Raw genomic sequence first — 82,427 nt, forward strand, 5'->3', positions numbered from 1 at the left:
CGCTATCTATTGCATGTTCAGCTAGTTTTTCTGATTCATAACATTGCATATTTATTTTAGTTTTGCAACACCCTCAATATTGAAAAGGATCTTAAAAAATATGATTCTTTATTAAAAGAATATGATGATGGTTTTAATTTAAGTAAGCAAGAGGATGAACTGTTTCAGAAGATGAAGAAATCTTTACCAAGTTATAAAGATACATATAAGAAATTATTTGAAAAGGCGAAGGCAACAAACGAGCCGCAAATGGTAAATGAATTTCAGAAGGAATTAAAACCGAAGGGAATAGAGTTAGCTGGTTATGCAGTGGATCTAGAATCGTATGTTTCAAATTTAGCTGACCAAGTATTTAAAGATTCGCAAAAAATGATTGATCGTTCCGTTATTACCTTTATCATTCTTGTAGTAGTTACTACAATCGTTATATGTATAGTAAGTTATATTATTAGCAAGCTTATAGTTGCTCCTTTACAAACGGTTAGTCGTATGATGGAAAGAGCGAAAGAAGGAGATTTAACTGTACATGGTGATTATACTGCTAAGGATGAATTAGGTGTATTAGTAAGTAATTTTAATGAGATGATTGCAGGGCTAAGAACAAATATGCAAGAAGTAGAGAATAATATTCAGCTTCTATTCCAATATGCAGACGGAGTAGCATCTGCGTCAGAAGTATCTAGTAGTGCAGCAAAAAAAATCACTATGGATATTGAAGAAGTCGCAAATGGTGCAGAGAGTCAAATGCAAGCAATGGAACAAACTGCGGGTGCGATGGAAGAGTTGACACAAGGAATGCAGAGTATAGTCAATACATCATCCTCTGTAAATGAATTATCTGCTCAATCAGCATTAGATGCAGAGAGTGGTAACAAATTAATGAAACAAATGATTCAACAGATGGATACAATCCAAAATTCGGTGCATAGCGGTGTGAAACAAGTAGAGACTATGAAAGAACAATCAGAAGAAATTGTTAAAATCATTGATGTAATGCAAGGTATTACCTCTCAGATTAACTTATTAGCATTAAACGCCGCAATTGAGGCTGCACGTGCTGGTGAAAGTGGTAGAGGATTTGCAATTGTGGCAGATGAAGTGCGGAAATTAGCAGAACAATCTAGTGATTCTGCAAAACAAATTGAGAATCTTATTACTCAAGTTATGGGAACAACGAACCATACGGTACATATGATGGGGAAAGTAGATAATGAGGTACAGGCAGGTACACAAGTAGTAATGCACACAGAAAAAGTATTTGGAACAATTACAGAAAAAGTACAACAAGTATCTGAGCAAATTCAAACGGTATCTATGTCTACAGATGAAATTGCAGCGAGTAGTGAGGAAATCTCGGCTTCTGCAGAAGACATGGCTCAAATTTCCCAAAGATCATCTGACCGAACTGATAGGGTAAAAGAGTCTATTCAACAGCAAGAAAAATCTGTTCAAGAGATTTCGGTTTCAATTGAACATATGCATAACGCAGCAGGAAAATTAAAACAAATAGTTGCCCAATTTACTCTTCAAAAGTAGTAGCATATTTGAGTGTTAATAAATATAAAAAAAGCATCCTCTTTTAATAAAAAAGGATGCTTTTTTTATTGCTACTATTCATAGACTTCGGGCATTTTCAAGGCGATGATTTATACATACTAGATTTGTATATTACTTGTTTTTTGACAGTTTAAGAGGTTTATCGACGAGAATTATTTCTGTATTAGTGTTTTTAGATTCTGCTGTTGCCAAACTATTAGACCGGATTTAGATGCAAGTAATAAGGATTATCCTTATATTTGTAGGGATGGCACTAACTTTTCGCGAGGGAAGAGAAGGCGAGTTATCAGTGAAGGGGAATGCTAACTCTGAAATATAAATCATGAATATAGTAACCTCCATTAGGTATTTCCTTTACGCGCCAATAAAGGGAAGTTGTAAAGTGAAAAGGAGTTTATAAAGAGATTGTAGAATGTTTTAGTACATAACACCTTAGAGGTGACAACTTCCTTTTTGAAAAAGAAAGAAGGAGGCATAAAGCAGAAAGGTAGTGGAAATATTTCTTCTAGAAGATTTGCATTTTATCTTACATTCACCAAAAAAGAGTACTCCTGAAACAACGAAATTCATTTTATTTGAATGAAATAGGGAGAGAGGATAATGAAGAAAAAAATATTGGGTGTAATGATGATTGCGACAATGGCAGGAGGTATATTTGCAGGGACGAATGTGACGCCTGTAAAAGCGGAAGAGTATCCACAAATGATTGTGTTTGAAGATGTTCCATACGGATTTTGGGCATATGATGCTATTATGGATTTAGCATATCATAAAATTATATTAGGGTATGGAAACGGGAAGTATGGTGTTGGTGATCTTATAACACGTGAACAAGTAGCTGGGACTATTTACAGAACACTTGAGATAAAAGAAGAAGGATCAGTAGCGAATCCATATAAAGATGTTTCTGATAGTACAACAACTTTTAAAAAGGAAATTTTGGCGTTAACAAAACGTGGTGTTTTTACAGGGGATGGCCAAGGGAATTTTAGGCCGAAAGCACCAATCTCTAGAGCGGAAATGGCTGTCATTTTAAAACGAGCATTTAATTTTGAAACGAAACAAAAACATACATTTAAAGATATTCCAAAAGGCCACTGGGCAGAAGATGCAATTAGTGCGCTACAATCTAATAATGTTGTAAGAGGAACTGGGAATGGCATGTATGAATTAAATCGCCCTGTACCTAGAGAACAATATGCTCAGTTTATTAATAATGCGATTATTAATTATCATTTGAAAGAGGATTGGAAATAGAGTGAAATATGAAAGCACAAATAGAAATATTTGTGCTTTTTTGTTTGTTTAAAAAAGAATTATTATTCGTTTATTTGTATTTTTAATGTTATACATAAGCTTTATAATCAACCCCATAAAAAAGACATGATGTGTAATATGATTCACAAAACCGTCACGAAATGTGTCGAAAAATATATTGTCACTATACCATTTATTCTGTATATTTTTAAAAAAACATATACATATTGGGGAGATAATTTGATGAGCAAAAAATTATTAAAAACAGCTACAGCATTAACAATTATGGGTGGGGTGTTATTCTCAGCAGAGAGTAACAGTGTAAAAGCGGAAAGTGCACCGTTGCAAAAAACAAATACAATTGTATTTAAAGATGTACCAAAAGGACATTGGGCATATGAGGCAATTCATGAATTAGCGGAACAAGAAATTATTTTGGGATATGGCGATGGAATATTCGGTTTTGGGGATAATGTAACACGTGAGCAAGTTGCAGCTTTAATTTACCGTGTGTTTGATATGGAAGAACAAGATGAATATGAAAACCCATATGGAGATATTGATGAAAATTCAACAAGCTTTATCGAGGAGATATTGGCTTTAACGGAAATGGGAATTTTCCAGGGAGACGAGAATGGAAACTTTAGACCGAAGGCGACGTTAACGCGTGCGGAAATGGCACAAGTTCTTACGAATGCTTTTGACTTACAGGCCAAGGGATCTCATAACTTTAATGATGTTTCAGCAAATTCATGGGCAACGAATGCAATTAGTGCAGTACAAACAAATGGTATTACAATGGGAATCGGAGAAGGTAAATTCGGTCCGTCTATGAAGGTAACGAGAGAACAATACGCACAGTTTTTACATAGAGCTATATTGCATGATATGGAACAAGGGCAGTAATAAAGTTTAACTAGTCAAAGTGAAATTTAAAAATAATACAAAAAGGTCGTTGTTGTATAACAGCGGCCTTTTTTGTATGAAATAAAGCACGAAAGAATGGCGTTTTGAAAAAAAATGAAATGAATTTTCGAAAAAAACTTCCTTTTCTGAAGATTTGTTATATAATATAAAACATGAAATCAAATCTGTTATAAAACAGTTTAAGAAGGGGATGCTAATATGTCGACGCAAACTTCACGGGTTACACTCGTTGGAGAAATGTTACCAGCGTACAACGAAATATTGACACCTGAGGTGCTTAGTTTTTTGAAGGAACTACATGAGAATTTCAATGAGCGCCGCATAGAACTTTTACAAAAACGTGTAGAAAAACAAAAGAGAATTGATGCAGGGGAGTTTCCGAAGTTTCTAGAAGAAACAAAACACATACGTGAAGCGGATTGGACAATTGCCAAGCTGCCAAAAGACTTAGAGGATCGCCGCGTAGAGATTACTGGACCGGTAGATAGAAAGATGGTCATTAACGCTTTAAATTCAGGAGCGCATCTTTTTATGGCGGATTTTGAAGATTCGAATGCACCAACTTGGGAAAACGCAGTTGAAGGTCAAATCAATTTACGAGATGCAGTAAAGGGAACGATTTCACATAAAAATGATAAAGGGAAAGAATATAGATTAAATGAGAAAACAGCTGTACTCATTGTACGTCCAAGAGGATGGCATTTAGAGGAAAAGCATATGCAAGTTGATGGGAAGAATATGTCGGGTAGCTTAGTAGATTTCGGCTTGTACTTTTTCCATAATGCGAAAGCTCTTTTAGCAAAAGGAAGCGGCCCATACTTTTACTTACCAAAAATGGAAAGTTATTTAGAAGCGAGATTATGGAATGATGTATTCGTATTTGCTCAAAAATATATCGGCATTCCAAATGGAACGATTAAAGCAACTGTGTTACTGGAAACGATTCACGCTTCGTTTGAAATGGATGAAATTTTATATGAGCTAAAAGATCATTCTGCTGGCTTAAACTGCGGAAGATGGGATTATATTTTTAGCTTTTTAAAGAGTTTCCGTAATCATAATAAATTCTTACTACCAGATAGAGCACAAGTCACGATGACGGCGCCATTTATGCGTTCGTATTCTTTGAAAGTAATTCAAACATGTCACCGCCGTAATGCACCAGCAATTGGAGGAATGGCGGCACAAATTCCGATTAAAAATAATCCAGAAGCAAATGAAGCAGCTTTTGAAAAAGTGCGTGCTGATAAGGAGCGCGAAGCTTTAGACGGTCATGACGGGACTTGGGTTGCCCACCCTGGACTTGTACCGGTTGCAATGGAAGTATTTAATCACATTATGAAAACACCGAATCAAATTTTTAGAAAACGTGAAGAAATATGTGTAACAGAAAACGATTTACTAGAGGTACCGGTGGGAACGATTACAGAAGAGGGCCTTCGCATGAATATTAGTGTAGGTATTCAATATATTGCATCTTGGTTAAGCGGACGGGGAGCAGCACCCATTTATAACTTAATGGAAGATGCGGCAACTGCTGAAATTTCAAGAGCACAAGTATGGCAATGGATTCGTCATGAAGGTGGAAAACTAAATGATGGTCGTAATATTACGCTTGAATTAATGGAAGAGCTAAAAGAAGAAGAATTAGCAAAAATAGAAAGAGAGATTGGTAAGGAAGCCTTTAAGAAAGGGAGATTCCAAGAGGCGACAACGTTGTTTACAAATCTCGTTCGAAATGATGAATTCGTACCATTTTTAACATTACCGGGTTATGAAATTTTATAAAAAATGAAAAGGGGATGGAACAAATGAAAAACGAAAGAATCGAGAAGTTACAAGAAAGCTGGGAATTAGATGAGCGTTGGAAAGGGATCACACGTCCATATTCGGCAGAAGATGTAATTCGCCTGCGCGGGTCAATTGATATTGAACATACGTTAGCGAGTCGTGGTGCTGAGAAGCTTTGGACATCGCTTCATACAGAAGACTATATTAACGCACTTGGCGCATTAACAGGAAACCAAGCGATGCAACAAGTAAAAGCTGGGTTAAAAGCGATTTACTTAAGTGGTTGGCAAGTAGCAGCTGATGCAAACCTTTCTGGACATATGTATCCAGACCAAAGTTTATATCCAGCGAACAGCGTACCTGCTGTAGTAAAACGAATTAATCAAACGCTTCAACGTGCGGATCAAATTCAGCATATGGAAGGAAGCGATGATACAGACTATTTCGTACCGATTGTAGCAGATGCAGAAGCTGGATTTGGTGGGCAATTAAATGTATTCGAACTGATGAAAGGTATGATTGAAGCAGGTGCATCAGGTGTGCATTTTGAAGATCAATTATCTTCAGAAAAAAAATGTGGCCATTTAGGCGGAAAAGTACTACTACCAACGCAAACAGCAGTACGCAATTTAATTTCTGCACGTCTTGCAGCAGATGTAATGGGAGTGCCGACAATTATCGTTGCAAGAACAGATGCGGATGCAGCTGATTTAATTACGAGCGATATCGATCCTGTTGATAAAGCATTTATTACAGGAGAAAGAACACCAGAAGGATTTTACCGTACGAATGCAGGTCTTGATCAAGCAATTGCGCGTGGTTTAGCGTATGCACCGTATGCAGACCTCGTTTGGTGTGAAACGTCGGAACCAAATTTAGAAGATGCAAAACGATTTGCGGAGGCAATTCATAAGGAGCATCCAGGAAAGCTACTTGCATATAACTGTTCACCTTCATTCAACTGGAAACAAAAACTAGATGAAAAAACAATTGCGAGCTTCCAAAAGGAAATCGCATCTTACGGTTATAAGTTCCAATTCGTAACGCTTGCTGGATTCCATTCATTAAATTACGGTATGTTTGAACTAGCACGTGGCTATAAAGAGCGCGGCATGGCAGCATACTCTGAACTACAACAAGCAGAATTCGCAGCTGAAAAACACGGCTACTCTGCAACACGTCACCAACGCGAAGTAGGAACAGGTTACTTTGATGAAGTGGCACAAGTGATTACAGGCGGAACTTCATCAACGACAGCGTTAAAAGGGTCTACGGAAGAAGCACAGTTTACGAAATAAAAGGAAGGGGCACCTTTTTGAAAGGTGCCCCTTGTTATTTCCTAAACGATTCGAAAAGAGAGATTGAGTTGTCGGCAAAAAACGATACTAACTTTCCTTTATTACTAAATCAACTCCACTCAGCCCTATGATCACGAATAAACTTCATATCTTTCTCATAATGCTCTAGATGTCCTTCATCGATCATTCTTTGGAAATTCAAGTCGCCTTCTTGCGCTTTTCGTTTCATATATGTACATAACCCTTCTAATCGAAGCAACACCATTCCTAAGTAATCTTCATCCATATTTTTATCATAGGACTGAACGAACAAATTCATTCTCTCTTTAATACAATCTGCATGTTGCGATGAGTCATAATGAACGGCTTCACCGGATTCTATATAATACACTCTACTTAAAGGCACACAAGTATAGAGTGTATAAGCGATATCCCATAGTCTTGGACCAGGAGCAGCAACATCGAAATCAATAATCCCTACTGGCTTCTCATTATTAAAAATAATGTTATATATGGCAAAATCATTGTGACATAAAACCTCAATGTTATTTGGGGTATGATCCATCGGTTTCCAATCATCTAATAACGGAAAATCACTTACAGCATCATGGTAAAGGCGAAGCATCTTTGCGATTTCTTTTAATACATCATTAGATCGCATATATTCTTTTAAAGGATAATTGCCAGCTTCTCCTTCAATAAAGGATAAAATCTCTCTATCCTTTTCATCTACACCTAAAAACTTTGGAGCATAATGAAATCCTTTGTTTTCTAAATGTTGCAATAGCTTATGAATCTTTTCACCGCCCGGCTTTAACTCTCGCCGAACAGTATTTTCAGAACGATATACGTTTGAGACGTTTCCCCCTGTTAGCCTTTCTTCTTTAGCGTAGTTTGACATGTGAAAATTCCCCCTGTGATTAAAAAATCCAATTCCAAATAGTAAATAGACCAATAATGGCAGAAAAGAGAAGGCAAGCAAGCGATGCTAGACAGCCAAAAGGAACTAGCTTATCTTGCCATGTTTCTTTATACTCATAAATTAACTCCTCTGCTACTTTCTTCTGCACTGAAGATAAAGATTGATCTTTATACAAACCTTTTATATGGTTAGAATCGCCTTTAAACTTTAAAGCACGTGCAATATGATGAGGATTATTTCCCATTGATTTTTCAAATAATAAACATGATTCATGCATAATATCTGTTTTATGCTCCTCTAGATACCAGTAACGTCCAGCCATTTCTGGATATTGTAATGTATAATAAATATCTCCGAGTTGTTTTCGAAGATGTAATTCATTTGGGTATGTAAAGATGAGGCCGTGCAATCTGTCTCTTGCTTTTCCAAGATTATTATTTTCAATATCCTCTTCGATTCTTTTTAATGTTTTTCTAGGAATTTTGTTGTTCATAAATTCCTCCTTATTTGGAATAGAGATAATTATATTTTATAAGAAATACTAAAAATTAGAAATTCCATTTTAGAAAAAGATTGTACATTTTATTTTAATGTGCTATGATGATGTCAGTTGAATAGTTAAATTAAGCAATCCATATGTTATCAAGTGCTGAAAACGAACGAGAAAAAGTATGTGAGAACTAGTTTATGTTTCGTATTTGATAATGTGTGGATTCTTTTTTTAGACAGGAAGACTAAAAAATTTAAAATTTGTATTTTCTTAGGAGGAAATAATTATGGCAGTAACAGGACAAGTAAAATGGTTTAACAACGAAAAAGGCTTCGGTTTCATCGAAGTTCCAGGTGGAAACGACGTATTCGTACATTTCTCTGCAATCGAAACTGACGGTTTCAAATCTCTAGAAGAAGGTCAAAAAGTTAGCTTCGAAATCGAAGATGGTAACCGTGGACCTCAAGCTAAAAACGTAATCAAACTATAATTTTATAGTTGATGATAAAAAAAAGGATGGCTAATGCCATCCTTTTTTTAGGTTGTGGAGAAAATTTTTCCAGAGCCTGTTTTTATATGTAAATCTCTTTTTTTATGTTAAAACTGGTAAAAAATTATCGGAAATGCGTATTAGTTTCTGTAGAAGAGTTAGTTCAGCAAGAGTATTTGCTGCGTATGATAGTAAATAACTATAAATTTGTTTTCTCTGTTGAAATGGGGAAATCTTTTCTAGATAGACCTTGAGTAACATCTTTTTTGTTAGCATTGTTGTTGGAATTTTGTACGTTTTGAGATGATGTTTCTAACAGTTGTTCTTGTTCCTTACTAGGGGTATTCAGAGCATCTGAGGGAATGCTATTAACCTGCTGACTTAATAGATTTTCTTTATCCATAGTATACAGCTCCTTTTTGGAATTCGATAAAAAGCAATATAATTATAAATAGCCACTTATATATATTGTGTTTTTGAATGAAATTATATACAAAACTTATATTACAAAGTTAACTAATTAACGAATTGTTAGTGATGGATAAAGATGTACAAATTTGAAGTGTTTAATAAAAATTAAAAGCGGGTAACAAGTACAAATACTCTTTCTCATGTTTTATATAAGGATCATATTACAAATCAAAAAAGATGTAGAGAACCTTGAAAGAAAATATAGTTTTTTTAGGGTGAAGAAGAATAAATAAAATGATACTACAAATGTAAAAAGGCATTCCATAAAGGAAGGCCTTTTATTGTTCTTGCCCTGATTTTTTCTTCTCACGTTTTTTACATTCTGGACATTTTGATTTACGAAACGGTTTAGCAAAGAATAGCAGAATGAAAAATAAACCGAATATAATACTAGCTGAGTTTTTCACGATAATGACGCTGCTATTTTTCATTTGAATCGATGGTTGGATCTCTTTTTCCTTCATAGTGGCCCTCCATATATTGGATTTACATTTTAATTATAGCAAAGTTAATTGTTTTCATGATGTGAAAATAGGAAGGGATAATAAATATTTATAGGTAGTATAAATGCTGTTTTTATAACTTTAAAATTAAATCATTACTATATCGTGATTTTTTTATTTAACAAATGTTTGATAAATGATAAAAAATTGTAAAAAAACGGAACTTGTAAGCTATTTCCTTTTCATAGATGCTAAAATTATATATACAGCTGCTAATATAAATGGAAAAAAGGAGATAATGGAGTATGGAAAGTAAAGTGGAACGCTATGTCGAAAATTATGTTGTAACGAAAAATACGATGGCCTTACTTCCTGTTATTCTAAGTGAAAAGAAAATTGTTACGCGAGTCGTTGAAATGAATGATTCTTTTTTCGTATTTCAAAAACCTCTAGATATTATAGAAAGAAGTTGCCGCAAGCATGGCTCTAGTTTCTTAGGCAGAAAAGAAGGAACGAAAGAGTTAACTCATATTACACATAAAGCACCGATTGCGATTAGTCCAGCAGATCAACTTTATTTTTTCCCTACCTATTCTTACTCTAGAAAAGAGTGTGCTTGGTTGTCTCATTTTTATATTGAAAGTAATAAAGAATTAAAAGATGGAAATCTTATTATTAGATTTATAAATGGCTTTGCTGTGAAATTAGAGATATCAAAAACTAGTTTTGAAAATCAACAAAATCGTACAGCGAAATTACGTACTGAATATGAAGATCGTAGGAAAAAACAAGGGAATCCTTGTTTTAAAGAGGTTGATAAAAAAGAGGAATCAACATTAAGACCCGCTTATGAGAGTGTGTATTTTGTAAAGGAAGGCGAAGTGTGAAAGAATGGGGGAATCCCCATTCTTTTTTTGTTTGTCAGTCAGTCTTTGTAGGTAAGGCGATATATTAGAAAATCACCAGTGTAATTTCATTTACCGAAAAAATCAAAAAACAATCTAAATAACAAAACGAACGACATGTCCTGTCGAATATTGATAGATTATCATAGCTAAATAATGAAGGAATTCTTATGAAAGATATGGAAACTTTAATAAATACATCTCCATATGTCGTATCTACCATTTCCTCTTTCATATAAGCGATGATACAGTAGGGATAGTATTTAGAGTAAAGGGGTAAAGTGTAGAATGGATTTTCAGACAATCAAAGAGTATTTTTCACCAGAAAATATGGATCATATTGTTGAGAGTTATAAAGCGTTCGGACCACTTCTTGGTATTGGTTTACCGATGATAGAGGCGTTGATTCCAGCATTACCGCTTATTGTATTTGTACTGGCGAATGCTGTTGCATTTGGCTTTTGGCTCGGTTTTCTTTATTCATGGCTTGGATCAGTAATGGGTGCATTACTTGTCTTTTTCATCATCCGTCATTTTGGCCGCAGTCGTTTCTTTTCATTTGTAAATAAGCATGAGAGAGTACGAAAAGCAATGGGGTGGATTGAAAGGAAAGGATTCGCACCGATTTTTGTTATATTTTGTTTTCCGTTTACACCGTCAGCGCTCATAAATGTTGTCGCTGGTTTATCCCGAATTAGTGTAAAACAGTTTGGGCTAGCGTTAGCATTCGGAAAGCTTGTGATGATTTTTATTTTAACGTATATCGGTCATGATTTAATGTCATTTATTCATAATCCGGTGAAATCAGTCGTTGTAGCGATTGGTATTTTTATTTTATGGTATGTCGGTAAGAAAATTGAAGTAAAGTTAGAACTACATTAAGAATAGTCTTCTTTGTAAAGGAAAGCTTCAGTATTAAAGGATAAGGGGAGAAGTAGATGAAGAAAACTTTGAAAAAAGAAGGCATAGAGTGGATACGAACAATTTTAATTGGTGTATTATTAGCTGTATTTTTTCGAACGTTTTTCTTTTCAACGTATGTTGTAGAGGGGAAGTCAATGATGCCGACATTGCAAGATGGCAATATGCTCGTTGTAAATAAGGTGAGTTATCAAGTTGGGGACTTGAACAGATTTGACGTTGTGGTGTTTCATGCGAATAAAAAAGAGGACTATGTAAAGCGAATTATCGGTTTACCTGGAGATCATATTGAATATAAGCATGATAAGTTATATATAAATGGACAATTTATTGATGAGCCGTATCTAGAGAAGTATAAGAAAGAGATAAATGGAAGGCAACTAACAGGCGACTTTAAATTAGAAGAGTTAACGAAAGAAAAGCTGGTGCCACCCGGGTTTATTTTTGTAGTAGGTGATAACCGGCTCGGGAGCTGGGATAGTAGACACTTTGGTTTTGTAAAAGCTGATACAGTTGTCGGTAAAGTTGATTTACGATATTGGCCAATTAAAGAGGTACAAACGAATTTTTCAAAAGGTTGATATAATGAAGTAGAAGTATAGAAAAGACAAACAACTCAGTTTGTCTTTTTTCGTGTACTATAATACAATTACAGTAGCAAACTAACGTTCGTTATGTAAGTGAAAGGTGGGGTTACATGTCACTTCGATTTGTGATTGGTAGAGCGGGAAGTGGAAAAAGTACACTTTGTTTACGCGAAGTGCAAGAAGAGTTAAAACAACGCCCGAGAGGGAAAACAATATTATATCTTGTGCCAGAACAGATGACATTCCAGACGCAGCAGGCGTTAATTGGAAGTGAGGATGTAAGAGGTTCTATTCGGGCACAAGTTTTTAGTTTTTCACGATTAGCGTGGAAGGTACTACAAGAAGTTGGCGGAGCGAGTCGTCTTCATATTGATGAAGCTGGTGTACATATGTTACTCCGTAAAATTGTAGAGTCTCGTAAAGATGGATTATCGGTGTTCCAAAAAGCAGCGGAGCAAAACGGTTTCTTTGAACATCTTGGCAGTATGATTGCAGAGTTTAAACGTTACAATGTAACGCCATCTAACGTATATGAAATGTGGCAACAATTAGATGCGCATAGTAGCAGTGCCGAACAAAAGTTACTAGCGAATAAAGTGTATGATTTACAGTTACTATACGATGATTTTGAACGTGCTTTAATTGGAAAATACTTAGATTCAGAAGACTACCTGCAATTGCTAGTGGAAAAGCTTCCGCAGTCTGAATATGTAAATGGTGCGGAAATTTATATAGACGGGTTTCATTCATTTTCCCCGCAAGAGTTAGAGATTGTAAGACAGCTTATGATTTGCGGAGCGAAAGTTACGATCACGTTAACGATAGATGAAAAAACGTTAGCACAGCCAGTAAATGAACTCGATTTATTTTATGAAACGACGTTAACGTATGAAAAAATAAAACAAGTAGCGCGTGAAGAGAAAATAGAAATTGAAAAAACAATTCCACTTATGGAACAGCCGCGTTTTCATTCTCCAGCATTAGCGCATTTAGAAGCTCATTATGAAACGCGTCCGAATGAAAAATTTAACGGTGAAGCGAGTGTAACGATTAGTACAGCTGCGAATTTACGAGCGGAGGTAGAAGGTGTTGCTCGTGAAATTCGTAAACTTGTTGCGGATGAAAAATATCGTTACCGAGATATTGCAGTGCTTCTTCGTAATGGGGAAAGTTATTACGATGTGATGCGAACGTTATTTACAGATTACAATATCCCGCACTTCATCGATGAAAAGCGCCCGATGTCACACCACCCATTGGTAGAATGTATTCGTTCTGCACTCGAGATTATTAGTGGGAATTGGCGTTATGATGCGGTGTTCCGTTGCGTGAAAACAGAGCTTTTATATCCATTAGACGTAAGAAAAGAAGTGATGCGTGAAGAAATGGATGAATTTGAAAATTACTGTTTAGCGTACGGTGTACAAGGAAAGAGATGGACTGCTGAAGATCCATGGATGTATCGCCGTTATCGTTCTCTTGATGATACGAACGGGATGATTACAGACAGTGAACGTGAAATGGAAGAGAAAATAAATAGGCTACGTGACGTTGTAAGAACACCTGTTATTCGCATGCAAAAAAGGTTAAAGCGTGCAGGAACAGTTATGCAAATGTGTGAAGCAGTTTACTTGTTTTTAGAAGAACTGGATGTTCCGAAGAAACTAGAAGAATTACGTATACGTGCAGAAGAAAGTGGAGATTTCTTATTTGCGACAGATCATGAACAAGTATGGGAAGAAGTAATGGGCCTTCTTGATACATTTGTAGAGATGCTTGGGGAAGAGAAAATGTCTCTTTCTATGTTTACTGACGTTATGTCGACAGGTCTTGAGGCACTTCAATTTGCTAACATTCCGCCGTCATTAGACCAAGTGTTAATTGCTAATATTGATCACTCCAGGTTATCTGACGTGAAAGCAACGTTTATTATAGGTGTAAATGAGGGTGTCATTCCAGCAGCACCTATGGATGAAGGTATGCTTTCTGATGAGGAAAGAGAAGTTCTTGGTGCGGCAGGGATTGAATTAGCGCCAACGACGAGACAAACTTTGTTAGAAGAACAGTTCGTTATGTATCAAATGGTAACGAGAGCATCTGAGAAGTTATACATTTCATGCCCGCTTGCAGATGAAGAAGGAAAGACGTTACTTGCGTCTAGCTTTATTAAGAAAATAAAAAGAATGTTCCCTAATGTGAAAGATTCATTTATTACGAATGATGTAAATGATTTATCACGTTCAGAACAAATTTCATATGTAGCAACGCCAGAAGTAACGTTATCTTACGTTATGCAGCAACTACAAACGTGGAAGCGATACGGATTTGAAGGAAATTTAGACTTTTGGTGGGACGTATATAATTTCTACGTAACTTCAGATGAATGGAAACAAAAAAGTAGCCGCGTCTTATCAAGTTTATTCTATCGAAATCGTGCGAAGAAACTAAGTACAGCAGTAAGTAGAGATTTATACGGAGATATAATTAAAGGAAGCGTCTCTCGTATGGAACTATTTAATCGTTGTGCATACGCTCATTTTGCGCAGCACGGTTTATCGCTTAGAGAGCGTGATATTTTCAAGCTTGATGCGCCAGACATCGGCGAATTATTCCATGCGGCATTAAAGAAAATTGCGGACAAGTTATTGCGTGAAAACCGTACTTGGGCGGATTTATCCATAAAAGAGTGTGAGCATCTTTCTGTTTTAGTAATAGAAGAAATCGCACCGTTATTACAACGACAAATTTTATTAAGTTCAAACCGTCATTTCTATTTAAAACAAAAACTACAACAAATCATTTTCCGTACTTCAATCATTCTTCGTGAACATGCGAAGTCAAGCGGATTCGTACCAGTTGATTTAGAAGTGCCGTTCGGTATGGGTGGTACAGGATCACTTCCGCCGATGGAATTCTCATTACCAAATGGTGTGAAGATGGAAGTGGTCGGCCGTATTGACCGTGTTGATAAGGCAGAAGATGAAAACGGGACGTTCTTACGTATTATTGATTATAAATCAAGTTCAAAAGCGTTAGATTTAACGGAAGTGTATTACGGATTAGCACTTCAAATGTTAACGTATTTAGATGTCGTTACTTCGAATGCACAGACGTGGATGAAAAAAGGCCACGCAGCATCACCAGCTGGTGTATTGTATTTCCATATTCATAACCCAATCGTTGAGATGAAAGGTGACGCATCTGAAGCTGAAATTGAAAAAGAAATTTTAAAGAAATTTAAAATGAAAGGACTCGTATTAGGAGATGCTGACGTTGTTCGTTTAATGGATAACAAACTTTCAACAGGGAGCTCAGATATTATTTCTGCTGGCCTGAAAAAAGACGGTAGCTTTAGTGCGCGTTCAAGTATTGCAAGTGAGCAAGAGTTTAACGTACTGCAAAAATATGTACACCATACGTTTGAAAATATCGGAAAAGATATTACAGAAGGTGTTATCGATATTGCTCCTTATAAAATGGGAAATAAAGCAGCATGTACGTTCTGTAACTTCAAGTCTGTTTGTCAATTTGATGAGTCACTTGAAGATAATCAGTTCCGATCGTTAAAAGATATGAAAGATAGCGAAGCGATGGAGAAAATAAGAGAGGAGGTTGGCGGAGAATGATAGAAAATTGGCCTAAAAAACCAGAAGGTAGTCAATGGACAGATGACCAGTGGAAAGCTGTTGTAGCGAACGGGCGTGATATTTTAGTTGCGGCTGCAGCTGGATCAGGTAAAACAGCAGTATTAGTTGAACGTATTATTAAAAAGATTATTAATGAAGAGAATCCAGTCGATGTCGACCGCCTGCTCGTTGTAACATTTACGAATGCAGCAGCGCAAGAGATGAAAAACCGAATCGGGGAAGCGTTAGAAAAAGTATTAATTGATGAACCAGGCTCTCAACACGTAAGAAAGCAGCTGAGCCTATTAAATAAAGCTTCCATTTCAACAATTCACTCATTCTGTTTACAAGTTATTAGAGGATATTACTACATGCTTGATGTTGATCCTCGTTTCCGTATTGCGAATCAAACAGAAAATGAATTGTTAAAAGAAGAAGTGTTAGATGACATATTAGAAGAAGAGTATGGCATCGAAGATAATACGATATTCTTTGAACTCGTTGATCGTTATACGAGTGACCGTAGTGATGATGACTTACAACGTATGATTTTAGCGCTTCATACAGAATCAAGAGCGCATCCAAATCCGGAAAAATGGCTTGATAAATTAGTAGAAGCATATGACGTAGAAGGAAAGACAATTGAAGATTTAGTATATGCTTCTTATTTATTAGAAGATGTGAAATTCCAGCTTGAAACAGCGGAACAGCATATTCGTAAGGCAACTGAACTCGCGATGCTTCCTGACGGTCCAGCGCCTCGCATTGAAACTCTGCAAGCAGATGTAGTTTTACTTGGAACGCTATCATCAGCTGCTCGTGAGTCGTGGACAAGTTTGTATGAAGCGATGCAAAACGTATCGTGGCAAACGTTAAAGCGTATTAAGAAAAGTGATTACAATGAAGATGTTGTAAAACAAGTAGACTCTCTTCGTAATAAAGCGAAAGATGAAGTGAAGAAATTACAAGAAGAGTTATTTAGCCGCAAACCTGAAAGTTTCTTACGAGATTTTCAAGATATGCACCCAGTATTAGAAAAGCTTGTTCAACTTGTAAAAGTATTTACAGAGCGTTTCCAAGCGATGAAGCGAGACAAAGGAATGGTCGACTTCACAGATTTAGAGCATTTCTGTTTACAAATTTTAAGTGAACAAAGTGAAAATGGTGAAATGAATCCTTCAGCAGTAGCGCTTCAATATCGTAATAAATTTGCTGAAGTGTTAGTCGATGAATATCAAGATACGAACTTTGTACAGGAATCCATTATTAAATTCGTAACGAAAGATTCTGAGAGTGAAGGAAACTTGTTCATGGTTGGCGACGTAAAGCAGTCAATTTATCGTTTCCGACTAGCCGAACCAGGCTTATTCCTAGGAAAGTATAAACGCTTTACGCAAGAAGGATCGGGCGGCGGAATGAAGATTGACTTAGCGAAAAATTTCCGTAGTCGTCATGAAGTGCTAGCAGGAACGAACTTCATCTTCAAACAAATTATGGGCGAAGAAGTTGGGGAAATCGATTACGATGCTGACGCTGAATTAAAGCTAGGTGCTAGCTATCCAGAAGGTGAAGATGTAGCGGCAGAGCTATTATGTATTCAGCAAACGGAAGAAGAAGTAATAGACGGTGAAGAAGGTGCAGAAGTCGAAAAAGCACAGCTAGAAGCTCGTCTTATGGCGCAGCGTATTAAAGCTATGGTTGATTCCGGTTATGAAGTGTATGATCGTAAAACGGATAGTATGCGCCCTGTACAATACCGTGATTTCGTTATTTTACTCCGCTCGATGCCGTGGGCGCCGCAAATTATGGAAGAGTTAAAATTGCAAGGAATTCCAGTATATGCTGACCTTGCGACTGGTTATTTTGAAGCGACAGAAGTAAATATTATGATGAACGTATTCCGCGTTATTGATAATCCGATGCAAGATATTCCGCTTGCAGCTGTACTTCGTTCACCGATTGTGGGACTAAATGATGAAGACCTTGCGACGCTTCGTGCTCATGGGAAGAAAGGGTCATTTTATGAAGTAATGAGCTCGTTCTTAAAAGGAGCACCGCTTGAAGAAGAGCAAGAACTTCATGATAAATTAGAGTGGTTTTATAATTTACTGCAAGGATGGCGTGAATTTGCCCGTCAACAATCCCTTTCTGATTTAATTTGGAAAGTGTACGGTGAGACAGGTTATTACGACTTCGTTGGCGGTTTACCAGCAGGAAAGCAAAGACAAGCAAACTTACGCGTACTATATGACCGTGCAAGACAATATGAAGCAACATCATTTAGAGGGTTATTCCGCTTCTTACGTTTTATTGAACGTATTTTAGAACGCGGTGATGATATGGGTACGGCGAGAGCCCTAGGTGAACAAGAAGACGTTGTTCGCATTATGACGATTCATAAAAGTAAAGGGCTAGAGTTCCCGGTCGTATTTGTAGCTGGACTCGGTCGTCGTTTTAATACACAAGACTTAATGAAACGCTTCTTACTGCATAAAGATTTCGGTTTCGGTTCACAATTTATCGATCCGCGTAAACGAATTAAATATACGACATTATCGCAACTTGCAATTAAACGCAAAATGAAAATGGAATTAATCGCGGAAGAAATGCGTGTATTATATGTAGCGTTAACGCGTGCGAAAGAGAAGTTAATTTTAATCGGAACAGTTAAGGATGCAAATAAGGAAATGGAAAAATGGCTTGATGCGAGGGAACATAATGAATGGTTATTACCAGATCACATACGTGCCGGAGCGTCTTGTTATTTAGACTGGATTGCACCTTCATTATATAGACATCGTGATAGTGAAATGCTTCTTGAATTAGGACAAGGAAGCATTCCGGATGAAATTTATGGGTATGACACTAGCTGGAAAGTAGAAGTTGTGGGCGGTAACACGCTACTTGCACCAGAGCCAGTTCAAGAAGAGAAACAAGAATTGTTAGAAGCGCTTCGTGAGAAAAAGGCTGTTCCCCTGCAAAGTGAACGGAAAGAAGAAGTGTACGACAGATTAATGTGGAAGTACGGATATGAGGATGCGACATCTCATCGTGCGAAGCAATCTGTTACAGAAATAAAGAGAAATTATCAATCGGAAGAAGGTAGCGATAACGCCTTTATTAAAAAACTACGTGCACCAATTAAAACACGTCCGCGCTTTATGGAGAAAAAAGGGTTAACGTACGCAGAGCGTGGAACAGCAGTCCATGCCGTTATGCAGCATGTAGATTTGAAGAAACCGATTACGGCCGAAACGCTACAAGAACAAATCGCAGGAATGGTAAATAAGGAATTATTAACATTCGAGCAGGCGGAAGAAATAGCAATTGAAAAAGTAATTTCATTCTTTGACAGTGACTTAGGTAAAAGGGTATTAGCGGCGAAAAGTGTTGAGCGTGAAGTACCATTTACGATGATGCTTGCAGCAGAAGAAGCATATCAAGATTGGCAAGGGAAAAGTGAAGAAACGATTCTTGTCCAAGGGGTTATCGACTGCATGATTGAAGAGGAAGATGGCATTACGTTAATCGACTTCAAAACAGATACGATTGAAGGGAAATTCCCAGGCGGATTCGAACAAGCGAAACCAATTTTAGAAGATCGATATAAAGTGCAGCTTTCGTTATATGCAAAAGCGCTTGAGAAAAGCTTACAACATCCTGTGAAAGAGAAATGTTTATACTTCTTTGATGGTAATCACGTTGTAAATATTGAAGAATAGAGGGGCTTGAAAATGGTAACGGAAAAAACGTTAAGAACTTGTGAACAGGGACACGAGTACTATAAAAGTAGCGATTGTCCAACTTGCCCAACCTGTGAGAAAGAGAGAAAGCCAAAAGAGGGCTTTCTCTCTCTTCTTTCAGCGCCAGCAAGAAGGGCATTAGAACACCATGGAATTCAAACTGTAGAAGAACTCTCAAAATATAGTGAAAAAGAAATTTTAAAATTGCATGGTATGGGACCTGCGTCTTTGCCGAAGCTTAGAAAGGCTTTGGAGGAGAGCGGGTTATCATTTAAATAAAACGAAATAGTGTCTCTTCACTACTTACTTGTTTATACTACTATTTGTGGACAGTAAAGCTCTTAATTATTAAAATTTCATTTTAATAATTTTGAATTAGATAAAAGAAAAAAGTAGGAGAATATCTCCTACTTTTTTTAAGCTGTTCCAATCTGATCTTGATCTGCCACATCAGAATCAAACGTATTTGTTGCACTAACACCGCTAAAAGTATTCACAACAAACCCAACATTGGAAGCTCCAGATCCATTATAGGCTTTCGTGTTTTCTTTCGGAGACACGTTATAAAAATCTCCTAAGTTGAAAGAGCCGTTACTGTTTTGAACGACGAGATTTCCTACAACCGAAGGCATACCATCCACCTACTTTACTAAGCTTTTTAATTACTATATGAATTATTGTGCGGAAGGTTCATCTGTAATATATTGGCGGATTTGCATAATACGAGAGTTATTAAAAACATAATCAACATTTCCAATTTGAAAGCAACCAGAATTTAAAAGTGTCCGTAATTCAACGTTATTAACTTCAATAAAAGGGCATTCATTTACAATATTTAATTTTACATCTGTCGTTCGTTTTGGAATTGTAATGTGTTCATCTGTAAAGATTTCAAAAGCATCAAAACGACCTTCTCCCCTTATATAACAAGGAATTTCACGGTGGACGGCAAGAGCTCTACTTTTTAATTCCATTTGGTTTGCATCTCCAACTTGCAATACGGCAGTAATCCCTAAAGAAATAATAGAAACATTTTGGACAATGGACACATGATGCAACATAATTTCTCAGTCTCCTTAACCTGGAGTAGGAGGGACATCTGTTACTAATGGTACAAATGGACCCTCTGTAACTGTTTCAAATGGTGTATCGAGAATAGAAGATAGAATGAGGAGATTTGCATCTCCAATTAAAAAGAGTGCGGACGATGATACACCGTTCATTTTAATCTGTCCGACTTTTAACTCACGGTTTACAACGTTAAGGTTCATACATACTTACTCCTTTCGGAAATTTCCCGGTATGTGCTGAATAAAGGAGAGAAAGGCTTTGTCAATATCTTGTTTCATTGCCTGAATAATGATATCTCGTAAATAATCTGGATCTGTTGAAATACCTTCATATGATTGAACTTGTGATAAATAATAAGGGAGTCGATGCTCCATCTGTTTTTTTATGTCATCCACCATCATTTGTCGATACATTTCATCAAGCGGTGTTCTCTCTTCTTGTTCAAAATGTAGAATACGATTATATGCTTCTTCATCTAAGTATCGATGCATTTCTTGAAGGATACCTTGATAAAAGTCTGGGTTTGTTTCGGTTTCAGGATTTACCTTCAATGTTTCTGTATCAACTTGAAAATCTTCAATTTGTTGTCCTTTTGCTGAAAATGGATTTAAACCAATATTTAAAGTACCATTTAAGTTTTCGACTTTTAATTGATCGAATTTGTATTCCACTTTTCCTACAGAAGAGGAGGGGCGATTTTTTAATTCGTTAAGCTCTTCTTGGAGTTGTCGCACTTGATCTTCTAAATTCAGGATGGCTGCTTGTTGTGTTTGAAGAGCTTGTTGGAGTTGGTGTAAGTAAGTATATATATCTTGATTCATTTGTGAAACCTCCTTTTCAATAGGGAGGGTAAAAATATTCCTGCTATATATTTATGACAAGGATGTCTTAAGAAGAACTAGTTGATGGTTTGATAGAAATAATTTGTCCTTTTGCCTGTAATGGGCGAAGTGGCTCCGTAAATCCGCCTGTATTTGAAAATTTAGATAGGGCTTTAATACTTCCGGCAGTACCAATTTGGAATACAGAAGAGGTTGTGATGCTATCAATTTTAATACTGTTGATGATGATACTTTGGTTTACATAAAAATTCAATTCAATTGCCTCCTTTAAGTTGAGCCAATTATCGCTTGATCGATTACATCTGAATCGTTGACAGTCGTTGCACTTTGATAATTGTAGACAGAAACATTATCTCCAACGTTGAAAGAACCGGCCCCGGCGAAAGCACGTGAGTAACTAATAGGCCTAATCGCAAATACATCTCCAATATGAAAAATACCACTTGATCCAATATTGACGATACGAATATGTCCGACCATAGCTGGCATACAAAACACCCTTCGTTTTTAAAATTTTCTTTTCTACTATTGTATGGGCGTTTCCAATAAAATGTGTGTTTTTTTGAAATAAAAGAAACACACGCGTTATTGCGTGTGTGTGTTGAACGTTTGAGTAGGGTGTAAATCCGTATGTACATGACAAATTACATTTAAGAGCCTGTCCAGTTCTTGGCTACAATCCACTGTTCTTTGAGAAGTCATTCCATAGCGTTCAGCAAAATAGATCATTTTTTCACGTTTTTTTTCAATAGCTTGCTCAAACATTGAAATCGGCTCCATCTCTAAATGAAATTTTTAGTATATATGTAGTACATATTATACAAAAAAATCATAAAAAAGAAATGCCTTCGCTAAAAAAAGTAAAATTTCTACATTTTATGCTAAATAATGAATAAGTAACGAATAAGATGCGAGAAGAATATTGTAAAAATTAGCGTGCATGAGAAGGTTTTTTTCTTGCGGATGCGAATACAATTAAAGGGCATGAGTTTTAGGATGGAGAGTGGAAATATTGCGTTTTGTAACGGCGAAGAAAGAAGAAAAGGTATTTGTAGGTATTGTGGATGAAGAAGAAGAAAAGGTATTACACTTAAGAGAAGCGCAAAGACAAAAAGGGGAAAAGGTTACAATCCCTATTACAATGTTAGAGTGTATTGAAAGAGGGACTGAATGTTTTGAGAAAGTATGTGAAATTGTAAATTGGGCAAAAGAGAACGGAGAAGCGGCGTATTATCCGTTAACAGAGGTGAGAATATTAGCGCCGATTCCAAGGCCAAGAAAGAATATTTTGTGCGTTGGAAAAAACTATCGTGAGCATGCGGTAGAAATGGGCGGAGTAGAGTCTATTCCAGAAAATATAATGATCTTTACGAAAGCACCAACAACAGTTATTGGCATAAATGAGCAAATTAATGGTCACCCTCACGCAACGGACGAACTAGATTACGAAGGAGAACTAGCTATCATTATTGGTAAGCGAGGGAAGCAAATTAAAAAAGAAAAAGCGCTTGAGCATGTTTTTGGTTATACGATTATAAATGATGTAACAGCTCGAGACATTCAAAGAAAACATAAACAGTTTTTCCTTGGGAAAAGCTTCGATACATTTTGTCCGATGGGACCGTATTTAATTCATAAATCGGTGGTTGAAACGCCGAATGCATTACACATTGAAACGGTAGTAAATGGAGAAGTAAGGCAAACTTCCAACACAAATAAAATGATTTTTTCAATAGAAGAAATTATTTCAACGATAAGCAAAGGAATGACTTTAGAACCAGGCGATATTATCGCAACAGGAACGCCGGCTGGTGTCGGAAAAGGTTTTACACCACCGAGGTTTTTACATGCTGGTGATGAAGTGGTCATTACAGTGGAAAGAATTGGTACTTTGCGAAATGTAGTGAAATGAGAAAAGAGCTATCTTGTATAAAGATAGCTCTTTTCTATGGTCTCGGATTATAGAGATAATCGATAACGGCAAAAGTGTAAAGACCAATTAATGCAAGTGTACAAATGCCAAATAATATAACCGCAAGTGCGCTTTTTTCTCGTCCAAATCCAATAATAGTAAGAATAACAGCAGTCCAAAATGATGCTTTCAGTAGTGTGAGTGTAGTAGGAGTTGAGTAATGAAGCCATGTTGTGGAAAGTAGGAAACTAAAGAATGTAACTAAAATAAACGCTGTAGCTAAATAGTTAATATGTTTACCATATCTTAGTAGCATATCGCACCTCCTTTATGAATTTAAAATACAGAAAATTACAATTTTACCTTAATATAATTGAATATAAAAAGAAAGAGGTTGTCCCAACATGTTGGACAACCTCTCTATTATTACGATAATACAGCTTTAATTTTTTGGAATGCCCACTCTAAATCTTCTTCAGAGATTACTAGAGGTGGTGCGATACGAATTACGTTTTCGTGTGTTTCTTTACATAGTAGACCAGCTGCTTTTAGTTGTTCACAGTAAGGACGAGCTGGCTCGTTTAATTCGATACCGATGAATAAACCTTTACCGCGAACTTCAGTGATCATTGGGTTATCAATTTCTTTTAATTGCCCAACTAATTTTTCTCCTAATTGAAGAGAACGCTCTGTTAATTTTTCTTCTTCTAAAACTTCAAGAGCTGCGATAGAAACAGCACATGCAAGTGGGTTACCGCCGAATGTAGAACCATGAGAACCTGGCTCAAATACACCTAAAATGTCGCGGTTTGCTGCAACACAAGAGATCGGGAATACACCGCCACCAAGGGCTTTACCAAGTATGTACATGTCAGGAGTTACATCGTCCCAGTCACAAGCGAATACTTTACCAGTACGGCCTAAGCCTGTTTGGATTTCATCTGCTACGAATAAAACGTTTTCTTTTTTACATACTTCAAGAGCTTCTTTTAAGTAACCAGCTGGTGGGATGTTAATTCCTGCTTCACCTTGAATTGGCTCTAAAATGAATGCTGCTGTGTTTGGTGTAATTGCGGCTTTTAATGCTTCTAAATCACCGTAAGGAATTACAACGATGCCAGGAAGCATTGGACCAAATCCACGCTTGTACTCTTCATTTGAAGACATAGAAACAGAACCCATTGTACGTCCGTGGAAGTTATCTTCACAAACGATGATTTCAGCACGGTTTGCTTCTACTTTCTTCACATCATAAGCCCAGCGACGAACTGTTTTAATTGCAGTTTCAACAGCTTCAGCACCTGTATTCATTGGAAGTACCATTTCTTTATTAGTTAGTTTCGCAACTTTTTCGTACCAAGGACCTAATTGATCGCTATGGAAAGCACGAGAAGTTAACGTAACACGATTAGCTTGGTCAATTAAAGCGTTAATAATTTTCGGGTGACGATGACCTTGGTTTACTGCAGAATATGCACTTAATAAGTCCATATAGCGGTTTCCTTCAGGATCTTCTACCCAAACACCTTCTGCTTTAGAAATAACGATTGGAAGTGGGTGATAGTTATTTGCTCCATATGTGTCTGTAAGTTCGATAATATCCTTAGTTTGAATCATGATTGTTCCCCCTTTTGTTATTACAAGAAGTTTGTAAATACTCTAAATATTATAGCATTTAAATGTAAAAAAGCGAAACATTTCCTGAAAATAAATGAACATGTTATCATATAGAGTGAAAAAGTGTGAAAAGAGGAGGTAAGGGATACGATGGTACATATGCATATTACAGCATGGGCGTTAGGTTTAATTTTATTCTTCGTTGCGTATTCACTTTATTCAGCAGGAAGAAAAGGTAAAGGTGTACATATGGGGCTTCGTCTTATGTACATTATCATTATTGTGACAGGTTTCATGTTGTACATGGGGATTATGAAGACTGCAACAAGTAACATGCACATGTGGTATGGTTTAAAAATGATAGCTGGTATTTTAGTTATCGGTGGAATGGAAATGGTTCTTGTGAAAATGAGCAAGAACAAAGCAACAGGGGCAGTTTGGGGGCTATTTATTGTTGCATTAGTAGCAGTATTTTACCTTGGACTGAAATTACCGATTGGTTGGCAAGTATTCTAATAAAGAAAATAAAACCACCTTATAATCTCAAAGACTTGGGAGCTAAGGTGGTTTTTACTTTTTATGTCGCATCGATATGTAACTCTTCTCCATTTACTTTCGTAAAACGGAACATGTTTTTATTGGATGTAGTGTGACGGACGAAATGATGCTGTAGTGTACAGATCATCTCTTCGTTATCAAACAAAAGAATATTTACTCCTTCGCGTGACTCCTCTTTCGGTAAGAAAGATAAATAATTATGACAATACATGCAATCATATAAAGAGTAGTGAAGTGATTGCAATGATTCGGTTAATAATGTGAACGCAGAGTCAGGTAATTCCTCGAGCCATTCATTATAGCTAAGAAGTAATTTTTTTCGAATACGTATCATTTCCCCGTTTTGCAGGTGGTGCTGTTCGTTGGCGATTTGTAATATATCTTGTTCATAGAAACGAGCTGGTAGCCAGTTGTTGTTATATAAAATCTCAAAACCATCTTCGGCAATATCTTCTAATAAAAATGCTTCATCATTTTCATCATCAAAGAATACCCATTCATTGTTTATATATTCTACATTACCGACTGTATGAGCGCGGGGCTGGTTATATAAAATATGGTTACGTTGTATCATACATGATTTCTCCTTTATAAAAAGTAGTTATTCCTGTTATAGACAGTTCGTGCATTCTTTATAACTAGACACATCTAGACATAGGTGGGCATACAATAAAACACGTTTTACTGAGTGAGAATGCTATTCCATATGTGGATAGTAGGTTATCGTCAAGTTTTCCATTTTTTGATCCGCACTCTTAGGGTGGGGATTACTGCACGTTCAAGAAAAGAAATAAGATGGAAGGATGATTTATATGTGCGGGATTACAGGATGGGTGGATTATAAACGCTCATTAGAAGGAGAAAGAGATGTCGTTACGAAGATGGCTGAGACGTTAGCCAAACGTGGGCCGGATGATAATAAAGTTTGGATTAAAGGCAATGTCGCATTTGGGCATAAACGTTTAATCGTTGTGGACCCTGAGGGCGGGAAACAACCGATGACTTGTTTAAAAGATGAAACGAATTACGCCATTTGCTATAACGGTGAACTTTATAACACAGAAGACATTCGAAAGGAATTATTAAGAAGAGGATATACGTTCAAAGGTCATTCTGATACAGAAGTATTATTAGCTTCTTATATTGAATGGAAAGAAGAATGTGTCGATCATTTAAACGGTATATATGCGTTTGCTGTATGGGATGAACAGAAAGAACAAGTATTTATTGCGCGAGATCGACTAGGTGTAAAACCGCTATTTTATAAATATGATAGTGGGCGATTACTATTTGGTTCAGAGTTAAAAGCGATACTGGCTCATCCAGATGTGAAGGCGGAAGTAACGTTAGAAGGGTTATCCGAAATATTCGGCCTCGGACCGTCAAGAACGCCTGGCCATGGTATTTATGCTGGTATAAAAGAATTACGTCCAGGTCATGCGATGACATTTTCAAAGAACGGTTTATGTATATGGAGATATTGGAATGTAGAAAGTAAAAAACATGAAGACTCTTTTGAAGAAACAGTAGAGAAAACGCGCTTTTTATTACAAGATGCCATTACAAGACAGCTTGTTTCTGATGTACCACTATGTACTTTTTTATCAGGTGGTGTAGATTCGAGCGCTATTACAGCTATCGCAGCGAAAGAATACGAGAGATCAGGAAAAGGGCAATTACACACGTATTCTATTGATTACGAAGATAATGACAAATACTTTAAAGCGAATGCGTTCCAGCCAAATTCAGATGCTCCGTTTATTAATTTAATGACTGAGACATTTCAAACAACCCATCATCGCTGCGTCATTTCGAATGAAAAATTAGCAGAGTATTTAACTGAAGCAGTACTCGTTCGTGATTTGCCTGGTATGGCAGATATCGATTCGTCATTATTATGGTTTTGTCGTGAAATTAAACAAGATTTTGTCGTCGGTTTATCTGGGGAATGTGCAGATGAAATATTTGGTGGATATCCGTGGTTTTATAGAGAAGATGATTTACAATCGAGTGCCTTTCCGTGGATGCGCTCTACAGAAGCACGTGAACAACTGCTAAAGAAAGAATGGAGAAATAAATTAAATTTACAACAATATGTACAAAGGCGCTATGAAGAGTCGATTCAAGAAGTTCCTATTTTAGAGGGAGAAAGTCCGCTAGAAGCAAAAAGACGCCAATTATTTTATTTAAATATGGTATGGTTTATGACAACATTATTAGACAGAAAAGACCGCATGAGTATGGGGGCAAGTTTAGAAGTACGTGTTCCATTTGCAGATCATCGCCTTGTCGAATATGCGTGGAATATTCCTTGGGAAATGAAAATGTATAAAAACCGCGAAAAAGGTCTATTACGTAAAGTGTTAGAAGATGTACTTCCACATGACATCTTATATAGAAAGAAGAGTCCTTATCCGAAAACGCACAATCCACACTATACAAAAGCAGTAACAGTATGGCTTCAAAATCTATTAACGGATAAAGGTTCAATTTTACACGAATTGTTTGATAAAGAGCAGTTGAACGGATTAATTCAGTCTGGTGGCAGTGCATTTCAAACACCATGGTTTGGTCAATTGATGACTGGGCCACAGCTTTTAGCTCATTTAGCACAAATTCACGTTTGGTTTAAAGAATATGGGGTAAATATTAAGGAATAAGGGAAAAGCGGCTTACAATTATGTAAGTCGCTTTTTATTAAAGAAATTGTCATATAAAATTCAAAATCACCTTATAAATAATACTTAATTAGAATTATTATTTTGACGTACTTATTATTGCTTGTTATAATTGGAAACAAACGTTCTGAAAAGGATTCTCATTTATAAAATTGAGGTGTTATATAGATGACAAAGAAAAAAATAGGTTTACTCGTAATGGCGTATGGAACACCAGAATCATTAGACGATGTAGAGGCATATTATACACATATCCGTCACGGGCGTAAGCCGTCAGAAGAAGCGCTTGAAGATTTAATTGAGCGCTATAAAGCGATTGGTGGAATTTCGCCGCTTGCAAAAATTACGAAAGAGCAGGCGCATAAATTAACAGATTCAATGAATAACATATTTACAGAGTATGAATTTACTTGTTACTTAGGTTTAAAACATACTGCGCCATTTATAGAAGATGCTGTAGAGGAAATGAAGCGAGATGGAATTGAGCAGGCGATTAGTATCGTATTAGCACCGCACTATTCTACATTTAGCATTAAAGCGTATAATGATCGTGCTATTCGTCTTTCAAAAGAAATCGGTGGTCCTGTTATTGAACCAATTGAACAATGGTATGATGAACCGAAATTTATTTCGTATTGGGCAGACCAAATAAAAGAAACGTTTACAGAAATTGATGATAAAGAGAAAGCAGTCGTAATTTTCTCAGCGCATAGTTTGCCAGAAAAGATTATTGCAGCAGGAGACCCATATGTAGAACAACTAAAGCATACGGCAGATTTAATTGCAGAAGCTGCAAATATTCAAAACTATACAATCGGTTGGCAAAGTGCTGGGAATACTCCTGATCCATGGATTGGTCCAGATGTGCAAGATTTAACGAAAGATTTATATGCAGAGCATGGGTACGAATCTTTCATATATTGCCCAGTTGGTTTTGTAGCGGAGCATTTAGAAGTTTTATATGACAACGATTATGAATGTAAAGTTGTAACTGATGAATTAAATGCCAAATATTTTAGACCAAGTATGCCGAATGCACAATCTGCATTTATCGACTGTTTGGCTGAAATTGTTTCAAAAAAAGTGAAGGAAATAGTTGACAAAGGTTTAGTTTTGAATAATAATTAGTTTATAATGATTTTAAATAAATAATAATTACTATGAAAGAAAGAGGAGGATCCCCCTAGATGAATCCAAATAATCGCTTAACAACAAACCAAGGTGCTCCAGTTGGAGATAACCAAAATTCTCGTACAGCTGGTCGTCGTGGACCAGTATTATTAGAAGACTATCATTTAGTAGAAAAACTTGCGCACTTTGATCGTGAACGTATTCCGGAGCGTGTTGTGCATGCACGTGGTGCAGGTGCTCACGGTGTATTCGTAACGAAAAATAGTATGAAGCAATATACGAAAGCGGCATTTTTACAAAATGAAGGAACTGAAACGCCTGTATTTGTTCGTTTTTCAACGGTTATTCATGGTCAAGGTTCTCCTGAAACAGCACGTGACCCACGTGGGTTCGCTGTTAAATTTTATACAGAAGAAGGAAACTACGATATCGTAGGTAATCATTTACCGGTTTTCTTCATTCGTGATGCAATTAAATTCCCTGATATGGTACATTCTTTAAAACCAGCACCTGATACGAATATTCAAACGCCAGATCGTTACTGGGATTTCATGACGTTAACTCCAGAATCTACACACATGATGACATGGGTATTTTCTGATTACGGTACACCAGCAAGTTATCGTGAAATGGAAGGTTTCGGCGTCCATTCATTTAAATGGATTAATGAAGAAGGTAAAATTGTTTATATTAAATACCACTGGAAACCACAGCAAGGTGTACGTAACTTAAATGCGAAAGAAGTGCAAGAAGTACAAGGGAAAGACTTCAATCATGCAACTCGTGACTTGTTCGACGCAATCGAAAAAGGAAATCACCCGAAATGGGATTTACACGTACAAGTTATGCAATTAGATGAAATGGACTCTTTAGACTTTGATCCATTAGATCCAACGAAAGTATGGCCAGAAGATCGCTTCCCATTAATGGAAGTAGGGACGATGACGTTAAATCGTAATCCGGAAAATTTCTTTGCAGAAGTAGAACAAGTAGCGTTCTCTCCAAGTGCAACTGTAAATGGTATTGAGCCATCGGAAGATAAATTATTACAAGGTCGTTTATTCTCTTACCCAGATACACAGCGTTATCGTCTTGGTGCAAATTACTTACAAATTCCTGTAAACTGCCCATACGCAGCTGTTCATAATCAACAACGTGATGGTGCGATGCAAGTAAATCAAAACCCATCTACAATCAACTACGAACCGAGCCGTCATGCAGAGAATCCGGTTGAAGACAAAGCTTACCGCGATTCAACTATGAAAGTAGAAGGCTATGTATCTCGTGAAAAAATCGAGAAACCAAATGACTTCAAACAAGCAGGCGAGCGTTACCGTTCATTCTCTAAAGAAGAGCAAGATAACTTAATTGCAAACTTAACAAATGATCTAAAAGACGTAAATGAACGCACAAAATTATTAGCTGTTTGTAACTTCTTCCGTGCAGATCAAGAATACGGTATGCGTTTAGCGCAGGCATTAAATGTTGATATTACGCAATATGTAGGAAATGCTCCGAAATAAATAGGAAAAGACGACTGTTATGAAACGGTCGTCTTTTTTATGTGTAAAGTTACACGCGGGTATTCTTCAGTTTCGTTATGTCGGAATTTGTTGGTAAATCGATATCTTGTGTCGAAACGTTGATATATTGAAAGAAACAATCGATATATTTGAAAAATCATTGATATATCCAAAAAACCGTTAATATATTTCCAGTCATACTAGGTGGGGTATGTTGCCCGGTGCGCAAAAAAGAGATGCAATCTATTACTAATAGATTGCATCTCTTTTTTAGTTTGCTCGCTCTGCATGTTCATAAGCTTTCTCACCATGCATCGAAATATCAAGTCCCATATGTTCCTCGTGCTCATCTACCCGAACAGGGAGGAAGAAGTTAATAACTTTAATAATGGCATAAGTCATTATTATTGTGAATGCATATGTTGCTCCAATTGCTACCAGTTGTTTAAACAGTAAAGCGGCATTTCCGTAAAATAATCCGTTTGCACCATCTCCGTTTATGGTAGTGGTTGCAAATAGTCCTGTTGCAATACCGCCCCAAGTTCCTCCGATGCCGTGGCATCCAAAGGCATCAAGTGTATCGTCATACCCGAATTTTGTTTTTAAGAAGAAAACGGCGCCAAAGCATAATATACCACCAATTGCCCCGATAAGAAGGGCGGAGAAAGGTGTAACGAACCCGCAAGCTGGTGTAATAGCGACTAGACCAGAAACAACTCCGCAAGCAGCTCCCATCGCGGTCGGTTTTGATTGGAAGAACCATTCAGAAAGCATCCAAGTTAGAGCGGAGGCAGCAGCGGCTATATTTGTATTAATAAATGCAGTTAAAGCTACGTCGTTTAAGGATAATGCGCTGCCGACGTTAAAACCGAACCAGCCAAACCATAATAAGCCTGCGCCTAACATTGTAAATGGCAAATGGTGAGGAGAAGAACCATTTATGTTTTTTCGTTTTCCAAGGAAAATAGCTAATACAAGACCAGCAACTCCGGAAGTGATGTGAACGACGTTTCCGCCAGCGAAGTCTAGTGCCCCAAGTTCCCTTAGCCACCCGCCGACGCCCCATACCCAATGAGCGACAGGATTGTAAACGATCGTTGTCCATAGAAGGATAAAAATAAGAAAGGCAGAAAATCGCATTCTTTCAGCGAATGCACCTGAAATTAAAGCTGGAGTTAAAATGGCGAACATGAGTTGAAACATCATGAATAAATTGTGAGGAATAGTAGATGAGTAGTCTGGATTTGGTGCGTAGGTAACTCCGTTTAGACCGAACCAATCAAGTGTACCGATAATCCCGTGCCAATCTGGTCCGAATGATAAAGAATAGCCGATAACAATCCATTGAATCGAAACGATAGCCATTGCGCTATAACTATGCATCGTTGTACTGAGTACATTTTTGCTGCGAACCATACCTCCATAAAAAAGTGCCAATCCTGGTGTCATCAACATGACCATTACTGTCGTCACAAACATAAAAACCGTATCTCCCATATTCATGATTTTCCCTCCTATAATGTTAGAAAAAATAACATCATTTTGTTATGTTTCATATCATATTCGAAATTGAACTAAAAATCAACTAAAAATTCAGAAAAATATATACGTGATGTTAGAAAACCAAACATGTATTATTTTGTGAGGGTTGAAATCGACATATGCGTTTCATTCGGAAAATTGGTATAATATTCTTACAATTAAAAAACTTGGGGGATGCGTGTGGGAAAAATACGGACTAGGAAACTATTAATTTGTTTTTGCTTAGCTGTTGTTTTGTTTGTACCAATACATACTTTTGCAGACGAAAAAAGAGAGTGGCGAGACGAAGTTATCTATTCCATTATGATTGATCGCTTCAATAATGGAGAACCGAAAAATGACAAACAGTTAGAAGTTGGTAATTTAGAAGGGTATCAAGGTGGGGATATAAGAGGAATTATAAAAAGGTTGGATTACATAAAAGAAATGGGTTTTACTACCGTTATGCTTTCGCCGCTTTTTGAAAGTGGAAAGTACGATGGAGTAGACGTGCGAAATTTTAAAAAGGTAAATGAACATTTCGGGGCAGACAATGATGTGAAAGAACTTGTAAGAGAAGCTCATGCAAAAGGAATGAAAGTTGTATTTCAATTTCCGCTTGGAGAAAACGAACAACAGGTAATTGATGCAATGAAATGGTGGATAAAAGAAGTTGATTTAGATGGAAGTTATGTTATACATAGTGAAAAAAAGCCGCGTTCCTTTTGGGATAACGCGCAAAAAGATATGCAAGTGATAAAGAAAGATTTTCGTATTATGACGAAGGAGGATAGTGAATACAACGAAAAAATAGTAGAATCGTTTTCCAAAGCGGATGTATCGGTGAAATCGTTATACGATGTGAGTAAAAAAGAAGGGGAATTTGTTACGTTTTTAGATGATCAAGAAACAAAAAGATATGCGCGTATTGCAAAAGAAAATATGTATTATCCGCCATCACGTTTAAAACTGGCGCTTACATATTTGTTAACATCACCTGGAATTCCGAATTTTTATTACGGAACTGAAATTGCATTAGATGGAGGAAGTGTACCTGATAATAGACGATTAATGGATTTTAAGTCAGACGAAAAATTTATGCAGCACATAACAAAACTAGGTGAACTTAGACAGGCTAGACCGTCTTTACGACGCGGTACGTTTGAGCTACTGTATGATAAGAGCGGGATGAGCATACTAAAACGAAAATATAAAAATGAAGTAACTTTAGTAGCAATTAATAATACGAAAGAAACACAAAAAGTCTCCTTACCTGCAAGTACGATTGGTGAAAAACAAGAGTTAAGAGGATTGTTAGAGGATGAAATTATAAGAGAGGAAAATGGGGAATTTTATCTCGTTTTAAAGCGTGAAGAATCAAACGTGTATAAAGTTAACGGAGAAACAGGTGTGAATTGGTTATTTATCTCCTTAATCGTTGGTGTGAATGTATTATTTATTGTGTTTTTAATTGCAGTTAAAAGGAAACGTAGATGAGATGAGAAGTTACGCACTCTATATTCATGTCTTCTTATTGGATTTGTAAGTTTGTTCGGTGGGGCCAGGTTAGGGAGAAAGTCTTCTTCCTAGCCTGTTTTTGTGTCAATACGGATAGAGAAAGACCTTTGAAACAAACAATAATTGCAACTATATTAATTTTACATTACATTAAAAGTTAGAGAATACTCTTATACTAATATAGTACTAAATAGTAGGTGGGAAAATGGAATTTTACGATTTGGGTATTACCATTAAAGAGCTTAGAATTAAAAAAAATATATCACAATCCGAATTATGTCATGGAATATGTTCGCAAAGTCAAATTAGCAAAATAGAAAAAGGTATGATTTATCCATCTAGTATATTGTTATATCAATTATCAGAAAGACTTGGTATTGACCCAAATAATATATTTGCATTAACTCAAAACAAAAAGTTAAAATATGTAGAAAATGTAAAATGTGTAATAAAAGATTGCTTAAAGCAAAAACAATATAAAGAACTTTATGAAATCGTGAAAAAAGAGAAAGATGAAAAAAATTTTCAGGCAAAAGAAGATAAACAATTTCTCCTATGGCATGAAGCAATTGCTGTATTTGAGGTGAACAGATCCATAAAAACTGCTTTAAAGCTTTTAAATAATGCATTAAAACTAACTTTAACCAATGTTGATTTTTTATCAGAAAGAGAAATAGATATTATGCAGACAATGTCTATATTTTATGCGGAAAATAAAGAATATGATAAAAGTATTACTATATTAGGAAGATGTTTAACTAATTTTAATAAGTTAGATTTTCCGAGAGATAAAGCGATTAAATTAAAAATCATTTTTAATTTAGCGAAATGTTTAGGTATGACCTATCAATATGAAGAAGCGGTAAAATACATTGATAAGGGCATCAAATTAGCTATTAATCTAAATACTCTATACTTATTAGGTGAACTTTACTATTTAAAAGGATGGAATTTATTAAGATTTAAACAACAGAATGAAGAAGATATTGCAAATAACATGAAAAAAGCATTATTTATATTTGAACTAACAGAAAAAGAAAATCTGATAAAAATGGTTAAAGAAAAATATTTTGAAAACCAAACTGAAAAAAGCCACTCATAATACATTTGGAAATCACTTGAAATATAATAAAACCTACAGGGGAAATCCCTGTAGGTTTTACACTTATAAACTTGCTTCTAAAATATTAGTGTTTAATATAAATTTTTGAATAAGAGTTTACTTAGTGTACTTTTTATTTTGAAGTCTGCATCTTTATTAACAATTTATGCTTCTTTTTAATCACATCCAAATATTGTTAAGATTGAGATGATTCAAGTCGGAGGAAGGCACTTTGAGTGTCTTTTTTTTATGACCTTTATCATTAACTATTTAATGTTTTTTTAAATGATTACATGACATATTTTTTTTGTACCAAGCTTTGTTGATACAGTTAGACTTATCCGTTAGTATATTCGTATTATTAGAACATCCTACAGTATTTAGGGAGAATGTGGCCAATAAAAACCATAATATTAATTTCTTCAAATAACCACTTCTAACTCTTTTTTAATTAACATTTTTTAAAATACTTATTAATTTTACATTACATTAAAGGTTGGAAAATATTCTTATACTCATAAATTGTTACGTTTCGGCGAGGAGAGGAATTATGAGTTATAGCAATTTTTAAGATGACTTTGGCCTAGGATGTAATTGCTAAGAAAAGTAATTCAAATCGAAGGGAAAACGTCTTAAGGTGTCTTTTCCTTATTTTCAATTTACTTAGCGATTTTTACCGCACATACCCTTTTTTCTATGGTTTGTTCTTGTAATATTGTCTCTACAAGACAAAAAGAAAACTCCTCTAATTAAGAGGAGTTTTCTTTTTAGCGGTAGTTAATGAACTGTACGTCGATTGGTAAATCAGCGCTACGAACAGCTGCGATTACGGCTTGTAAGTCATCACGGCTTTTCGCTGTAACACGTACTTGATCGTCTTGTACTTGTGTTTTTACTTTTAATTTCATTTCTTTAATGATGTTGTTAATTTTTTTAGCGTTATCTTTATCGATACCTTGTTGAAGTGTTGCACGTTGGCGAACAGTGTTGCCAGTTGCAGCTTCAACTTTTCCGTAATCTAAGTTCTTAATTGGAACGTTACGTTTTACAAGTTTAGAAATTAAAACGTCTTTTACTTGGTCTAATTTGAACTCGTCGTCAGAAGTTAAAACTAGTACTTCTTTTTCTAATTTAATATCACTTTTACTTCCTTTAAAGTCATATCGGTTTTGGATTTCTTTTAATGCGATATTAATTGCGTTTGTTACTTCAGGTAATTCTACTTTCGAAACGATGTCAAAAGAACTATCTTTTGCCATAGTTAGCACCTCCAAATAAATTTCTAATCTTGTTATGTACTGTACATACTAAAGTATAGCTGAAAACGAGTCTAGACTTAAGTGTTTTTGTACTTATATTCATGGAACCTCATTTTATTATAGTGAATTTTGGGCAGTTGGACAAATACAGGAAAAATCATGTTATAATTAACTTTTGTTTGGAATGATAAAAAAGATAATTTTATATATATAGAAGGGAATTAAAAAAATATGTATTTGCAAATAGGATCGATTGAACAGGTAACTGTTTTACGCGAAACGGAAATCGGATATATGGTTGGGAATGAAGAAGAAGAAATTTTCCTACATAAAAACGAAGTAGCTGGAGAAATTGAAGAAGGCGATACGATTGATGTATTTTTATACCTTGATCACCAAAATCGTATTTCAGCAACAATGAAGGAACCGATTATTACAACGTATGATTGGAACTGGGTAAAGGTTGTAGAAGTTATTCCTAGTTTAGGTGTGTTTGTTGATATTGGTGTGTCAAAAGATATACTAATTCCAGCTGATGAGTTCCCAATTTATATGCCGGTATGGCCAGAAGTAGGCGACGAATTATATTGTACGTTAAAATTAACGAATCGTGATCGTTTAATTGCTCTTCCGGCAAGAGACAGTGATATGCAAGAAATTATCGTAGATGCAACGCCATCTATGCGTAATAAAAACGTAAATGGACGTGTATATCGTTCGCTTCAAGTTGGTTCATTCATACTAACTGATGAGCATTTCCGTGCTTTCTTACACCATACAGAAAGAAAAGAACAAGTCCGCATCGGTGAGCGTGTAACGGGCCGTATTATTGACGTGAAAGATGATGGTACAATTAACATTTCACTTCTTCCTCGTAAAGAAGAAGGAATGGAAGACGATGCGGCAGTAATTTATGCATATATGGAAGAACGAGGCGGAGCAATGCCGTTTTGGGATAAGAGCCATCCGGAAGATATTAAAGAACGCTTTAACATGAGTAAAGCTGCATTTAAGCGCGCACTTGGTAAATTGATGAAAGAAGAAAAAGTTTACCAAGAAGAAGGTTGGACTTACTTTAAGAAATAAGATAGAAGATTAAAAAGCACAACCTTATGTAAAAAGATAAGGTTGTGCTTTTTTAATTTCCTTGCGGTGAAACAAGAGTAAATGTATCTTTCAAATCACTATCGTTTATTTTAATATTAGCCTTTTTTAATTCCTCTTGTAATAATTTTTGGCTGAATGCAGGATCAGCAGTACGTTCTTCCTCTAAGTTTTTGCGAATAGAGTTTTTTACCTCATCGTAAGGTTTTAGATCTTTTTTATCAGTTAATTTAATAACGTGATAACCGTTTGATGATTTTACGGGATTGCTAATTTGTCCAACATTTAGTTTGTAGGCAGCGGTTTCGAATTCAGGAGCCATTGTACCTGAATTGAAGTATCCAAGGTCTCCACCTTTATCTTTTGATAGTAGATCTTGTGATTCTTGTTTTGCTAATTCTTCAAATGAAGCACCAGCATCTAATTTACTCTTTATTTCTTTCGCTTCATTTTCGTCACTTACTAAAATGTGACTCGCTTTAATTTCTGGCTTATAGTGATCTTTTACGTCTTTTTCTGTAATGCTTTTCTTAATCGCTTCATTCATAGCAAGTTTGAACTTAATTTGATTTTTGAAATCCTCTTCATCTTTTAAACGATTGTTTTCTAATACTTTTTTGAATTGATCTCCATATTGTTTTTTTACTTTTTCTATTTCTTTATTTACCTCTTCATCAGGTACTTTATATTTTTTTGTGATGACGTCTTGTGCCATCATTTCGTATAGCATGTCTTTTCCGTAACGATCTTTCAATTGTTTTTCGAAGTCGTCCTTCGTAACAGTCGAGTCTGTTGCTGTGGCGACTGTAGCTGATCCGTTTTTTTGTCCGCAAGCAGATAGCATCAATATACTTATTAGTGCAGTAATAATGAAAATATGTTTCCCTCTCATGCCAACACCTCATCCGAATATGTTATCGCTATTGTAGAATATAGAAGTGAACATGAAGTGAATTTTTAATGTTTTTTCCTTTAAAATGTAAAAAAGTACATCAACATAATTGTTGATGTACGATGGAATCAAAGGTGATCGGTCTTTTTAGAGTATGCACGTTTACCTTGCTGAATATTTTTTTGCTCTTGCTCATTTTTTTGTGTGCGTTTTGCATTATTATCGCGTGCTTTTTTGTCGTTATCACTCGTATGTGGCATATGTATCAACTCCATTTCTAAACGTTGTACGTTTATCATTTCCTTTTTCGTAAAGACTATGTATAGCGGTGCATTTATGAAGGGTAAAGGTGGATTCGAAATGGATTTGAAGTTGAATTATACTGAACTTATAAAGAAGTTAATCGTTGTAATCATCGCAGGATTATTAAACGCGATTGGGATGAATTTATTTTTAACGCCAGCAAAAGTGTATGCGAGCGGCTTTGCTGGATTGTCTCAATTATTATCACAAATATTAGGTGATTTTTTATCGATTCACATATCTACGGGAGTATTGTTTAGCTTATTTAATATTCCTGTCGTTATTTTAGCGTGGAAAAAGGTTGGAAAGGCCTTCACCTTTTTTAGTTTTCTTTGTGTTATATTTATGACTTTGTTTCTAGAAATCATCCCTGTTAGAGCGGTTTCGAATGATATCATATTAAATGCGATTTTTGGCGGGATTATTTCGGCAATTGGAGTAGGGATTGCTTTAAAGTGGGGTGCTTCTACAGGTGGATTAGATATTATCGCCATGATTTTATCAAAAATAAAAGATAAGCCTGTCGGTACATACTTTTTCTTTTTTAATGCAATTATCATTATCGCTGCTGGCTATGTATATGGATGGGAAAAAGCGTTATATACGTTAGTGACTTTATATGTATCAACGAGAATTATTGATGCAATTCATACTCGTCATGTAAAGATTACAGCATTAATTGTTACGAAGAATGGGGCGGACGTAAGAAAGGCGATTCACTCGCGATTAGTAAGAGGAATTACAACGATACCAGCAACAGGTGCTTATACGAATGAAAATAAAGAAATGTTAATGATGGTTATTACCCGTTACGAGTTATACGAATTGGAGAGGATTATTAAACAAGTGGACCCAGGTGCATTTACAAATATACTGCAAACAGTTGGGGTGTTCGGATTGTTTCGGAAAGATTAAAGAGGACCGAAGTTGGTCCTCTTTTTTAATGTACATTCGTAATGTTTTGCAATTGCTCTTGCATTTCACGGAGCTGAACTTTTTCAGCAGTTGAAGAGTTTGCGTAAGCGGATTGCAAAGCATTTTTTGCTCTATATACGAGATCTTGTTGCTCAGTACCGCTTGAACAAGATACGGCATTTTCAACAGCATCTCTAGCTTGTTGGAATAGTAAGTTCCCCATTTAAACCCATCCAAAAGAAGAGTTACTTCTTGCCTTTTCTGCCTCAGCTAATGTACCTCTGTGCGGGAATCTTGCATCATGCTTCATAACAGCATCGGCTCCTTGTTGGATAAAACGCTTTGATTTGTTCTTTTTACCCATTCGAAAAACCCCCTTTATTTAGCTGAAAACAATCGACGCGATGTCTCTTGCGTCTACTTATAGTATGGACATTTGGCAGGAAACTATAAGTAGGGAATTTTTAGATTACAACCCAAGAACCTCTTCTAAATATAAAGCAATACCATCTTCTTCGTTCGTTAACGTCGTATGGTTTGCGAGTGATTTTAATTCAGGGATGGCATTCCCCATTGCGATGCCGTGACCAGCAAATTCAATCATTTCAAAATCATTATCTTCGTCACCGAAAGCGATAATTCGCTCTTGTGGAATGTTGTAATGACTAGAAATTTTTTGTAATCCAACCGCTTTATTTAATCCGCTTTTCACAATCTCAATAATCGGCCAAGGTGCGCCCCATTTTCTATGATCGATTACTTCTGCGTGCATATCCGTTAAATGTTGACGAATTGCAGTGGAATGCTCGTCATGTGCATCAATTAATAAGCAAGTTGGATGATCGTTTAAAATATTTAATAAGTCTCCCGTAAAAATCTTAGGAGAGCCGAATTCGAAAATATGTTTTTTATCTTCATCAATTTCACGAACATACACATCGTCCATTACTTCCGCGTATATATTTTTTACGCCGAAATCAAAGCAAGCTCGTACAATTTCTTGCGCTGTTGCTAGCTCAAGAGGAGAGTGGTGTGTTCCCCAGCTTGAATCAAGAGGATGATGTACGTAAGCACCGTTAAAGTTTACGATAGGTGTGTTAAGAGCAAGTTCTTTATAGTAATCATAACTAGCACGGAATGGACGTCCTGTTGAAATAACAACAATATGTCCCTGTTCCTTTGCTTTTGCAATTGTATGTTTCGTTCGAGTGGAAATTATTTTGTTGTCTGTTAATAAAGTACCGTCTAAGTCTAATGCGATTAAATGTTGTTTGTTCATAATTTCACCTCTTATAATAATTTTTTTGTATCTATCTGTATTTCCGTTTTTAATATGCAGAAATAAGAGGTTAGACTCGGTGAAATCACCATAGATGGAAATTTCACTATATATCCATCTTACGTCTCAAAGTACTGCGGTGTCTACTATTTATCGTTGGAAATTAAGAAAAGTCAACATCTTTTTAGAAAGTTCAAACAATGTTTCTTTCATTATGTACAAATTGTGAAAAGGGTTACATTGCTCGTGTGATGAGACTTATAATGAACATGTAATCTTCTCGTATATGTTTGACTCTCCTTTGAAACTAGCCTAGAGTAGGTTGGTTTCTTTTTTTCTACAAGTAGGAAAGAAATCCCTGCTTACGCTTGTATCATTCATATATATGTACAAGGACGAGATGTAGTACTGTTTCCTAAACATGACAGAAAACCTTTCTTTTAAAATGGATATACTAATGAGGCAAAGACGTCATGGAAGGAGAATGAAAATGGGACAAAATCGCAGGTTTCGTTCTGGACAAAAAGCGCCGAATGATGGTATTTATGTAGAAATTGGTGAAACGGGAAGTATGGTGAAAAATCCGCAAATGGTACAATTAACTGCCGGTGAAAAGTTTCCGGATAACACGAATCATAACCGTCAGTGGACATATAAAAGAAAACCGTAACAGAAGCCGCAATCGTTATTGCGGCTTTTTTGTCATTACACATTATAATTTCATTTACCATATTTTTAAAACAGTATAATGAATGCTTCCTTTTTCTTTTTCCAATAATAAGTTTGAAAATACATAGGCAAAATTATTGTATAAAAAAGTCAGTTGGCGTATAATCAAATCAAAGGTCAAAGAAAGTCAAACTTTTGGAGGGCTGTAAAGATGGACTTAAATCAAATGACAACAAAAACACAAGAGGCGATTATGAGTGCCCAATCTTTAGCGGTATCTCATCATTACCAAGAGGTGGATACTGTTCATCTATTACTTGCATTATTAGAAGAGCAAGATGGATTAGCAGTACGTATATTTCAAAAAATGAATGTTGATATAGAAGCATTAAAGCAAAGTGCTGAAAGCTTAATTAAAAAGAAACCTTCTGTAACAGGGAGCGGTGCAGAGGTTGGAAAATTGTATGTAACGAGCGCTCTGCAACAATTGCTTGTAAGAGCAGGGAAAGAAGCAGAAAAACTGCAGGATGATTACATTTCAGTCGAACATGTATTGCTTGCTTTTTCCGAAGAAAAAGGCGATATAAATCAATTATTTGCAAGATTGCATATTACGAAAGATAACTTATTACAGTCTTTAATGACAGTTCGGGGGAATCAAAGAGTGACTAGTCAAAATCCAGAAGCAACTTATGAAGCGTTAGAAAAATATGGCCGTGATTTAGTGGCAGAAGTGAGAGCTGGGAAAATTGATCCTGTTATCGGCCGAGATAGTGAAATTCGACGCGTTATCCGCATTCTTTCACGTAAAACGAAAAACAATCCTGTTTTAATTGGTGAGCCAGGTGTTGGTAAAACAGCAATCGTTGAAGGATTAGCACAGCGTATTGTGAAAAAGGATGTACCTGAAGGATTGAAAGATAGAACGATTTTTGCGTTAGATATGAGTGCGCTCGTAGCAGGTGCGAAATTCCGTGGTGAGTTCGAAGAGCGTCTGCAAGCTGTATTAAATGAAATTAAAAAGAGTGAAGGACGCATTTTATTATTCATTGATGAACTTCATACAATCGTTGGAGCTGGTAAAACAGAAGGTGCGATGGATGCAGGAAATATGTTAAAACCGATGCTTGCTCGTGGTGAACTGCATTGTATCGGGGCGACAACATTAGATGAATATCGTAAATATATTGAAAAAGATCCAGCACTAGAAAGACGTTTCCAACAAGTATTAGCAGAAGAACCAACTGTTGAAGATACGATTTCCATATTACGTGGATTAAAAGAACGCTTTGAAATTTATCACGGTGTAAATATTCATGACCGTGCGATTGTAGCAGCGTCAGTTTTATCAGATCGATATATTTCAGATCGCTTCTTACCGGATAAAGCGATTGACCTTGTTGATGAAGCGTGCGCAACAATTCGTACAGAAATCGATTCTATGCCGACAGAATTAGATGAAGTAACGCGTCGTATTATGCAGCTGGAAATTGAAGAAGCGGCTCTTGGAAAAGAAACGGATCGTGGTAGCCAAGAGCGTCTAAAAACATTGCAACGTGAATTATCGGATTTAAAAGAAGTTGCAAGTGGTATGAGAGCGAAATGGGAGAAAGAAAAAGAAGACATTCACAAAGTTCGTGACTTACGTGAACATTTAGAACGTCTGCGCCGTGAATTAGAAGAAGCAGAAGGTAATTACGATTTAAATAAAGCAGCCGAACTTCGTCACGGGAAAATTCCTGCAATCGAAAAAGAATTAAAAGAAGCGGAAGAAATGGGCGCGCATAATAAACAAGAAAATCGTTTATTACGTGAGGAAGTAAGTGAAGAAGAAATTGCAGATATTGTTTCACGCTGGACTGGTATTCCTGTTGCTAAACTTGTTGAAGGCGAACGTGAGAAATTACTACGCTTAGAGCAAATCTTATCAGAGCGTGTCATCGGACAAGAGGAAGCAGTAAGCCTAGTATCAGACGCGGTTCTTCGTGCACGCGCTGGTATTAAAGACCCGAATCGTCCAATTGGTTCCTTCATTTTCTTAGGCCCTACGGGTGTTGGTAAAACAGAACTTGCAAAAACGTTAGCGCAGTCTTTATTCGATAGTGAAGAGCAAATGATTCGTATTGACATGTCTGAGTATATGGAGAAACACGCTGTGTCACGCTTAATTGGTGCGCCTCCTGGATATGTAGGGTATGAAGAGGGCGGTCAATTAACAGAAGCGGTAAGACGTAAACCGTATTCAGTTATTTTGTTAGACGAAATCGAAAAAGCACATCCAGAAGTATTCAACATTTTATTACAAATGTTAGATGATGGACGCATTACAGATTCACAAGGAAGAACAGTAGACTTTAAAAACACAGTTATTATTATGACTTCAAATATTGGATCTGCTCATTTACTAGAGGGATTAGAAGAAGATGGTTCGATTAAAGAGGAATCAAGAGACCTTGTAATGGGGCAATTAAGAGGACATTTCCGCCCTGAATTTTTAAACCGTGTTGATGAAATTATTTTATTCAAACCTCTTACAACGAATGAAATTAAAGGCATTGTTGATAAAATTGTAAAAGAACTACAAGGCCGTCTAGCTGAACGTCACATTACAGTAGAATTAACAGATGCAGCAAAAGAATTTGTTGTAGAAGCTGGTTTCGACCCAATGTACGGAGCTCGTCCATTAAAACGATACGTACAACGTCAAGTGGAAACGAAATTAGCAAGAGAATTAATTGCAGGAACAATTACAGACAATAGTCACGTAGTTGTTGATGTAGAAAATAACGAATTAGTCGTTCATGTGAAATGAAAATAAAAAAGAGTTCGGATAAAATCCGGACTCTTTTTTTAGTGTTGTTCTACTGGCTCGTTTGGAATTGCAGCTGAAATTGCGAGTACTAATACAGCAAGAACAACTGAGAAAATAGACGCTTGGTTAAAGTCGTATGTACCGCCAGTCATAGAGCCAATTACGTAGCTCATCATATGTACAAGTAAGAACGACCAAATTAATGCCCAAATGAAACGCATATTTTACACCTCTATTCGTTCAATCTGTCCTTATTGTAACACAATTGAAAAAAGAATATAGAAAAATATTTGTAGATTTTTCAACGCAAATTTGCATTCCGTTCATACATTATAAAAGAGTGGTTTTATATGTTTAGAAAATAAGGCGGGGGAAAAATGAGTATTACGGAACGTTTTTTTTACTTAGAAAAAGAACCATGTGTCATTTATTTACCGGAGAAGCCAAATGGATTTTCTGTTATGCTCCTCGGTGATTATAACTACTTTATTGAGAATGGTACAAGTTTATGGACACAACATGCGGGTAAATCTTATTTCTTACATGGTCTTATTGAGCAAGGCTACACGGTCTTTTCCTCTAATTTATACGGAAGACATTGGGGGAACGATCAATCTGTTCGTCTGGCAAAACGTTTATATGATGTTGTTTTGAGAAAAGAGACGTTAAATGCGAAGATGCACATTATGGCAGATGGTATGGGAGCGCTTGTGGCACTTGAAATGATGAACAAATATCCTGAATGTATTCGTTCTGTTGTTATGTTAAATCCGTGTTTAGATTTACCAGAATATGTGGGTTTTGAGAAAGAGCATAAGTTTTTTTACAAGAGACTCGTGAAGGAATTAAGTTTGGCGTATGATTCCAAAGAAGAAGAATTAGATTTAAAAATAAATAAGAAATCATTTACGCTTCTTCCATCTTGTGTACCTGTTAAAATTTTCGTATCAACACAAGAAAAAAGAGGAAGAAAACAGCAGTTGCGGAGATATGAGAAAATGAGGCAATTAAATCAATGTGATACTTCTGTCTTATTCCATCTGCAAGATGTGAAATATAAAATGGTTAGGCAAACGACCGATTTCTTTAAAAAATATGAAGAAGAATTGTGAAGCTCCCATATACATAAATGAGGAGCTATTTGTTTCAAAGGGAAAGGGTTGGTGGTATGGAACGCGTGCTGATAATAGGTGCACTTACGTTTGTAGGTTATCACCTTGTGAATAAAATGATCGCAGAAGAAGTAGAAGTGTATGGTCTTGATTTTGATGAATTCGATAGTATGACCAAAATTAATGAAGAGAAGTTATTGTTAATTGGGCGAAATGCGTTATTTACGTATTATTCGATAAGAGATGAAGATGGATGGAGATCGGTAGAGGAAGAGAGATTCGATACTGTCTACTTTTGCTTATATGAGCCAAATCAGCAATGTGGATTTCGGAATGAAAGAGTCATATTACAATATTTAAAGCGAATTATAAGAATGTGTGAAGAACAAAAAGTGAAGTTAAATTTAATTTCTTCTATTGAAGTAAGTAGTACAGGTGAATCCGAAAATAAGCGACTATTTTTGAAAGTAGAAGAAGGGTTGAAAAAAGGGAATTTAAAATATAGTGTATTTCGAGTTCCTACATTATATGGACCGTGGCAACCATCCTTTATGATGTATCATCAGCTCATTTTATCAGAATTAGACGAGAAAGAGTGCCGTTGTACGAGTGAGGAAAAAGGAAGTGATTTACTTTACATTGAAGATGTATGTGAATACTTATGGGAAAATGGAACGAACGGGGCGCATCTTGGTATATACAATTTACTTAGTGGTAAACAGTCATTATGGGAAAAAGGTATGAATCTTTTACGCGCGGATGATAAAGTAAATAAAAATAATAATGAAATAAGAGATGAGGCTATCGAGGTAATTTCGATAAAAAGAAATACCCCGTTAGAATACGGTTTAAATAAGCAACTGGCACACATGAAAAAATATAAAGAGTTATACGAAGAGTAGCACGCGTGTTACACTATTGTATGTGAAAGTTTTAATGGAGAGGAAGAGTATAATATGAACGAAAAAAGCATGCAGTTTTTACAAATCGCAATGAAGCATTTACCGGAAGCAAAGGCAATTTTAGATGATAATGGAATTGCACTTGATATGGAGAAAGCACAGCCGGTGTTAGAGTTGTTAATGAAAGTTATGAACGAAGCTTATGAGCTTGGGAAAGCAGATAAAGAATAAAATCCTTCTTTTTTGATGGAGGAGAGGCTCGAATCGTGAGTAGAAGCGGTTCGGGCCTTTTTATTTGGAATGAAACACGAAAAGGTATGATTCTGTTTCTTTTAATGAAAAATAAAGTGGATAATGCGTTAGCTTTCTGTTTTATGCGAAATATATTCTAGACAAAAATACATTTATGTTTTAAAATTAGTACCAAGTCATAATAATTGATATAAAACGGAGGGCTGCGATGTGAACGTGGGCATTTTAGGAATCGGAAGATATGTGCCAGAAAAAGTAGTCACAAATCACGATTTAGAAAAAATAATGGATACATCCGATGAATGGATTCGTACGAGAACGGGAATTGCAGAAAGACGCATTGCCGATGATACAATAGATACTTCATATATGGCCGTAGAGGCTGCAAAAAAAGCACTTGAAGATGCAGGGGTTAGCGGAGAAGATATCGATCTTATTTTAGTGGCGACAGTAACACCAGATCGTGCGTTTCCAGCAGTAGCTTGTGTCATTCAAGAAGCGATTGGAGCGAAACATGCAGCTGCAATGGATGTAGGTGCAGCATGCGCTGGTTTTATGTACGGAATGATTACAGCGCAGCAATTTATTCAAACGGGGACTTATAAAAACGTATTAGTAGTTGGTAGTGATAAGCTATCTAAAATTGTAGACTGGAATGATCGAAATACAGCGGTATTATTTGGAGACGGAGCCGGTGCTATCGTAATGGGAGCAGTTTCAGAAGGAAGAGGCGTTCTATCTTTCGAATTAGGAGCAGACGGAAGCGGCGGTAAGCATCTATATCAAGACGAGTATGTTATGATGAATGGCAGAGAAGTCTTTAAATTTGCCGTTCGTCAACTTGGTGACTCTTGTCTTCGCGTGCTGGATAAGGCTGGTCTTACAAAAGAGGATGTGGATTTCTTAGTACCGCATCAAGCGAATATTCGTATTATGGAATCTGCAAGAGAGAGATTAAATTTACCACAAGAAAAAATGAGTATGACAATTGAAAAGTTTGGTAATACATCAGCTTCTTCAATTCCAATTGCAATGGTAGAGGAATTGCAAAATGGACGTATTCAAGATGGTGATTTAATTATACTTGTTGGTTTTGGCGGCGGATTAACATGGGGAGCAGTCGCTCTTCGTTGGGGTAAATAAGGACTGAGAGAAAAAAAGGAGTGTATTTTGTATGGAAAAAAAGAGGGTCGTAATTACAGGACTAGGAGCTGTTACACCGGTCGGAACAGATGTTGAAACAGCATGGGAAAACATTAAAAAGGGTGTATCTGGAATCGGGCGACTTACAAGAATTGATCCAGAACTATTTCCAGCAAAAGTAGCAGCGGAAATTAACGACTTTGAAGTCGAGAAATATATTGATAAAAAAGAAGCGCGCCGTATGGACCGCTTTACACAATATGCAGTAGCAGCAGCGAAAATGGCAGTTGCAGATGCAAAGCTTGAAATTACAGAAGAAAATGGACCTCGAATTGGTGTATGGATTGGATCTGGTATTGGCGGTATGGAAACATACGAAGAACAATTTAAGATTTTTACTGAGAAAGGCCCGCGCCGCGTGAGCCCATTCTTCGTGCCGATGATGATTCCAGATATGGCAGCAGGTCAAGTATCAATCGCAACAGGAGCAAAAGGAATTAACACTTGTTCTGTAACGGCTTGTGCATCTGGTGCAAACTCAATTGGTGATGCATTTAAAGCAATTCAGCGTGGTGATGCTGATGCAATGATTACAGGCGGAGCAGAAGCGCCGCTAACAAGTATGGCATTCGCAGGATTTAGCTCAGCGAAAGCATTAACATTTAATGAAGACCCAGCAACGGCTTGCCGTCCGTTTGATAAAAACCGTAGCGGTTTCGTAATGGGTGAAGGTTCAGGTATTTTAATTCTTGAAGAATTAGAGCACGCATTAGCTCGTGGTGCTCACATTTACGCGGAAATCGCTGGTTACGGTGCAACTGGTGATGCATTCCATATTACAATGCCTGCTCCTGGTGGTGAAGGCGGAGTGCGTGCAATGCGTCAAGCTTTAGCTGATGCAGGCCTACAGCCAGAAGATATTGATTACATTAATGCGCATGGTACAAGTACGGATGCGAATGAAAAATATGAAACGATGGCAATTAAAGAAACTTTCGGTGAGCACGCGTATAAAGTAGCAATTAGCTCAACGAAATCAATGACAGGTCACTTATTAGGAGCAGCTGGTGCTGTTGAAGCGATTTTCTCTATTAAATCAATTACAGACGGAGTAATTCCTCCAACAATTAACTATGAGACACCAGATCCAGAATGTGACTTAGATTACGTACCGAATCAAGCGAGACACCAAGAAGTAAACGCAGTATTAAGTAACTCATTAGGATTCGGTGGTCATAACGCAGTGTTAGTATTTAAATCGTATAAATAATAGATAAAATAAGGAGTTTTTCCGCATTATATTGCGAAAAAACTCCTTATTTATTTTTACGTCTTTTTCTCCTGTAGCATATACATAAGAAAAAGGAGGGATAAAGATGGGGATTGTTGAAACAGCTGAATGGCTACATTTATATTATGGACGGCCAGAAAAACTTTGTGAGAAATTTACGAAGTATATTCCGTTGCCAAAAGAAAGGTTGTATCGCTTTTTAATTTCAAAAGGGATGTATCGCCCGATCATGCGCGGGGAAAAGGAAATTAAAGAATTAGAGGAAAAGGAAATTTGGAAAGAGTTGAGCCTGGAGTATGATAAATTGAAAAATTGGTTGAAAGGTCCGGATGTCCCTGTCTTTATTTTATTATCAGATTCCTATAATCGAACTGTGCAAGAAGAGTATAACGGTAGGGCTGGATTATCTATGCGTCATGTTATTTTCTTATTCGTATGTGGACGGAATTCGGTAGAAGAATTAAAAGTGTTATTGGCGCATGAATACCATCACATATGCAGGTTACATCAAATTGAGACGAAAGAAACAGAATATACATTACTTGATACAATGATTATGGAAGGGCTAGCTGAGCAAGCAGTAACAGAAAGGTATACAGAAAAAAATAATGCACCGTGGACGAAGTATCTTTCAAAAGAAGAGGCTATTTATTATTGGAAAAATGTTGTACATGAAAGAATAAGTATAAAACGAGGAACAAGGGAACATGACATCTTATTAAATGGCTTTCACTCTTATCCGAAGATGCTTGGCTATGCGCTTGGATTTCATATTGTCAAAGATTGTGTAACTTTGGAAGGAGAAGATACACTTTCTTTATTATCTATAGATGCAAAAGAAATATTGAATAAAGCAAATACATTTCATATATAAAAAAACAGGGGCTCTATTTCCTGTTTTTTTTAGTATTAATAGAAGAAAAAATAATAATTAGAATATATTTCCTCAAGTGGAATAAAGTTAAGCAAAAATGAACATAATGATTGGTACAAACAGTAGTGAAGTGAGGGGTAGTGAATGTTATATCTACATGATGTATGGGTAAATTGGTTTGAAGGTGAAGAGAATGGGTATAACGTTTGTCATTTTTACGAATGGCGGAAAGATGATACGATTGAGCTATTAGATCAAGTGCCATTATTAAAAGTAGATGCCACATTATATCATTACATCGAGAACGAATTGTTAGAGCTTCCGCAAAAAATGCTGGAAGACGTACATCATAAGGCTTATATTCGTAAAAATCATGAACGTTTGCAGCAAGAGTATTGCTTTGTTGTTACAGATGGAAAAGGAATTATTGCGATTGACACAATTGGTTACAATGTACCAATTCGCAAAAGCAGACTTATACCACGCCAAGAGCAGATGGTATATGAGATGGTAGAAAACGTACAAGCAGAAAAGTATGAGTTCCAAGTAGAAGAAACAGAAAAAGAACACCACATTTTATCACCATCGCCTTTCATTATGAATGGCTTGACTCGTAAAGAAAGACAGCTGAAACAATTATTATTTATGGCGTTAGATCAATTACATACAACGAAAAATACAGCAGAGATTCGCTATTGGTACACAGAGTGGGATCCATCAGCATATGGAACGGTTCAACATATGGAGTTCGAGGATATTTGGGCTAGACTGTATGATGAAGCGAAAGCTGGCTGGTCTGAGAAACATGAACAATTATGCGAGCGTCTCGTAAAAGGACAGCCATTTTTTGAAAAGTTATGGGAAATGGAAAATGAGCAAAAGGTAAATTAAAAAACCGCCAATTGGCGGTTTTTTTAATTTTGTAGAAATCAAGCTCCAGCGAACATTCTAAACGAGCCGCCTCCGCTTTATATGTTACCTACGTTTTCTACTTAACCCCATTGCATTTTCTACTTTGCGTAGTTGTTTAAATGCAACGCGGTTTGCTTTTTCTGCACCTTTGTCTAGAATTTCGTCTAGTTCTGGTGAGTTGATAAGTTCGTTATATTTGTCTTGGATTGGACGAATTGCTTCTACGACTACTTGCGCTAGGTCGCCTTTGAAGTCGCCGTATCCTTTTCCTTCGTACATTGCTTCAATTTCTTCAACTGTTTTTCCAGAGAATGAAGAGTAGATTGTTAATAAGTTAGAGATACCAGGTTTTTTTTCTTTATCAAATTTCACAATACCTTCAGAGTCAGTAACAGCACTCTTAATTTTCTTTTCAATTGTTTTTGGCTCATCAAGCATACTGATCATTGATTTTGGATTCGGATCAGATTTGCTCATTTTTTTCGTAGGTTCTGTTAATGACATAACGCGAGCTCCTACTTTTGGAATACGAATTTCAGGCATTGTAAAGATTTCACGGTAACGTTTGTTGAAACGCTCTGCTAGGTCACGTGTTAATTCGATATGTTGCTTTTGATCATCACCAACCGGCACGATTTCAGTATTGTAAAGTAAAATATCAGCAGCCATTAATGGTGGATACGTAAGTAATCCAGCTGGAACTGAATCTCTACCAGAAGCTTTATCTTTATATTGCGTCATACGCTCTAATTCTCCAACGTAAGCAACAGATTGCATGATCCAACCTAGTTGAGCGTGTGCTGGTACTTCTGATTGTACAAATAAAGTAGCTTTTTCAGGGTCAATGCCACATGCCACATAAAGTGCAGCAAGACTGCGGATGTTTTTACGAAGTTGTACGGGATCTTGAGGTACTGTAATCGCATGTTGGTTTACAATACAGAAATAACAGTCGTGTTCATTTTGAAGCTCTGTAAACTGCTTCATTGCTCCTAAATAGTTTCCAAGTGTAATCGTTCCACTTGGCTGAATACCAGAAAAGATAACTGACATAAGTAATTCCTCCTAAAATTGAATGCGTGATGGGGGGAAGAGAAGGCAAACAAAAAAGCCCATTCATCCCAAAAACTATAGGGACGAATGGACCGCGGTACCACCCTAATTATTTCACTACTGTGAAATCTCTCTAATCCATAATAACGTTTGGATATAACGCCAAAGCCTACTACTTTCGGTTCGGTTTGGTGCTCAAAAGCCCATTCCATACTGTACAATTACTTGTTCACACCGACCACAAGCTCTCTGAAATTGCCTCAATATGTACTCTTCTTTATCATCGCATACATATAAATTTATTTATTGTTACTTGAGCTCTTTTAATATGAAAGAACTAAAGTTTTATAACAAAATGTTTTGCTGATTATTATATCATATGGGATAGTGTTTGCAAACTACATCAAAATAGTAAAGCTAATAAGGGTCGAGAACAACCCAAGAACGATACCTGTAATACAAATTGGATATGTCCATTTGAATGAATATGTTTTATAAATACGTTCTTTCTTATCTGTAGGTTCCTCGACTTCTTCAATTAAAGAGTCAATCTTTTTATTCGTACCAAATACTCTTTGAAACGCGTAAATGGTTACATTGAAAAAACCATTTTGAAATATGTATAAAAAACCGCCGATAAGAATAAAAAACAGTGCAATATAAAACAAGATGTTGACAAAATTCAACAAAAATTGCGATGAAATGAGGAATGCGCCAATACTAGAAGCGATTATCGCTATGAAAATTAGTATACAAGTATGAAAAAAAACTTTATTCAAAATGTTCCCCTCCGTCAAAATATTACTAGAATTATTATACTATAAAAGCTATAATATGTACTAGAATTAATTTTTTGAAAATTATACGCAATTAAAGGTCTGATTTCAAGATGATGGTAGCAATGTTAACGTATCCCTTTACAAAAAAATAAAAATATAAACATTTTATTAAAAATTTTAACAAAAAAACAAAAAACTATATTCACAATTGTTATATTATATGTATAATGAAAATTGTAGAAACTTGGAGATTATTCTTTCAATTCTACTTTTTAACAAGTGAGGGTACAGGAAGTGCAATTAGGGGAGGCAACACAACATGAAGAAAAAGATACCGTTATTACTTGCATCGACTTTAACTGCAAGTATGTTGCTGGGTGCGTGTAGCTACCAAAAAGATGACGCAAAAGCAAAAGGGAAAGAAAACACTACGAGTAGTAGTAACGGAAAGCAGGTTCTTAATTTAACAGAGTTATCTGAAATTCCGTCAATGGATGCATCGCTAGCATCTGACTCTGCATCTTCTACAGCATTAAATAATACGATGGAAGGTTTATATCGTATCGGCAAAGATCAAAAGAGAGTGCCTGGAATTGCAGAAGATGTTCAAAAGCTAGATGACGGAAAGAAATACATATTTAAATTAAGAAAAGATGCAAAATGGTCGAATGGGGAGCCTGTAACAGCAAAAGACTTTGTGTATTCATGGAAAAGAGCAGTAAATCCAGATACAAAAGCGACGTATTCGTACATTATGTTTGATATTAAAAATGCAGAGAAAATTCATAAAAAAGAATTACCTGCTGACCAATTAGGTGTAAAAGCGATTGATGATTATACATTAGAAGTGGAATTAGACAATCCCGTTCCTTACTTTGTTGATTTAACAGTTTATCCGGTATTTTACCCACTAAATGAAAACTTTGTAAAAGCACAAGGTGATAAGTTTGGGTTAGAGGCAAATACAACATTATATAATGGGCCATTTGTTATGAGTGATTGGAAACATGAGCAAAGCTTCCAGTTTAAGAAGAACCCATCATATTGGGATAATAAAACGGTTAAAATCGAAGAGATTAACTTTAATATTGTAAAAAATACGTCAACTGATGTAAATTTATATGAGACAAACTCGATTGATCGTGCGGCTCTAACTTCAGAATTTGTTGATAAGTTTAGACAAAGCTCAGAATTCCACACAAGAAAAGAAGCAGGGGTTGCTTACCTAAGATTTAATCAAAGTAATCAATACTTAAGTAATAAAAACTTAAGAAAAGCAATTTCAATGTCCTTTGATCGTGATAACATTGCGAAAGTTATTTTAAATAATGGTGCGATTGGAGCTTATGGATTTGTTGGAAAAGATTTCGCTGAAGGTCCGAATAAAAAAGATTTCCGAGCTGAAAATGGAAAGCTAGTTGAAACGAATCCAAAAGAAGCGAAAAAGCTTTGGGAAACAGCGAAGAAAGAGCTTGGCACTGATAAAATCGAACTAGAATTCTTAAACTTTGATAATGAAGATGCAAAAAAGGTTGGTGAATTCTTAAAAGGTGAGATGGAAAAAAACTTACCTGGTTTATCAATTAAAATTAAACAGCAGCCATTTGCACAAAAAAATAAATTAGAAGATTCTCAGCAATATGATATTGCGTTTGGTATTTGGGGCCCAGATTTCCCAGATCCAATCTCATATTTAGATATGTTTGTTACAAATGGTTCTCAAAATAAAACAGGGTATTCTAATCAGAAATATGATGAGTTAATTCTAAAAGCTAAAACAGATACAAAAGATTTACAAGCACGCTGGAACAACCTTTTAGAAGTAGAGAAGATGTTAATTAAAGAGGATGCAGTTATCACTCCAATCTTCCAAAAAGGTTCAGCATATATAGTAAAAGATGCTGTAAAAGATATTATACCAATCAACTATGGTGGTAGATTAACTTACAAATGGGCATCTGTTGAACAAAAATAATCTTTTTTTCCATCGTTTACAGGGGTATATGCCTATGATGGGCATATGCTCTTATTTTAAAAAAATAAAAGTAAGAATATTTTAAACTATCTTATTGCTTTTGAGAAAAACGGGGAGGTGCTTGACTATGGGACGTTATGTATTAAAACGTTTCGTGTACATGGCTTTGACATTATTTTTAATTACTACGCTGACTTTCTTTTTGATGAAATTACTTCCGGGTTCTCCGCTTAAAAACCAGGAGAAGCTATCACCGGCACAAAAAGAAATCATTCTTGAAAAATACGGATTGAATGATCCGGTACCAGTTCAATACGCACGTTATTTAGGTAACTTAGCAAAAGGTGATTTAGGGGTATCATTCCAATATGATAACCGTCCAGTAACAGATATGATTGTGGATCGCATTGGACCATCAGCACAGCTTGGTTTACAAGCGATTATATTAGGAACATTTATCGGTTTAATTTTAGGAATCGTTGCGGCACTTCGTAACAATACGTGGGTCGATTATGGAGCGACAATTATTTCCGTACTCGGGATGTCGGTACCATCATTCGTATTCGCCGCTTTACTACAATATTTCGTAGGGGTAAAACTTGGTTGGTTCCCAGTAGCGTTCTGGAAAGGACCAGAGTTTACAGTAATGCCTACAATTGCTTTATCGATGTCAGTTATCGCAACAATCGCACGTTTCTCTCGTGCAGAATTAATTGAAGTTATGCAAGCCGATTACATTTTAACAGCAAAAGCGAAAGGGATTAGCCAAGGCGTTATCATTGTCAAACACGCACTTCGTAACGCATTAATTCCAGTAGTAACAATTTTAGGACCAATGGTTGCGGCATTAATTACAGGAACACTTGTTATCGAGCAAATTTATGCTGTACCAGGACTAGGGGAACAGTTCGTTAAATCTATTACAGTGAATGACTATACAGTTATTATGGGAACTACGATTTTCTATAGTGCGATCTTCATTTTAGTTATTTTCATTGTCGATATTTTATACGGAATTATTGATCCTCGTATTCGTTTAGCGGGAGGGAAAAAATGATGAAAGATGTACAAAAATTATCTCCAGATTTATTTCAACAAGCCAATCAAAATAATGTTGATAATGAAGTCATTGCCCGTCCAAGCTTAACGTTTTGGCAAGATGTAAGAAGACGTTTGTTCCAACATAAAGGTGCGATGATTGGTTTCGTATTATTAAGCCTTATTATATTACTAGCGATTTTTGGACCGATGGTAAGTAAACACTCGTATAAAGAGCAAGATTTAGGTCGTGCGAAAATGCCACCGAAAATTCCTGTTATTGAAAATGTTCATTGGTTACCATTTGACGGTACAGATCAATATGGTGTTGACCAATATGAAAAACGTGATATTAAAGAGTACTTCTGGTTTGGTACAGATGATCTTGGTCGTGATTTATGGACAAGAACATGGGAAGGTACACGCGTATCATTATATATCGCTCTTTTAGCAGCAGCAATTGACTTAGTAATTGGGGTTGCATACGGAGGTATTTCAGCCTTTTATGGCGGCAGAGTAGATAATATTATGCAACGTATTATGGAGATTATTAACGGTATTCCATACTTAATCATCGTTATCTTAATGGTAATCATTATGGGATCTGGTATATGGTCAATTACACTCGCAATGGCAATTACAGGTTGGATAGGGATGTCGCGTATCGTTCGTGGACAAATCCTGAAATTAAAAAACCAAGAATATGTATTAGCATCTCGTACATTAGGTGCAACAAATACACAATTAATTGTGAAACATTTAATTCCAAACGTAATGGGACCTATTATCGTAATGACAATGTTTACAATTCCATCAGCGGTGTTTGGTGAAGCGTTCTTAAGTTTCATCGGTTTAGGAATTCAGCCACCATTTGCGTCACTAGGTTCTCTTGTAAATGACGGTTATAAATCTATTCAAACGTATCCGCATATGATGTTCATCCCTGCGGTTGTCATCAGTATATTAATTTTAGCGTTTAACTTAATGGCAGACGGATTACGCGACGCGTTAGATCCAAAAATGCGTAAGTAAAAGAGGGGAGAGGCAAAGATGAAAACATTGTTAGAGGTAAAAGATTTACAAGTCTCCTTTGATACACATGCAGGTGAAGTACAAGCTGTACGCGGCGTTACTTTTGATTTGAAAAAAGGAGAGACATTGGCGATTGTAGGAGAATCTGGTTCAGGGAAATCAGTTACTTCTAAAGCGTTAATGGGATTAATTCCGAATCCTCCTGGACGCATTAAAAATGGTGAGATTGTATTTGAAGGTCGTGACTTAACGAAATTAACAGAAAAAGAAATGCAGCAAGTACGTGGTAAAGATATCGCGATGATTTTCCAAGATCCAATGACATCATTAAACCCAACGATGACAATTGGAAATCAAATTATGGAAGGCCTTATTAAACACCAAGGGATGAGTAAAGCAGATGCACGTAAAGTTGCTTTAGAATTAATCGACCTTGTAGGTATTCCAAATCCAGAAGCTCGTTTAAAACAATATCCTCACCAATTCTCAGGTGGTATGAGACAGCGTGTAGTTATTGCGATGGCGTTAGCTTGTAACCCGAAATTATTAATTGCCGATGAGCCGACAACAGCGCTAGACGTTACGATTCAGGCACAAATTTTAGAACTTATGAAAGACATTCAGCAAAAAACAGAAGCGGCAATTATTTTCATTACGCATGACTTAGGTGTAGTAGCAAACGTTGCTGACCGAGTGGCAGTTATGTACGCTGGTAAAGTTGTTGAAATTGGAACTGTAGATGAAATTTTCTATAATCCGAAACATCCATATACTTGGGGCTTAATCGCATCTATGCCAAGTTTAGATGGCTCAGAGGAAGAGTTATATGCAATTCCTGGAACGCCTCCGGATTTATTAAAGCCGCCAAAGGGTGATGCTTTTGCACCACGTAACCCACAGGCACTAAAAATTGATTTTGAAATGGACCCACCTTTATTTAAAGTAAGTGATACACACTATGCGGCAACTTGGTTACTTCACGAGCAAGCTCCAGAAGTAAAACCGCCGGCAGTCGTTGAAAAACGTATTCTTCAAATGAAAGCAGGTGAACAACATGACTAAACAACGTGAGAAATTAATTGAAGTAAAAAATGTAAAGCAGCACTTCGACGTGAGTGGTGGTGTTGTCAAAGCGGTTAATGATATTTCATTTGATATTTACCGCGGAGAAACATTTGGTCTTGTAGGAGAATCAGGTTGTGGTAAATCAACAACTGGAAGAACGATTATTCGTTTATATGATGCAACTGCTGGTGAAGTATTGTTCGATGGTGAAAATGTACATGGTAAGAAATCACGCGCAGAATTGAAGAAATTCAACCGTAAAATGCAAATGATTTTCCAAGATCCATACGCATCATTAAATCCTCGTATGACAGTAGGGGATATTATCGCAGAAGGTATTGATATTCACGGATTAGCGAAAAGTAAAAAAGAGCGCATGGACCGTGTTCATGAACTATTAAACACAGTTGGTTTAAATAAAGAGCACGCAAACCGTTTCCCGCACGAATTCTCAGGTGGACAACGTCAGCGTATCGGTATCGCTCGAGCGCTTGCTGTAGAACCAGAATTTATCATTGCGGATGAGCCGATCTCAGCACTTGACGTATCGATTCAGGCGCAAGTTGTAAACTTACTGAAAAAGCTACAAAAAGAAAAAGGTCTAACATACTTATTTATTGCCCATGATTTATCAATGGTAAAATACATTAGTGACCGCATCGGTGTAATGTACCGTGGTCAAATCGTTGAGCTAACAACAAGTGAAGAGTTATATGCGAATCCAGTTCATCCATATACGAAATCACTATTATCAGCAATTCCGCTACCAGATCCAGATTATGAGCGCAATCGTAAACGTATCGTATACGATCCATCGCAACATGATTACGGTAGCGAAGTGCCAACAATGCGTGAAATTCGCCCAGGACATTTCGTACTATGTTCTGAAGCAGAGTATAAGAAATATAAAGAGATTTATCAATAATAAAAAAAGCCATTCTTCCATTAAGGAAGGATGGCTTTTTTCTATACTATATAAATGAGTTGTCGGTAAGTCGATATAAATTGCATTTATTAATAACTACATCATGATCAAACAAGTACTACTGTGCCTGAACAGAACCAATCTCGTCTTGCTCTTCTGGTTTCACAAGTGCATAACGTTCCCACGCCCTGCTTTTCCAGCGGAAGAACATAATAATGGCACGCGTCCATTCGTCGATGGCGATCGCTAGCCAAATACCAACGAGCCCCATATCTAAATGAAAGGCGAAAAAGTAACCTAGTGGTAAACTCATTAACACCATAGAGAATGCACCGATTAAAACAGGATATTTTGCATCACCAGCTGCACGAAGCGAATTAATGATGACGATATTCATCGTACGTCCCGTTTCAAGTAGTACACTTAGTAAAAGAACACTTGCGCCTAACCCGATAATGTGCGGATTATCTGTAAACAGTCCCATTAATTGTGTACGGAATGTAATAACGAGAGCAACCATACATAGAGTTACACCAATCGCCCATTTTACACTTTTCCACAAGCGTTCGTATGCTTCATCCTTTTCGCCACCACCAACAAGGCGACCAATAATAATGGCTGTTCCCATACCAATCGCAATTGCAAATAAATAAGTGAACATGGAAATGTTAGTAGCGTATTGTCTAGCAGCTAATGATTCCGTTCCTAGGTACGTTGCGTAATAAAGGAAGACGATTTGACAAGCTTGATACATCACTTGTTCAAATGCAGATGGAATACCGATTTTTAAAATTTTCCCAATGTATTCTTTGGATAAAGTGAAGTAATATTGTAATTTCACACGATATTCCATAATGCGGTATAGTAACCAGAAGAAAACAATAAGTGCGATCAATCGACTGATTGCGGAAGAAATTGCAGCTCCTTGTACACCGAGCTCAGGGAAACCAAATTTCCCGAAAATGAGTACGTAGTTTCCAGCGATATGAATAATATTCATTCCGAGTGAAATAAACATCGCTTGCTTTGTAAAACCATGTACACGGATGATTGCGGCTAATGAGTTAATGATAGCTTGCAGGAAGATAGCCCCTCCGACGATAGATAAGTAGTTTTGCGCATACGTTAGTACATCGCCTTGTAAGTTCATTGCGAGCATCATATGTTTCGAAAATAAAAGAAAACCAGCGCTTATAACGAGCCCAACTATTAAATTTAATGTGACGGCTAATGCTGATATTTTAGATGCTTCCATAAAGCGTCTGGAACCGAGGTATTGAGATACAACGATAGCAGCGCCGTTCCCGATGACTTCTAATACCAAAATCGCAATATGGAGATATTGATTCGCTGCACCAACCCCAGATACAGCATCGTCTGATAATGCACTTAACATGAAAGTATCAGCGATCCCCATCAACATAAAAAGAAAAACTTCTAGAAAAATAGGCCATGTTAATAAGAATAAACTTAATTTCTCTGTCGGCCCATTTTTTGCCTGAATTGCTGTCATGTCCGTCCCCTCTTTACCGATATCTATTTTTAGCAAAATGTATCGTAACATACTTTCTTATCCTTTGCACTCATTTTAGCCTACATATTTTTAATATGAAGGGACTGCTATTTTATGTTAAAAAGGGTGGGATAATTATACATAAAATATTATGGAATATAAAATTTATTTTTCTCTGATAATTTAGAAAAATATAAAAATAATTATTTTTGGCACTTTAGTAAATATAATCAGCAATATAAAACGTTTACAAAGATCTATTTTTTAACAGAGAATTTTAATGAAATAGAAATATAAATATACAAAAAATATATTTGTGTGTATAATATGAATTATTAGAACATATATATATTTCTTTCTGTTTGAAAATGAAAGGGCTAACATTTTTTTGGAGGGTGGAAGTATGAAAAAAAAGATACCAGTTTTTGTAGTATCAACAGTAGCGATGAGCATGATGTTAGGGGCATGTAGCTATCAAAAAGATGAGCCGCAAGCAAACGCAAAAGGGGATAGCGGGAAAAGCGGTGCGAAGCAAGTTCTTAATTTAATTGAAACACAAGAAATACCAACAATGGACCCAGCATTATCAGCTGACGCAGTTTCTTCAAAAGTAATGAACAACACGATGGAAGGTCTATACCGCCTTGGAAAAGATGATAAGTTAGTTCCAGGTGTAGCAAAAGAATTTAAAAAGTCAGAAGACGGTAAAAAATATACATTTAAATTACGTGAAGACGCGAAATGGTCAAACGGTGAGCCTTTAACGGCGAAAGATTTTGTATACGCATGGCAAAGAGCGATCAATCCAGACACAGCTGCGAAATCAGCATACATTATGTATGATATAAAAAATGCAGAGAAAATTAATAAAAAAGAGATGAGTCCTGATCAATTAGGTGTAAAAGCAATTGATGATTACACATTAGAAGTAGAATTAGACAATTCTATTCCATATCTTGTAGATTTAATGGTATATCCAATCTTTTATCCTGTGAATGAGAAATTTGTGAAAGAGCAAGGTGCGAAGTTTGGTTTAGAAGCAAATACAACACTTTATAACGGACCGTTTACATTAAGCGATTGGCAGCATGAACGCAGTTTTAAAATGACAAAGAGCTCATCATATTGGGACAATAAAGAAGTGAAGCTTGAAGAAGTAAACTTTAATATTGTAAAAGATACATCTACGCCAATTAACTTATATGAAACAAATGCAATCGATCGAGCGACGTTATTAGCAGAGTTCATCGATAAATATAAAGGAAAACCAGATTTCAAAACAGTAGAAGAGACATCTGTATTTTTCCTACGCTTAAATCAAAAAGATCCAGCTTTAGCAAATAAAAATATTCGTAAAGCAATTTCACTTGCTTTTGATCGTAAGCCGTTCGTTGATACGTTATTAAACAACGGTTCTAAGCCAGCAACAGGATTAATTCCTGATAACTTCATTAAAGGACCAGATAAAAAAGATTTTCGTGCTGTAAATGGGGATATTGTAAAACCGAACGTAAAAGAAGCGAAGAAATATTGGGAAGCTGGTAAAAAAGAACTTGGCAAAAATGAAATCGAATTAGAATTATTAAATGAAGATGTAGAGTTATCAAAGAAAACTGGTGAATATTTAAAAGGTGAATTAGAAAAAAATTTACCAGGTTTAACAGTGAAAATTAAACAACAACCATTCGCACAAAAACTAAAATTAGAAGATGCGGGTGATTATGTCATGTCATTCTCTGGATGGGGGGCAGACTTCCCAGATCCGATTACATATCTTGATATGTTTGTAACAGATGGGTCACAAAATAAGATGAAGTACTCTAATCCGAAATACGATGAAATCATTATGAAAGCGAAAAAAGATGGAAGCGATGTAGATGCTCGCTGGAAAAACTTACTTGAGGCAGAAAAAATGTTACTTGATGACGCTGCGATTGTTCCAGTATACCAACGTGGTAGAGCATACTTACAAAGAGAAACAATTAAAGATATGTACAACCATAAATATGGCCCCGATGTGAGCTTCAAATGGGCATCCCTAGGAAAATAAAAAAAGCAGGCTAACCACCTGCTTTTTTTAATACGTTCGTTTCTTATAAATGCCTTTTCCACCAACTTGGTTCCAGCCGGATTGTACATCCAAACTTTTGTTAACAAACTTCATTTTTTCTTTTCCACCAAAGAGCTTTTCACCGATGCTATTTGTAATGACACCAATCAATGCTGTTATTCCGATGATGAGGGCAGCAACCGTAATAAAATCAATAAAAAAAGCAATCATTTGCAAAATCCCCCTTTGCCTGTCTGTATGTTTATTGTATGAGATAAAAAATAAAAAAGAAAGAAATGTCAGAAAAATATTTAATTTACTTTAGAAATCGTGTAGACAGGAGGGAGAATGTTTGTTAAAATGAGAACAAACGTTCCTTTTTATTCTCATTTGTATAGTCTTACATTTCTTAATTGATTTATCAAGAAAAAGTAAGAAAACGTTCTCTTTTTCATAGGGAAGATTATAGATAAATAACTATATATTATATGAAAAATTTAGAGGAAGTGAGTATTAAAGGGGTTGAAAGTTATTGTTCAAGTACAGCTAAATTGAGCGTAATCATGTTACATAGCAGTGGAATACACGGAAGAGTTTTCTCAACTAGCAGGAAATTTGCTGTATATTTCTTGCAAAATCTATTGTATAATGATTATAGAAGTTACTTATTAAAAGTAATTGTTGTTTATTATAAGTTGTTGCTTACATGAAATGCGATTTTTGTACTTTTCAATAAGACAAGTTATCGCGAAAAATTGCTGAAGTTAGAAATTAAAACTGTATTTAGTACAGAATTTGTACTCTTTAAGGAGAGTGAGCTTTGTATGGTAACATTATATAGTTCTCCAAGCTGTACGTCTTGTAGAAAGGCGAAATTATGGCTAGAGGAAAATCATATTCCCTATACAGAACGTAATATTTTCTCAGATCCATTAACGATTGAGGAAATTAAAGAGATTTTACGTATGACAGAAAGCGGAACGGATGAGATTATTTCTACTCGTTCGAAAGTTTTCCAAGAATTGAATGTAAACTTAGAATCTTTACCACTTCAAGATTTATATAAGATGATTCGTGACTATCCGGGGATTTTACGTCGTCCAATTATGATTGACGAGAAACGCCTTCAAGTTGGTTACAACGAAGACGAAATTCGCCGTTTCTTACCACGTACAGTAAGAACGTTCCAATTACGTGAAGCACAACGTCTTGTAAATTAATTATAATAATATGAAAACCTTCTACCTATTATATAGTAGAAGGTTTTTTTTAATGTTTCACATTGCGTAATCGAACTTGTTTTACGATAAAGCCGATGCATAAAATAGTGAAAATGAACAAATAAGGAATGCTTGCAGTGAAACTTGGGTTGTTATGAAAAAAGGTTGCAAGTCTGTCTTCATGTGTAACCATTTTTCCTGCAGTATAGGCAAGAATTGCTGCACCGCAATAAATGAGGAATGGAAATCGTTCCATAAGTATTAAAATAAGTTTACTGCCCCAAATAATAATAGGGATAGAAATGAGTAAGCCGATTATGACGAGTAAAAATCTCCCGTGAGCTGCACCTGCAATGGCAATAACATTATCAAACCCCATAACGAGATCCGCGAAAACAATTGTTCGCACAGCTTGAAATAAAGTTGTTTTTCCTTGAATGGCAGAAAGATCGTTGCTATCATCAGTTAATAAATTGACTGCAATTAATGTAAGTAAAACCCCGCCAATCAATTGTAGAAATGGAATGTCGAGTAAATAGACAGCTAGTATAGTAAGGACAATTCTTAGTACGATTGCTAAAAGAGTACCGATCAAAATAGCTTTATTTCGTTTCGATTCAGGTAAATTTCGGCTAGCTAGTGCGATGACGATTGCATTGTCACCACCTAATACAACATCGATACCGACAATCATTAGTACGGATGTTAAAAACTCTAAGTCCATTCGTCTGCCTCCATTTATGATGTTTTAATAAGCGAACTGTATGTATGTGATGAAGAAAGTTGTTGTTAAATAATCTCTTCTAATAGAAGTTTCACCTTATTACAGTGTACGGGGGAATGTGGAAATGTATGTCCAAATTTTTTGTAAGTAAGAAATCGCTATAATAATATATTTATGTAGTTGATCGAGTAAAGATAGGCATATAACTATTTTTGTAAAATAAATCGATTTTATTTCCATTCTGGAGAATGTTATCATAAAATGAGAGTACAAGAATCTATTGATTTGTCATATGAGTGGGGAATCCCTTCATAACAATTCTAAGCAGGAAGGGAGAGTTGTATTTTGGATATTGAAAGAATTAATGATCATACGATGAAATTTTTTATTACGTACATTGATATAGAGGATAGAGGATTTAATCGTGAAGAAATTTGGTATGATCGCGAACGAAGTGAAGAGCTCTTTTGGGAGATGATGGACGAAGCTCGTGATCATGACGATTTCTTTATTGATGGGCCGTTATGGATCCAAGTGCAAGCAGTCGATAAAGGGATTGAAGTACTTGTCACGAAAGCAGAGCTTTCAAAGGATGGGCAAAAGCTGGAACTACCGATAGGGGTAGACAAAATTATAGATATTCCTCTAGATGAAGGCATTGAATCATTATTCCAACAAGAGTTAGTCGAAGAGGTAGAAGAACAAACAGGAACAAACTTTAATGAAGATGGTACGTTTGGCTTTTTAATTAAATTTAATGATTTTGAAGATGTCATTTCATTAAGTCATCGTCTTATCTTTGAAGATATAAAAGATGAGCTGTATTCATTTGAGGACCGCTATTATGTATATGTGGAATTCGATGAAGTGCTACATGATGAAGAAGAAATCGATCGTATTTTAAGTATTGTTTTAGAATATGGGGAAGAATCAACTTTAACAATTCATCGTGTAAGTGAGTATGGAAAACAAATTGTGAAAGAGCATGCGCTTGAAACGATTCGCAATAATTTTCCTGCTAAAACGTAGGCCGATTTCTGTAGTATGAAATCGGCTTTTTATATGAAGAATAGGAAAGCTTTCTTAGTTAGGAGGTAAGAGATGAAAAATACGTTAAAGCTGATTTTCTTTATCTTGCTATTGTTCGCATTATTTGTTTCGTTACGTATGTTTATTGATGTAGCATTTTATTCAGATGTGATTGGGATAAAAGATGTTTCGATTTTAGGTATTATTAGTATTTTATTTACAGTATCTGCGTTTTTAATTGGTTGCGTTATTTTCTTAGAAAATCGCCACCCATCTAAAACACTTACATGGTTAATTGTGTTAGGGATTTTTCCTGTATTTGGCTTCTTTGCTTATTTATTATTTGGACAAAATTTTCGGAGAAAAAGAATGTTTCAAAAGAAGGCGTTACTTGATGAACAGGCGTTTTTACAATATAAAGGGCATGAAGATTACGAAGAACGAATTTTACGCAATCATAAGCATCAAGAACTGTTATTTCGTTTAGCGGATCGATTAGGTGCTTTAAATATTTCATTTCAAACTGAAACGAGGACATTAACAAATGGAGATGAAACGTTTCAGGCCATTTTAAATGGGTTAAAACGAGCGAAACATCACATTCATATGGAATATTACATTGTGCGTGATGATAAATTAGGAACAGAAATTAAAGATATTTTAATACAAAAATCAAAAGAGGGCGTTGTTGTTCGCTTTTTATATGATGCGGTTGGAAGTTTTAAGTTATCGAAATCGTATATTGAAGAATTAAACGATGCAGGTGTAGAAATGATTCCGTTCTTTCCTGTGCGCTTTCCGATTTTAAACGATAAGATTAATTATCGAAATCATAGGAAAATTGTTGTGATTGATGGGAACGAAGGGTTTGTAGGTGGATTAAATATCGGTGATGAGTATTTAGGGAAAAGTAAATATTTTGGCTTTTGGCGAGACACTCATTTGTATTTACGTGGTGAAGCGGTTCAAAGTTTACAGCTTATTTTCCTTCAAGATTGGTTTTATATGACTGGAGAGGCTGTGCTAGCTCCTGAATATTTACAAGCAAAAGCAGTTGAGGGTGATCATTGGGGAGGAGTGCAGCTAGTTGCAGGCGGCCCCGATAATAAGTGGGAAACGATTAAGCATTTATATTTCGCAATGATCGCTTCTGCTCGGAAATCTATTTGGATTGCAACGCCGTATTTTATTCCGGATGATGATATTTTATCCGCATTAAAGGTTGCTGCACTTGCTGGTATTGATGTCCGTTTGTTGATGCCGAGTAAACCTGATAAGCGCACTGTCTTTTACGCATCGAGATCGTACTTCCCAGAGCTTTTGGACGCAGGAGTAAAGATATATGAATACGAAAAAGGTTTTCTTCATAGTAAAATTGTCATCGTTGATTCTGATTTAGCTTCAATTGGGACAGCTAATATGGATATGAGAAGTTTTCATTTGAATTTTGAAGTAAATGCCTTTTTATATGATACAGATAGCATTAAAAGACTTGTTCAAGACTTTAAAGACGATTTAGAAGAATCCAGTGAAATTCACGTCGATCGTTTTCATAAAAGGCGTCTGCATAGACGAATTGTTGAATCAACGTACCGGTTATTATCGCCATTATTATAAAAAGAGATGTCCGAAATTGGGACATCTCTTTTTTAAAAGGAATTTGTAATAAATTGTAGAATATAAGGAGCTAAAAGGGTGTGATTCCGATATTTATAGCTAAAAGAGAAAACGGAGAAAAAATTCATTTACTCTATAATTGTAATGAAGAGCTTTTGCGCCGTATGCGCCAACAGGAACGATTCTTTTGTGTAGCTTGTGGAAAGGAAGTGCAAATGAAATTAGGGAAACAAAAAAGTTGGCATTTTGCTCATAAAAAAGTGGATTCATGTCTTGCCTTTTATGAAGCGGAATCAACGTATCATATGCACGGTAAAGAATTGTTATATAGATGGTTCAAACGTCAAAACTTTCAGGTGGATATTGAGTACTACCTTCCGGAAATTAAGCAACGACCAGATATTTTTGTAGAGAGGGCGGGCAGAAAAATTGCAATTGAATACCAATGTGCAAACCTTGCTATAGAGCAGCTGTACAAAAGAACCTATTCATATTGGCGAGCTGGTATACAGGTCATTTGGATCGTTGGTGGAAATCAATTGAAAAAGCAATCGGCATATTGGATGAAATTCTCCTCACTTATGGCTTTCTCCTTACAATCTTATCCTCAACCATTTCTTATTTTCTTCTGTTCGAAAGAGAAATCATTTATGAAATGTGCATTTGTCACTCCATTTTCTACAAACATCTTTTTCGCGCATACTGTATATTTACCAATCGATAAAACTACTTTTGAAATGCTTTTTTCTCCCGTTCCTTTCGAGAAAGAGATACTAAGGGAAGAGTGGAAGAAGAGAAAGAACTACTTCCGCAAAAATGCCCTGCCGATTTGGAATTATAATTATAAGTCATTATTACGCCTCTTATATCAATTTAAATGTACCCCAGCGAGTTTTCCTTCTGAAATTGGTGTTCCACTCCCTTCTGGATTTGCTTTTCAAACAAACCCATTTATATGGCAAGCTTTTCTATATATGAAGTGTATAGGGGGGCTTGCAGTAGGAGAGTGTATTTCTCTTCAATATGTGTGTAGTTATGTAAAAAGGTATACGAAAAGGCGGATACTTCCGTACTTTTCACAGCACACATGGAAAGTGGCAGTTACTGAATATATGACATTTTTATGCTATATAGGTGTATTGCATAAAGCGGGAAGTTATACGTACCGAAAAATAAGGGATGTAGTGATGTTAAAAATAGAGGAGGAAATTATGAAACATGATGAGATTTGCTTAATACATGCGCTATCTTTATTTGAGGCAAATTTTAACATGAGAGGAGGAAAAGGGGATATAATAAAGAATGATTGTGAAGGAATTACATAAGAAAAAACGAATTGTACTTAAGTAGAGATATTTAAAGGAGGGCTTAAAGAATGTCTGAACAAAACAAAGCGAAAGCATTACCAGATCGCAACGAGATTGAAGAAGCAAGTACGTGGCGATTAGAAGATATTTTCCAAACGGATGCAGAATGGGAAAAAGAATTCCAGGCTATTAAAGAGCTATTACCGAAGTTAACTGAATTTAAAGGGAAACTTGGTGACTCTGCGGACAATTTACTTGAGGCATTGCAATATGAAGATGAAATTTCAATGCGATTAGGTAAGCTATATACATATGCTCATATGCGTTACGATCAAGATACAACAAACTCTGTATATCAAGCATTAAATGATCGCGCAACAAATTTATATTCACAAGTATCTAGTAGCACAGCGTATATTGTGCCTGAAATTTTATCGATTTCAGAAGATACAATGCAAACATTCTTGAAGGAAAATAGAGATTTAAGTGTATATGAACATGCATTAGAAGAAATTACACGTCAACGCCCGCACGTATTATCAGAAGCTGAGGAGGCTTTATTAGCGGAAGCATCTGAAGTAATGAGTTCATCAAGCAATACATTCGGTATGTTGAATAACGCGGATTTAAAATTCCCATCTATTAAAGGTGAAGACGGAGAAGAAATAGAAATTACACATGGCCGTTACATTCAGTTTTTAGAAAGTGATAATCCTCGTGTTCGCGAAGATGCATTTAAAGCTGTATATGAAACGTATGGGAAATTTAAAAATACATTCGCAAGTACGTTAAGTGGAGCAGTAAAACGTAATAATTTCAATGCGCGTGTTCGTAAATATGATTCTGCTCGCCAAGCTGCACTGAGCAATAATAATATTCCGGAAGCAGTATACGATCAACTCGTTGAAACGGTAAATGACAACTTACATTTATTACACCGTTACATCGATATTCGTAAGCGTGCATTAGGACTTGATGAGCTTCATATGTATGATTTATATACACCACTTGTACCAGAAGTGAAAATGAATGTGAAATACGAAGAAGCACAAGACCTTTTATTAAAATCTTTAAACGTACTTGGTGATGAATATGTTGATATTTTGAAAGAGGCATATGAAAATCGCTGGGTAGATGTGTATGAGAATAAAGGAAAACGAAGCGGGGCATACTCATCTGGTGCATATGGAACAAATCCGTATATTTTAATGAACTGGCATGATAATGTAAATAACTTATTTACACTTGCTCATGAGTTTGGTCATTCGGTGCATAGTTACTATACAAGAAAAACACAACCGCACGTATATGGTGATTATTCCATCTTTGTAGCAGAAGTGGCATCTACTTGTAATGAAGCGCTTCTAAATGATTATTTATTAAAAACGACAGAAGATAAGAAAGAGCGTCTATATTTATTAAATCATTATTTAGAAGGGTTCCGTGGTACTGTATTCCGTCAAACGATGTTTGCAGAGTTTGAACATATTATTCATAAGAAAGTACAAGAAGGACATGCTGTTACGCCAGATATGCTAACGGAAATCTACTATGATTTAAATAAGAAATATTTCGGTGACGCTTTAGTAATCGACGAAGAGATTGGTTTAGAATGGTCTCGTATTCCACACTTCTACTACAACTATTACGTATATCAATACGCAACAGGATTTAGTGCAGCGACAGCTCTATCTAAACAGATTTTAGAAGAAGGACAACCAGCAGTAGAACGTTATATTAACGAGTTCTTAAAAGCAGGAAGCTCTGATTATCCAATTGAAGTGCTGAAAAAAGCAGGAGTAGATATGGCATCTCCTGAACCAGTAAAAGAGGCGCTACAAGTATTTGAAGAGAAATTAAATGAATTAGAAGCATTATTATTTGAAGAAAAGTAATGAAAAAAGACGAGGGATTGTATCCTCGTCTTTTTTTTGAATAGATTAAATGTCGATATACGTCGAAAAAACAAGGTGGATTTCTTTGTTTTTCTAACTGAAAGGATAGTTTTACGGCTGATTTTTGAAATTAAAACCCTTTGAATCGTTTTTTATGATTGAAATAAGAGAGAGTGATAACAATGATTCCGAATAAAAGAGGTAAGGCAATAATTTTAGGAAAAGCTTGTAGTAGAGAGAGGATGTACAAGAAAAAAGAAACGATGACAGCTAGAAAGAGAAGAGCAATATAAGATTTTTTCATAAATAAACCCCCTAAATGACCTTTTTTATAGCTTATTCAAAAATGAAAACGTTTAGAATGTGACAAAAGTGTGAAATTCGACAAAAGGGGTTGTCATCTGACGTCGAATCTTGTAATATAATAAGCGTGAACGAATTCACATACAAACATATACCCCTTTGTTTGAACGTGAAAATTTCTCCCATCCCCTTTAATATTTTTATAAGCCGTAAAGAAGAAGACCTGGTGTTTACACCAGGTCTTCTTCTTTTGCTATCCATTTCCAATAACGTTCGCATTTTACTTCAATCATTTGTACTTTTCGTTTCAGTTGTAATTTTTTAAGTTCGCGCTCAATTTCTTGTTGCGGACAGTCATAAATAAATGCTACTTCTTTTGAAGATATAAATTGTGTTGCTTCTAGTAGTACTTCTAAAGGTGGTAATGGTTCTGGCTCAATTTCACATTTTACAAGTTCTTTCAATAATTGTACGTATACATCGTAGGAATAATTTCCAGCGATTTTAATACCTTCTTCATCTGAGTTCGCATGAAAAAAGACGAGGGAGGGTATTTCTGTAATATGCATTTCATTCGTGAATTTCAAGTCACATTGGAAAGCTTTTTTTGCACTAGCAGAATGTAGATCTTTTTTAAATTCTTCTACATCAATATTGCTATCTTTCGCACATGCAAGTAATAGTTCGCAGTCAGGGTTTGATACATTTTCAAGGAAAATGTATTCTTGGAGTTTTCGCAAAAACTTCGAACCTGCTTTTCGGCCTTGCAACTCCGCTGCCTTAATTGCCATCGAAACTAAATATGGTGTTGACGATGCTTCTTGCATATGTACCTTTCCATCACATGAAAAACCTTGTAAACTTGTTGTCTTTTCCCACACAAATCGAATATTAGCAGGTTTATTCCATTTGTGTGAGGAAGCGTTCGTTCCATCCACTTTTCCTGTTACGATATGACGAATAGAGAAGTATTTCCCGTATTCAAGCCATAGTTTAATAATAAAAGGCTCAATTTCCCAGCAATCTTTACAAAGTGGATCAATAAATAAATATGCTTCTACAGACTTATGCTCACATGCGGAAGGAGATGGCATATTTATATGCTTTGCTTCCTGCTTATCCATTACACTTCACCTGTTTCGTTTGGAGTATTAACCATATGCTGAGCGGTTAATGCTAAACGTTCAAAGACAAACTCTCTTATATGACCATGCACTCCAGTATCATCCATTGCTTGCTCCATGCATGATAGCCAAGCCTCTGCTCGTTTTGGAGTAATCTCAAACGGAAGATGGCGTGCTCTTAACATAGGATGACCATGTTCTTCAGTGTACAAATTAGGACCACCTAAATATTGTGTTAAAAATTGCTTCTGCTTCCTAGCGGTTTCTGTTAAATCTTCCGGGAAGATGGGAGATAAGTCAGGGTGTTTACTGACATAGGAATAAAATGTATCTACTAATATTGCAATGCATTGTTCACCGCCAATTGCTTCAAATGGTGTCATCGGTTGCTTGCTCATCCTTTATAAACTCCTTTTTCCATGAAATGTATATCTATTGTAGCAATGGAATGTTCGAGAGGGCAAATAAACAGCCTTCTCAAAGATTCTTTGCTTATTCAACGGGTGTAAACTTTTTTAGTCAGATGTATCCACTAGTGAAACATATTCACTAGTGGAATTTTCACTTTAGCGTGCTTTGTTTTGTTTGGCAAGGAAAAAGCGTTTTACTTTGTTATTTGTATGGCGAACAGGTATGTTATGTTGCGTTAATAAATGAATAAATGCAGCTTTTCCTGTTTCTTCATCTTGTACTTCAAATTCAATTTCATAATCATCGTGATTGTAATAGAAACTATGATCAAAGACAAGCGTTCCGCCTTTAAATAATGTTTCTGCTCTTTCTGTTGTTAAACTACCCATATATGTTAAAGCAGAAACAGGAATTTGTAATTTGTGTAATTGATCTACTACTGCTCCTTGAATGATTGTGTTTGTTTCCATCATCATTTTTGCTTCGTCTTCTGTTACGACTTGATGCGTTTCTAATAAACCGATTTCTGCAGGTTGTTTCAACGTTAACGTATAAGTTTCTCCTTTATGACGAATACGAAGTGCAGAGCCAGCTTCTTTTAACGAGAAGTCAGGTGTTTCAAAGTAGTGATTCACTTGTTTCGTAAATGCTTCAATAGAAAACGATTTACATAATGTATCGAATTCTTCTTTTGTAACGATATTTTTGAATTCAATTTCAATTTCTTGTGTCATTGTATAATCTCCTTTTGAAAAATAATTCTTTACACATTATCGCTTTTTCATAAATTTGGTTCAATGTTTTATTTGTTTGCGTCCATGTTATGATACAATAATACTGTTAAGTAAGACAGGAAGTTGAGATGGAGGAGTTAGAGCATGCAAAATAAAATCCAAGTTAAGAGCGTAGAAAAGAGAGAGAATGCTCTTATTTTTTGTGCGGAAAATAGTGAAATAGAGGTAAAGGAGTTAAGTGCACGTAATCATGTACTTGTAGACTCAGACAATTTATCATTTTTATATATCTTAGAAAATGAATCATCTTTCATTTATGTAAGTATTCCGCACACATGCTGGGAAGCAATGCATGAAGCGATGAATAACGATGTGGTTATGTTCGTTAGCGTGAATGACATTGAAATGGAATTAGAAGGATTAAAAGAAGAAGTAGAATATTTAGTTGAAAATATTGAAGGTAATGCAAATTACGGAGAAGAATTAGTAACTGCTGTAGAAAAAGTATTTCTATAAGCAAATGGCTAGAGCGATTGTAGGCAAGCACTTTTGTAGTTTTAAAATTATTGCTTGCCCACAATTTGCCCACGAGATTTTAAAAATTGATCGTATTGGTCTACGGATGTTTCGTCCATTGATTTTGTAACATGTAGATATACGTTGGCTGTCATGTCTATTGTGGCATGCCCCAAACGTTCAGAAACATATTTGATATTTGCTCCACTTTGAAGTAAGTGTACAGCATGAGTGTGTCTAAATCCATGTAAGGTTATATATTTTAAATTCCCTTCTTTACAGGCCCTTTGCAGGAAACATAACACGGGTGCGGGGAGCATGCAGGCGTTGTCCTCATGTGTGAAAATAAAATGGTAATCTGCATAGTAGTCTCCGTATTTTAAAATATTTTGGGCTTGCTGATTTCTTATTTGTTCTAGTAAATTTAGGGTGGTCGTATCTAATGACAAAATGCGGTTACTACTTTTGTTTTTTGGGGGCCCAAAAGCAATAGATTGACTCCTTTTCACAGATAGTAATGTTTTGTTAATAGTTAAGGTTCTTTTTTGAAAATTTACATCGGTCCATTGTAAAGCTAAACATTCGCCAATCCGTAAGCCTGTCCTTGATAAAAACATAAATAACGAATAATATTTAAATGATTTTTTTTTGTGTAAAATAAAATCTAAAAACTCTTGCAATTCGTCTATATCATAACATTTAATTTCATTTTGTACAGAGGTAATTTGAAGTGCTTTCATTTGGATTTTATCAGTAGGATTTTTATTTATGATATTGAGTTCCATCATAGCTATATTGAGCGCGCCATGAATAGTAGCATGTATCACATTCACAGTTTGTTTATGCAGTTTTATAAGCAATTTATTAATAAATTGTTGGTAGCGGACCCGAGTTAAGTCTTTGATTTTGGTACTTCCGAATTCAGGTAATATATATTTTCTAATGTTTTTATGGTATGCATAATATGTTCGTGGAGAGATGTTGCCCTTTTTATATGTGTCTAACCATTCGTACATATAATCGTGAAATGTAATATTGTTGTCTTGCATGTTTACTCCGTTTGCTATTTTTTCTTCTATTTTTGCAGCTGCTAATTGAGCTTCTTTTTTTGTTTTAAATCCTCCTTTGGAGGTTTCTTTGAATTTCCCCATTTCTTTATATCGAATGCGATATTCCCATTTATCATTACGTTTTCTAAAACTAGCCATTGTGTTCACTCCATTCAATTTTTATAAAAATGCTCCTCTTGTTAGAGATAAAATTGTAGAGCTATCTTTAAATAAATCTATCCATTTGTGTAGGTATTCCATAGTGCTGTAATAATTCTTGCTTTGTTTGTATGTAGTAATCATGATGACTTCCATCGATAAGAAATCTCGTTGCAAAATAGTTTGCTTCAGCTTCTATACGAATTTCAGAACAAAGAGATACCGTGGATAGTTTAGGTGTATTTTCATCTGGATGAAATAAAGCGTGCCCCAATTCGTGAAAACAAGTGAAGATTTGATTCTGATATGAAAGTCGTTCGTTAATATGTATAAAAGGGATACGAGATACTTTGTGGTAGTATCCATAAATATCCCCCAAGGATTCTGTGATAACGACTATGCCTTTTGCTTCAGCAATAAGGAACGGATCTCTGGTGTTATATTGTCTAAGTAGCTTGTCTATTGCTAAGTTAATTTGCTGTTTGGAAACCAATTAGATCCACTCCAGTCATTCTTCGTTTCTATATTTTTTAGGTGTAAATTTCTTTTTAGCCATTTCTTTTCCTAATCTCAGAGAATTTTCTAAAGAAATAATTAAAAGCTGTTTTGTTTCTTCTGACATCGGTTCGGAGTCTTTAGAGAATGCGAGTGCATCTGCGTTGCTCATATCCGCTATTAATGCTTCTAATTGCTTTTGAATATCTTTTTCATCTTTTTCGGTAAGCTCCCAATATTGTTTTTTTGTTCTGCCTAGTAAGTAATCTATCGAAACGTCAAAGTAGTCAGCCACTTTTTGTACACGTTCAACGGAAGGAGTTCTTTTTTTCCATTGGTAAATGGTGTTTTGACCAAATCCTAAATCTTCTTCTAACTTAGATACAGATATATCTTTCTTTTGGCAAAGTTGTTTTATGATTTCTGTAATTCCCATTAGATCAACCCTTTCAACTAGTACAGAGTTTTTTATTCAATAAGTTAGTTATAATTGTTGACAACTAACTTATTGAATAATATACTTTGTACATGAGCTACTTATTTAGCTGTTGAAACACTACAAAGAAAAGCAGATAAATCACGTTCCCCAACGTTTAAGTGCTACAAGTGTAGGTTTATTTAGCTATGACTTTATTTTATTCAATAAGTTAGTTCGAGTCAATAGAAAGCTAAAAATTTAGCTTATAAAATTAAAAAAGGAGTTAGCTTTATGGATAAAACATTCGGAAAAAAAGTTAAAACATGGCTGATAATTAATGATATGAAGCAAAAGGACCTAGCAGAAATGTTAGATATTTCGAATCCTTATTTATCGGACATTCTTTTAGGGAAGAGGGAGGGAAAGAAAGTAAAGGAAAAAATCATGAAAATTTTAGAAATAAAGGAGGCTTCATAATGACGGCGACGGTACAAGTCATTATTGATGATAGTTATGTGCAAAAAGAAGTTTCTCGTCAAGTAAATGAGCGTTTGGTAGACATGGGAATTGGCACTTGGTGGGATATGAAAAGACTTCAATATGAAACGAGTAGAAGTTATGACTGGTTAATGGAGTATGTGGTCTATGACTTACGGGTGCAAGGATTTGCGAAACAAAAGAATAATCGATGGTTATTTAAAGCACAAGAAATGAAAGAGTTTCTGACCAAATTTTATGATGAATTGTAAGAAAGAATCAGGAATTTAGCAAGAAATAATGAATGGAAATGAGAGAAGGGGCAAATATGAATAGGGTGTTATTCGCAAGTAAATTAATGAAAGCATCGGATGTTGTAAAAAGATGTGCAGAAATGAGAAATAATCCAGCGTTATTACTTATTACTGAATTAGAAGCAAAGTGTCAGCTAAGGGAAATGAACCGTAAGGTTTCAAATCGAAGGGAGGTGAATTAATTGAAGGAGATAACACTAGTTTTTAAATCAGGAGTTAAAACAAGTTTTACAGTAGAGCAATTTAAAACATTTAAAAATAGTTTTGGATTTTTATCAGGAATTGAATATGAAGGTGCAACTCCGACAGTACCATTCCACATTAGTTTGAGTAATATCGATGCAATATTTGTGAAAGACATTGGTGGAAAGGAATCCACTAAAGAACCTGATCATCCAATTGAAGATTTCTATGGCTGTGGAATTAAGCAAGATGATAAGTATTTTATGTTTGGCCAGGATGCTGTACTTGAAGGGAATCTAACGAATTACTTAATTGCAGAACAGAATGTTGAATGTTTTCGAGCTGTATAAAAGGAGAAACCGCCAGTTGGGGCTGACGGCCTAATAAAAACACATGTTGAGGTCATTATAGCATGAAATGAATGCATGTAAAGGAGTGAACGATCATAATTGAAAATCCAATGATTATAGGAAATCCAAATGATTCAGCGATAACGAATGTTATGGGGCATTGTGCGAGTTGCAATAAGGAAATCTACTGCGGTGAAGAGTACTTGGATTTTGAAGGTGATTGTATACACAATTCAACAGAATGCGTTAAGGAATACGTTGTTGTACATTCTACCCAAAAGATAGCAGGTGAATGAAATGAACTTACAACAAAAGATTGAAAGTGAGATATCCATTTTAAGGCGTCTAATTGATCGATACAAACTTTGTGATGATTCGGAATCCATTTGTATGGTGATTGCCTATGAATATGGATTGCAGGCGTTGATAGAAGCAAATGAAATGAGTAAACAAAAAGAGGTGCTGCCGTTTTGAATGGTGGAATTGAAGAACTAGAAAAGTCATTAATTGTGGAACAACGAAGGTTAAGTGAACACAAAAGAGAGTTAGAAAGGCTAATAGAAAAGAAACCGATTGTGGAACAAAATATTTGGAACACGGAAAGTAAAATTTTTGATTTGGAAGCTTCTATTTTTGTTTTGAAAAGCATGGCGAAGGAGTGAATCAATTGGAAATCACAAACGGTGCTGCCATTACCAAAAGTAAAAAAGCAAAAATCATTATCTATTCAAAGCCAGGTAACGGTAAAACAACGGTTGCTGGATTGTTACCAGGTAAAACATTAGTCTTGGATATTGATGGGACAAGCCAAGTTTTAGAAGGATATGAAAATGTAGATGTAGCTAAAATTGATGGTGAAAATCCACATGATAGCATCCTACAATTTTATGCATTAGCAAAAGCAAATATCGCTAAATACGATAACATCTTTGTTGATAATTTAACGCATTACCAAAAGTTATGGTTACTTAAAAAAGGTGAAAATACGAAAAGTGGTATGCCGGAATTAAAGGATTACGCTTTACTAGATAACCATCTTTTAAAGGTAGTAGAAACGTTTAACTCATTAGATGCAAATGTTATTTTTACAGCTTGGGAAACAACAAGAAATATCATTCATGATGATGGGCAGCAATATACACAATTCATTCCAGATATTCGGGATAAAATCGTCAATCATATTATGGGAATTGTTCATGTGGTTGGTCAATTGGTTAAAAAGGCAGATGGTACAAGAGGATTTGTTTTAGAAGGTAATCAAAGTGTTTTTGCTAAGAACCATCTCGATGTGCGGAAAGGCTGTATACAAGAAGAATTAATTGTGTCATCCACAAACTAATAAACAGGGGGAAATAAATAATGAGTTTCTTTCAATTTGATGAAACAAACGTAAATACAGGTTTTGAATTAGTTGCTGAAGGTAAATATGAAGCGGTAATTGTAAATGCGGAAGCTGGCAAAACACAAGCTGGTAAAGATAAATTATCGATAGATTTTGAAATTCGAAGTGATGTAACACAACATCATCAAGGCGCAAAAGTGCTTTATAACATGTTTACGTTCGAACATGAGGTTTCGGTTAGAATCGTCAATTCTTTATTAAAAGCATGTGGCTTTGGACATCATCATGCTTTCGCATCTGCTGAAGATATGGGGAAACAACTTCTCAATAAGAATCTACAAATCACAGTAAAACATGAAGAGTACGATAAGATTGTGGATGGTCAAAAACAAAAACGTACGGTAGCCAAGGCAAAATATTATGATGTGTCGGACGTAAATCCGATAACAAGTGGTCCAGCAGTAACAGTCGGTGATGATATGTTACCGTTTTAAATAACTACATAGAGAGGTTGGTTTGTACCGACTTCTCTTGTTTATATCTTAAAAGGCTAACCGGAGGTTGTAATGAAACAGAATCCATACAATTTTAATGAGATACCAACAGAGCTGAAAAGCTTACCGCAGTGGGTGCTTTGGCGCAAAGAAGAGAGAAATGGAAAACCGACGAAGATACCGTATCAAGCCAACGGCGAAATGGCGCAAGCAAATAATAGGCGTACATGGTCGACATTTGCAACAGCGGTCAAGTTTTATTTAGAAGGCGATTATGACGGAATAGGGTTCGTGTTCAGCAGGCAGGATAACTATATAGGAATAGACATTGATAAGTGTGTTGTGGCCGGAAAAACAAATACTTTTGCAACAGAAATTATCGATACAGTAGACAGTTATACAGAGTTTTCACCATCAGGAAAAGGTATCCACATCATTATCAAAGGGAACCTTCCACAATCTGTTTTAGGTACTGGAAGGAAGAATACCAAGCATGGTTTAGAAATTTACTCATACGGACGATTCTTCACATTCACTGGAAATCGAGAAAATTCTAATAATGTGTATGATCGTACGGATGAATTAGCAGAAGTGTTTGAACAGTATTTCGATGATAGTGACATACAAGGTCGCGTGAATTTAGCAGAATTTGAAAAAGATGAAATCAAAATTTCAAATGATGCTTTATGGGAGAAAATGTTCCGTAGTAAAAATGGCGATGAAATTCGCTCATTATACAATGGAAGCCTAATTAATAAAGATCATTCGGCAAGTGACCTTTCTCTATGTAACCATTTAGCATTTTGGACAGGGAAATCAGCAACACGAATGGATTCCATGTTTCGTGAGACGAGCTTAATACGTGATAAATGGGACGTTATCCATTTCAGAGATACAAACGAAACATATGGGGAAAGAACGATAGCAACGGCTATTTCATCTACTTCTTCCACAATTCTAGATTATAAGCAACCATTCGATGAATTTTCATTTGATTTTATAAGTGAAGATGTAGCTGAAGTTGTGGAAGACAAACCAAAAAGGAAATTTAAACTAACGGAACTTGGAAATGCGGAACGTATTGCTTATGAATACGGCCATGTAATTAAATTCGTTCATGATATCGGTTGGTATATATGGGATGGAAAACGATGGAGAGTGGATACGAAGAAAGAAATTGAAAGAATTACAGCAAAAGTTCTCCGTAGTCTTTCTAAATCAGAAGATGAATCGGAAATAAAATGGGCACGTATGTGTGAGCGTAGAAATGTAAGAATGAATAGTATCAAAGATCTTATGCCATTGGTCCCAGGAGCGCGTGAAGATTTTGATAGCCATAAATATTTATTCAATGTTGCAAATGGAATGGTAGACTTACAGACGGGGCAGCTTCGTCCGCATGATCGGGAGGTATATCTATCGAAAATCACCAATGTTACATTTGATGAGCAAGCGAAATGTCCAGAGTGGATGAAGTTTTTAGAACAAATTTTTCAGGGGAATCAAGAGTTGATGGAATATATGCAACGATTGATTGGCTATTCTCTTACTGGAGAAATTGCCGAGCAAATCATGGTCTTCTTAATCGGTGGAGGTTCTAACGGAAAATCAACTTTTATCAATATCATTAAGGACCTTATGGGTGATTATGGAAGACAAGCGAAGTCCGATACTTTTATCAAGAAGAAAGAAACAGGAGCGAATAATGATATTGCTAGGTTGGCTGGGGCCCGGTTTGTATCCGCCATCGAAAGTGAAGATGGGGAGCAACTCTCAGAGACATTTGTCAAGCAAATAACAGGTGGTGAGCCTGTATTAGCAAGGTTCTTAAGACAAGAGTTTTTCGAGTTCATACCTGAATTTAAAGTTTTCTTCACTACAAATCATAAGCCGGTTATAAAAGGTGTGGATGAAGGGATTTGGAGACGTATTCGTTTGATTCCATTCAATCTACAGCTACCTAAAGAAAAACGTGATAAGAAATTGCCAGAAAAACTAAGTCTTGAAATGCCAGGCATACTAAATTGGGCGATTGAAGGTTGTTTGAAGTGGCAGCAGTCAGGTTTAAATGATCCGGCGATTGTTAGGAAAGCCACAGGTGATTACAAAGAAGAAATGGATATACTTGGTCCATTTATGTTTGAGTGTTGTTTTAAAAGAGATGACGTTCAATTGGAAGCAAAACAATTATATGAAACGTATGCGAATTGGTGTTTTAGAAATGGTGAGCATCAATTAAAAAATAGGGCATTTTATCGGATTTTGGAAACGCAGGGTTTTAAAAGAGAGCGTGGCAACAGAAATAAGTATTACATCAAAGGTGTTACTTTAATAGACCGAAATAATACTGATAAGCAATCAAAGTTACTGGAAAACGAAGAAAATAGTGAGAATGTTACTAAAAGTAACAAATTTAAAATCTCATAAAAAACCTTGTGTATCAAGGGTTAAAGATGCTTTTTATATTCTTTTTGTTACTTTTGTTATTAAATATTACCTTCTAAAAAAATAATATATATATTCTATTAGGAGCCTACAAGGAATTTTTAGATAACACCAATAACACGAAACACTTCAATCCCTTGTGGTTGTAAGTCTTGTGACGTGTTACTAAATGAAAAAAAGCGTGATTTATGGTGTTTTTTGAGTGGGAAAAGGTCATTTTAGTAACAGGCTGGGTAATGGAGGTGGGTTATTATGAAAAAGTTTATAGAAGAAAATACCGAACGAGATATTAAAAGTTTTGAGTTAACTGATGACTTATATAAACGTTATTTGAAATATTGTGAAACGTATGATTTGGAATCTATTAGTAGAAGAAGCTTTAGTTATCAATTGAGTAAAGAACGAATCGGAGCATACCACAAGTTTAGAAATAAACCAGCAAGGTGGGGAGTGAAACTACTGCCATGCAAGTATTGAAAATTGTATCAGATATTTGGAAAGCGGGTGCGGATATTTATTTGGATCCGAGCGATGACCGAATGGGAATAACGAGACAAAACTTAATCTCAACGGAAGTGATGCAAGCTGCAGAACAACATTTTCAGGAAATCCATACATGGTTTCAATCCTGGAAGAATGAAAGTGTCGAGGACATCACCATGTTGAAGATTTTGTATCAATTCTGTGGATGGCAGCATAATCAAAAATTACATGACTGGTTACGAGCTGATGTAGATTCCTTACAACTCTTTTATGACTGGACGATTGTACTTGCGGAGAATGGTTGGACAGACATCTATGAAGACTATCGTCCATTTAAAAATGATAAATCGGTTGTAATGTCAAGAAAGATATATGAACGTGCGGTTATACATGTGAAGAAAGGAGTATGGAATTGATCAGTTATCGTTATACAGACACGGAAATACACAACATTCTTAAAACACTCACGATTGTAATTGATTCTCGTGAAAACGTAAATGGCCATATTCGCGATTATTTACATCAAAAGGGAGTCCCTATGAAAAATCAAAAATTAGATACAGGTGATTATGGTTACATGATTCCGAAAAATGAAGAACTGGGAATACCTCGTGATATCTATTTAGATAGCCGAGTAGAACGAAAGGCCCACATGGATGAGATCACAGGGAACTTACAAAAAAATACGCAAACAGCGTTTGAAAATGAATTGATTCGTTCAAAGGACATTCCATTCACTCTAATTGTGGAGGACCTACATGGATACGAAAAGATGCTACAAGGGAAGTATCATTCCAAATACAATCCACTAGCGTTACTGGGAAGGCTAAATACATTTAAAGCAAAGTATGGCTTTGAAATTGTGTATTTGGATAAAAAATTCAGTGGGAATTGGATTTATCATCATTTTTATTATCAAGCGAAATATTATCTTAAAACGGGCATTTTTTAATTTTGGGGAGAAACATGGATAAGCGTATTTATAAAGAAAGAGCCCTGAAGTAAAGGGCTCTCGGACCAGTGTATACCTACAATTACTAATAATATATGCTTAGCTTTTGTAAATGGTTAATTAAACCAAAAAAGATATTGAAATCCAGATGCAGTCTTCAATAACTTTCGGAAAAATTAGTGTAATCAGACTTTTTCAACTGAGTAAATTTTTTTATAGTGTATGTTCATCTTTAAGAAAAGGTTCATTGAACCAAAAGGAGCAACTAACAAAAGTTAGATGCCCAAGTGTAAAGAAGAAGCAAATCGGAAGGTAACTCAATGACCTTATGTGTAT

88 protein-coding genes, 2 pseudogenes and 1 other annotated feature are annotated in these 82,427 nt (G+C 35.8%); of the genes and pseudogenes, 56 read left to right on the plus strand and 34 right to left on the minus strand.

The features are described from left to right. Positions 1–369: 369 nt before the first annotated feature. From ACQRBL_RS05355 to aceA, 7 genes and pseudogenes are all read left to right on the plus strand, one after another. Positions 370–588: pseudogene (locus tag ACQRBL_RS05355) on the plus strand (HAMP domain-containing protein); the annotation flags it as partial. A 156-nt stretch (positions 589–744) separates the two neighbouring features. Beyond that, on the plus strand, positions 745–1,536 hold the full coding sequence (locus ACQRBL_RS05360) for a methyl-accepting chemotaxis protein (protein ID WP_404978265.1): 792 nt from the start codon (positions 745–747) through the stop codon (positions 1,534–1,536). 59 nt (positions 1,537–1,595) lie between these two features. Continuing rightward, positions 1,596–1,876: pseudogene (locus ACQRBL_RS05365) on the plus strand (EamA family transporter); the annotation flags it as partial. A gap of 281 nt (positions 1,877–2,157) precedes the next feature. Next, positions 2,158–2,814 carry an S-layer homology domain-containing protein gene (locus tag ACQRBL_RS05370; RefSeq protein ID WP_000727104.1) on the plus strand — a complete coding sequence of 219 codons (657 nt, stop codon included), beginning with the start codon at positions 2,158–2,160 and terminating at the stop codon, positions 2,812–2,814. A 138-nt stretch (positions 2,815–2,952) separates the two neighbouring features. Beyond that, a complete protein-coding gene (locus ACQRBL_RS05375) occupies positions 2,953–3,720 on the plus strand; it encodes an S-layer homology domain-containing protein (protein WP_113304420.1) in 768 nt (255 codons plus the stop codon). 219 nt (positions 3,721–3,939) lie between these two features. Beyond that, positions 3,940–5,529 (plus strand): malate synthase A, encoded by a 1,590-nt coding sequence (aceB, locus tag ACQRBL_RS05380; RefSeq protein ID WP_048537986.1) that lies wholly within the window; start codon positions 3,940–3,942, stop codon positions 5,527–5,529. A 23-nt stretch (positions 5,530–5,552) separates the two neighbouring features. After that, on the plus strand, positions 5,553–6,830 hold the full coding sequence (gene aceA, locus ACQRBL_RS05385; RefSeq protein WP_411996299.1) for an isocitrate lyase: 1,278 nt from the start codon (positions 5,553–5,555) through the stop codon (positions 6,828–6,830). Positions 6,831–6,939: 109 nt separating this feature from the next. On the opposite strand, the gene ACQRBL_RS05390 is transcribed toward aceA, so the two are convergent. Continuing rightward, complete coding sequence (locus tag ACQRBL_RS05390; RefSeq protein WP_000073784.1) at positions 6,940–7,731, minus strand: phosphotransferase; 792 nt, start codon at positions 7,729–7,731, stop codon at positions 6,940–6,942. A gap of 19 nt (positions 7,732–7,750) precedes the next feature. Continuing rightward, positions 7,751–8,245, minus strand: a complete 495-nt coding sequence (locus ACQRBL_RS05395) for a DUF6584 family protein (protein ID WP_001060338.1) — start codon at positions 8,243–8,245, stop codon at positions 7,751–7,753. Between the two features lie 283 nt (positions 8,246–8,528). Here ACQRBL_RS05395 and cspA point away from each other — a divergent pair, with 283 nt between their 5' ends. Next, positions 8,529–8,732 carry an RNA chaperone/antiterminator CspA gene (cspA, locus tag ACQRBL_RS05400; protein ID WP_000301523.1) on the plus strand — a complete coding sequence of 68 codons (204 nt, stop codon included), beginning with the start codon at positions 8,529–8,531 and terminating at the stop codon, positions 8,730–8,732. 199 nt (positions 8,733–8,931) lie between these two features. Here cspA and ACQRBL_RS05405 read toward each other — a convergent pair whose 3' ends face one another. Both ACQRBL_RS05405 and ACQRBL_RS05410 read right to left on the minus strand, forming a co-directional pair. After that, positions 8,932–9,135 (minus strand): hypothetical protein, encoded by a 204-nt coding sequence (locus ACQRBL_RS05405; RefSeq protein ID WP_000356914.1) that lies wholly within the window; start codon positions 9,133–9,135, stop codon positions 8,932–8,934. A gap of 346 nt (positions 9,136–9,481) precedes the next feature. Beyond that, complete coding sequence (locus ACQRBL_RS05410; protein WP_000659558.1) at positions 9,482–9,667, minus strand: hypothetical protein; 186 nt, start codon at positions 9,665–9,667, stop codon at positions 9,482–9,484. Positions 9,668–9,951: 284 nt separating this feature from the next. Here ACQRBL_RS05410 and ACQRBL_RS05415 point away from each other — a divergent pair, with 284 nt between their 5' ends. The 6 genes from ACQRBL_RS05415 (at position 9,952) to ACQRBL_RS05440 (ending at position 19,707) form a co-directional block, all read left to right on the plus strand. Next, positions 9,952–10,533 carry a competence protein ComK gene (locus tag ACQRBL_RS05415; RefSeq protein WP_000444443.1) on the plus strand — a complete coding sequence of 194 codons (582 nt, stop codon included), beginning with the start codon at positions 9,952–9,954 and terminating at the stop codon, positions 10,531–10,533. 306 nt (positions 10,534–10,839) lie between these two features. Further along, on the plus strand, positions 10,840–11,433 hold the full coding sequence (locus ACQRBL_RS05420) for a TVP38/TMEM64 family protein (protein ID WP_306184888.1): 594 nt from the start codon (positions 10,840–10,842) through the stop codon (positions 11,431–11,433). Between the two features lie 56 nt (positions 11,434–11,489). Then, positions 11,490–12,053, plus strand: a complete 564-nt coding sequence (gene lepB / locus ACQRBL_RS05425; RefSeq protein ID WP_411996300.1) for a signal peptidase I — start codon at positions 11,490–11,492, stop codon at positions 12,051–12,053. 116 nt (positions 12,054–12,169) lie between these two features. After that, positions 12,170–15,685, plus strand: coding sequence for a helicase-exonuclease AddAB subunit AddB (addB, locus tag ACQRBL_RS05430; RefSeq protein ID WP_277510577.1), 3,516 nt, complete (start codon positions 12,170–12,172; stop codon positions 15,683–15,685). After that, positions 15,682–19,407, plus strand: a complete 3,726-nt coding sequence (gene addA / locus ACQRBL_RS05435) for a helicase-exonuclease AddAB subunit AddA (RefSeq protein ID WP_411996301.1) — start codon at positions 15,682–15,684, stop codon at positions 19,405–19,407. Before addB ends, addA begins: the two co-directional genes overlap by 4 nt. 12 nt (positions 19,408–19,419) lie before the next feature. Continuing rightward, on the plus strand, positions 19,420–19,707 hold the full coding sequence (locus ACQRBL_RS05440) for an RNA polymerase alpha subunit C-terminal domain-containing protein (protein WP_000255723.1): 288 nt from the start codon (positions 19,420–19,422) through the stop codon (positions 19,705–19,707). 137 nt (positions 19,708–19,844) lie between these two features. On the opposite strand, the gene gerPF is transcribed toward ACQRBL_RS05440, so the two are convergent. The 7 genes from gerPF to ACQRBL_RS05475 form a co-directional block, all read right to left on the minus strand. Further along, entirely contained in the window at positions 19,845–20,060 is a 216-nt protein-coding gene (gene gerPF / locus ACQRBL_RS05445) for a spore germination protein GerPF (RefSeq protein WP_001141570.1), read from the minus strand. Between the two features lie 42 nt (positions 20,061–20,102). After that, a complete protein-coding gene (locus ACQRBL_RS05450) occupies positions 20,103–20,489 on the minus strand; it encodes a spore germination protein GerPE (protein ID WP_000902329.1) in 387 nt (128 codons plus the stop codon). Between the two features lie 15 nt (positions 20,490–20,504). Then, the gene (gene gerPD / locus ACQRBL_RS05455) at positions 20,505–20,699 is read right to left on the minus strand and encodes a spore germination protein GerPD (protein WP_001052807.1); all 195 of its coding nucleotides are present in this window, start codon (positions 20,697–20,699) and stop codon (positions 20,505–20,507) included. 6 nt (positions 20,700–20,705) lie between these two features. Further along, positions 20,706–21,320, minus strand: coding sequence for a spore germination protein GerPC (gene gerPC, locus ACQRBL_RS05460; RefSeq protein ID WP_001070761.1), 615 nt, complete (start codon positions 21,318–21,320; stop codon positions 20,706–20,708). A gap of 67 nt (positions 21,321–21,387) precedes the next feature. Next, positions 21,388–21,594 carry a spore germination protein GerPB gene (gene gerPB, locus ACQRBL_RS05465; protein WP_001012508.1) on the minus strand — a complete coding sequence of 69 codons (207 nt, stop codon included), beginning with the start codon at positions 21,592–21,594 and terminating at the stop codon, positions 21,388–21,390. 14 nt (positions 21,595–21,608) lie between these two features. Beyond that, entirely contained in the window at positions 21,609–21,830 is a 222-nt protein-coding gene (gerPA, locus tag ACQRBL_RS05470) for a spore germination protein GerPA (RefSeq protein ID WP_001111187.1), read from the minus strand. Between the two features lie 96 nt (positions 21,831–21,926). Next, the gene (locus ACQRBL_RS05475) at positions 21,927–22,106 is read right to left on the minus strand and encodes an aspartyl-phosphate phosphatase Spo0E family protein (RefSeq protein WP_000462857.1); all 180 of its coding nucleotides are present in this window, start codon (positions 22,104–22,106) and stop codon (positions 21,927–21,929) included. Between the two features lie 247 nt (positions 22,107–22,353). Between ACQRBL_RS05475 and ACQRBL_RS05480 the strand changes: the two genes are divergently transcribed. Further along, a complete protein-coding gene (locus tag ACQRBL_RS05480; protein WP_001213080.1) occupies positions 22,354–23,253 on the plus strand; it encodes a fumarylacetoacetate hydrolase family protein in 900 nt (299 codons plus the stop codon). 34 nt (positions 23,254–23,287) lie between these two features. On the opposite strand, the gene ACQRBL_RS05485 is transcribed toward ACQRBL_RS05480, so the two are convergent. Together ACQRBL_RS05485 and rocD are read right to left on the minus strand one after the other, a co-directional pair. Further along, positions 23,288–23,569, minus strand: a complete 282-nt coding sequence (locus tag ACQRBL_RS05485) for a hypothetical protein (RefSeq protein ID WP_000926859.1) — start codon at positions 23,567–23,569, stop codon at positions 23,288–23,290. Positions 23,570–23,679: 110 nt separating this feature from the next. Next, complete coding sequence (rocD, locus tag ACQRBL_RS05490) at positions 23,680–24,870, minus strand: ornithine aminotransferase (RefSeq protein WP_000616660.1); 1,191 nt, start codon at positions 24,868–24,870, stop codon at positions 23,680–23,682. A 150-nt stretch (positions 24,871–25,020) separates the two neighbouring features. Between rocD and ACQRBL_RS05495 the strand changes: the two genes are divergently transcribed. Beyond that, a complete protein-coding gene (locus ACQRBL_RS05495; RefSeq protein ID WP_000233490.1) occupies positions 25,021–25,386 on the plus strand; it encodes a YisL family protein in 366 nt (121 codons plus the stop codon). Positions 25,387–25,447: 61 nt separating this feature from the next. Here the strand turns inward: ACQRBL_RS05495 and ACQRBL_RS05500 are convergent, their stop codons facing one another. Next, positions 25,448–26,002, minus strand: coding sequence for a DUF2777 domain-containing protein (locus tag ACQRBL_RS05500; protein ID WP_377894985.1), 555 nt, complete (start codon positions 26,000–26,002; stop codon positions 25,448–25,450). Positions 26,003–26,240: 238 nt separating this feature from the next. Here ACQRBL_RS05500 and asnB point away from each other — a divergent pair, with 238 nt between their 5' ends. From asnB to katB, 3 genes are all read left to right on the plus strand, one after another. Further along, positions 26,241–28,088 carry an asparagine synthase (glutamine-hydrolyzing) gene (gene asnB, locus ACQRBL_RS05505; RefSeq protein WP_411996302.1) on the plus strand — a complete coding sequence of 616 codons (1,848 nt, stop codon included), beginning with the start codon at positions 26,241–26,243 and terminating at the stop codon, positions 28,086–28,088. A gap of 186 nt (positions 28,089–28,274) precedes the next feature. Further along, entirely contained in the window at positions 28,275–29,234 is a 960-nt protein-coding gene (gene hemH / locus ACQRBL_RS05510) for a ferrochelatase (RefSeq protein ID WP_065482681.1), read from the plus strand. A gap of 59 nt (positions 29,235–29,293) precedes the next feature. Beyond that, positions 29,294–30,760: a catalase KatB gene (gene katB, locus ACQRBL_RS05515; protein WP_411996303.1), complete on the plus strand. Its 1,467-nt coding sequence runs from the start codon at positions 29,294–29,296 to the stop codon at positions 30,758–30,760. 270 nt (positions 30,761–31,030) lie between these two features. Here the strand turns inward: katB and ACQRBL_RS05520 are convergent, their stop codons facing one another. After that, entirely contained in the window at positions 31,031–32,263 is a 1,233-nt protein-coding gene (locus ACQRBL_RS05520; protein ID WP_001055850.1) for an ammonium transporter, read from the minus strand. A 213-nt stretch (positions 32,264–32,476) separates the two neighbouring features. Here ACQRBL_RS05520 and ACQRBL_RS05525 point away from each other — a divergent pair, with 213 nt between their 5' ends. Together ACQRBL_RS05525 and ACQRBL_RS05530 are read left to right on the plus strand one after the other, a co-directional pair. Then, on the plus strand, positions 32,477–33,778 hold the full coding sequence (locus ACQRBL_RS05525; protein ID WP_098377251.1) for an alpha-amylase family glycosyl hydrolase: 1,302 nt from the start codon (positions 32,477–32,479) through the stop codon (positions 33,776–33,778). 226 nt (positions 33,779–34,004) lie between these two features. After that, entirely contained in the window at positions 34,005–34,901 is an 897-nt protein-coding gene (locus ACQRBL_RS05530) for a helix-turn-helix domain-containing protein (RefSeq protein WP_000397875.1), read from the plus strand. 767 nt (positions 34,902–35,668) lie between these two features. Here ACQRBL_RS05530 and ACQRBL_RS05535 read toward each other — a convergent pair. Next, positions 35,669–36,160 (minus strand): YajQ family cyclic di-GMP-binding protein, encoded by a 492-nt coding sequence (locus tag ACQRBL_RS05535; protein WP_001040146.1) that lies wholly within the window; start codon positions 36,158–36,160, stop codon positions 35,669–35,671. A 231-nt stretch (positions 36,161–36,391) separates the two neighbouring features. Between ACQRBL_RS05535 and ACQRBL_RS05540 the strand changes: the two genes are divergently transcribed. Further along, entirely contained in the window at positions 36,392–37,246 is an 855-nt protein-coding gene (locus ACQRBL_RS05540; RefSeq protein ID WP_000281259.1) for a CvfB family protein, read from the plus strand. A 52-nt stretch (positions 37,247–37,298) separates the two neighbouring features. On the opposite strand, the gene prsA is transcribed toward ACQRBL_RS05540, so the two are convergent. Together prsA and ACQRBL_RS05550 are read right to left on the minus strand one after the other, a co-directional pair. Continuing rightward, positions 37,299–38,156, minus strand: a complete 858-nt coding sequence (prsA, locus tag ACQRBL_RS05545) for a peptidylprolyl isomerase PrsA (protein WP_001214221.1) — start codon at positions 38,154–38,156, stop codon at positions 37,299–37,301. Between the two features lie 128 nt (positions 38,157–38,284). Beyond that, the gene (locus ACQRBL_RS05550; RefSeq protein WP_001120851.1) at positions 38,285–38,416 is read right to left on the minus strand and encodes a DUF3941 domain-containing protein; all 132 of its coding nucleotides are present in this window, start codon (positions 38,414–38,416) and stop codon (positions 38,285–38,287) included. Between the two features lie 100 nt (positions 38,417–38,516). Between ACQRBL_RS05550 and ACQRBL_RS05555 the strand changes: the two genes are divergently transcribed. Continuing rightward, on the plus strand, positions 38,517–39,374 hold the full coding sequence (locus ACQRBL_RS05555; RefSeq protein ID WP_000364431.1) for a YitT family protein: 858 nt from the start codon (positions 38,517–38,519) through the stop codon (positions 39,372–39,374). A 25-nt stretch (positions 39,375–39,399) separates the two neighbouring features. Here the strand turns inward: ACQRBL_RS05555 and ACQRBL_RS05560 are convergent, their stop codons facing one another. From ACQRBL_RS05560 to ACQRBL_RS05570, 3 genes are all read right to left on the minus strand, one after another. Then, entirely contained in the window at positions 39,400–39,597 is a 198-nt protein-coding gene (locus tag ACQRBL_RS05560; protein ID WP_000527408.1) for a DUF3813 domain-containing protein, read from the minus strand. Continuing rightward, positions 39,598–39,738 (minus strand): competence protein, encoded by a 141-nt coding sequence (locus ACQRBL_RS05565; RefSeq protein WP_411996304.1) that lies wholly within the window; start codon positions 39,736–39,738, stop codon positions 39,598–39,600. It lies immediately after the preceding gene. A 105-nt stretch (positions 39,739–39,843) separates the two neighbouring features. Beyond that, positions 39,844–40,653 (minus strand): Cof-type HAD-IIB family hydrolase, encoded by an 810-nt coding sequence (locus tag ACQRBL_RS05570; protein WP_001041231.1) that lies wholly within the window; start codon positions 40,651–40,653, stop codon positions 39,844–39,846. 490 nt (positions 40,654–41,143) lie between these two features. On the opposite strand from ACQRBL_RS05570, the gene ACQRBL_RS05575 reads away from it, so the two are divergent. Then, positions 41,144–41,323, plus strand: a complete 180-nt coding sequence (locus tag ACQRBL_RS05575) for a YjzC family protein (RefSeq protein ID WP_000531422.1) — start codon at positions 41,144–41,146, stop codon at positions 41,321–41,323. Between the two features lie 210 nt (positions 41,324–41,533). Beyond that, positions 41,534–44,134, plus strand: coding sequence for an ATP-dependent chaperone ClpB (clpB, locus tag ACQRBL_RS05580; RefSeq protein ID WP_411996305.1), 2,601 nt, complete (start codon positions 41,534–41,536; stop codon positions 44,132–44,134). 38 nt (positions 44,135–44,172) lie between these two features. Here clpB and ACQRBL_RS05585 read toward each other — a convergent pair whose 3' ends face one another. Then, on the minus strand, positions 44,173–44,355 hold the full coding sequence (locus ACQRBL_RS05585; protein WP_001211116.1) for a YjzD family protein: 183 nt from the start codon (positions 44,353–44,355) through the stop codon (positions 44,173–44,175). Between the two features lie 156 nt (positions 44,356–44,511). Between ACQRBL_RS05585 and ACQRBL_RS05590 the strand changes: the two genes are divergently transcribed. The 7 genes from ACQRBL_RS05590 (at position 44,512) to ACQRBL_RS05620 (ending at position 50,599) form a co-directional block, all read left to right on the plus strand. Next, the gene (locus tag ACQRBL_RS05590) at positions 44,512–45,246 is read left to right on the plus strand and encodes a hydrolase (RefSeq protein ID WP_000028690.1); all 735 of its coding nucleotides are present in this window, start codon (positions 44,512–44,514) and stop codon (positions 45,244–45,246) included. A 29-nt stretch (positions 45,247–45,275) separates the two neighbouring features. Next, complete coding sequence (locus ACQRBL_RS05595; RefSeq protein WP_000487723.1) at positions 45,276–46,148, plus strand: NAD-dependent epimerase/dehydratase family protein; 873 nt, start codon at positions 45,276–45,278, stop codon at positions 46,146–46,148. A 54-nt stretch (positions 46,149–46,202) separates the two neighbouring features. Next, positions 46,203–46,379, plus strand: coding sequence for a ComZ family protein (locus ACQRBL_RS05600; RefSeq protein WP_001986215.1), 177 nt, complete (start codon positions 46,203–46,205; stop codon positions 46,377–46,379). Positions 46,380–46,610: 231 nt separating this feature from the next. After that, on the plus strand, positions 46,611–47,543 hold the full coding sequence (gene fabH / locus ACQRBL_RS05605; RefSeq protein ID WP_023521420.1) for a beta-ketoacyl-ACP synthase III: 933 nt from the start codon (positions 46,611–46,613) through the stop codon (positions 47,541–47,543). Positions 47,544–47,574: 31 nt separating this feature from the next. Next, positions 47,575–48,813 (plus strand): beta-ketoacyl-ACP synthase II, encoded by a 1,239-nt coding sequence (gene fabF / locus ACQRBL_RS05610; RefSeq protein ID WP_000412656.1) that lies wholly within the window; start codon positions 47,575–47,577, stop codon positions 48,811–48,813. A gap of 106 nt (positions 48,814–48,919) precedes the next feature. Continuing rightward, positions 48,920–49,708, plus strand: coding sequence for a DUF2268 domain-containing protein (locus ACQRBL_RS05615; RefSeq protein WP_000513281.1), 789 nt, complete (start codon positions 48,920–48,922; stop codon positions 49,706–49,708). A 144-nt stretch (positions 49,709–49,852) separates the two neighbouring features. After that, positions 49,853–50,599, plus strand: a complete 747-nt coding sequence (locus ACQRBL_RS05620) for a YjbA family protein (protein WP_000966129.1) — start codon at positions 49,853–49,855, stop codon at positions 50,597–50,599. Between the two features lie 84 nt (positions 50,600–50,683). On the opposite strand, the gene trpS is transcribed toward ACQRBL_RS05620, so the two are convergent. Then, a complete protein-coding gene (trpS, locus tag ACQRBL_RS05625; protein WP_097919896.1) occupies positions 50,684–51,673 on the minus strand; it encodes a tryptophan--tRNA ligase in 990 nt (329 codons plus the stop codon). Between the two features lie 76 nt (positions 51,674–51,749). Further along, positions 51,750–51,966: a binding site (T-box leader), on the minus strand. Positions 51,967–52,071: 105 nt separating this feature from the next. Next, the gene (locus tag ACQRBL_RS05630; protein ID WP_001044985.1) at positions 52,072–52,452 is read right to left on the minus strand and encodes a DUF3899 domain-containing protein; all 381 of its coding nucleotides are present in this window, start codon (positions 52,450–52,452) and stop codon (positions 52,072–52,074) included. Between the two features lie 319 nt (positions 52,453–52,771). On the opposite strand from ACQRBL_RS05630, the gene ACQRBL_RS05635 reads away from it, so the two are divergent. The 5 genes from ACQRBL_RS05635 to ACQRBL_RS05655 all read left to right on the plus strand — a co-directional run bounded on the left by ACQRBL_RS05635 (position 52,772) and on the right by ACQRBL_RS05655 (position 58,487). Then, on the plus strand, positions 52,772–54,427 hold the full coding sequence (locus ACQRBL_RS05635; protein ID WP_000727213.1) for a peptide ABC transporter substrate-binding protein: 1,656 nt from the start codon (positions 52,772–52,774) through the stop codon (positions 54,425–54,427). 127 nt (positions 54,428–54,554) lie between these two features. Further along, the gene (opp3b, locus tag ACQRBL_RS05640) at positions 54,555–55,484 is read left to right on the plus strand and encodes an oligopeptide ABC transporter permease (protein ID WP_023521423.1); all 930 of its coding nucleotides are present in this window, start codon (positions 54,555–54,557) and stop codon (positions 55,482–55,484) included. Next, entirely contained in the window at positions 55,481–56,497 is a 1,017-nt protein-coding gene (gene opp3C, locus ACQRBL_RS05645) for an oligopeptide ABC transporter permease (protein ID WP_000974103.1), read from the plus strand. Before opp3b ends, opp3C begins: the two co-directional genes overlap by 4 nt. A gap of 18 nt (positions 56,498–56,515) precedes the next feature. After that, a complete protein-coding gene (locus ACQRBL_RS05650) occupies positions 56,516–57,559 on the plus strand; it encodes an ABC transporter ATP-binding protein (RefSeq protein ID WP_000854346.1) in 1,044 nt (347 codons plus the stop codon). Beyond that, a complete protein-coding gene (locus ACQRBL_RS05655) occupies positions 57,552–58,487 on the plus strand; it encodes an ABC transporter ATP-binding protein (RefSeq protein WP_016082471.1) in 936 nt (311 codons plus the stop codon). Before ACQRBL_RS05650 ends, ACQRBL_RS05655 begins: the two co-directional genes overlap by 8 nt. Before the next feature lie 118 nt (positions 58,488–58,605). Here ACQRBL_RS05655 and ACQRBL_RS05660 read toward each other — a convergent pair whose 3' ends face one another. Beyond that, a complete protein-coding gene (locus ACQRBL_RS05660) occupies positions 58,606–60,051 on the minus strand; it encodes an MATE family efflux transporter (protein WP_141526250.1) in 1,446 nt (481 codons plus the stop codon). Positions 60,052–60,403: 352 nt separating this feature from the next. Here ACQRBL_RS05660 and ACQRBL_RS05665 point away from each other — a divergent pair, with 352 nt between their 5' ends. After that, complete coding sequence (locus ACQRBL_RS05665) at positions 60,404–62,050, plus strand: peptide ABC transporter substrate-binding protein (protein WP_411996306.1); 1,647 nt, start codon at positions 60,404–60,406, stop codon at positions 62,048–62,050. Positions 62,051–62,077: 27 nt separating this feature from the next. Here ACQRBL_RS05665 and ACQRBL_RS05670 read toward each other — a convergent pair whose 3' ends face one another. Further along, positions 62,078–62,281 carry a hypothetical protein gene (locus ACQRBL_RS05670; protein WP_000559971.1) on the minus strand — a complete coding sequence of 68 codons (204 nt, stop codon included), beginning with the start codon at positions 62,279–62,281 and terminating at the stop codon, positions 62,078–62,080. A 593-nt stretch (positions 62,282–62,874) separates the two neighbouring features. Between ACQRBL_RS05670 and spx the strand changes: the two genes are divergently transcribed. Continuing rightward, a complete protein-coding gene (spx, locus tag ACQRBL_RS05675) occupies positions 62,875–63,270 on the plus strand; it encodes a transcriptional regulator Spx (protein WP_000258267.1) in 396 nt (131 codons plus the stop codon). Between the two features lie 49 nt (positions 63,271–63,319). Here spx and ACQRBL_RS05680 read toward each other — a convergent pair whose 3' ends face one another. Beyond that, positions 63,320–63,994, minus strand: coding sequence for a TerC family protein (locus tag ACQRBL_RS05680; RefSeq protein WP_000362612.1), 675 nt, complete (start codon positions 63,992–63,994; stop codon positions 63,320–63,322). 345 nt (positions 63,995–64,339) lie between these two features. Here ACQRBL_RS05680 and mecA point away from each other — a divergent pair, with 345 nt between their 5' ends. The 4 genes from mecA to pepF all read left to right on the plus strand — a co-directional run bounded on the left by mecA (position 64,340) and on the right by pepF (position 69,842). Next, positions 64,340–65,023 carry an adaptor protein MecA gene (gene mecA, locus ACQRBL_RS05685; RefSeq protein ID WP_000350715.1) on the plus strand — a complete coding sequence of 228 codons (684 nt, stop codon included), beginning with the start codon at positions 64,340–64,342 and terminating at the stop codon, positions 65,021–65,023. Between the two features lie 72 nt (positions 65,024–65,095). Continuing rightward, the gene (locus ACQRBL_RS05690) at positions 65,096–66,640 is read left to right on the plus strand and encodes a cardiolipin synthase (protein WP_000799191.1); all 1,545 of its coding nucleotides are present in this window, start codon (positions 65,096–65,098) and stop codon (positions 66,638–66,640) included. Between the two features lie 80 nt (positions 66,641–66,720). After that, positions 66,721–67,965 carry a competence protein CoiA gene (locus ACQRBL_RS05695; protein WP_411996307.1) on the plus strand — a complete coding sequence of 415 codons (1,245 nt, stop codon included), beginning with the start codon at positions 66,721–66,723 and terminating at the stop codon, positions 67,963–67,965. A 50-nt stretch (positions 67,966–68,015) separates the two neighbouring features. Beyond that, on the plus strand, positions 68,016–69,842 hold the full coding sequence (gene pepF, locus ACQRBL_RS05700; RefSeq protein WP_000003352.1) for an oligoendopeptidase F: 1,827 nt from the start codon (positions 68,016–68,018) through the stop codon (positions 69,840–69,842). Positions 69,843–69,972: 130 nt separating this feature from the next. Here pepF and ACQRBL_RS05705 read toward each other — a convergent pair whose 3' ends face one another. The 4 genes from ACQRBL_RS05705 to ACQRBL_RS05720 all read right to left on the minus strand — a co-directional run bounded on the left by ACQRBL_RS05705 (position 69,973) and on the right by ACQRBL_RS05720 (position 72,414). Then, a complete protein-coding gene (locus ACQRBL_RS05705) occupies positions 69,973–70,146 on the minus strand; it encodes a hypothetical protein (RefSeq protein ID WP_000750354.1) in 174 nt (57 codons plus the stop codon). 229 nt (positions 70,147–70,375) lie between these two features. After that, the gene (locus tag ACQRBL_RS05710) at positions 70,376–71,269 is read right to left on the minus strand and encodes a ClpXP adapter SpxH family protein (RefSeq protein ID WP_000360644.1); all 894 of its coding nucleotides are present in this window, start codon (positions 71,267–71,269) and stop codon (positions 70,376–70,378) included. Next, positions 71,269–71,667, minus strand: a complete 399-nt coding sequence (locus tag ACQRBL_RS05715; RefSeq protein ID WP_000043386.1) for a hypothetical protein — start codon at positions 71,665–71,667, stop codon at positions 71,269–71,271. Before ACQRBL_RS05715 ends, ACQRBL_RS05710 begins: the two co-directional genes overlap by 1 nt. Before the next feature lie 168 nt (positions 71,668–71,835). Then, positions 71,836–72,414 carry a CYTH domain-containing protein gene (locus tag ACQRBL_RS05720; RefSeq protein ID WP_000191122.1) on the minus strand — a complete coding sequence of 193 codons (579 nt, stop codon included), beginning with the start codon at positions 72,412–72,414 and terminating at the stop codon, positions 71,836–71,838. A 144-nt stretch (positions 72,415–72,558) separates the two neighbouring features. Between ACQRBL_RS05720 and ACQRBL_RS05725 the strand changes: the two genes are divergently transcribed. Then, the gene (locus ACQRBL_RS05725) at positions 72,559–72,930 is read left to right on the plus strand and encodes a hypothetical protein (RefSeq protein WP_001180005.1); all 372 of its coding nucleotides are present in this window, start codon (positions 72,559–72,561) and stop codon (positions 72,928–72,930) included. Positions 72,931–72,977: 47 nt separating this feature from the next. Here ACQRBL_RS05725 and ACQRBL_RS05730 read toward each other — a convergent pair whose 3' ends face one another. The 3 genes from ACQRBL_RS05730 to ACQRBL_RS05740 form a co-directional block, all read right to left on the minus strand. Then, on the minus strand, positions 72,978–74,138 hold the full coding sequence (locus tag ACQRBL_RS05730; RefSeq protein WP_061656786.1) for a site-specific integrase: 1,161 nt from the start codon (positions 74,136–74,138) through the stop codon (positions 72,978–72,980). 67 nt (positions 74,139–74,205) lie between these two features. Next, positions 74,206–74,631 carry an ImmA/IrrE family metallo-endopeptidase gene (locus ACQRBL_RS05735; RefSeq protein WP_061656787.1) on the minus strand — a complete coding sequence of 142 codons (426 nt, stop codon included), beginning with the start codon at positions 74,629–74,631 and terminating at the stop codon, positions 74,206–74,208. A gap of 15 nt (positions 74,632–74,646) precedes the next feature. Continuing rightward, a complete protein-coding gene (locus tag ACQRBL_RS05740) occupies positions 74,647–75,069 on the minus strand; it encodes a helix-turn-helix domain-containing protein (RefSeq protein ID WP_061656788.1) in 423 nt (140 codons plus the stop codon). A 273-nt stretch (positions 75,070–75,342) separates the two neighbouring features. On the opposite strand from ACQRBL_RS05740, the gene ACQRBL_RS05745 reads away from it, so the two are divergent. The 12 genes from ACQRBL_RS05745 to ACQRBL_RS05800 all read left to right on the plus strand — a co-directional run bounded on the left by ACQRBL_RS05745 (position 75,343) and on the right by ACQRBL_RS05800 (position 82,091). Then, on the plus strand, positions 75,343–75,528 hold the full coding sequence (locus ACQRBL_RS05745; RefSeq protein WP_061656789.1) for a helix-turn-helix domain-containing protein: 186 nt from the start codon (positions 75,343–75,345) through the stop codon (positions 75,526–75,528). Beyond that, positions 75,528–75,800, plus strand: a complete 273-nt coding sequence (locus tag ACQRBL_RS05750) for a DUF771 domain-containing protein (protein WP_061656790.1) — start codon at positions 75,528–75,530, stop codon at positions 75,798–75,800. Before ACQRBL_RS05745 ends, ACQRBL_RS05750 begins: the two co-directional genes overlap by 1 nt. A 56-nt stretch (positions 75,801–75,856) precedes the next feature. Then, on the plus strand, positions 75,857–76,024 hold the full coding sequence (locus tag ACQRBL_RS05755) for a hypothetical protein (protein WP_169509371.1): 168 nt from the start codon (positions 75,857–75,859) through the stop codon (positions 76,022–76,024). Next, the gene (locus tag ACQRBL_RS05760) at positions 76,025–76,375 is read left to right on the plus strand and encodes a hypothetical protein (RefSeq protein ID WP_006919349.1); all 351 of its coding nucleotides are present in this window, start codon (positions 76,025–76,027) and stop codon (positions 76,373–76,375) included. A 297-nt stretch (positions 76,376–76,672) separates the two neighbouring features. Continuing rightward, a complete protein-coding gene (locus ACQRBL_RS05765) occupies positions 76,673–76,849 on the plus strand; it encodes a hypothetical protein (RefSeq protein ID WP_169509370.1) in 177 nt (58 codons plus the stop codon). Next, entirely contained in the window at positions 76,846–77,037 is a 192-nt protein-coding gene (locus tag ACQRBL_RS05770) for a hypothetical protein (RefSeq protein ID WP_098214351.1), read from the plus strand. The genes ACQRBL_RS05765 and ACQRBL_RS05770 overlap by 4 nt, the downstream gene beginning before the upstream one ends. Positions 77,038–77,042: 5 nt before the next feature. After that, positions 77,043–77,714, plus strand: coding sequence for an AAA family ATPase (locus ACQRBL_RS05775; protein WP_098214350.1), 672 nt, complete (start codon positions 77,043–77,045; stop codon positions 77,712–77,714). A 20-nt stretch (positions 77,715–77,734) separates the two neighbouring features. Next, positions 77,735–78,211 (plus strand): DUF669 domain-containing protein, encoded by a 477-nt coding sequence (locus ACQRBL_RS05780; protein ID WP_098214349.1) that lies wholly within the window; start codon positions 77,735–77,737, stop codon positions 78,209–78,211. Between the two features lie 72 nt (positions 78,212–78,283). Then, the gene (locus ACQRBL_RS05785) at positions 78,284–80,638 is read left to right on the plus strand and encodes a phage/plasmid primase, P4 family (RefSeq protein WP_098214348.1); all 2,355 of its coding nucleotides are present in this window, start codon (positions 78,284–78,286) and stop codon (positions 80,636–80,638) included. A 270-nt stretch (positions 80,639–80,908) separates the two neighbouring features. Then, positions 80,909–81,133, plus strand: a complete 225-nt coding sequence (locus tag ACQRBL_RS05790) for a primase-like DNA-binding domain-containing protein (RefSeq protein WP_023523441.1) — start codon at positions 80,909–80,911, stop codon at positions 81,131–81,133. Beyond that, positions 81,121–81,555, plus strand: a complete 435-nt coding sequence (locus ACQRBL_RS05795) for a hypothetical protein (protein ID WP_023523440.1) — start codon at positions 81,121–81,123, stop codon at positions 81,553–81,555. The genes ACQRBL_RS05790 and ACQRBL_RS05795 overlap by 13 nt, the downstream gene beginning before the upstream one ends. Next, on the plus strand, positions 81,552–82,091 hold the full coding sequence (locus ACQRBL_RS05800) for an ERCC4 domain-containing protein (protein WP_098214346.1): 540 nt from the start codon (positions 81,552–81,554) through the stop codon (positions 82,089–82,091). The genes ACQRBL_RS05795 and ACQRBL_RS05800 overlap by 4 nt, the downstream gene beginning before the upstream one ends. Positions 82,092–82,427: the final 336 nt, after the last annotated feature.

The sequence above is a fragment of the Bacillus sp. AF62 genome (genome assembly GCF_050312695.1).
Classification (GTDB): Bacteria; Bacillota; Bacilli; order Bacillales; family Bacillaceae_G; genus Bacillus_A; species Bacillus_A cereus.

What these genes read in the sequence shown, in the direction of transcription:
- ACQRBL_RS05420 (WP_306184888.1), top strand. Translation starts at nt 10,840, where the DNA reads ATGGATTTTCAGACAATCAAAGAGTATTTTTCACCAGAAAATATGGAT.
- aceB (WP_048537986.1), top strand. Translation starts at nt 3,940, where the DNA reads ATGTCGACGCAAACTTCACGGGTTACACTCGTTGGAGAAATGTTACCA.
- ACQRBL_RS05730 (WP_061656786.1), bottom strand. Translation starts at nt 74,138, where the DNA reads ATGGCTAGTTTTAGAAAACGTAATGATAAATGGGAATATCGCATTCGA.
- ACQRBL_RS05450 (WP_000902329.1), bottom strand. Translation starts at nt 20,489, where the DNA reads ATGTTGCATCATGTGTCCATTGTCCAAAATGTTTCTATTATTTCTTTA.
- ACQRBL_RS05655 (WP_016082471.1), top strand. Translation starts at nt 57,552, where the DNA reads ATGACTAAACAACGTGAGAAATTAATTGAAGTAAAAAATGTAAAGCAG.
- ACQRBL_RS05410 (WP_000659558.1), bottom strand. Translation starts at nt 9,667, where the DNA reads ATGAAGGAAAAAGAGATCCAACCATCGATTCAAATGAAAAATAGCAGC.
- gerPC (WP_001070761.1), bottom strand. Translation starts at nt 21,320, where the DNA reads ATGAATCAAGATATATATACTTACTTACACCAACTCCAACAAGCTCTT.
- ACQRBL_RS05415 (WP_000444443.1), top strand. Translation starts at nt 9,952, where the DNA reads ATGGAAAGTAAAGTGGAACGCTATGTCGAAAATTATGTTGTAACGAAA.
- ACQRBL_RS05520 (WP_001055850.1), bottom strand. Translation starts at nt 32,263, where the DNA reads ATGAATATGGGAGATACGGTTTTTATGTTTGTGACGACAGTAATGGTC.
- ACQRBL_RS05530 (WP_000397875.1), top strand. Translation starts at nt 34,005, where the DNA reads ATGGAATTTTACGATTTGGGTATTACCATTAAAGAGCTTAGAATTAAA.
- ACQRBL_RS05705 (WP_000750354.1), bottom strand. Translation starts at nt 70,146, where the DNA reads ATGAAAAAATCTTATATTGCTCTTCTCTTTCTAGCTGTCATCGTTTCT.
- ACQRBL_RS05485 (WP_000926859.1), bottom strand. Translation starts at nt 23,569, where the DNA reads ATGCTACTAAGATATGGTAAACATATTAACTATTTAGCTACAGCGTTT.
- ACQRBL_RS05720 (WP_000191122.1), bottom strand. Translation starts at nt 72,414, where the DNA reads ATGACACAAGAAATTGAAATTGAATTCAAAAATATCGTTACAAAAGAA.
- ACQRBL_RS05790 (WP_023523441.1), top strand. Translation starts at nt 80,909, where the DNA reads ATGAAAAAGTTTATAGAAGAAAATACCGAACGAGATATTAAAAGTTTT.
- lepB (WP_411996300.1), top strand. Translation starts at nt 11,490, where the DNA reads ATGAAGAAAACTTTGAAAAAAGAAGGCATAGAGTGGATACGAACAATT.
- ACQRBL_RS05665 (WP_411996306.1), top strand. Translation starts at nt 60,404, where the DNA reads ATGAAAAAAAAGATACCAGTTTTTGTAGTATCAACAGTAGCGATGAGC.
- ACQRBL_RS05785 (WP_098214348.1), top strand. Translation starts at nt 78,284, where the DNA reads ATGAAACAGAATCCATACAATTTTAATGAGATACCAACAGAGCTGAAA.
- ACQRBL_RS05600 (WP_001986215.1), top strand. Translation starts at nt 46,203, where the DNA reads ATGAACGAAAAAAGCATGCAGTTTTTACAAATCGCAATGAAGCATTTA.
- trpS (WP_097919896.1), bottom strand. Translation starts at nt 51,673, where the DNA reads ATGTCAGTTATCTTTTCTGGTATTCAGCCAAGTGGAACGATTACACTT.
- spx (WP_000258267.1), top strand. Translation starts at nt 62,875, where the DNA reads ATGGTAACATTATATAGTTCTCCAAGCTGTACGTCTTGTAGAAAGGCG.
- opp3C (WP_000974103.1), top strand. Translation starts at nt 55,481, where the DNA reads ATGATGAAAGATGTACAAAAATTATCTCCAGATTTATTTCAACAAGCC.
- ACQRBL_RS05395 (WP_001060338.1), bottom strand. Translation starts at nt 8,245, where the DNA reads ATGAACAACAAAATTCCTAGAAAAACATTAAAAAGAATCGAAGAGGAT.
- ACQRBL_RS05585 (WP_001211116.1), bottom strand. Translation starts at nt 44,355, where the DNA reads ATGCGTTTCATTTGGGCATTAATTTGGTCGTTCTTACTTGTACATATG.
- clpB (WP_411996305.1), top strand. Translation starts at nt 41,534, where the DNA reads ATGGACTTAAATCAAATGACAACAAAAACACAAGAGGCGATTATGAGT.
- ACQRBL_RS05550 (WP_001120851.1), bottom strand. Translation starts at nt 38,416, where the DNA reads ATGCCACATACGAGTGATAACGACAAAAAAGCACGCGATAATAATGCA.
- ACQRBL_RS05525 (WP_098377251.1), top strand. Translation starts at nt 32,477, where the DNA reads ATGCGTGTGGGAAAAATACGGACTAGGAAACTATTAATTTGTTTTTGC.
- ACQRBL_RS05405 (WP_000356914.1), bottom strand. Translation starts at nt 9,135, where the DNA reads ATGGATAAAGAAAATCTATTAAGTCAGCAGGTTAATAGCATTCCCTCA.
- ACQRBL_RS05390 (WP_000073784.1), bottom strand. Translation starts at nt 7,731, where the DNA reads ATGTCAAACTACGCTAAAGAAGAAAGGCTAACAGGGGGAAACGTCTCA.
- ACQRBL_RS05620 (WP_000966129.1), top strand. Translation starts at nt 49,853, where the DNA reads ATGTTATATCTACATGATGTATGGGTAAATTGGTTTGAAGGTGAAGAG.
- ACQRBL_RS05535 (WP_001040146.1), bottom strand. Translation starts at nt 36,160, where the DNA reads ATGGCAAAAGATAGTTCTTTTGACATCGTTTCGAAAGTAGAATTACCT.
- ACQRBL_RS05540 (WP_000281259.1), top strand. Translation starts at nt 36,392, where the DNA reads ATGTATTTGCAAATAGGATCGATTGAACAGGTAACTGTTTTACGCGAA.
- hemH (WP_065482681.1), top strand. Translation starts at nt 28,275, where the DNA reads ATGACAAAGAAAAAAATAGGTTTACTCGTAATGGCGTATGGAACACCA.
- ACQRBL_RS05590 (WP_000028690.1), top strand. Translation starts at nt 44,512, where the DNA reads ATGAGTATTACGGAACGTTTTTTTTACTTAGAAAAAGAACCATGTGTC.
- gerPD (WP_001052807.1), bottom strand. Translation starts at nt 20,699, where the DNA reads ATGAACCTTAACGTTGTAAACCGTGAGTTAAAAGTCGGACAGATTAAA.
- ACQRBL_RS05745 (WP_061656789.1), top strand. Translation starts at nt 75,343, where the DNA reads ATGGATAAAACATTCGGAAAAAAAGTTAAAACATGGCTGATAATTAAT.
- ACQRBL_RS05635 (WP_000727213.1), top strand. Translation starts at nt 52,772, where the DNA reads ATGAAGAAAAAGATACCGTTATTACTTGCATCGACTTTAACTGCAAGT.
- ACQRBL_RS05780 (WP_098214349.1), top strand. Translation starts at nt 77,735, where the DNA reads ATGAGTTTCTTTCAATTTGATGAAACAAACGTAAATACAGGTTTTGAA.
- ACQRBL_RS05570 (WP_001041231.1), bottom strand. Translation starts at nt 40,653, where the DNA reads ATGAACAAACAACATTTAATCGCATTAGACTTAGACGGTACTTTATTA.
- ACQRBL_RS05715 (WP_000043386.1), bottom strand. Translation starts at nt 71,667, where the DNA reads ATGAGCAAGCAACCGATGACACCATTTGAAGCAATTGGCGGTGAACAA.
- ACQRBL_RS05765 (WP_169509370.1), top strand. Translation starts at nt 76,673, where the DNA reads ATGAACTTACAACAAAAGATTGAAAGTGAGATATCCATTTTAAGGCGT.
- ACQRBL_RS05660 (WP_141526250.1), bottom strand. Translation starts at nt 60,051, where the DNA reads ATGTTACGATACATTTTGCTAAAAATAGATATCGGTAAAGAGGGGACG.
- ACQRBL_RS05740 (WP_061656788.1), bottom strand. Translation starts at nt 75,069, where the DNA reads ATGGGAATTACAGAAATCATAAAACAACTTTGCCAAAAGAAAGATATA.
- ACQRBL_RS05555 (WP_000364431.1), top strand. Translation starts at nt 38,517, where the DNA reads ATGGATTTGAAGTTGAATTATACTGAACTTATAAAGAAGTTAATCGTT.
- addA (WP_411996301.1), top strand. Translation starts at nt 15,682, where the DNA reads ATGATAGAAAATTGGCCTAAAAAACCAGAAGGTAGTCAATGGACAGAT.
- ACQRBL_RS05375 (WP_113304420.1), top strand. Translation starts at nt 2,953, where the DNA reads ATGATTCACAAAACCGTCACGAAATGTGTCGAAAAATATATTGTCACT.
- asnB (WP_411996302.1), top strand. Translation starts at nt 26,241, where the DNA reads ATGTGCGGGATTACAGGATGGGTGGATTATAAACGCTCATTAGAAGGA.
- ACQRBL_RS05795 (WP_023523440.1), top strand. Translation starts at nt 81,121, where the DNA reads ATGCAAGTATTGAAAATTGTATCAGATATTTGGAAAGCGGGTGCGGAT.
- addB (WP_277510577.1), top strand. Translation starts at nt 12,170, where the DNA reads ATGTCACTTCGATTTGTGATTGGTAGAGCGGGAAGTGGAAAAAGTACA.
- opp3b (WP_023521423.1), top strand. Translation starts at nt 54,555, where the DNA reads ATGGGACGTTATGTATTAAAACGTTTCGTGTACATGGCTTTGACATTA.
- ACQRBL_RS05500 (WP_377894985.1), bottom strand. Translation starts at nt 26,002, where the DNA reads ATGATACAACGTAACCATATTTTATATAACCAGCCCCGCGCTCATACA.
- prsA (WP_001214221.1), bottom strand. Translation starts at nt 38,156, where the DNA reads ATGAGAGGGAAACATATTTTCATTATTACTGCACTAATAAGTATATTG.
- ACQRBL_RS05565 (WP_411996304.1), bottom strand. Translation starts at nt 39,738, where the DNA reads ATGGGTAAAAAGAACAAATCAAAGCGTTTTATCCAACAAGGAGCCGAT.
- ACQRBL_RS05615 (WP_000513281.1), top strand. Translation starts at nt 48,920, where the DNA reads ATGGGGATTGTTGAAACAGCTGAATGGCTACATTTATATTATGGACGG.
- ACQRBL_RS05725 (WP_001180005.1), top strand. Translation starts at nt 72,559, where the DNA reads ATGCAAAATAAAATCCAAGTTAAGAGCGTAGAAAAGAGAGAGAATGCT.
- gerPA (WP_001111187.1), bottom strand. Translation starts at nt 21,830, where the DNA reads ATGCCAGCTATGGTCGGACATATTCGTATCGTCAATATTGGATCAAGT.
- rocD (WP_000616660.1), bottom strand. Translation starts at nt 24,870, where the DNA reads ATGATTCAAACTAAGGATATTATCGAACTTACAGACACATATGGAGCA.
- ACQRBL_RS05560 (WP_000527408.1), bottom strand. Translation starts at nt 39,597, where the DNA reads ATGGGGAACTTACTATTCCAACAAGCTAGAGATGCTGTTGAAAATGCC.
- fabF (WP_000412656.1), top strand. Translation starts at nt 47,575, where the DNA reads ATGGAAAAAAAGAGGGTCGTAATTACAGGACTAGGAGCTGTTACACCG.
- ACQRBL_RS05370 (WP_000727104.1), top strand. Translation starts at nt 2,158, where the DNA reads ATGAAGAAAAAAATATTGGGTGTAATGATGATTGCGACAATGGCAGGA.
- ACQRBL_RS05670 (WP_000559971.1), bottom strand. Translation starts at nt 62,281, where the DNA reads ATGATTGCTTTTTTTATTGATTTTATTACGGTTGCTGCCCTCATCATC.
- ACQRBL_RS05575 (WP_000531422.1), top strand. Translation starts at nt 41,144, where the DNA reads ATGGGACAAAATCGCAGGTTTCGTTCTGGACAAAAAGCGCCGAATGAT.
- ACQRBL_RS05495 (WP_000233490.1), top strand. Translation starts at nt 25,021, where the DNA reads ATGGTACATATGCATATTACAGCATGGGCGTTAGGTTTAATTTTATTC.
- gerPF (WP_001141570.1), bottom strand. Translation starts at nt 20,060, where the DNA reads ATGCCTTCGGTTGTAGGAAATCTCGTCGTTCAAAACAGTAACGGCTCT.
- katB (WP_411996303.1), top strand. Translation starts at nt 29,294, where the DNA reads ATGAATCCAAATAATCGCTTAACAACAAACCAAGGTGCTCCAGTTGGA.
- ACQRBL_RS05650 (WP_000854346.1), top strand. Translation starts at nt 56,516, where the DNA reads ATGAAAACATTGTTAGAGGTAAAAGATTTACAAGTCTCCTTTGATACA.
- ACQRBL_RS05750 (WP_061656790.1), top strand. Translation starts at nt 75,528, where the DNA reads ATGACGGCGACGGTACAAGTCATTATTGATGATAGTTATGTGCAAAAA.
- ACQRBL_RS05710 (WP_000360644.1), bottom strand. Translation starts at nt 71,269, where the DNA reads ATGGATAAGCAGGAAGCAAAGCATATAAATATGCCATCTCCTTCCGCA.
- ACQRBL_RS05440 (WP_000255723.1), top strand. Translation starts at nt 19,420, where the DNA reads ATGGTAACGGAAAAAACGTTAAGAACTTGTGAACAGGGACACGAGTAC.
- aceA (WP_411996299.1), top strand. Translation starts at nt 5,553, where the DNA reads ATGAAAAACGAAAGAATCGAGAAGTTACAAGAAAGCTGGGAATTAGAT.
- ACQRBL_RS05680 (WP_000362612.1), bottom strand. Translation starts at nt 63,994, where the DNA reads ATGGACTTAGAGTTTTTAACATCCGTACTAATGATTGTCGGTATCGAT.
- ACQRBL_RS05360 (WP_404978265.1), top strand. Translation starts at nt 745, where the DNA reads ATGCAAGCAATGGAACAAACTGCGGGTGCGATGGAAGAGTTGACACAA.
- ACQRBL_RS05755 (WP_169509371.1), top strand. Translation starts at nt 75,857, where the DNA reads ATGAATAGGGTGTTATTCGCAAGTAAATTAATGAAAGCATCGGATGTT.
- pepF (WP_000003352.1), top strand. Translation starts at nt 68,016, where the DNA reads ATGTCTGAACAAAACAAAGCGAAAGCATTACCAGATCGCAACGAGATT.
- ACQRBL_RS05690 (WP_000799191.1), top strand. Translation starts at nt 65,096, where the DNA reads ATGAAAAATACGTTAAAGCTGATTTTCTTTATCTTGCTATTGTTCGCA.
- cspA (WP_000301523.1), top strand. Translation starts at nt 8,529, where the DNA reads ATGGCAGTAACAGGACAAGTAAAATGGTTTAACAACGAAAAAGGCTTC.
- ACQRBL_RS05475 (WP_000462857.1), bottom strand. Translation starts at nt 22,106, where the DNA reads ATGTTTGAGCAAGCTATTGAAAAAAAACGTGAAAAAATGATCTATTTT.